Origin of the sequence: Haloarcula sebkhae, from assembly GCF_014647415.1 — an archaeon.
GTDB lineage: Archaea > Halobacteriota > Halobacteria > Halobacteriales > Haloarculaceae > Haloarcula > Haloarcula sebkhae.
This window is the reverse complement of sequence record NZ_BMPD01000001.1, coordinates 109,306-223,700: the sequence shown is the minus strand read 5'-3', so window position 1 is coordinate 223,700 and position 114,395 is coordinate 109,306. Positions and strand designations below refer to the sequence as shown.

At 63.7% G+C, this 114,395-nt stretch carries 107 protein-coding genes and 1 tRNA gene (2 of these 108 only partly in view); 43 read left to right on the top strand and 65 right to left on the bottom strand.

Features of this window, described 5'->3' with window-relative positions:
* Positions 1-391, top strand: partial view of an MGMT family protein gene (locus IEY38_RS01130; RefSeq protein WP_188974632.1) — the 3' portion only. 113 nt of this gene lie to the left of the window's left edge; the window shows 391 of its 504 coding nt (coding positions 114-504); the start codon falls outside the window, past its left edge; it ends in the stop codon at positions 389-391.
* Here the strand turns inward: IEY38_RS01130 and IEY38_RS01125 are convergent.
* Together IEY38_RS01125 and lonB are read right to left on the bottom strand one after the other, a co-directional pair.
* Positions 388-1,209, bottom strand: coding sequence for a CPBP family intramembrane glutamic endopeptidase (locus IEY38_RS01125; RefSeq protein ID WP_188974630.1), 822 nt, complete (start codon positions 1,207-1,209; stop codon positions 388-390). The genes IEY38_RS01130 and IEY38_RS01125 overlap by 4 nt on opposite strands.
* Positions 1,210-3,336 (bottom strand): ATP-dependent protease LonB, encoded by a 2,127-nt coding sequence (gene lonB, locus IEY38_RS01120; protein ID WP_170097161.1) that lies wholly within the window; start codon positions 3,334-3,336, stop codon positions 1,210-1,212. It abuts the gene before it with no gap.
* A gap of 170 nt (positions 3,337-3,506) precedes the next feature.
* Here lonB and IEY38_RS01115 point away from each other — a divergent pair, with 170 nt between their 5' ends.
* From IEY38_RS01115 to IEY38_RS01095, 5 genes are all read left to right on the top strand, one after another.
* Positions 3,507-4,073 (top strand): nicotinamide-nucleotide adenylyltransferase, encoded by a 567-nt coding sequence (locus IEY38_RS01115; protein WP_005537695.1) that lies wholly within the window; start codon positions 3,507-3,509, stop codon positions 4,071-4,073.
* Positions 4,073-4,849, top strand: a complete 777-nt coding sequence (locus tag IEY38_RS01110; RefSeq protein ID WP_188974628.1) for an SAM hydrolase/SAM-dependent halogenase family protein — start codon at positions 4,073-4,075, stop codon at positions 4,847-4,849. Before IEY38_RS01115 ends, IEY38_RS01110 begins: the two co-directional genes overlap by 1 nt.
* 79 nt (positions 4,850-4,928) lie before the next feature.
* On the top strand, positions 4,929-7,397 hold the full coding sequence (locus IEY38_RS01105; protein ID WP_188974626.1) for a DUF5059 domain-containing protein: 2,469 nt from the start codon (positions 4,929-4,931) through the stop codon (positions 7,395-7,397).
* A gap of 439 nt (positions 7,398-7,836) precedes the next feature.
* Positions 7,837-8,673 carry an endonuclease III domain-containing protein gene (locus IEY38_RS01100; protein WP_188974624.1) on the top strand — a complete coding sequence of 279 codons (837 nt, stop codon included), beginning with the start codon at positions 7,837-7,839 and terminating at the stop codon, positions 8,671-8,673.
* A gap of 122 nt (positions 8,674-8,795) precedes the next feature.
* Positions 8,796-10,109, top strand: coding sequence for an MFS transporter (locus IEY38_RS01095; RefSeq protein WP_188974622.1), 1,314 nt, complete (start codon positions 8,796-8,798; stop codon positions 10,107-10,109).
* Positions 10,110-10,220: 111 nt separating this feature from the next.
* On the opposite strand, the gene IEY38_RS01090 is transcribed toward IEY38_RS01095, so the two are convergent.
* Positions 10,221-11,252, bottom strand: coding sequence for an aldo/keto reductase (locus tag IEY38_RS01090; RefSeq protein ID WP_188974620.1), 1,032 nt, complete (start codon positions 11,250-11,252; stop codon positions 10,221-10,223).
* A 93-nt stretch (positions 11,253-11,345) separates the two neighbouring features.
* Entirely contained in the window at positions 11,346-11,774 is a 429-nt protein-coding gene (locus tag IEY38_RS01085; protein ID WP_188974618.1) for a disulfide bond formation protein B, read from the bottom strand.
* Between the two features lie 117 nt (positions 11,775-11,891).
* Between IEY38_RS01085 and IEY38_RS01080 the strand changes: the two genes are divergently transcribed.
* Positions 11,892-12,194, top strand: coding sequence for a hypothetical protein (locus tag IEY38_RS01080; RefSeq protein WP_188974616.1), 303 nt, complete (start codon positions 11,892-11,894; stop codon positions 12,192-12,194).
* 19 nt (positions 12,195-12,213) lie between these two features.
* Here IEY38_RS01080 and hpt read toward each other — a convergent pair whose 3' ends face one another.
* Positions 12,214-12,762, bottom strand: coding sequence for a hypoxanthine/guanine phosphoribosyltransferase (hpt, locus tag IEY38_RS01075; protein ID WP_188974614.1), 549 nt, complete (start codon positions 12,760-12,762; stop codon positions 12,214-12,216).
* 114 nt (positions 12,763-12,876) lie between these two features.
* Positions 12,877-14,400 carry a phytoene desaturase family protein gene (locus IEY38_RS01070; RefSeq protein ID WP_188974612.1) on the bottom strand — a complete coding sequence of 508 codons (1,524 nt, stop codon included), beginning with the start codon at positions 14,398-14,400 and terminating at the stop codon, positions 12,877-12,879.
* 149 nt (positions 14,401-14,549) lie between these two features.
* On the opposite strand from IEY38_RS01070, the gene IEY38_RS01065 reads away from it, so the two are divergent.
* Positions 14,550-15,614, top strand: a complete 1,065-nt coding sequence (locus IEY38_RS01065; protein WP_188974611.1) for a Brp/Blh family beta-carotene 15,15'-dioxygenase — start codon at positions 14,550-14,552, stop codon at positions 15,612-15,614.
* 78 nt (positions 15,615-15,692) lie between these two features.
* Complete coding sequence (locus IEY38_RS01060) at positions 15,693-16,883, top strand: GNAT family N-acetyltransferase (RefSeq protein WP_188974609.1); 1,191 nt, start codon at positions 15,693-15,695, stop codon at positions 16,881-16,883.
* A 7-nt stretch (positions 16,884-16,890) separates the two neighbouring features.
* Here IEY38_RS01060 and IEY38_RS01055 read toward each other — a convergent pair whose 3' ends face one another.
* The 5 genes from IEY38_RS01055 to IEY38_RS01035 all read right to left on the bottom strand — a co-directional run bounded on the left by IEY38_RS01055 (position 16,891) and on the right by IEY38_RS01035 (position 24,338).
* Positions 16,891-18,270 carry a hemolysin family protein gene (locus IEY38_RS01055; protein ID WP_188974607.1) on the bottom strand — a complete coding sequence of 460 codons (1,380 nt, stop codon included), beginning with the start codon at positions 18,268-18,270 and terminating at the stop codon, positions 16,891-16,893.
* A gap of 53 nt (positions 18,271-18,323) precedes the next feature.
* Positions 18,324-19,913 (bottom strand): oleate hydratase, encoded by a 1,590-nt coding sequence (locus IEY38_RS01050; protein ID WP_188974605.1) that lies wholly within the window; start codon positions 19,911-19,913, stop codon positions 18,324-18,326.
* 119 nt (positions 19,914-20,032) lie between these two features.
* A complete protein-coding gene (locus IEY38_RS01045; RefSeq protein WP_188974603.1) occupies positions 20,033-20,677 on the bottom strand; it encodes a helix-turn-helix domain-containing protein in 645 nt (214 codons plus the stop codon).
* A gap of 202 nt (positions 20,678-20,879) precedes the next feature.
* Positions 20,880-23,312: a methyl-accepting chemotaxis protein gene (locus IEY38_RS01040; RefSeq protein WP_229775195.1), complete on the bottom strand. Its 2,433-nt coding sequence runs from the start codon at positions 23,310-23,312 to the stop codon at positions 20,880-20,882.
* A 6-nt stretch (positions 23,313-23,318) separates the two neighbouring features.
* Positions 23,319-24,338, bottom strand: a complete 1,020-nt coding sequence (locus tag IEY38_RS01035; RefSeq protein ID WP_229775194.1) for a glycine betaine ABC transporter substrate-binding protein — start codon at positions 24,336-24,338, stop codon at positions 23,319-23,321.
* Positions 24,339-24,851: 513 nt separating this feature from the next.
* Here IEY38_RS01035 and IEY38_RS01030 point away from each other — a divergent pair.
* The 4 genes from IEY38_RS01030 (at position 24,852) to IEY38_RS01015 (ending at position 28,147) form a co-directional block, all read left to right on the top strand.
* Entirely contained in the window at positions 24,852-25,913 is a 1,062-nt protein-coding gene (locus IEY38_RS01030; RefSeq protein ID WP_188974601.1) for a S66 family peptidase, read from the top strand.
* Between the two features lie 336 nt (positions 25,914-26,249).
* A complete protein-coding gene (locus IEY38_RS01025; RefSeq protein WP_188974599.1) occupies positions 26,250-26,906 on the top strand; it encodes a thioredoxin domain-containing protein in 657 nt (218 codons plus the stop codon).
* Entirely contained in the window at positions 26,903-27,502 is a 600-nt protein-coding gene (locus tag IEY38_RS01020; protein ID WP_188974597.1) for a hypothetical protein, read from the top strand. Before IEY38_RS01025 ends, IEY38_RS01020 begins: the two co-directional genes overlap by 4 nt.
* Positions 27,503-27,607: 105 nt before the next feature.
* Positions 27,608-28,147, top strand: coding sequence for a hypothetical protein (locus IEY38_RS01015; RefSeq protein ID WP_188974595.1), 540 nt, complete (start codon positions 27,608-27,610; stop codon positions 28,145-28,147).
* Between the two features lie 48 nt (positions 28,148-28,195).
* Here the strand turns inward: IEY38_RS01015 and IEY38_RS01010 are convergent, their stop codons facing one another.
* The 3 genes from IEY38_RS01010 to IEY38_RS01000 all read right to left on the bottom strand — a co-directional run bounded on the left by IEY38_RS01010 (position 28,196) and on the right by IEY38_RS01000 (position 31,740).
* Positions 28,196-29,836: a methyl-accepting chemotaxis protein gene (locus IEY38_RS01010; protein WP_188974593.1), complete on the bottom strand. Its 1,641-nt coding sequence runs from the start codon at positions 29,834-29,836 to the stop codon at positions 28,196-28,198.
* Positions 29,837-29,961: 125 nt separating this feature from the next.
* Positions 29,962-31,149 (bottom strand): redox-regulated ATPase YchF, encoded by a 1,188-nt coding sequence (locus IEY38_RS01005; RefSeq protein ID WP_188974591.1) that lies wholly within the window; start codon positions 31,147-31,149, stop codon positions 29,962-29,964.
* Between the two features lie 93 nt (positions 31,150-31,242).
* Entirely contained in the window at positions 31,243-31,740 is a 498-nt protein-coding gene (locus tag IEY38_RS01000) for a GNAT family N-acetyltransferase (protein ID WP_188974589.1), read from the bottom strand.
* 129 nt (positions 31,741-31,869) lie between these two features.
* Here IEY38_RS01000 and trpC point away from each other — a divergent pair, with 129 nt between their 5' ends.
* Genes trpC through IEY38_RS00980 form a run of 4 tightly spaced genes read left to right on the top strand, consistent with a single transcriptional unit; the run spans position 31,870 to position 35,655 of the window.
* Positions 31,870-32,685: an indole-3-glycerol phosphate synthase gene (gene trpC / locus IEY38_RS00995; protein WP_188974587.1), complete on the top strand. Its 816-nt coding sequence runs from the start codon at positions 31,870-31,872 to the stop codon at positions 32,683-32,685.
* Complete coding sequence (gene trpB / locus IEY38_RS00990) at positions 32,682-33,995, top strand: tryptophan synthase subunit beta (protein ID WP_188974585.1); 1,314 nt, start codon at positions 32,682-32,684, stop codon at positions 33,993-33,995. Before trpC ends, trpB begins: the two co-directional genes overlap by 4 nt.
* A complete protein-coding gene (gene trpA / locus IEY38_RS00985; protein WP_188974583.1) occupies positions 33,995-34,825 on the top strand; it encodes a tryptophan synthase subunit alpha in 831 nt (276 codons plus the stop codon). Before trpB ends, trpA begins: the two co-directional genes overlap by 1 nt.
* Before the next feature lie 26 nt (positions 34,826-34,851).
* A complete protein-coding gene (locus IEY38_RS00980; RefSeq protein WP_188974581.1) occupies positions 34,852-35,655 on the top strand; it encodes a 2-amino-3,7-dideoxy-D-threo-hept-6-ulosonate synthase in 804 nt (267 codons plus the stop codon).
* Here IEY38_RS00980 and IEY38_RS00975 read toward each other — a convergent pair.
* A complete protein-coding gene (locus tag IEY38_RS00975) occupies positions 35,652-36,902 on the bottom strand; it encodes a P-loop NTPase (RefSeq protein ID WP_188974579.1) in 1,251 nt (416 codons plus the stop codon). The genes IEY38_RS00980 and IEY38_RS00975 overlap by 4 nt on opposite strands.
* Before the next feature lie 241 nt (positions 36,903-37,143).
* Between IEY38_RS00975 and IEY38_RS00970 the strand changes: the two genes are divergently transcribed.
* A complete protein-coding gene (locus tag IEY38_RS00970; protein ID WP_170097186.1) occupies positions 37,144-38,310 on the top strand; it encodes a 3-dehydroquinate synthase II in 1,167 nt (388 codons plus the stop codon).
* A gap of 34 nt (positions 38,311-38,344) precedes the next feature.
* On the opposite strand, the gene IEY38_RS00965 is transcribed toward IEY38_RS00970, so the two are convergent.
* The 10 genes from IEY38_RS00965 to IEY38_RS00920 all read right to left on the bottom strand — a co-directional run bounded on the left by IEY38_RS00965 (position 38,345) and on the right by IEY38_RS00920 (position 51,353).
* A complete protein-coding gene (locus IEY38_RS00965; RefSeq protein WP_005537745.1) occupies positions 38,345-38,761 on the bottom strand; it encodes a DUF6677 family protein in 417 nt (138 codons plus the stop codon).
* An 84-nt stretch (positions 38,762-38,845) separates the two neighbouring features.
* On the bottom strand, positions 38,846-39,535 hold the full coding sequence (locus IEY38_RS00960; RefSeq protein WP_188974577.1) for a type I 3-dehydroquinate dehydratase: 690 nt from the start codon (positions 39,533-39,535) through the stop codon (positions 38,846-38,848).
* 36 nt (positions 39,536-39,571) lie between these two features.
* Entirely contained in the window at positions 39,572-40,600 is a 1,029-nt protein-coding gene (locus IEY38_RS00955) for a DNA-methyltransferase (protein WP_188974571.1), read from the bottom strand.
* A 121-nt stretch (positions 40,601-40,721) separates the two neighbouring features.
* The gene (locus IEY38_RS00950; protein WP_004517203.1) at positions 40,722-41,687 is read right to left on the bottom strand and encodes a transcription initiation factor IIB; all 966 of its coding nucleotides are present in this window, start codon (positions 41,685-41,687) and stop codon (positions 40,722-40,724) included.
* A 257-nt stretch (positions 41,688-41,944) separates the two neighbouring features.
* On the bottom strand, positions 41,945-42,865 hold the full coding sequence (locus IEY38_RS00945; RefSeq protein WP_229775193.1) for a DUF726 domain-containing protein: 921 nt from the start codon (positions 42,863-42,865) through the stop codon (positions 41,945-41,947).
* A 214-nt stretch (positions 42,866-43,079) separates the two neighbouring features.
* On the bottom strand, positions 43,080-44,897 hold the full coding sequence (locus IEY38_RS00940) for a flippase-like domain-containing protein (protein WP_188974570.1): 1,818 nt from the start codon (positions 44,895-44,897) through the stop codon (positions 43,080-43,082).
* Between the two features lie 68 nt (positions 44,898-44,965).
* Positions 44,966-46,684, bottom strand: a complete 1,719-nt coding sequence (locus IEY38_RS00935) for a radical SAM protein (protein WP_188974569.1) — start codon at positions 46,682-46,684, stop codon at positions 44,966-44,968.
* Between the two features lie 162 nt (positions 46,685-46,846).
* Positions 46,847-48,301 carry an arginine/ornithine antiporter ArcD gene (gene arcD, locus IEY38_RS00930; protein ID WP_188974568.1) on the bottom strand — a complete coding sequence of 485 codons (1,455 nt, stop codon included), beginning with the start codon at positions 48,299-48,301 and terminating at the stop codon, positions 46,847-46,849.
* A 262-nt stretch (positions 48,302-48,563) separates the two neighbouring features.
* A complete protein-coding gene (locus IEY38_RS00925) occupies positions 48,564-50,486 on the bottom strand; it encodes an ABC transporter ATP-binding protein (protein ID WP_188974567.1) in 1,923 nt (640 codons plus the stop codon).
* A gap of 69 nt (positions 50,487-50,555) precedes the next feature.
* On the bottom strand, positions 50,556-51,353 hold the full coding sequence (locus tag IEY38_RS00920) for a DUF429 domain-containing protein (RefSeq protein ID WP_188974566.1): 798 nt from the start codon (positions 51,351-51,353) through the stop codon (positions 50,556-50,558).
* Positions 51,354-51,458: 105 nt separating this feature from the next.
* Between IEY38_RS00920 and IEY38_RS00915 the strand changes: the two genes are divergently transcribed.
* Both IEY38_RS00915 and IEY38_RS00910 read left to right on the top strand, forming a co-directional pair.
* Positions 51,459-51,617 (top strand): DUF7559 family protein, encoded by a 159-nt coding sequence (locus IEY38_RS00915; RefSeq protein ID WP_004517194.1) that lies wholly within the window; start codon positions 51,459-51,461, stop codon positions 51,615-51,617.
* A complete protein-coding gene (locus IEY38_RS00910; RefSeq protein ID WP_188974565.1) occupies positions 51,614-52,135 on the top strand; it encodes an Hsp20/alpha crystallin family protein in 522 nt (173 codons plus the stop codon). Before IEY38_RS00915 ends, IEY38_RS00910 begins: the two co-directional genes overlap by 4 nt.
* Before the next feature lie 30 nt (positions 52,136-52,165).
* Here IEY38_RS00910 and IEY38_RS00905 read toward each other — a convergent pair whose 3' ends face one another.
* The 5 genes from IEY38_RS00905 to IEY38_RS00885 form a co-directional block, all read right to left on the bottom strand.
* Positions 52,166-53,269, bottom strand: a complete 1,104-nt coding sequence (locus tag IEY38_RS00905) for an NAD(P)/FAD-dependent oxidoreductase (protein ID WP_188974564.1) — start codon at positions 53,267-53,269, stop codon at positions 52,166-52,168.
* Positions 53,270-54,055: a DUF7388 family protein gene (locus IEY38_RS00900; protein ID WP_188974563.1), complete on the bottom strand. Its 786-nt coding sequence runs from the start codon at positions 54,053-54,055 to the stop codon at positions 53,270-53,272. It abuts the gene before it with no gap.
* A gap of 70 nt (positions 54,056-54,125) precedes the next feature.
* Positions 54,126-54,746, bottom strand: a complete 621-nt coding sequence (locus IEY38_RS00895; protein WP_188974562.1) for an NUDIX hydrolase — start codon at positions 54,744-54,746, stop codon at positions 54,126-54,128.
* Positions 54,747-54,915: 169 nt separating this feature from the next.
* Positions 54,916-55,386, bottom strand: coding sequence for a DUF7109 family protein (locus IEY38_RS00890; protein ID WP_188974561.1), 471 nt, complete (start codon positions 55,384-55,386; stop codon positions 54,916-54,918).
* 32 nt (positions 55,387-55,418) lie between these two features.
* Positions 55,419-56,555, bottom strand: a complete 1,137-nt coding sequence (locus IEY38_RS00885; RefSeq protein ID WP_188976101.1) for an MFS transporter — start codon at positions 56,553-56,555, stop codon at positions 55,419-55,421.
* Between the two features lie 119 nt (positions 56,556-56,674).
* Here IEY38_RS00885 and IEY38_RS00880 point away from each other — a divergent pair, with 119 nt between their 5' ends.
* Positions 56,675-56,845, top strand: coding sequence for an HVO_0758 family zinc finger protein (locus IEY38_RS00880; RefSeq protein WP_004517187.1), 171 nt, complete (start codon positions 56,675-56,677; stop codon positions 56,843-56,845).
* Here the strand turns inward: IEY38_RS00880 and IEY38_RS00875 are convergent, their stop codons facing one another.
* The 13 genes from IEY38_RS00875 to IEY38_RS21590 form a co-directional block, all read right to left on the bottom strand.
* Positions 56,846-57,931 carry an aldo/keto reductase gene (locus IEY38_RS00875; RefSeq protein ID WP_188974560.1) on the bottom strand — a complete coding sequence of 362 codons (1,086 nt, stop codon included), beginning with the start codon at positions 57,929-57,931 and terminating at the stop codon, positions 56,846-56,848.
* A gap of 72 nt (positions 57,932-58,003) precedes the next feature.
* Positions 58,004-59,188 carry a DHH family phosphoesterase gene (locus IEY38_RS00870; RefSeq protein WP_188974559.1) on the bottom strand — a complete coding sequence of 395 codons (1,185 nt, stop codon included), beginning with the start codon at positions 59,186-59,188 and terminating at the stop codon, positions 58,004-58,006.
* A gap of 49 nt (positions 59,189-59,237) precedes the next feature.
* A complete protein-coding gene (locus tag IEY38_RS00865) occupies positions 59,238-60,128 on the bottom strand; it encodes an SDR family oxidoreductase (RefSeq protein ID WP_188974558.1) in 891 nt (296 codons plus the stop codon).
* Entirely contained in the window at positions 60,125-60,553 is a 429-nt protein-coding gene (locus IEY38_RS00860; RefSeq protein ID WP_188976099.1) for a DUF5791 family protein, read from the bottom strand. The genes IEY38_RS00865 and IEY38_RS00860 overlap by 4 nt, the downstream gene beginning before the upstream one ends.
* 50 nt (positions 60,554-60,603) lie before the next feature.
* Positions 60,604-63,606, bottom strand: a complete 3,003-nt coding sequence (locus tag IEY38_RS00855) for a DUF7286 family protein (protein ID WP_188974557.1) — start codon at positions 63,604-63,606, stop codon at positions 60,604-60,606.
* Positions 63,594-64,454, bottom strand: a complete 861-nt coding sequence (locus IEY38_RS00850; RefSeq protein WP_229775190.1) for a DUF7284 family protein — start codon at positions 64,452-64,454, stop codon at positions 63,594-63,596. The genes IEY38_RS00855 and IEY38_RS00850 overlap by 13 nt, the downstream gene beginning before the upstream one ends.
* Before the next feature lie 8 nt (positions 64,455-64,462).
* Positions 64,463-64,858, bottom strand: coding sequence for a DUF7285 family protein (locus IEY38_RS00845; RefSeq protein WP_188974556.1), 396 nt, complete (start codon positions 64,856-64,858; stop codon positions 64,463-64,465).
* Positions 64,839-65,300: a DUF7283 family protein gene (locus tag IEY38_RS00840; protein WP_170097209.1), complete on the bottom strand. Its 462-nt coding sequence runs from the start codon at positions 65,298-65,300 to the stop codon at positions 64,839-64,841. The genes IEY38_RS00845 and IEY38_RS00840 overlap by 20 nt, the downstream gene beginning before the upstream one ends.
* Before the next feature lie 34 nt (positions 65,301-65,334).
* Positions 65,335-67,080: a type II secretion system protein gene (locus IEY38_RS00835; protein WP_188974555.1), complete on the bottom strand. Its 1,746-nt coding sequence runs from the start codon at positions 67,078-67,080 to the stop codon at positions 65,335-65,337.
* Entirely contained in the window at positions 67,077-68,939 is a 1,863-nt protein-coding gene (locus tag IEY38_RS00830; RefSeq protein ID WP_188974554.1) for an ATPase, T2SS/T4P/T4SS family, read from the bottom strand. Before IEY38_RS00830 ends, IEY38_RS00835 begins: the two co-directional genes overlap by 4 nt.
* Positions 68,932-69,405 (bottom strand): DUF7311 family protein, encoded by a 474-nt coding sequence (locus IEY38_RS00825; protein WP_188974553.1) that lies wholly within the window; start codon positions 69,403-69,405, stop codon positions 68,932-68,934. The genes IEY38_RS00830 and IEY38_RS00825 overlap by 8 nt, the downstream gene beginning before the upstream one ends.
* Entirely contained in the window at positions 69,402-69,917 is a 516-nt protein-coding gene (locus tag IEY38_RS00820) for a DUF7310 family coiled-coil domain-containing protein (protein ID WP_188974552.1), read from the bottom strand. The genes IEY38_RS00825 and IEY38_RS00820 overlap by 4 nt, the downstream gene beginning before the upstream one ends.
* A 91-nt stretch (positions 69,918-70,008) precedes the next feature.
* The gene (locus IEY38_RS21590; RefSeq protein ID WP_268238726.1) at positions 70,009-70,131 is read right to left on the bottom strand and encodes a hypothetical protein; all 123 of its coding nucleotides are present in this window, start codon (positions 70,129-70,131) and stop codon (positions 70,009-70,011) included.
* A 190-nt stretch (positions 70,132-70,321) separates the two neighbouring features.
* On the opposite strand from IEY38_RS21590, the gene IEY38_RS00815 reads away from it, so the two are divergent.
* From IEY38_RS00815 to rad50, 3 genes are all read left to right on the top strand, one after another.
* Entirely contained in the window at positions 70,322-70,690 is a 369-nt protein-coding gene (locus tag IEY38_RS00815) for a hypothetical protein (RefSeq protein ID WP_188974551.1), read from the top strand.
* A gap of 84 nt (positions 70,691-70,774) precedes the next feature.
* Positions 70,775-72,013: a DNA double-strand break repair protein Mre11 gene (gene mre11 / locus IEY38_RS00810; RefSeq protein ID WP_188974550.1), complete on the top strand. Its 1,239-nt coding sequence runs from the start codon at positions 70,775-70,777 to the stop codon at positions 72,011-72,013.
* 13 nt (positions 72,014-72,026) lie between these two features.
* Positions 72,027-74,702 carry a DNA double-strand break repair ATPase Rad50 gene (gene rad50 / locus IEY38_RS00805; protein WP_188974549.1) on the top strand — a complete coding sequence of 892 codons (2,676 nt, stop codon included), beginning with the start codon at positions 72,027-72,029 and terminating at the stop codon, positions 74,700-74,702.
* 25 nt (positions 74,703-74,727) lie between these two features.
* On the opposite strand, the gene IEY38_RS00800 is transcribed toward rad50, so the two are convergent.
* The 3 genes from IEY38_RS00800 to IEY38_RS00790 are packed head-to-tail and all read right to left on the bottom strand — an operon-like array spanning position 74,728 to position 75,811.
* The gene (locus IEY38_RS00800; protein ID WP_188974548.1) at positions 74,728-75,150 is read right to left on the bottom strand and encodes a DUF7346 family protein; all 423 of its coding nucleotides are present in this window, start codon (positions 75,148-75,150) and stop codon (positions 74,728-74,730) included.
* Between the two features lie 27 nt (positions 75,151-75,177).
* Positions 75,178-75,579, bottom strand: a complete 402-nt coding sequence (locus tag IEY38_RS00795) for a DUF7322 domain-containing protein (protein WP_188974547.1) — start codon at positions 75,577-75,579, stop codon at positions 75,178-75,180.
* A gap of 40 nt (positions 75,580-75,619) precedes the next feature.
* Positions 75,620-75,811, bottom strand: coding sequence for a DUF7331 family protein (locus IEY38_RS00790; RefSeq protein ID WP_004517169.1), 192 nt, complete (start codon positions 75,809-75,811; stop codon positions 75,620-75,622).
* Positions 75,812-75,918: 107 nt separating this feature from the next.
* Here IEY38_RS00790 and IEY38_RS00785 point away from each other — a divergent pair, with 107 nt between their 5' ends.
* The 5 genes from IEY38_RS00785 (at position 75,919) to IEY38_RS00765 (ending at position 82,905) form a co-directional block, all read left to right on the top strand.
* Complete coding sequence (locus tag IEY38_RS00785) at positions 75,919-78,726, top strand: DNA-directed DNA polymerase (protein ID WP_188974546.1); 2,808 nt, start codon at positions 75,919-75,921, stop codon at positions 78,724-78,726.
* Positions 78,727-78,851: 125 nt separating this feature from the next.
* Complete coding sequence (locus IEY38_RS00780; protein WP_188974545.1) at positions 78,852-79,784, top strand: ABC transporter ATP-binding protein; 933 nt, start codon at positions 78,852-78,854, stop codon at positions 79,782-79,784.
* A gap of 36 nt (positions 79,785-79,820) precedes the next feature.
* Positions 79,821-81,251: a Fe-S cluster assembly protein SufB gene (gene sufB, locus IEY38_RS00775; protein ID WP_005537802.1), complete on the top strand. Its 1,431-nt coding sequence runs from the start codon at positions 79,821-79,823 to the stop codon at positions 81,249-81,251.
* Between the two features lie 2 nt (positions 81,252-81,253).
* Positions 81,254-82,465 (top strand): Fe-S cluster assembly protein SufD, encoded by a 1,212-nt coding sequence (gene sufD / locus IEY38_RS00770; RefSeq protein WP_170097221.1) that lies wholly within the window; start codon positions 81,254-81,256, stop codon positions 82,463-82,465.
* A gap of 137 nt (positions 82,466-82,602) precedes the next feature.
* Positions 82,603-82,905, top strand: coding sequence for a putative quinol monooxygenase (locus tag IEY38_RS00765; protein ID WP_188974544.1), 303 nt, complete (start codon positions 82,603-82,605; stop codon positions 82,903-82,905).
* 46 nt (positions 82,906-82,951) lie between these two features.
* Here IEY38_RS00765 and IEY38_RS00760 read toward each other — a convergent pair whose 3' ends face one another.
* Positions 82,952-84,586 carry an alpha-amylase family protein gene (locus IEY38_RS00760; protein ID WP_188974543.1) on the bottom strand — a complete coding sequence of 545 codons (1,635 nt, stop codon included), beginning with the start codon at positions 84,584-84,586 and terminating at the stop codon, positions 82,952-82,954.
* A gap of 250 nt (positions 84,587-84,836) precedes the next feature.
* Here IEY38_RS00760 and IEY38_RS00755 point away from each other — a divergent pair, with 250 nt between their 5' ends.
* From IEY38_RS00755 to IEY38_RS00740, 4 genes are all read left to right on the top strand, one after another.
* A complete protein-coding gene (locus IEY38_RS00755) occupies positions 84,837-85,319 on the top strand; it encodes a ferritin-like domain-containing protein (RefSeq protein ID WP_170097222.1) in 483 nt (160 codons plus the stop codon).
* The gene (locus IEY38_RS00750; protein ID WP_004591305.1) at positions 85,316-85,750 is read left to right on the top strand and encodes a metal-dependent transcriptional regulator; all 435 of its coding nucleotides are present in this window, start codon (positions 85,316-85,318) and stop codon (positions 85,748-85,750) included. Before IEY38_RS00755 ends, IEY38_RS00750 begins: the two co-directional genes overlap by 4 nt.
* Positions 85,751-85,877: 127 nt before the next feature.
* Positions 85,878-85,950 (top strand) — tRNA-Gln (locus tag IEY38_RS00745).
* 379 nt (positions 85,951-86,329) lie between these two features.
* Complete coding sequence (locus IEY38_RS00740) at positions 86,330-87,058, top strand: GNAT family N-acetyltransferase (RefSeq protein WP_188974542.1); 729 nt, start codon at positions 86,330-86,332, stop codon at positions 87,056-87,058.
* On the opposite strand, the gene IEY38_RS00735 is transcribed toward IEY38_RS00740, so the two are convergent.
* The gene (locus tag IEY38_RS00735; protein WP_188974541.1) at positions 87,059-87,256 is read right to left on the bottom strand and encodes a hypothetical protein; all 198 of its coding nucleotides are present in this window, start codon (positions 87,254-87,256) and stop codon (positions 87,059-87,061) included.
* 286 nt (positions 87,257-87,542) lie between these two features.
* On the opposite strand from IEY38_RS00735, the gene IEY38_RS00730 reads away from it, so the two are divergent.
* A complete protein-coding gene (locus tag IEY38_RS00730; protein ID WP_188974540.1) occupies positions 87,543-88,259 on the top strand; it encodes an HD domain-containing protein in 717 nt (238 codons plus the stop codon).
* Here the strand turns inward: IEY38_RS00730 and IEY38_RS00725 are convergent.
* The 3 genes from IEY38_RS00725 to IEY38_RS00715 all read right to left on the bottom strand — a co-directional run bounded on the left by IEY38_RS00725 (position 88,254) and on the right by IEY38_RS00715 (position 91,991).
* Positions 88,254-88,952, bottom strand: coding sequence for a LysE family translocator (locus tag IEY38_RS00725; RefSeq protein WP_188974539.1), 699 nt, complete (start codon positions 88,950-88,952; stop codon positions 88,254-88,256). The two genes, IEY38_RS00730 and IEY38_RS00725, sit on opposite strands and share 6 nt — an antisense overlap.
* 37 nt (positions 88,953-88,989) lie before the next feature.
* Complete coding sequence (locus IEY38_RS00720; protein WP_004957913.1) at positions 88,990-89,880, bottom strand: coiled-coil protein; 891 nt, start codon at positions 89,878-89,880, stop codon at positions 88,990-88,992.
* 266 nt (positions 89,881-90,146) lie between these two features.
* Positions 90,147-91,991, bottom strand: a complete 1,845-nt coding sequence (locus IEY38_RS00715) for a glycoside hydrolase family 2 protein (RefSeq protein WP_188974538.1) — start codon at positions 91,989-91,991, stop codon at positions 90,147-90,149.
* Between the two features lie 108 nt (positions 91,992-92,099).
* Here IEY38_RS00715 and IEY38_RS00710 point away from each other — a divergent pair, with 108 nt between their 5' ends.
* Both IEY38_RS00710 and IEY38_RS00705 read left to right on the top strand, forming a co-directional pair.
* A complete protein-coding gene (locus IEY38_RS00710) occupies positions 92,100-92,273 on the top strand; it encodes a hypothetical protein (RefSeq protein WP_188974537.1) in 174 nt (57 codons plus the stop codon).
* 26 nt (positions 92,274-92,299) lie between these two features.
* Positions 92,300-92,731, top strand: a complete 432-nt coding sequence (locus tag IEY38_RS00705) for a DUF371 domain-containing protein (RefSeq protein ID WP_188974536.1) — start codon at positions 92,300-92,302, stop codon at positions 92,729-92,731.
* Positions 92,732-92,912: 181 nt separating this feature from the next.
* On the opposite strand, the gene thsA is transcribed toward IEY38_RS00705, so the two are convergent.
* Entirely contained in the window at positions 92,913-94,472 is a 1,560-nt protein-coding gene (thsA, locus tag IEY38_RS00700) for a thermosome subunit alpha (protein ID WP_004591314.1), read from the bottom strand.
* A gap of 175 nt (positions 94,473-94,647) precedes the next feature.
* Here thsA and IEY38_RS00695 point away from each other — a divergent pair, with 175 nt between their 5' ends.
* On the top strand, positions 94,648-95,457 hold the full coding sequence (locus IEY38_RS00695; RefSeq protein ID WP_188974535.1) for an amidohydrolase family protein: 810 nt from the start codon (positions 94,648-94,650) through the stop codon (positions 95,455-95,457).
* A gap of 46 nt (positions 95,458-95,503) precedes the next feature.
* Here IEY38_RS00695 and IEY38_RS00690 read toward each other — a convergent pair whose 3' ends face one another.
* Together IEY38_RS00690 and IEY38_RS00685 are read right to left on the bottom strand one after the other, a co-directional pair.
* Entirely contained in the window at positions 95,504-96,409 is a 906-nt protein-coding gene (locus tag IEY38_RS00690; protein WP_188974534.1) for a glycosyltransferase family 2 protein, read from the bottom strand.
* A gap of 93 nt (positions 96,410-96,502) precedes the next feature.
* Positions 96,503-97,207: a class I SAM-dependent methyltransferase gene (locus IEY38_RS00685; RefSeq protein ID WP_004517150.1), complete on the bottom strand. Its 705-nt coding sequence runs from the start codon at positions 97,205-97,207 to the stop codon at positions 96,503-96,505.
* A 249-nt stretch (positions 97,208-97,456) separates the two neighbouring features.
* Here IEY38_RS00685 and IEY38_RS00680 point away from each other — a divergent pair, with 249 nt between their 5' ends.
* Genes IEY38_RS00680 through IEY38_RS00670 form a run of 3 tightly spaced genes read left to right on the top strand, consistent with a single transcriptional unit; the run spans position 97,457 to position 99,301 of the window.
* Positions 97,457-97,726 (top strand): MarR family transcriptional regulator, encoded by a 270-nt coding sequence (locus IEY38_RS00680; protein ID WP_005537824.1) that lies wholly within the window; start codon positions 97,457-97,459, stop codon positions 97,724-97,726.
* A 9-nt stretch (positions 97,727-97,735) separates the two neighbouring features.
* The gene (locus IEY38_RS00675) at positions 97,736-98,521 is read left to right on the top strand and encodes an MBL fold metallo-hydrolase (RefSeq protein ID WP_188974533.1); all 786 of its coding nucleotides are present in this window, start codon (positions 97,736-97,738) and stop codon (positions 98,519-98,521) included.
* A gap of 36 nt (positions 98,522-98,557) precedes the next feature.
* A complete protein-coding gene (locus tag IEY38_RS00670; RefSeq protein WP_188974532.1) occupies positions 98,558-99,301 on the top strand; it encodes a YkgJ family cysteine cluster protein in 744 nt (247 codons plus the stop codon).
* Positions 99,302-99,303: 2 nt separating this feature from the next.
* Here IEY38_RS00670 and IEY38_RS00665 read toward each other — a convergent pair whose 3' ends face one another.
* Positions 99,304-99,702 (bottom strand): TRAM domain-containing protein, encoded by a 399-nt coding sequence (locus tag IEY38_RS00665; protein ID WP_005537827.1) that lies wholly within the window; start codon positions 99,700-99,702, stop codon positions 99,304-99,306.
* A gap of 253 nt (positions 99,703-99,955) precedes the next feature.
* On the opposite strand from IEY38_RS00665, the gene IEY38_RS00660 reads away from it, so the two are divergent.
* Entirely contained in the window at positions 99,956-100,198 is a 243-nt protein-coding gene (locus IEY38_RS00660) for a DUF7123 family protein (RefSeq protein WP_005537828.1), read from the top strand.
* Positions 100,199-100,396: 198 nt separating this feature from the next.
* Positions 100,397-102,277, top strand: coding sequence for a PAS domain S-box protein (locus IEY38_RS00655; protein ID WP_188974531.1), 1,881 nt, complete (start codon positions 100,397-100,399; stop codon positions 102,275-102,277).
* Between the two features lie 51 nt (positions 102,278-102,328).
* Here IEY38_RS00655 and IEY38_RS00650 read toward each other — a convergent pair whose 3' ends face one another.
* The 10 genes from IEY38_RS00650 to IEY38_RS00605 form a co-directional block, all read right to left on the bottom strand.
* Complete coding sequence (locus IEY38_RS00650; protein ID WP_188974530.1) at positions 102,329-102,934, bottom strand: winged helix-turn-helix transcriptional regulator; 606 nt, start codon at positions 102,932-102,934, stop codon at positions 102,329-102,331.
* A gap of 50 nt (positions 102,935-102,984) precedes the next feature.
* The gene (locus tag IEY38_RS00645; RefSeq protein WP_188974529.1) at positions 102,985-104,175 is read right to left on the bottom strand and encodes an SPFH domain-containing protein; all 1,191 of its coding nucleotides are present in this window, start codon (positions 104,173-104,175) and stop codon (positions 102,985-102,987) included.
* Between the two features lie 71 nt (positions 104,176-104,246).
* Positions 104,247-104,849, bottom strand: a complete 603-nt coding sequence (locus IEY38_RS00640; protein ID WP_188974528.1) for an NfeD family protein — start codon at positions 104,847-104,849, stop codon at positions 104,247-104,249.
* A gap of 72 nt (positions 104,850-104,921) precedes the next feature.
* Positions 104,922-105,290, bottom strand: coding sequence for a DUF7312 domain-containing protein (locus IEY38_RS00635; protein ID WP_188974527.1), 369 nt, complete (start codon positions 105,288-105,290; stop codon positions 104,922-104,924).
* Positions 105,291-105,335: 45 nt separating this feature from the next.
* Complete coding sequence (metG, locus tag IEY38_RS00630) at positions 105,336-107,486, bottom strand: methionine--tRNA ligase (protein WP_188974526.1); 2,151 nt, start codon at positions 107,484-107,486, stop codon at positions 105,336-105,338.
* Between the two features lie 64 nt (positions 107,487-107,550).
* The gene (locus IEY38_RS00625; protein WP_188974525.1) at positions 107,551-108,135 is read right to left on the bottom strand and encodes a YqaA family protein; all 585 of its coding nucleotides are present in this window, start codon (positions 108,133-108,135) and stop codon (positions 107,551-107,553) included.
* Between the two features lie 90 nt (positions 108,136-108,225).
* The gene (gene mfnA, locus IEY38_RS00620) at positions 108,226-109,278 is read right to left on the bottom strand and encodes a tyrosine decarboxylase MfnA (protein WP_188974524.1); all 1,053 of its coding nucleotides are present in this window, start codon (positions 109,276-109,278) and stop codon (positions 108,226-108,228) included.
* Positions 109,279-109,420: 142 nt separating this feature from the next.
* Positions 109,421-110,323 carry an RAD55 family ATPase gene (locus IEY38_RS00615; protein WP_188974523.1) on the bottom strand — a complete coding sequence of 301 codons (903 nt, stop codon included), beginning with the start codon at positions 110,321-110,323 and terminating at the stop codon, positions 109,421-109,423.
* A 56-nt stretch (positions 110,324-110,379) separates the two neighbouring features.
* Positions 110,380-112,689: a phosphoenolpyruvate synthase gene (gene ppsA, locus IEY38_RS00610; RefSeq protein ID WP_188974522.1), complete on the bottom strand. Its 2,310-nt coding sequence runs from the start codon at positions 112,687-112,689 to the stop codon at positions 110,380-110,382.
* 121 nt (positions 112,690-112,810) lie between these two features.
* Positions 112,811-113,722 carry a PhzF family phenazine biosynthesis protein gene (locus IEY38_RS00605; protein ID WP_188974521.1) on the bottom strand — a complete coding sequence of 304 codons (912 nt, stop codon included), beginning with the start codon at positions 113,720-113,722 and terminating at the stop codon, positions 112,811-112,813.
* Between the two features lie 144 nt (positions 113,723-113,866).
* Between IEY38_RS00605 and IEY38_RS00600 the strand changes: the two genes are divergently transcribed.
* Positions 113,867-114,395, top strand: partial view of a 4-phosphopantoate--beta-alanine ligase gene (locus IEY38_RS00600; RefSeq protein ID WP_188974520.1) — the 5' portion only. It continues 221 nt past the right edge of the window; 529 of the gene's 750 nt are visible here — the first part of the coding sequence; it begins with the start codon at positions 113,867-113,869; its stop codon lies off the right edge, out of view.

The following is a 114,395-nucleotide window of genomic DNA, read 5'->3' as shown; positions in this document are numbered from 1 at the left end:
CGGTGACCGGATCATCTCGTTGTCGTTTCCGTCTCAGCCGGAGGCCGGCGCCGGGGAGGACCACGCCCTGCTCGACCGCATCGACGAGTACCTTCAGGGGGTCGAAGACGACTTCACCGACGTCACCGTCGGCCTCACCGTCCCGACCGACCAGCGCACAGTACTGGAAGCCGTCCGGGAGATTCCGTACGGCGAGGACGCCTCCGTCGCACAGGTCGCGCGCATGACACCGGATCTGGATGATGACGACGAGGACGACCTCGCACAGGTCCGGGAGGCACTGGCTGCGAACCCCGTGCCGCTGTTGATTCCGGATCATCGGGTTCGGGACGGGCCAAGCGCAGCGCCGCCGCCCGTTGAGCAGAAGCTCCGCGCTATCGAGGGCCTCTAAACCCAGAGCCGGTCGACGCCCAGTCCCTCGTGGACAATCAGTTCGAGGGCGTTGACGAGGTAGTGGGCCACGACGACGGCAAGTAAGCTGTTTGTCGCGATGAACAGGCCAGCGAGCGCCAGCCCCAGCGTCCCGGTGACGACGATACCAACCCGGCCCTGTGCGCCGTGGCCCACCGCGAAGGCGACAGAGGCAACGATGGCCATCGCCCACGCCGGCGCGTTGAGGCCAGCCACCGGGACGCCGATAGCCGCTGCCCGGAAGAGCAGTTCCTCGACGATAGCGATAACCGGGAGGACGCCGCCCAGCAGGATGACCCAACCGCCGGCCGAGTTCGGAGCGAGCAGTTCTCGTAGCGACTCGTCGAAGGCGACGCCGAAGCCGTCGGCCAGCGCGGCGGCGAGTTCGTTGCCCAGCCAGAACCCGACCCCTGCGCCGATACCGATAGCTAGCGCTGGGAGTCCCGTCGAGAGGGAGTCCATGGCGATGCCGAACGCGTTTGCCGGGATTTCGAAGTAGAACGCGCCGGCGACCAGCAGGACGCCGAACAGCCCCTGTGTGAACGCGACGTTGGCAAGTAAGGCCCCTGTTGAGAGGTCACTCGGCGCGAGCGTATCCTCCATTTGCCGCCGCTGGGCCGCTGCCCGCCGGGTCTCGAAACGCGGGATGGTCGGGTCGCCGTCGGGCATCGAGACGCCGTCAGCTGTGGAGGAAACGCCGCCGTCGGGCCGTACGGCTCCCTGCGAGAGCCGTGCGAGACCGAGAAGTGCGATTAAAAGAAACCCCGTCAGGCCGACGAACGCGGCCCACTCGGGCATTTATTGTGGACTTGGACTGCCGCTCTGTCGGCCGACCTCGTGGTCGAGTGCCTTGCCCGTGATGGACTTGAGGCGGTCGACCAGCGAGTCCTTCTCCGCTTCGCCGGCGAGGGCGACCTCGAGGACCTCAGAGATGTGCGAGACCGGAATGATCTCGATCATGTCCTCGTACTCGTCCTCGATCATCACGTCCTGCGTGTTCGCTTCAGGAATGATGACCGTATCGAGGCCGGACTTGGCGGCCGCCTCGATCTTGTGCGTGACGCCGCCGACCGGGAGCACGTCGCCCCGGACCGACAGTGAGCCGGTCATGGCGAGGTTCTGCTTGATCGGAACGTCTTCTATCGCGGAGATAACCGCGGTAGCGACGGTGATAGAGGCGGAGTCGCCGTCGACGCCGCCTTCACCGGCCTGGACGAACTGGATGTGAACGTCCTTCTCGGAGATGTCCTCGTCAGAGAACTTCTTGATGATCGCCGAGACGTTCTGAACGGCTTCTTCGGCCATCTCCTTGAGCTGTCCAGTGGCGATGACCTGCCCGGGACCCTGTGACGGGCTGACCTCGGCCATCACGGGGAGGACGATACCGCTGTCCTCGCCCATGACGGCGAGCCCGTTGACACGGCCGACCACGTCGCCCTGATTGACGGTGAGCTCGTAGTCCTTGCGGCGCTCGATGTAGTTGTCCGCGAGCTGTTGCTCGATGGACCGGGAGCGCCGTTTGGCCTGCAGCACGTCCGCTCGCTCGGTGCGGTCGCGGTCCTCGGCGCGGGCGATGTCGCCGGCGACGCGGACCAGTCCGCCAAGGTCACGGAACTTCAGGCTGAGGTGGCCTTTGCGGCCGGCGCGACGCCGGGCCTCCAGGATGAGTTCCTGGACAGCCTCCTCGGTGAAGTGCGGGAGCCGCCCGTCGTTTTCGACCTCCTGGGCGATGAACCGGGCGTACTTCCGTCGCATCTCGGGGTCGTCCTCGATGGTGTCGTCCATGTACACCTCGTACCCGTACCCCTTGATACGGGAGCGCAGCGCGGGGTGCATGTTCTCCATCGCGTCGAGGTTCCCCGCAGCGATCATGATGAAGTCACAGGGGACGGGCTCGGTCTGGACCATCGCGCCCGAGGAGCGCTCGGACTGGCCCGTAATGGAGAACTCGCCCTCCTGAATGGCCGTCATCAGCTTCTGCTGGCTGCGGATATCGAGCGTGTTGATCTCGTCGACGAACAGCACGCCCTTGTTGGCCTGGTGGATCGCGCCGGGTTCGACGCGGTCGTGGCTCGGCGTCTCCATCCCACCGGACTGGAAGGGGTCGTGGCGAACGTCACCCAGCAGCGCGCCGGCGTGGGCACCCGTGGCGTCCTCGAACGGCGCGGTCTTCTGGTTGGCGTTGTTGACCAGCAGGTTCGGGATCATCGCGTCGCTGCCACGCGAGCCGTAGCGGAACGCGAGATAGATGACACCGGCCGCGAGAATCCCCAGCAGGACTTGCTGGACGAGGATCAGGGCGTAGCCGATGACGATGGCGATGATGATCCACATGAGGAAGGTTCGCATCTGGTTGCGCTTGCGGGCCTCCTCCTTGTGGGCCTCGACGATCTGTTCCCCTTTGCCGCCGGGGACGGTGCGAACTTTCGGCTCATTGCCGTCGTCGGGATTGTGGTAGACAAGAACGTCCTGCAGTTCCTCTCGTGGGAGCAACTGGGACATCGCCTTCGCCAGCATCGACTTCCCCGTCCCGGGGGAGCCGATCATCATCACGTGGCGGCGCTGCTTGGCCGCCTTCTTGATCACGTCACGGGCGTGGTCCTGCCCGATAACCTGGTCGACGAGTCGGTCTGGCACTTCGATGTCGGCGGTCGAATCGATTTCGAGACCGCCAAGGAGATTCTCCTCGTCTCCGTCCAGTTCGGACTCGCCGTCAACTTGGACATCGCTTCCGAGTGTCGTTTCGGACGTTTCTCCCTCGCCCCATCGGTCCTCAGAGGGGTCGGATGGCTCGTCGGCTGAGGGGTCAGAGGCAGGCTCGTCGGGGTTCTGTTTGGCCCCGTTGGTCGACGCCTCTTCCTCCCCAGCGTCGGATGCCTCCCGGTCAGGGTCGGGAGTCGCGTCGGTGTCGGTGTTGTCGCTCATACAAACGTTGCTAACATACTCACGGAAGGCCTGTCGACTGATATACTTTCTCCCCGTGTCGGTTGTTGCAACACCCCTGAAACCGCAGTACAGCGCCCGAATTGGGTGGGTCTGTATTTCCGCAGTACCGCGTCGTCGGGTTTATCAAACCACCACACCCACTGGGGAATATGCGTGGGTTCTACATCGGTCGCTTCCAGCCCTACCACAACGGCCATCACTCGATGGTCGAGCGGATTTCGGAGGAAGTCGACGAGCTCGTTCTGGGTATCGGAAGCGCCGACGATTCACACACCACACACGACCCCTTTACCGCTGGTGAGCGGATCATGATGATCACGAAGGCCGTCGCGGAGTACGACCTGACGACCTACGTCGTGCCTCTAGAGGACATCAATCGCAACGCTGTCTGGGTAAGCCATGTCGAAAGCATGTGTCCGGACTTCGACGTGGCGTACTCGAACAATCCGCTGGTGGTCCGCCTGTTCGAGGAGGCCGGCATCGAAGTCCGCCAGTCGCCGATGTTCGACCGCGACCGGCTGGAGGGCAGCGAGATCCGCCAGCGGATGATCGACGACGAATCCTGGCGCGACCGGGTCCCGTCGTCAGTCGTGGAAGTCATCGAGGAGATTCACGGCATCAAGCGGCTCCAGCACGTCTCCGACAGCGACTCGCTCGAACGGTACGCCGCCACGGGCGAATCAGTCCCCGAATCGCTCGACGACCTCGACGACTGATGATTACGCTGAGTTCAGACTTCGGGTCTCCCTACCCGGCCGCGATGAAAGGCGTCATCTGTCAGGTGACCGATGCGCGTATCGAGGATATCGCCCACGATTTTCCACGGCAGGACGTGCGAGCAGCGGCCTTCTGGCTCACACAGACGCTCCCGTACTTCCCACCGGCAGTTCACTGTGTCGTCGTCGACCCGGGCGTCGGGACCGATAGGGACGCCATCATCGTCCGCACGGGCGACCACGCGCTCGTGGGGCCTGACAACGGCGTCCTCCTGCCGGTCGCCCGTGAACTGGCTGCAAACGAGACCGACGCCCCGGACGCGTTCGAGGTGTTCACCTGGGCCTACGACGACCCGGCGAGTACGACCTTCCACGGGCGGGACGTATTCGCGCCCGCCGCAGCGGCCGTCCACGACACTGGCGTCGACAATCTCCAAACCCGGCCCGAAGCCACCCCCACCGACGACTACATCGACCTCCAGTTCCCGGCGGCCGCAGTCGAGGGTGATGGAGCGACCGGCGAGGTCCTCGTCGTCGATGACTTCGGGAACGCCGTGACGAACGTTCCCGGCAAGTTCCTCGCGAATCAGTTCGGCGCGACGGTCGCAGTCGACGGGGTCGAGGCCCCAGTCCGCCGAGCCTACGCCGCCGTCGACCGAGGTCAGCGACTCGTCACCGTCGGCAGCCACGGGAACGTCGAACTCGCCGTCAACCGCGGCCGCGGCGACGAAGCGTTCGGCGTCAGTACCGGGGACGCTGTGGACCTGTCGCTGTAATAACCAGTCACTGTCTTGCGGTTTAGGGACGCCAAAAGATCGGTGGGCTTAAGTCTTTTAGGCGAACCTAATCGTCTGTATGCCACAGAGACGTGACTTGCTGAAGACGGTGGGGATCGCTGCGACGGGACTGCTCGCCGGGTGTCCAGGGGTGGGGTCGTCCGACTCGAACACGGCGTCAGCTGATACTGAAGCAGCAACAGAACAGGTAACGGCTACGGAAACCGACGATAGCGGCGAAAGCAGCGTCTCGGCCGGACCGATGACTGCTGTCGCGACCGAGTGGAATGTCTACCGGGCGCGGCTGTACGACGCTGTCGCGCTGGGCCGGGCCGGCGCACCCGGTGCAGGGGCGAGTGTCGCCCAGAGCGTTTTCGCCCGGTTCGAAGGCGCGTCCGGTGAGTACGGGGCCCACGAACAGCTTGAATCTACATCCGAGTCAGCATACGAGGGGTTCGAGGATGCCCTCGGGGCGGTCCAGTCGTCGCTGTCAGAGGGCGACGTGTCCGGAGCCGCCTCGGCCGCAGACGAGGCGTCGGGCCACCTCCAGACGGCCCAGCAGGCCGCTGCCGGACAGCAGGCCACCAGAGTGCTGGACCTGCTCTTGCTGGGTAGTCGAGCGAGCAATGCTGCCATGGCTGGGACGCTGGGCGCTTACGAGGGAGCCGCCACTATCGCGGAGGAGACGATGACCGCGTTCGAGGACGCACTGGTGTACAGCCAGATCGAGGAGGCGGACGCGGAGTCATACGAAGCCTTCGAGAACGCACTGGCCGGCATCGGTTCCGCCGCGGGCAATGAAGAGGCAAGCGGCGTCACTGAACAGGCCCGTGCCGCGCTCGATGCGACCGTTTCGGGCGCCTATGCACTGGTTCAGGAAGCGTCGGTCGCTGGCGCGGGCCACCTCGCGACGATGCAGGCCCGTGGCTGGGATGCGGCCGCGCTCGCGTCCGCCGGCGGTCCCGGACAGGCGTACGCGCACACGGTCACGCTGAACAGCTACCGTGCTCGCGTCGCCGACGCAGACTGGCTCGCTGCCAACGACGGGACCGATGCAGCGTCGACCGCCGTCGAGAACGTCTTCGCTCACTTCGAGGGGGCGAACGCACACGACGCGCTGGAGGAGGCCGACGGCGAAGCCTACGAGGCATTCGAGGGCGGGCTGGATGACCTCTCCAGCGCTATCGGGAACGGGAACGCGGACGGTATCGACAACGCCACCGAAACGGTCGATACGAATCTTGTCACCGGTATCGAAGCGCTGGTCGGCGGCGAGGACGCCCGCGCGGCGCTGGAGTCGGCGTTCTTCCGCGCCCGTATCGCGGACGCCCGCGAACTGTATCGCCTCGGTGACGCCGACAGCGCGGCGACTATCGTCTCGGACGTGTTCGCCCGCTTCGAGGAGAACGAACTCGGCTTCCACGAGACGATGGAACACGAGAGTGAGGACCTCTACCACCGCTTCGAGGAGGAGCACCTCACCTCGCTACAGTCGGCTTACGAGAACGACGACAGCGAGGCTGTGGCGACCCACCACGATGGGGTCCAGCAGGCCCTGCTTGACTTCGAGTCAGCCCTGTCGACGGCCGTCGCCAGCGGTGCGGAGGCGGACTACATGATCGGCCGGGCCTTCGACGCGGCCGGACTCGCGGCGCTGTCAGAAACCGACCGCGCGGCGACCGTCATTCAGGACACCTTCGCTCACTTCGAGAGCGGCGCGGCGGGCTTCCACGAAGCGCTGGAAGAGGCCGACGAGGAAACGTACGAAAGCTTCGAATCGACGCTTACCGACGTTCGCTCCGCGGCTGCGGACGGCGGGGATGTCACTGCCGCGGCGACGGCGTTCAACGACGAGGCCATCGCGGCGGCGTACGCCATCGCCGGGAGCGCCGGCGGCAACGGGGAGGCCGCGGCGGCCATCGTGCAGGACATCTTCGCAACCTTCGAGGAAGCGCAAGTCCACGAGATGCTGGAGGAAGCTGACCACGACGCCTACGAGAACTTCGAGGCTGCGCTGAGCGACTACTCGAAGGGACTCACGAACGGCGACGGCAATCCGACAGTGCTTGCGGATGCCACGCGAACCGCGCAGTTCGCTGTTGTCGGTGCTGTCGACAGCGCCCCGAGCGGATCCGGAGGCCACGGCAGCGAGGAGTCCGAAGACACCGAGTCGTCGCTGTCCGGCGGCCCGAACGTCGTCAAGGGCGTTCCCGAGGACGCCGACCACGTCGTCGACATGGAAGCAGTGGCGTTCGCGCCCGAGGAACTCACGGTCAGCGTTGGTGACACGGTCGCCTGGAAACACGTCGGCGGCGAAGCGCACTCGGTCACCGCTGTTGAAGAAGACCTCCCGGAGGACGCGGCGTACTGGGCCTCCGGTGGGTTCGAAAGCGAGTCGGCTGCACGCGAGGGCTGGGAGAACGGCAAGGGGGCCGTTCAGTCCGGCCAGAGTTACGTTCACACGTTCGAAACGGCCGGCGAGCACGCCTACGTCTGCATTCCGCACGAGGCTGCAGGGATGGCTGGCACCGTCATCGTCGAGGAGTAATCGACACCATCTTTTTGGCCCGCCTAGAAACCGGTGGCTTTTTGTGTTTTAGGGTAGCCTAAACAATTGTATGCCGGACGCACAGGCCACTTCGAGGCGGGATATTTGTCGCCGTAGCGAGTCGGGTACTGCCGTCCCTGTCGTCCGCGCAAACGCCGCCCGACAGGAGGTGAGAGTCAGGACGTGAGGGTGTACTGACCTGTCAGTCTCGACCATCTTTCGCGGCGACGGCCACCGTGGGCATAGCCCGTCGCCGCACGCCACGAGCTTTTCGTGTCTGTCCCGTGGGCGTCTCGCCCCAAGGACGCCCCATTTCAGGTCCTTTGCTGTGGACCACACTGGAATCACCGATTCTCGCCAGCCGCCGGTGTACGCTTCGTCTGCGCTGCGACCGACTTTCGGGACAGGCGTTTTGTCGGTCCCAGCCTTGGCACCCGGTATGAACGACGAGGAACCAGCGGAGAACATCAGCGGCGGGACCGCTGGCGGTGGCCAGTCGGCAACGTTCGACCCGGAGACGGCGGGGACGCGAGCCGAAGCCGTCGTCGACCGTCTCGGCGAGATGTACTGGACGAAGACCTACGGCGGCCGGGACGCCTTCGAGTGCCTCGTCCGGACGATTCTCAGTCAGAACACATCCGACAAAGCGAGCCAGCCCGCCCACGACGAACTGATGGCGCGGTATGGCGGCGATGGAGATGCGACCAGCGAGAGGGACGCTGGCGGGACGGACCTCGCCCGCGCACTGGCCGACGCCGACCAGCCCGAACTCGCTGAAACTATCTCCTCGGCCGGGCTGTACAACCAGAAATCCGAGCGCATCATCGCACTGGCACAGCGCATCTGCGAGGAGTACGGCGGCGAATCGGGCTTCGACGAGTTCGTCAGAGAGAGCGACCCCGAGGCGGTGCGGTCGACACTGCTCGACATGAACGGTGTCGGTCCGAAGACCGCCGACTGCGTCCTGTTGTTCGCGGGCGGTCGCGGCGGCGTGTTTCCCGTGGACACGCACGTCCACCGCATCGCCCGCCGGATGGGACTGGCCCCGGCCGACGCCGACCACGAGACCGTCCGTGAGTATCTGGAGCGCGACGTGCCCGCGGAGAAGTGCGGGTTCGGCCATACTGCGATGATTCAGTTCGGCAGGGAGTACTGCTCTGCCAGAAAACCGGCCTGTCTGGACGACCCCGATGCGTGCCCGCTGGCGGGCCACTGCGATCAGGTCGGCGTGTATCCGTCCACTGATGAGGTCGTCGAACCCTCGGAAACTGTCTGACGCGCTTCAGAGTATACTGTCGGTACGGCCGGTGTGTGCTGATCGCTACTTCTTCCCGTTAGAAATCAAACAGAAGTGCGTTTCAGGAAGGATCTTAGTCCCCCGAAAGTGACAGCATTCGTATGTTCCGATCGGTATCCGACTGTGGGTTAGTGCGCCGGTACTATCTGTACCGTGCCACGATCGCTGTCGGATTTATCACTCCTGTTTTCACTCTGTTTCTCCTGCGAACGCTGACGTTCACACAGGTCGGTATCCTCTCAGCGACCTACTCAGGGTTATCTGTCGTCGGCGAGATCCCAACAGGCTACGTCGGTGACAGGCTCGGGCGGCGTGCGAGCCTCCTTCTCAGCGTGCTGTTCACCGTTGTCTCCCTCGCGGGCTTCGTTCTCGCGTCGGGTTTCCTCTGGTACGCCTTCCTCTATGCACTGTGGGCGCTGTCGCTGACGTTACGCTCGGGTAGCATGGATGCGTGGCTGTACGATACGCTCACTGAACGACTCGATAGTAGGCAGTTCAGTCATATCCGTGGCCGGGGCGACGCAGTGCAGAAGTGGACTGCAGCGGTATCGATGGTTGTCGGTGGCCTGCTGTACGGGTTGCACCCGAGCTATCCGTTCGTTGCTGCGATCGGTTTCAACAGTCTCGGCTTCCTCAGCCTGCTCTCACTGCCGAAAAATCGCCAGTACGCTGCCCGGGGTGATGACGGGAACTCCGCCGACCGTCTCGATCCACTGGAAACCGTCTCCGTCATCTACACGTATCTGGCTCGACCGCCGCTTCGGGCACTGATCCTGTACATCGGGCTGTTCTATGCCGTTTTGGGCGTTTCCAGCACCTACGTCCAGCCGATGGTCGTCGAGACACTGGGGCCGTACGCCACCGCTATCGGCGTTCAGGTTCCCGCTGGTGGGCCGATCGCGGCGGCGCGAGCAGGCGAGGCCGGCGCGGCACTTGCCCTCGGACTGGGGGTGCTGTACGCCGTCCTGACAGCAGTGTCATCCGCTGGCGGCTACTACGCCGGCACAATTGAGGACCGTCTCGGGGTCCGCAGAGCCGTCGTCGCCGTGCCAGTTCTGACCGCCGTCGCGCTCGTGATACCGCTGTGGATCGCGCTTGCGGCACTCCCGGCGTTCGCGACGATGCGAACTGCGAAGTCGCTGGTCCAGCCGATCGCTAACGGATACATCAATGACCATGTCGAGGCGGTCGGACGGGCGACGTTGCTCTCCGCGGTGTCGATGTTGAATATGCTGCTCCGGACGCCACTGGCACTTGCTGCTGGGATGCTGGCGGATGCAACCACGGCGACCACGACAGTCGCAGCGCTTGGCGGCCTGTTTCTCGTCACTGGCGGAGCGGTCTGGCTGTTGGGCGAGATTGCACCTGAAACAGGAGCTGTATCTGGTGACAGGGCCAGCAAATCAGCGTCGTAAAGCTATCAGTAGTCGGCCGGAAATCCTCCTCGGCCGGAATTAGATCGAACGTTCCCGGGGTGACAAGCGCGTGTCCCGCCTCCAGCGTGGTTCTGTCAGTTCGTCTCCCAATTACGCTCGATGGCCCCAGCGCTCGCCGTCCTCGGCGTAGCGGGCGCTCACGATCCGGTTGAACTGCTCGTCGGACAGCGAGATGTCCGTCGCACCGACGTTCTCATCGAGCTGGTCGACAGTGCGAGCGCCGACGATGGGGACGCAGGTGAAGTCCGGCTGTTCGATGAGCCAGCGGAGCGCGACCTGTGCGGGCGTGGCGTCGAGTTCGTCCGCGACAGCGCGGAGTTCGTCGAGGACGTGCCAGCCGCGCTCGGAGAGGTAGAAGTCCTCGAAGCGGTTGGACAGCGAGCCCCGCGAGCCTTCCGGCCCTTCGAAGGCCGTCGGGTCGTCGTCGTCTGTGCGCTCGTACTTGCCCGTGAGGAAGCCGCCGGCCAGCGGCGAGTACGGACAGACGGCCATGTCCTGGTCGGCACACACATCGAGGTAGTCTTTCACGTCGTCGCGGTAGCCGGCGTGGAACAGCGGCTGGGTCACCTCGAAGCGCTCGTAGTCCTCGACGTCGCTCTTCCAGAGGGCTTTGGTCAACTGCCAGGCGGCCATCGTCGACGCGCCGAGATGGTGGACCTTCCCCTCGTGGACGAGGTCGTCGAGTGTCGACAGCGTCTCCTCGATGTCGCTGTGCTCGTCCCAGCGGTGGATGTAGTAGAGGTCGAGATAGTCCGTATCGAGGCGGTCCAGCGTCCCCTCAATCTGGGCGCGGATGTGCTTGCGACCGAGCCCGGAGTCGTTGGGACCGGGCTCGCCGCGGCCGTCAAAGGGGAAGTACACCTTCGAGGCGATGACGAAGTCCTCGCGGTCGTAGTCATCGAGCCACTCGCCGATGTACTCCTCGCTAGTCCCGTTTGGATTGCCGTAGACGTTGGCAGTGTCGATGAAGTTGATGCCGCGCTCCCACGCCGCATCGAGCAGTTCGTGGGCCTCCTCGCGGTCGGTCTCGACGACGCCGCCCGTTTCCCGGCCGAAGCGCCAGGTACCGAAACACAGCTGTGAAACCGTCGTTCCGGTCGAACCGAGTCTGGTGTACTCCATATCGGAGCCACGTCGGGCAACCCGAAAAAGGGGCGCGGTCCCGGCGAAGGCTGTCCGGTATCGGCCGCTCACTGGCTTTCTTGTTCCCGCGAATCAGAACTGACTGCCAGACGGTCGCGCGGCCGCAGCGACCAGCCCGGTCACAAGTACGAACGCCACCAGCGAGAGGTTCGGCACTGTCAGGCCGAGTACGCGGTACTGAATCTGTGCACAGCTGATCGCCCCGATGCCACAGGTCGTCTGGCTCACCTGCAGCCAGGAGTGGTAGGCCGCGATGGCGGCACCCGGCACGGCAAGCGGCAGCGCCGTCCGGATGACACCGGGTCGGCGTTCGATGGCGGCGACGCCGAGAATGACTACCAGCGGGTACATTAGGATTCGCTGGTACCAGCAGAGCCGGCAAGGCGTCAATCCGAGGCCAAGCGAGAGATAGAGGCTGCCGGCCGTCGCAACGGCGGCGACAGCGGTGGCGGCGGCCAACAGGAGTCGAGGTCGGTCGGAGACGAATCGGGAGTCGACCACAGAAATACCGGCGTCTGCCGGCGGAAAAAGCATTCCGAGAACGGAACTCTTTCTCGGCTCCCGCCTGACCGGGTCGCCAGCACTCGCTTTTTCAGTCTCCCCGCCGACAGCCAGCGTATGCCTGACGATTCGGACCCCGAGGCGAACCTCGAACAGTGGAAGTCCGCGATGCAGGAGGAACACGCTGAAGCCATCGCAAACCCCGATCCCAACGAATCTCACCAGATCGAGGGTGTGGCACAGGTCACGTACCGGGTGACTTTCGACTATGACGCCGAGGATGACGCGCTCGAACGGGCCAGCGCTGAGGAGGTCGACGATCTGACCGACCCCGACCTGCTCTCCTGTGCGTGCGGCGTTCGCGGGATGACGCCCGAGGAAGCCCGGGAGCACATGGCCGCCGCTGTCGAACGAGAATAAGCCGGCCCCAACTGCCGACTCAGTCGTGGATGGTAACGCCGTTCTGGTCGACCGAGATGTCGAGCAGGCTGGTCACATCGTAGTCGGTGTCGTCGAGCGCTGAGTCGCCCTGTTTCCGGAAGACGACGACGATATCCGAGATGTCCGCCCCGATGTCGTCGAGCGCCTCGCAGATGGCGGCCATTGTCCCGCCGGTCGAGAGCAGGTCGTCGACGATGAGCAGGTCGTCGCCCGCCTCGATGTCGTTGATGAACATCTCCGACTCGGAGTAGCCGGTGGTCTTGTGCAGCGGGACCTCATCCTCAAGGCCGTAGGAACGCTTCCGGATGACCACGAGCGGGATATCCGTCTGCAGCGAGAGCGCGGTCGCGATGTGGATGCCCATCGCCTCCGGCGCGACGATCTTGTCCACGTCGAGGTCGGCGGCCCGTGTCACGCCGACGACGACCTCGCGGAGGAGTTCCGGCTCCAGCATCGGGACGCCATTGCTGAGCGGGTGGACCAGGTAGGAGTATCCATCCTTGTCGATGATCGGGGCCTCGTGTAGCGACTCGCGGAGCTTCTCCATGCCCCCGTTACCTGAAGCGGGATAATAAGCTGTTCGAGGCTCTGCCGCAGTGTGTGCAACGGTGCCATGGATACTTTGGACGGTTCGCGGACACTTCCCGTACAGCGGGCGGCGTCAGTCCGCCGTCGAGGCCGAGCGGTCCTGTTTCGTCTCGACCGGGCTGTCTTCGATGATGTCCCGGGCGGTGTGTTCGCCGCTGATAAGACACATTGGCATCCCGATGCCGGGCGTCGTGTAGGCCCCGGTGTAATAGAGGCCGTCAAGGCCGGCTCGGTGGCCGGGGCGGAGCGGTCCGGTCTGGAACAGCGTGTGTGCCAGTCCGAGCGCCGTCCCCTGGGGGTCGCCGTAGCGCTCGGCGAACTCGCTGACGCACGCCGTCTCTTCAACGACGATGCGGTCGCGGAGGTCCACGTCGGTCTGTTCGGCGAGGTCGTCCAGAACGAACTCCCGGTACTCCTTGCGGATGTCAGGGCTGTCGTCCAGCCCCGGCGCGATTGGGACCAGAATAACGACGGCGTGGTGGCCGTCGGGAGCGACTGTCTCGTCGGTCTTCGACGTGACCGACAGGTAGTACGCGGGGTCGTCGGGCCACGCCGGACGGTCGAATATCTGCTGGAAGTGGTCGTCCCAGTCTGTCGGCAGGACCAGCGAATGGTGGGCGAGTGGGTCCACGTCGCCCTCGACGCCGAGATACAGCATGAACGCCGACGGCGCGTACGTCTGGTCGTCCCAGTGGTCCGGGTCGTGGTCGCGAACGGCGGGGTCGAGCAGATTCTGCTCGGTGTATGCGGGGTTGGCGTTACTGACCACGAGGTCGGACGTGACGACGCCGTCCTCGGTGGTCAGCTCGAATGCTCCTGACTCGCCGGCGATGTGCTGGACCTCGGTCCCGGTCTGGATGTCGACGCCGAGTTCCCGAGCCAGCGACCCGAGTCCGTCGACGACGCCGGCGATGCCGCCCTCCGGGTAGAACACGTTCATGTTCAGGTCGACGTGGCTCATGATGCTGTACAGTGCCGGGGTGTTGTGTGGCGCGCCGCCGAGAAACACAAGCGTGTATTCCAGCAACTGCCGGAGTTTCGGGTGGTCGATGTAGCGGCTGACGTAGTCGTCCATCGACCCGAACAGCCGTGCCCGCGGCGCGAGCGGGAGGAGGTCGGTGTCGACGTAGTCACGCAGCCGTTCGCGGCCCTCGTAGACGACCCGGTCCATCGCGAGGTCGTAGTTCTGCTCGGCTCGGTCGAGATACTCGACCAGCGCGTCGCCGGCTCCGTCCTCGTAGGACTCGAACACCTCGTACGCGTTCTCGCGGTTTGGACGCATCGCCACACGGTCGCCGTCCTTCCAGAACACCCGGTACTGGGGATCTAGCCGCTCCAGTTCGTAGTAATCGCTCGGCTCGCGGTCGAAATGCCCGAAGAAGCGCTCGAACACGTCGGGCATCAGATACCACGACGGACCGGTATCGAATCGGAAGCCGTCGCGTTCAAGGACGCCCGCGTGGCCGCCGAGGCGGTCGTGGCGTTCGAGCAATCGCACGTCGGCCCCGGCGTCGGCCAGATAGCACGCAGCAGAGAGGCCGCCGAAGCCGCCGCCGACGACGGTCACCGTCCGGTCACGAGGGAGGCCATCACGCATACCCATTGCTAACGACTATGCCTGAAAAAGGGTTCCTCGGATTCCCAGAGCCTCACAACGGATATCTATTCAGTCAATTCATCGGTCTGTTCCCAGTCTGCTGGAATCCATTGCATCGTTTATTGTGAGTATTTCCCTAGGCTCGCGATATGCCCACGACCGGCCTGGGGTCCGTCTGGCAGTGGCATCGGGACACCGACCGCCATCCGTCGCTTTTGCTTTCGCGGGCGAGCCTGCTGGTACTTGCTGTCATTTTCGGTCTCCTCAGCGCTGCCGAGGTCCGCGTTCCGCTCCGGGCACAGATGGTGGTGTACCTCGTCGGGATGGTCGCACTCAATCTTCCCCACGGCGGGTACGAACACTTCGAGAACCTCCGTCGCCGTCGCCCCTCGTTCCGCTGGCGCTACGTCGCGGTGTATCTGGCGGCTATCAGCGGGTTCGTCGGACTGTTCCTCACAGCACCAGTCGCCGGCCTCGCACTCGCGTTGACCGTCGCTATGGCGAAGGGCGGTCTCGGTGGCCTGCAAGTGCTGGAAGCCACGAGCGGCACCGACCACCTGCAGACCCGGTTCCAGCGCGGGCTGGCGGCGGCTGTCCGGGGCGGCGCGGTGATGCTCGTCCCCATCGTGTTCTGGCCACAGACGTTCCACGCGTTCAGTTCGCTGATGGTCGGTCTCGTCGAACCCGGTGCACTCTCGTCGTACGCAGGATCGTTCGACACGACCCGGCTCGTTATCGGTTCGGGCTACGGGCTCGCTCTGACGGCGCATATCGTGCTGGGCTACGTCCGCGGCGGCGGCCGCTCCTGGCTCGTCGACGCCGGGGAGTCGCTCCTGCTCACGACATACTTCGCGTTCGTTCCGGTCCTCGTCGCCGTCGGCCTGTACTTCCCGTTCTGGTACTCCGCCCGGCAGGTGGCGCGGACGGCGTCCGTCGAAACGGAGCCGGCCGGCGACGAGCGCTGGGACCTGCTCGGCGGCGCGGACGCCTCGACCGTCGCGTTGCGCGCCTGGATCGTCCTCGTCGTCGGGGCGCTGGCCACTTTTGGCGTCCTTGTCGCCGTCTACTGGGCGTTCCCGAACCCGCTGGGAACAGGCAACCTGCTCCCCGGTGCGGTGGCGTTCTGGAGCATGTTTATCAGCATCGTTGCGCTCCCACACATCGTCGTCGGGTCGCTCCTCGACCAGGACCGGGGTATCTGGTACGTGCCGTGACGACCCACTCCCGAGAAGGACCGCGACGCCGGCCCGCAGATGACTAGGTTTCTGTAGCTGGCGACCGCCTGCAACGATATGTCCGAGTTCCGCCCCGTCCCGGCGACTGACCGCGAAGCCTGCCAGCGGATACTCCAGTACGCGTTTACGCCCAGCAAGGGGCCTATAATGCCAGACGCAGACAGCGATTGGCCACCGTCACTGTTCGACCAGCGGGGCCTCTACGACGGTGACACCCTCCGGGCGGTCTGCAAGCTGTACTTCCTCGATACGACCGTCCGCGGCGCGGCGACGACGGTCGGTGGCCTCGGTGCGGTGGCAACGCCGCCAGAACACCGCGGGCAGGGGTTCGCCGCCGATCTCTGTCGACACGCACTGTGTGAGTACCGCGAATCAGATGTCGGCTTCGTCGCCCTCTGGCCGTTTTCGACGCCGTTCTACCACCGCCTGGGCTGGGGAACGGCGAACACTTATCGCCGCTTCGACCTGCCGCCGTCGGCGTTCCCGAGCTACGACACCGCCGGACAGCTGGTCCGTCTAGACGCCGACGACTGGGAGCGGCTCCGCGGGGTCGAGACCGCTGCGGCTGCCGGAACGGCGCTCTCGCTCCGGCGCTCGGAAGCGTGGTGGCGCGAGCGGACCCTCGCCGACTGGGACGGCGGCGGCGTCCCGTACTGCTACGGCTACGAACGCGACGGCGACCTCCGTGGATATCTCGTGTACACCGTCGCGGACGATGCTGACCACACGCTCTCGGTCTCGAACTTCGCGGCCGTCGACGAGGAAGCCCGCCGCGCGCTGTTCGCGTTCCTCGGGCACCACGGGGCACAGATCGAGCGCGTCACGCTCCAGCTACCGCCTGACACTGACCTCCTCCATCGTGTCGACGACCCCGGCGCGGTCGACTGCACGGTCGAAACCGGGCCGATGGTTCGGCTGACCGACGTGGGCCACCTCGAACGCCTCGACTGGCACGGGGGCGATCTCGACTGTACGCTCTCGGTCAGCGACCCGTTGCTCGACCGCAACGACGGTCTGTTCCGTCTGTCAGTGAGCGGTGGGACCGCAACGGTCGATCAGCTTCCATCTGCCGATTCGGCAGCCGATATGGCCGTCGACATCGCGACGCTCTCCCAGCTGGCCGTCGGTACGCACGGCGTCGGTGCAGCTGAACGCCTGGCTGATCTGGAGATACACGATGAGTCGGCTCGCGAGCCGATTGCGGACGTTTTCAAGCCCGAATCCGTCTATCTGGGCGAGTTCTTCTGACCGTCACTCACTCGGTCGACAGCGAGTCGTCAGCGTCGCCCTTGCTTATCTCGACCGTCGAGATTCGGGTTCCGTCGACGCTCGTCACCTCGAACACGTGTCCGGCTGCTTCAGCGGTGTCGCCGACCGCCGGCGCGCGGTCGAGCTGACTCAGCACCAGTCCGCCGATGGTTTCGACCGCGTCCATATCGAGGTCGACACCGAGCGCCTCGCCCACTGTCGATAGCGGAACGCCGCCGTCGGCGTCGTACCTCCCGTCGCTCTGCTTGCGGATCGCGTGTTCGCGGCCATCGACATCGAACTCGTCGCGCAGGTCGCCGACGACGGCCTCGACTACGTCCTCGATCGTCGCGATACCCTCCAGCGACCCCCACTCGTCGATGACCGCGGCCATCTGCCGGCGGTCTTGCCTGAACTGCAACAGGAGATCGTTGATCGCTGTCGTCTCCGGGACGACCGGTATCTCGCGGGCGATGTCGCCGGCAGTTACGTTCTCGCTGTCTTCTTCGCCGGCCCGCAACACGTCCTTGACGTCGATGAACCCGACGATCTGGTCGCTGTCGTCGGCGTCGACCACCGGATACCGGGTGTGTCCCTCAGCGAGGACGACCGACCGGATATCCGACAGCGTGGCGTTGGCTGGCACGCTCACAACGTCGGGACCCGGGACCATGACCTCCCGGACGACCGTATCGTCGAGGTCGAACACGCGTTCTATCATGTCGACCTCCGCCGCGTCGATGTTCCCCTCTTCGCCGGACTGAGCAAGCACCCGGCGTATCTCGCGCTCGCCAAGTGTCTCGTCCGTTTCCGACGCCGGTGGGACACCCAGCAATTGCGTAAAGGCGTTTGCCGAGCCGTTGAACACGACGATACCGGGATAGAACAGATAGTAAAGCGGCTTCATCGGCGGCGCGAGCAACAGCGAGAGCCGCTCAGTCCGAGCAATAGCGAACGTCTTCGGCGCGAGTTCACCGAAGACGACGTGGAGGAACGTGATGATGGTGAACCCGATTGCGAACGCAACGACGTGAAGGAAGCTCTCCGGCAGTACCGGGGCGAGGACGGGTTCAAGCAGCGCTGCGACGGCGGGCTCACCGACCCACCCCAGTCCCAGCGAGGCAAGCGTAATCCCGAGCTGGGTCACCGCGAGATAGTTGTCTAGGTCCGCCATCACTGCCTGAAGCGAGCCTGCGCCGGCCCGGCCTTCGTCAGCGAGCTGTTCGACCGATGTGCCGCGAACGCGGACGAAGGCGAACTCGGCGGCGACGAAGAAGCCGTTCAGTCCGACGAGTACGAGCGCGAGTACGAGCTGTGCTGCCGAGAGCGCGAGGTTTACCATCGTACCCTCCGGGCGGAGCGCGTCGGTGTGTGCATACACACCCATCTCCGTCACCGTACTAAAACACTGGAATGTCCTCGCCTGTACCGCCTTGCTTCTCAGCGGTACGCGGCGCGAACAGTGTCCGCGATGACACCGGGCTCTCGGTAGTGTTTGCTCACCGGGGGCACCTCCTGATCGAGGTCGAGCATCTCGTAGACGGCGGTCATCGCCGACCGGACGGAGTACTCGACGGTGAACACGACGTCCCGTGGCTGTTCGGCGTACTGTCCGAGGAACGCCAGATTGTGCGACCCGTCCGGAACGACGTCGGGCCGGTCACCGGGCTCCCGGGGCTGGAAGTGCGCCGTGATGAACGGCATCATCACCGGGATGCAGGTCACGTCGTCGAGTATCTCCGGGAGCCGTTCCTCGCACTGCAGGTGGTAACACAGCTCCTGAAGGATCTCGCGGCCGGTACACTCGGACATCGGTTTCTCCACGTAGTTCCCTTCCCGATCCGGGAACAGCGCGTAGCCCCAGAATACCTTCACGTCGTCCGGCTGGTTCGCGAAGTGGGGCTGTGCGGCGACAACCGTCGACAACAGCCAGTTCGACCCGAGGTAAGTGACGAGCCCGTTGCCCGGTTCCTCGTTGGTGAAATCGACGATGTGGTCGAACAGCTCGGTGTTGTGCAGGGTAACGGTGAACGACTCCCATTTCGTCTCCGTGACGTTGTCCGCGAACACCGACGGATTACCGAACTGTGGGTTGTCCTCGGCGATGGACTTCCACAGTTCCCACGACGCGCCAGTTTCGTTCAGTTCGGGGGCCTCGTCCATCCCGCCGATAGACGAGCCGTCGGTCATCGACCCGTTCGTCACGAACACGAGGTCGGACGGCTCGACGGGGACCGTCTCGGTTCCGCTGTCGGTCTCACAGTAGAGCTGCTCGACGGTACGTCCCGTCCGCGACGGGACGATGTCCATATCCGTCACCTCGTGGCCGTACTCGAAGGAGACGCCCCTGTCTTCGAGCCAGCGCCGGAGCGGGAGGATCATCGAGTCGTACTGGTTGTACTTCGTCCGGTCGATACCCTCCATGGTGTGCAGGCGCGGGAACTCTTGGAGGAAGCGGTACATGTACCGTCGGACCTCGGCGACGCTGTGCCACGGCTGGAACGCGAAGATGGTCGCCCAGACGTACCAGAAGTTCGTCTCTAGGAACGACTCATCGAACCACTCTTCGATGCGCGTGTCACCGAGTCGCGGTTCGGGCGTGAGGAGCAACCGAACGATCGACTGCCGGTGCTGGCGCGTCAGTCCGTACTCACCCGCGTCGATCCGTTCGCCCTCGCGCATCAGCCGTGTTTTCGCGTACGAGGGGTGCGCTTCGTTGAACTCGTCCATCACGTCTTTGACCGAGCGCGAGTCGTCTTCGAGTGACGGAATCGTCTCGAAGAGATCCCACGTACATTCGTACGCCGGGTAGTTGAACATCCGACCGCCCCGGATCAGGTATGCCTCGTCCGGGTCGCCGGCACCGTCCATCGCGCCACCGACGACGTCCAGCTTTTCGTAGACATGGATGTTTTCGCCGGGCATGTTGCCGTCCCGGACGAGGAACGCCGCGCCAGCGAGGGAGGCAATACCGCCCCCGACGAAGTGTGCTTCGCGGTCAGTGACGTGTGGGTGCTGTTGAATCGTCATTTTGGATCACCGTCATGTAGTGCTACGCAAGTCCCAGCCCTAACCGTTGCCAACATATGTACAGCAATTTATAAGAGAGGTCATTTCGCCGAAATAGCCGCGCTCCGGCTAGCCGGCTGTCACTGTTCGGAGCTGGCAATCGTATGGTCGATCAACTGGTCCGTGCCACGACGGAGGCGCTCCGAAATCGCGGACGTGGTCGTACCGAGTTCCGCTGAAAGTTCCGTCAGGTCTGCCCCACGAGGGACGGCGAAATATCCCAGTCGATGGGCTGCCAGCAGCGCCTCTCGCTGCGGAGCGGTGAGCCCGTAGTTGTCGCCGCCGTGCTCCGTCTCGCAGAGCCGATGCGGACGGAACGCGACACTGCTTGACTGACAGGCGTCCCGGAACGCTTCGAGATCTGCTCGGTCGGCGAACTGCGTGCTCACCTTCCACCCGTGCTCGGTCACGAGCGCACCCATCGGATACGTCTGCCGGTCGACGAGTTGGGTGTACATTTCGACGTAATCCGTATCGAGGACGACCCGATACCGTGACTCGACGATATCCGAGTCCATGGCGACGAACTCCACGACTGATTCGTCGCCGAGCAACGCCGATTCGAGCGCGTCCGGTTCGACGCCCGTTGCGGAGAACACGAGTGCCGGCTCGTCGGTTGTCCCGGAGACGACGTTGTCGACGATCAGCCGGGTGTTCAGTTCGGCAGCGACTGCACACAGCGGCATATCTGCGGACTGCAATTCGAATTCACAGATGACGCTCATGTGTGTTGCTCAGCCGAACAAAATAAAGGCATACTGGTGATTCTCACGCGCCGAAACCGACCGGCGAGGTCGGGTCAGCGTTGGGGCCGACATATGTAGCAAAGCGCACCCGCGTCACGACCAACACACGTAGCGAACCGGTACAGGAAGCCGTGTGTACGGGACGGCTTCGAGCGTCAGCCGGGGGCTGCTCCGTTGTCGATCAGCGGTCTCGGGATCGCTGGCTTTCGTCGATAGCGACGTCAAACTCGGACAGTAGCGTCTTGAGCTGTTCGGCCTGTCCGCTCAGCGACTTGATGCTGTCGTTAATCTCCGACATCGAGGCCGCTTGCTCCTCTGCGGCGGCGGACACGCTCTGTACCTCATCAGCAGTAGATTCACTGAGGTCAGCGACCTCCTCGGTCATCGACACCGCTTCTTCAGTGCTGGCGGCCTGGTCGTCGGTTGTGTCGCTGATCCCCTGAACGCCGGCGTCCGTCTTGTCGGCGTATTCCGACACTTCTGTGAATGCTGCCATGACTTCTTCGACCGCATCGATGCCTTCTGCCATCGATTCCTCAGCCACTCTGGCTTCGTCGACAGTTGTCTCCGTCTGTGACTGTACGTCCGTAATGAGTTGCTCGATCTCGGTCGCGGATGCCTGCGTTTCCCCGGCGAGTTCCTTGACCTCGTCGGCCACGACGGCAAACCCTTCGCCGTCTTTGTCGGCACGGGCAGCTTCGATGTTCGCGTTCAGCGCGAGCATATTCGTTTGCTCGGCGATATCAGCGATCAGCTCAACGATGGTGCTGATCTCCGCCATTTGCTCGTCTAACTGTTCAACGTTCTCGACAGTCGTGTCGATTGCCTCCTGTACCCTGCGCGAACTTTCGAGCGCGTCTCTGGCCGTGTCCTCGCCTTCTCGGGCGACGTCAGCGGTCTGATTCGAGTGGTCTGCAACCGAGTCAGCGGACGCAGCCACCTCTTCGATGGCTGCCGAAAGGTCAGTCATCTCTCCTGAGACTGTGTCCAGCATATCGCGTTGCTCGTCGGCGGCAGCCGCGATCTCCTGAACAGATTCGCTGACCTCGCCGCTCGCACGCTCGGCGTCAGCCGCCCCGACTTCAGCTTCCTCGCTCGCGGCTGTGACGGTATCCGCGAACTCCTGAATGTCGACGATAGTGCGTTCCCACTGTGCGAGCATATCGTTGAATGACGAGGCGATAGCCGCCATCGCCTCGTTGTCAGTCTCGCTTTCGGGCAGACGACGGGTCAGGTCACCGTCTGAGCACGCTTCCATCACGTCGCTGTATATCTCTGCTTGCTGTTCGAGTTCCGCTGCAAGCGCTTCAGCTTCCTCCTTTGCCTGCTCAGCGCGCGCACGCTCTTCCTCCGCTTCCTGCTGAGCGTCTGTTGCTTGCTCACGGGCAGCTTCGGTTTCGTCGATTTTCGAGACAAGTGCATCGCGCATACTCCCGATAGACGTGAACAGCTGGCCGATCTCATCTCGGCGAGAGCTCGAAACGTCGACATTGTACTCGCCCTGCTCGATGGCGGTCGCGGCCGCGGAGAGCTGTTGTACGGATGTCGCCGTGTTCCGTCCAATCGTTCCACCGATGACGACCACACCACCGAGTGCGATCAGAATGAACGCCAGAATATCAGTTCGGATCTGCTCGCTCAGTGCGAACGCGTTCGCTGCAGGTGTGTGCTTGATGACGACCCAGTTTGTTCCGGGGATGGTCGCGTACGCGGCGACGTAATCGGTGTCAAGCACTGCTTCCTTTGCTGGCGTATTGGTGAAAGTACCCTGTTCAGTAGCTGTACTGATCTCGGGGATATCGGCCTGTGACTGATTTGGGATGTACGGCTGCCCGACAGCATTGGTACCGGCGTCGGAGAACAACACCTCAGTCGAACTTGAGGTCGGACGGACAACCTGCGTGAACGTCCCATCGATACCAGCGCTGAACTGCTTGCTCAGGTCGCTGGCGTCGTACTCGACCACGAGTACGTGGGTGAAATCGGCGGCAACACTCATCGAACTGACCACTCGCTTGCCGTTCGCGTTCGTGTACGGGTTCGATGAAACCACTGTGTCGCGGCCGATGGACCGAGTCCGGTCGACCCACGGATGTGCGTCCGATGTGACGCGCGTTCCGCGGAGCGTTTCGTCAGTACTCGCCACAATCCTTGCCTCCCCCGCTGTGCCGACGGTGGGGTCTGCAAGGTGGACGGCAACGACGCGGTCGGCCTGTAGCTCGTCTCCGGCCAGTCTTTCCATGTAGGCCTGCTGGTCCTCGCGCGTCGTGTTGAAACCGAGCAACGGATTGTTTGAGGCGACGAGCACCGGCCGCTCGTTCCGCTCAACCCACTCGTTCAGCAGGCCGGACTCGGCGTTGACCTCCTGCACAAGCTGTTGTGCTGTGTCGTCTTCGAGTGTGGCAGTTGCGTTCCCCTGCACCCAGAATCCGCCGGCCGCAATGAGAACCACAATTACGAGCAACGCAACAGCGAACTTGACGATGTACGATCGGAGTGGCAGCAGCGCAACGGCTTTCGCTCGCTCCAGCCCTGTCGTGTTCGAGGCCGCTGACTCTGTCGCGTCTGCTGATTCATCGTCACCGTCGCCTGAATGTGTTGTAGGTTCGTTCATACTGATTCAGATGAAGCCGTTGGCCTTGAGGTGCTCAACAACCGCCTGCTGGCTGCCGACCTCGGTTGCGTGACTGTTCAGCTCTTGCATCGTTTTCGCGTCAGGAATGGCGTCCGGCATCTTGTTCAGTGCCGACACCACGGCGTCCGTTGCGACGTCCTCGTGAACGACGCCGACCGGGTGGAAAAACGGCCAGAAATTCCGGTCGTCATCGAGGTATACGATATCTTCAACGGTTGTGAGCCACGCGCTGGTGCTGTACCCGAAGCTGAGATCAGCGTAGCCTTCGTCGACGGCCGTGCCAGCCGCCTGCGCCGACGCTGCCTCGATGAACTCCTGTTCTGCCTCCCAGCGCTCCACGTGCTCGCTCTCAAATCCGTAGTACTCGAGCAAGGCATCGAAACCGTCGCTACGATCCCTGAATCCGTCGCCAAACGCCGGTCGGATATCGTAGTTTCCGTCGTTGACGTAGCCGGCGAGGTCACTGATTGTCTCGATACTGGTCCCTTCGATAGCGTCCTCGCGGATGAACACGGCCCACGTGTTCTGCCAGTCTGCGCGGTCAAGGATCCGAATCGGATGTTCTGATTCCATCTCGGACTTTAACGCGGTGTACTGCTCGTCTGGCGTCTCGAAGGTCGCTTCGTCGTGCTGGGGCGGGTGCGCAGCCCACAGCGACCCCATGTAATCGTAGTATGCGTGGATGTCCCCGGCCTGATAGGCCTCGGCGTGTGCAGCGTTCCCGCCGAAGCCGGTTTCATCTACGAGACTCACACCCGTGTTGTTGGCGAGCAATTCGTAGGCGAGGTATCCGAGATTCAATTGCTCTGTGTAGCCTTTCGAACTGACAACGACTGACTGAGAGCTGTTGGTTGACCCGGCCGCTCCGTTCCCACCTTCGGCTGTACTTGATTCAGCGTCTCCACCACTCGAACAGCCACCCAGTGTGGCCGCTCCCCCCGCCGCGAGCATTCCAAGCACCCGCCGCCGGCTTCCAGTCCACGGCTGCTGTCTTTCATCTTCCATTGCTCAACCTGTAGCTAATGAGCGTCAAAAAGCCGTTGCCGAGAATATCAGCAGTGATACTAGAACAATAAAACCGTGTATAATTTAGCTTCTAATCGTGGTAAATCCTCATAGAGAGCATTTCTACAGGAGGGGGGTCACAGTGACTTTCGTTCTAGATACGTCCCATGTCGGTGGCAACTGAGCTCTAGAGATACCTGCAGAGAACCGTCCTCAATCACAGCTAGGAAGTGGCAAAGAGCCTCGGCACTCATGACTTACGATTATCCATAGTGAACATTTAGCGCGGCTATAGATGTCGCTCAATCCGTAACACGTCCCTCTTGTTACTCTTCCCGTCTGTTCTCTGAGGTTTGAGTGAACAACATCGCTGGCTCTGACCGAATTTCGATGTGCAATTCGTACAGTTGCAAAGAGATGCCGAGCTTCACACTCGTGCTTGCTCTGTGAGTCTCTAGATCTCTTGAGAGTATGGCACATGGCTGGATAAGAAATATGTAATCGGGTCTACAGATGCCAGCCGTGCCTGAGTTCCTTACTCCACCCCCTGTCGAACGCGGTGAGCAGGTCGCGGTTGTTGCGCCGGCATCAAACGCACCCGAGTCCGCGCGGTTCATCTACGAACTCGGTCTTGAGCGAATGCGTGAGGGTTTCGACCTTGATCCGGTTGAGTATCCGACCGCGACCGCCGACCCGGAGTGGCTTGCGGACAATCCAGAGGCGCGCGCCGAAGAGGTCATGAACGCCTTCCGGGACCCAGACATCTCGGCCGTGATCGCTAATATCGGAGGCCACGATCAGATCACGATGCTCCCGTATCTCGATGGGGACGTACTCCGCGAATACCCGACTCGATTCTACGGGTACTCAGACAACACGAATCTGGCTCTGTTTTTCTGGAACCACGGGATCGTCTCGTACTACGGCGGCTCCACCCTGCTCGAATACGCGATGGATGGCGAGATGTTTGACTACACCAAAGAGTACCTGCGGCGTGCGCTTTTCGAGGATTCTGTCGGCGAGTGGACCGAAGCGGACGTGTTCACTGATGAGTCCGGCAACTGGGAAGATCCGGAGTCAGTCAAAACCACGCGCGAGATCGAACAATCTGATGGCCGAATCTGGCGTGGTGGTGAAGAGACTGTCTCGGGTCGAATCTGGGGCGGCTGCTATGCAGTCCTCGTTGAGCAGTTCCTCGCCGACCGCTACCTGCCTGCTCCCGAGGCACTGAATGGCACTGTGCTTGCGTTGGAGACGAGCGAACTGATCCCTGACCCGGCTGTCGTCGGTGCGAACCTCCGGGCACTCGGCGAACGGGGTCTTCTCGAACGGTTCGACGGTGTGCTTGTCGGACGCGCCTGTGCCCGCTCACACGCTGAAGAAAACCCACGAGACTGGCGGGCGGAATATCGAGAGCGCCAGCGCGACACGATTGCTGATGTCCTCGAAACGTACAATCCGAACGCACCTGTTGTCTTCAATTGCGAGTTCGGACACACGTATCCGACGTGTCCTATTCCAATCGGCGGTGAGGTCGAAATAGAACCCGCAACCAAATCCATTCGCTTTCCTTGATTCACGGCAGGTTAGAATCCTGTCGGCCGCTCGCTTGTTAGCCGTGGGTTTCGATAGCTACTAGCCACGAGATGACAACTGAGATTAGATGCCAGATAGAGTCTCTATCCCTTGATTGGTTTCTCTGGCGTTCGTTCACTTCTCCTCGCAAATGTGTGAACAGAAAGCTGGCCTCGGCACTCATAGGGCTCGTCATCAACGGAGAGTCACCCCGGCTCGGCCCTGTGGGTCGTCGTCATCGGCCGCCAGATGGTACCGTCGCCGGCGACAAGACGGTTACTCATCGGGCCACACAGTAGAACAAACGCTAAACCCACGCGGGTCAACCAGTCGTACATGAACAGACGACGCTTTCTCACGCTTTCCGGGGTGGGTGTCGTCGGCGCAGTAGCAGGCTGCAGTAGCGAGGCGGACAGCGCCGAATCCGTTGACAGCCACCCGGCGGCCGCCGACCTCGACGCCCAGCCCCGCCGCGGCGAGCTGGGTGGCCACGTCATCCTGGCGTTCGAAGACCCCTCCTGTCCCACGTGTCGTCGCTTCCACGAGAACACGCTCCCGGACATACGGGAGAACATCGTGGACACGGGCAAAGGCGCGTATGTCGTCCGGACGTACCCGGTCATCTATCCCTGGGGTGAGCCGGCGACACAGGCGCTGGAGTCGACGTTCGCCCGTGACAGCGAGGCGTACTGGTCGCTGTTCGATCACTACTTCGCCGAGCAGTCGTCGTTCGACCCGGACAACGTTCTGGACCGGACGGCGACGTTTCTCACCGAGGAGACCGAGGTAGACGGCGAGGCGGTCGCAAGCGACGCCCGAAACAGGGTACACGACGACGCTGTCCAGGCCGACATTCAGGCGGCCGAGGACGCCGGATTGGGTGAGACGACGCCGATCATTCTGCTGTTCGAGGACGGTGAGTTCGTGACGAAAGTCAACGGGAGCGTCAGTTACGACCTCATCGCGGAGGCACTAGGAGAGCGCGACGAATGAGCATCACGCGCGGGCTCCGACTGCCGACGACGCGCGGCGACTGGCGACTCATGGGCCGGACGGTCAGGCTCGTGCTCACACTGCCGGTCTATGCGGCGGTCGCGGTGATCGCTGCCGCCGTCTCGCTGACGCTGTTCGTCGTCTCGCTGAACGTCCCGCTGGTGCTTGACCTCGTGGTCGGTGGGTCGCTCCCGCTTGCCAGCCGACTGCGCGTGCTCGCTGAACTGTACCCGTTCATCGGCACGTCGTTCAACCTTGCACAGGGAATCCTGCTATTCGTCGTCGCCGTCCTCACCGGCGTCGACATCGGTCTGGTGACGTACCACTTCCGCGAGCACGGACTTGACCTCCAGCAGGGCGGCGCGGGCGTCGCGGGCGTTATTTTCGGAACGCTCGGCGCGGGCTGTGCAGCCTGTGGGTCGGCGGTGCTGCTGGGGCTGCTGTCACTGCTCGGCGTCTCGACCTCGCTGTTGTTTCTACCGCTTGACGGGCTGGAATTCGCGTTGCTTGCGCTCGTGGTGTTGACCCTCTCCATTTACTGGCTCGCCGAGGGGATGCGTGGCGGTGAGATCAATGGGTGTCCGGTCGACTTCTGACTGTGTCGGTGGCGGGTCTTCGTTTCGCCACGGTCACGGAGTCCCAGCCGTTCCAGCGGGAGAAAACGTATAGTGTCGTCAGACAAACACTCGTGTCGAGAAGGTATGCCCGAGACGGAGACCCAGGTGACGGCCTCGATGGAGTCCCCCACCGAGTACGAGCACCTCCAGCGAAAGCGGAAAGAAACGGCCGGCACGGTTGAACTGGCCGAGGTCGTCGACGTGTGGGTCGGCGAGAGCGAACTCGTCTGTCGGTTTCAGTTCGACTGGGCGACCGAGACGATACAGCGACGCTACGACCTTGACAGCGACCGCGACATCGCCAAGGTCGAGCGGCTCTGTGAAGCGACCGGCCTGCAGTTCGAGCAGGCCAGTCATCTTGAGGGATCACTGGTCGAACTCGAATACACCGGCTCCCAGTGGCTCCCGCGGCCGGAGGTCGCCTACACCGACGGCGAAGGATCGGCGGCCGAGACGTTCCGTGCGGAGTGGCGGTTGCTGGTCGATGAACTGGCGCAGTCACCCGCGTTCCTCCGGCGGGGCATCGAACGCGTCCGGGGGCTGTCGACGACGCAACTGATCATCGTCGTCATCCTCGTCAAGAAAATCGCCATCATCGCATTGCTGGCTCACCTCTTGCTGTAGTCGTGCTGCTTGTTGGACGACAGCGCGAGAGCCAGTACCCGGCGCGTCTCAGTCGCTCATCGCGGACTCGGTGCCAGCCGGCGCATCCACACCGTCGGTCCCGGTGGTATCGAACTGTGAGAGTTCGTCGTTGAGCGTCTCGGCGTCGTCAGCGAACCGCTCCACCGAGTCGACCATCCCGGCAACGGTCTGGCCCTGCTGGTCCACCGTCGTTGCCATCTCACGGGCGTCGGTTGCGGTCTCCCCGGCGATATCGTTGATCTCGTCGATTATCCGCACGACTTCCTGTGCGCTGGTCGCCTGCTGGTCGGTCGCCCGGTCGATCTCCTGAATGCCGCCGTTGACATCGACAGTGGCGTCGACCACGTCTTCGAGCGTCGTAATGGTCTCGGAGATAGTGCTGCTTCCGCGGTCGACAGCCTCTTCCATCGTCTCCATGGCGTCGACGGACGTTCCGACCTGCGACCGCAGCGAGCCGATGAGGTCCTCCACGTCGCCGGTGGCGGCCTGTGTCTCGGTCGCAAGCTGTTTGATTTCGTCCGCGACGACGGCAAAGCCCGAGCCCGCCTGGCCGGCGCGGGCGGCTTCGATGGAGGCGTTCAGCGCGAGCATATTCGTCTCCTCGGCGATACCGTCGATGACTTCGACGATCTCGGCCATGTCTTCGGCGATATCGTCGAGCTGCTTGACCTCGCTCGCGGCGCTCGTCGAGTAGTGTCGGATCTCGTCGACGGCGCTTTGGGCCTCCGACGAGGACCGCTGAGCGTCTCGGCCGAGGTCCGCGGCAGTGTTGCTCTGGTCGGCGATTTCGGCGACGGAGGACGCCATTTCCTCGACAGTCGCCGAGAGGTCACTGAGTTCACTCGCCGCATCGTCTAGCTGCTGGCGCTGGGTTTCTGCCCCGTCGGCGATGTCAGATGCGGTGTCGGCCACGGACTGTGTCTCGTCACGGACCTGCTGGCCGTCGGTCAATACGGTTTCACTCCCAGTGGCGATACGTGTCGAGGTCGACTGGCCGCTGCCGATGGCAGTCTCCAAGGCAGCCAGCGTCTCATTAATCGCCGTCCCGACGGCCGCCATGGCGTCACTGATGCTGTCAGTATCGACGCGGGCAGTCAGATCGCCGGCGGCTGCGTCGTCGAGTGCTGTTCGGTACTGTGTCGCTTTCAGTTCGAGGTGACTGCTCAGCGCCTCCATCTCGCTGCGCTCAGACTCCGCGGTTTCACGGGCCTCCTCGGCTGCTTCGCGCGCTTCCTCGGCGCGTTCCTGTGCGTCGTTTGCCTCCTGGATGCTCTGGCCGAGCGAGGTCGCGGCCCGTTCGAGTTTCGTGTACGCGTCTCCGACCTCGTCGATCCGGTCGACGCCGAAGTCGATGTCGTACTGGCCGTTGTCGACTGCCGTCGCCTTTCGGTTGATCTCGATTATCGCGCGGTACATCTCACAGTAGCCCAGAAAACCGGTCACGGCGACGACGAACCCGATGAATATCGCGGCGGCTGTCACGGAGGAAAACAGCACGACAGCCAGCGCCGGTGCGCCCACAATCGACATTGCTGCCAGCAGGAAGACACGGGCGCTGAACGTCCGGCGGAGCGGCGTCGGCAGGTACGGTTCGATCGTCATCGGCACAGTGCCGACCGCAAGCATAAGTCGGCCAAGCGGGCCCGTCGAATCATCCGTCGTCGTCATTGAAATCGCCTCGGCGCTGCTGTCAAATAGACAACGGAACGGGGTCGTACGAGGTGCATGTGAAAAATTCACACCGGCGTTTAAAAAATCGCATCCCCAGAGTATCAGCGGTGAATCTTACAGTATCAGTTCGTTGTCGTAATTTCGACGACGTCGCGGTGGTCGAGTTCGGTGTCAGCACCGATCTGTCGCTCGGTTCGCACGTCGTGCGCGTGGAGGAACCCCTCGCCGATGTCAGTGTGCAAGAAGTATGCGAAGTCCTCGGCGGTCGACCCATCGGGGAGGACAAAACAGTCCTGCAGGAAGGTCCCGTCCTCCTGTGGCTTGCGAGCGCCGGGGAACACCGCGATAGCCCCCAGTTCCTCGAACAGCGCGGTTTCGAGGGCCTGCTGGACGCCCGTGCCGCCGAACTCCATAACGAAGTCCCGGATCTGCTCCAGCCCCGCAGCTTTCTCCTCTGGCAGGTCCGCCGTCACGGTGAAGTCCTCGTCGCCTGGTCGGTAGTCAAGCACGCCCTGCTCGTTGCCGTTTTTCAGCGCCTTCTCAGCATGGGCCGAGACGGGCACGAACGTGAGGTGTTCGTACTCCGGGTCCTCGGTGACGGTCTCCCAGTTTTCTTGGGCTTCCGGGGTGTCCATCTTGTTCGCCGCGATGAGCATCGGCTTGGTCCGGATGCGGATTTCCCGAGCGAGTGCCTCTCTGTCCTCGTCGTCCCAGGCGTCGGGGTCGAGTTCCAGATTCAGCGCGAGCACGACCTGTTTGATCTCGTCGGCGTTGATCTTGAACGCCGACATCTGCTCGGCAAGGTCGTCTTCGATGGCCTTGTCTTCGCCGTGGTAGCCCGAGCGGTAGCGTTCGATGCCCTTCTCAAGGATGTCGAGATACCACATGTCCAGTTCGTCTTCGAGGAAGTCGATGTCCTCTCGCGGGTCGTGGTCCTCGGTGGGTTCCCCTTCAAGATCTGTTTCGCCGGTGAAATCCACAACGTGGACGAGCACGTCGGCCTCGTTGAGGTCCGTGAGGAACTGGTTCCCCAGCCCTTTCCCCTCGTGTGCGCCGGGGACGAGGCCGGCCACATCGACGAGCTTCGTCGGGACGAACCGGACGCCCTCCGTGCAGTAGCCGTGGTTGGGCGTGCAGGTGTGGTCGAATTCCGGGGCCGCACAGTCGACGCGGACGTACGCTTCGCCCATCGAGGGGTCGATTGTCGTGAACGGGTACGCGCCCTCCGGCACATCGTTCATCGTCGCCGCATTGAAAAACGTAGACTTGCCGACAGAGGGCTTGCCGACGAGTCCGATCTTGTAGCTCATTGCACCGACGAAGCGGTTTCAGCGGCTTAAACGCTGTTACACGAGCTACGAGAGCGTGTGAGTCACACACGCGGTGTGAATACCGGATGCCGTTTACAGTCGTCGCTCGTAGACGTTCACCGGATGTTGCTGTCCATCGACCTCGGTCGTCCGCTCGCCGACCTTCTCGAAGTGGGAGCGGTAGAACGCGTTGCCGACCTCGTTCTCGGCCAGCACCTCGTCGCGGATCTTCCGCACCGAAAGTTCGTGCAGGTGCTGTTCGCCCCGATGGAGCAGCTCCGTCCCGATCCCTTCGCCCCAGTAGTCTGGATGGACGTACAGGTCGAGGTCGCCGAAGCCGGTCGCGTCCGTCATCCCACAGCTCATGTACGCTACTACGTCATCGTCGGCTGTAGAGACGAACAGACCGACTTCTTCGAGTTCGATCATCTGCTCCAACAGCGGCGGCGCATACCCCTCGTTGAGGAGACTGTTCACCGTCTCTTTCCCGAGGACATTGTCGTATACCGCGTGCCACGCGGCTCTGGCGACCCGGCGGATATCCGCGATATCCATCGATTCGGCCGGTCGGATGGCTGTCTGGAACGACATGTGTGAACAGTTAACGCGGAAGAGTATAGAAGTGTGCCATGGTTGACAGCCTGCTGGTTCGCTTGTATTCTGCTCCCCCGAGAGAATAGGACAACTCTTATGTACACTTCTGTACGTTAGTGTTCAGTAATGGGCGACAGTGAGGAGATAGCACCAGCGGTTCAATCGATTCTCGACGCGGCGCGGGAGCGCGGTGGCAGCGGAGGCCGGGTATCGGTGACGGCCCGTTCGCTGCCCGACGCCTTCGACGCGGCGGCAGACGCCGGGCGGACGCCGGTCATCGCCGAAATCAAGCCGACGAGTCCGACCGCGGACGGCGAGCGGACCGACGACCCGGTCGACCTCGCACGACAGATGGTCGAGGGCGGCGCGGCGGCGCTCTCGGTGCTGACGGAGCCGGACCACTTCGGCGGGTCGGCGGCGACGCTCGAAGCTGTGCGGGACGCCGTCGACGTGCCCGTCCTGCGGAAGGACTTCATCCTTCACGAGGCACAGCTGGATGTGGTCGAAGCGGACGTGATACTGCTCATCGTCCGCTTTCTCGAAGCGGACGGGACCGATGACCTCGCGGATCTCCTCACGGCCGCGCGCGAGCGTGGCTTCCAGGTCCTCGTCGAGACTCACACCGCGGCAGAGGTCGAGAAAGCGCTCGACGCCGGCGCGGACATCATCGGCGTCAACAACCGCGACCTCGGCGAGCTGGCGGTCGACCTCGGAACGTTCGAAGCCGTCGCGCCAGACGTTCCAGAGGGCGTCACACTCATTGCTGAAAGTGGCATACAGACAGCGGACGACGTCAGGCGGATGCGCGACGCCGGTGCGGACGCCCTGTTGATCGGTTCGGCGATCATGGACCACGACGCGGCGACGGACGTGGAAGCAAACACGCGGCGATTGACACGCGCGGACACTGATGCGGTTGAGACGACAACTACAGACACATGAGCACTGACGACGCATACGATCCCAAGTTCGGCGAGTACGGTGGACAGTACGTGCCCGAGGCACTGATGCCAGCTATCGAGGAGCTGACCGACGCCTACCAGCGGTACGTGCTCGAAAACGAGGACGGCTTCATGGACGAGTTCCGGGAACGGCTGGCCGACTTCGGTGGCCGACCGACGCCGCTGCAGTACGCGGACCAGCTCTCGGCCCGGTACGACACGGACGTCTACCTCAAGCGCGAGGACCTGCTTCACGGCGGCGCACACAAGCTCAACAACGCGCTCGGGCAGGTCTTGCTGGCGAAGTACATGGGCAAAGAGCGGATTATCGCCGAGACCGGCGCGGGCCAGCACGGCACGGCGACGGCGATGGCGGCAGCTCACTTAGACATGCCCTGTGAGATCTACATGGGCGAGACCGACATCGCGCGACAGCGCCCCAACGTCTTCCGGATGAAAATAAACGGCTCGGAGGTCGTCCCCGTGACCGTTGGCCGGGGCACGCTCAAGGAAGCGATCTCTGAGACGATGCGCGAGTGGGCGACTACCGTCGAGAACACCCACTACGTCATCGGAAGCATCGTCGGTCCGCACCCGTTCCCGAAGATGGTGCGTGACTTTCAGGCAGTCATCTCCGAGGAGGCCCGCGAGCAGGCTATCGAGAAAATGGGCGGCCTGCCCGATTCCGTGATGGCCTGTGCTGGCGGCGGCTCGAACACGATGGGGACGTTCGCGCACTTCATCGAGGACACTGGCGTCGACCTCTACGCCGTCGAGGCCGGTGGCTCCTCGCTGCAGGTCGATGAGGAGGAAGGCGTGGCACCGAACTCCGCCACCCTTTCGACCGGCGACGAGGGTGTTCTTCACGGCGCGCGCACGAAGCTCCTGCAGGACTCCGACGGCCAGATCATGGAATCGCACTCCGTCTCGTCGGGGCTGGACTACGCCGGTGTCGGCCCGGAACTCGCCCACCTCGTCGACGAGGACCGGGTTACGCCGGTCAACGTCGACGACGACGCCGCGCTGGAGGCGTTCCACCGCCTCTCTCAAGACGAGGGTATCATCCCGGCTCTGGAGACGGCCCATGCCTTCGGCTATCTCGAAGAGCACCACGACGAAGTCGGTGACTCCGTTGTCATCAACGTCTCCGGCCGCGGCGACAAGGACCTCGAAATAGCCATCGAGGAGACCAGCAAGCGAGACCTCGATATCGCGCCCGATATGTCTATCTTCGATAGCGTGGGGCGAAGCCCCACGTCACAGTCGACCGGCGATGAGCCACGAGACAGCGTCGGCGGGGGTGGCCTCTGATGGGACTCGAACGCGCGTTCGCCGACGAGCCCGCTTTCGTCCCGTACCTCGCGGCCGGCGATCCGAACTACGAGGCGTCACTAGAATACGTCGAGGCGCTGGCCCGCGGCGGCGCGGATGCCATCGAACTCGGCTTGCCCTTCTCCGAGCCGATTGCGGAAGGCAAGACCATCCAGAACGCCATCGTCCGCTCGCTGGAAGCCGGGATGACGCCCGATCGCTTCTTCGAGTTCGTCGAGGACCTCGACGTGGACGTGCCGCTGGTGTGTATGACCTACTACAATTTGATTTACCAGTACGGCGAGAGCGAGGGTCCGCGACCGTTCGTCGAGAAGGCCGCTGCGGTCGGCATTGAGGGTCTCGTCGTCCCGGACCTGCCCGGGGAGGAGGCCGGCCCGCTCCGGACGGCCTGTGACGAGTTCGGCCTCGATCTGGTGTTCATCGTCGCGCCGACGACGAAGGGCGACCGGCTCGAACGGATGCTTGAACAGGTGTCGGGCTACGTCTATGTCCAGGCGCGTCTGGGTGTCACCGGCGCACGAGAGGACGTGGACGACGCCACCGAGGAGTCGTTGGCCCGGCTCTCAGACTGGGACGTGCCAAAGGCCGTCGGGTTCGGTATCAAGACTGGTGACCACGCCGAACGTATCGTTTCTTCCGGCGCTGACGGTATCATTGTCGGCTCCGCACTGGTCGATATCGTCGCAGAGGGCCACGAGAACGGCGACTCGGCCGACACCGTGGCCGACCGGCTCGAAGCGAAGGCTCGCGAACTCAAAGAGGGCGCACTCCGGGGAGCGGCAGGACGACCGCAACCGGAACGCACATAATCGTACTTGCCACACTGTCTCATAACATGACTGCAGGAAAACGCGCACGACTCGAACGCATCGGGACAGACGACACATACGTCATCGTCCCGATGGACCACGGTATCACAATGGGGGCTGTAAAGGGCCTCAAAGACATCGAATCGACTATCGACGCGGTCACCAGCGGCGGCGCGGACGCCGTCCTCACCCAGCGAGGTATCGCCGGGCGCGTCCATCCGAACAAGAACGACGCGGGCTATATCACGCATCTCAATGGCTCTACTACTATCGGACCGGACGAGCAGGACAAGCGGACCACGGGGACGGTGGAAGACGCCATCCGCGCCGGAGCCGACGCCGTCTCGTTCCATATCAACGTCGGCAGTCAGTACGAACCCGAACAGATCGAAGAGCTCTCCGAACTGACGACTGAAGCCAGCCAGTACGGCCTGCCGGTGCTGGCGATGGCCTACGCCCGCGGCCCCGACATCGACGCCGAGAACGAGGACTACAACCAGTCGGTCGGCCACGCCGTCCGACTGGCGGAGGAACTGGGCGCGGACATCGTCAAGACCGGCTACACCGGTTCCGCCGAGACGTTCCAGCACGCCGTCGAGTCTACGTCGCTGCCGGTGGTCATCGCCGGCGGCTCGAAGGGAAGTGACGAGGACACCGTCAGGATGGTCCGCGGGACGATGGACGCCGGAGCCTCTGGCGTTTCGATGGGCCGCTCTATTTTCCAGCACGACGAACCGGAGAAGATCGCTCGTGCTGTCTCCGCCGTCGTCCACGACGACGCCACCACCGAGGAGGCGCTCCGCGAGGCCGGGCTGGCCGTCGAGACCTAAAAGCCAAACAGCGACCACATTCTCTGGCCGAAACCGTTAGCCTTGTCTCCGTCGCTGGCATCCGCATCGCTCTCGCTGGGAGCGTCAGGCGGCGAGTCACTGGGTTCCTGTTCCGGTCCGTCAGCATCTCGTAGTGTACCGGCGTCTCGCTCTGCCTCGTCGGCATCCTGCTCCGGCCCGTCGCCCGGTGCTGATTCGTTTTCGACCAGATCAGTCCCGTCGATTATCGATGTGGCTTCGTCTTCGGCGTCCGCCTCCGAAGTGGCTGGCTTACCGAGATCGGTCGATTCGGCTACGTCCTCCGCTGGCGGCTCGCCCGCCCTGTCCTGCTTGGTTGGTGCTGGACCGGTCGGATCGCTGTTGTCCCTGATTGCGTCCGATGGGTGGACCGTCTTGCCGCCGTCCGTTGTCCCGGGGATGTGCCGCTGTGGTGGCTGTTCCGCTGGCCGGGTCGTCAGTTCTGGGTCGTCCGAGTCGGGTGGCTTCCCCGAACCGGCCGTATCTGCCGTGGTGTCGGTCGACGCCTTCTCAGCATCGACGAGCTGCTCCGAAATCCGCTCGTAGGCGATCGCGGCACCGCTGTTGGGCGCGTTCCGGACGACGGGCGTACCACTGTCCTGAGAGTGCGGGACGGCGTCGTCCTCCGGGACGTGGCCGAGCAGTTCGACGTCGAGGAACTCCGCGATTTCATCGGCACCCGGCGACGCTCCCGTCCCGGATTTCGTGAGGACGAGGCCCCGCACCGGCGCTCCGACCCGCTCTGTGAGTTCTTTGGTGTTCGAAACGTTCCGTATCGATGCCACGCGCGGCGTCGAAATGAGCAACACGTCGTCAGCGAGCTTGAGCGGCTGAATCGTCTCATCGCTCAGTCCCGCTGGGGTGTCCAACAGGACGATGTCGTGGTGCCACCGGAGGGTTTCGACGATGCCGGGCAGCCGGTCGAGATCGGTGTTCGCGTACCCTTCGAGCGTGATCCCGCTTGGCACGATTGACAGGTCAGCGTCAGTCTCATACATCGCCTCTGTGACTGCCGCCTCGCCGGCGAGTACGTCGTGAAACGTCGCGTCCTCGTCGGTGTCGATGTCGACATCGAGAAAGTCGACGAGGTTCGCCATCGCGAGGTCCATCTCCACGACGACGGTCGAGTATCCTGCCTTCGCCAGCAGTGTGCCGAGGTTGATGCTGGACGTCGTCTTTCCGATCCCCCCTTTCGCCCCGGCGATTGTGTAGACGTGGTTAGTAACCATCCGTAGCTGGACCGTATTATGTGGATACTTTATTAGTAAAGCTCAGTGATAAGTCTACTGGCCAACATTTAATTGCGATAATTGGGAACAAATAAATAACAAATGTTGTATACTATAAATTATAATTTCAGGAAATACGGCTAATATCGTATGATATGGGCATATGCTTTCCCCGTACGCCACTCGACAGGCCGACCAGGGTTCCGCCACGTTCAAGCCTCGCCGTTGCGGACGTGGGCGTATGACTCGAAGCGTTTGGCTCAAAGCCGACAGCGAGGTCGGCGACTGGGAGACACGGAAACGCCGGATAACCGCCGGTATCGAGGCCGGCGTCGACTGGGTACTGGTCGACGAGGAAGACGTCGACCGCGTCTCGGAACTCGGGCAAATAAACATCGCCGCGTTCACCAACGGCGATGTCCACGTGATGGAGGCCGAGGCGGAGGACTCAAAAGCTGATGCAACCATCGTCGGGAAAGACGGCGAGGGCGACGGTACGGTCGATCTCCCTTCCGACTTCTCCGGCTCCGCTGACCTCTCGACGCTCCGACAGAACGGTGCCGCCCCCGACGGCGGCTACGTGCGCATCTTCGACGAGGACTACGAGGCCTTCGCCGAGGCGGTCGCCGCTGAAGCCGACTTCACTATCGTCATCGGCGAGAACTGGCAGATCATTCCGCTCGAAAACCTCATTGCCCGCGTCGGCGAGGAGACGGACCTCATCGCCGGCGTCCGGACCGCCGAGGACGCCCGAACGGCCTACGAGACGCTGGAACTGGGGGCCGACGGCGTCCTGCTGGACACCGACGACGTCGACGAAATCCGCAAGACTGTCGAGGTCCGCGACGAGATGGGTCGGGAGTCGCTCGATCTGGAGTACGCCGAGGTCACCGCCATCGAGCAGACCGGCTCCGCCGACCGCGTCTGTATCGACACCGGCAGCCTGATGGAACACGATGAGGGGATGCTCGTCGGGTCGATGGCTCGCGGACTCTTTTTCGTCCACGCCGAGACGGCCGAGTCGCCGTACGTCGCCTCTCGGCCGTTCCGCGTCAATGCCGGCGCAGTCCACGCCTACGTCCGCACCCCCGACGGCGGAACGAAGTACCTCTCGGAACTCCAGTCCGGCGACGAGGTCCAGATAGTCGACGCGAACGGACGCACCCGCGAGGCCATCGTCGGCCGCGCGAAAATCGAGAAGCGCCCGATGTTTCGCGTGCAGGCGGAAACTACGGACGGCGACCGCATCGAGACGCTGCTCCAGAACGCTGAGACGATCAAGGTCCATACTCAGGACGGGCGAACTGCCGTCACGGACCTCGAACCCGGCGACGAGATCCTCATCCACCACGAGGACACGGCGACGCACTTCGGCGAGCGGATCGAAGAGAGCATCATCGAAAAGTAAGCCGACCTCGTTCGAGGCTGACCGAACCTGCAGGTTACTGTTGGTCCGCCTCGACCGGTTCCAGTTGCGTCGTACACCAGTGACAGAAGTCGATGTCTTCGTCGAGTTCCTTGCCGCAGTTCGGACACGTCGTGCCGGCTTCGACTTCTTGGGCCTGATTCTCGTTGACCGCGACCCAGTAGGCGTCGACAACGTTGAGCGTCGTAATCACGACCGAACCGATCGTCACCTCGGTGGGTCTGGACTGATACGACGACGAGATAGCATCGAGGCTTAGCTGGGTAACAGGGTCGATAGCGCCAGTGGCGACGAACACCACCGACAGCATGAACAGTAACCCGAGCCACAGCAGTCCCCGCACCCACTTTCGGAGGTAGAAGTGTCCCAACCCAGGGAAGATGAACGCAAGCACCACGGCCAGCAACGGCCGCTTGCGTCCTTTGTCAGTCATACTCGGCGAATCTATCTCGCACACCCCTATATCTTCCGAAGGATCACTAGCCGGACGAAAGCCCCGAAGCGGGCGGTTACCGGCTCAGACGTCGCTCTGTAGCTGTCCAACCAGGGTCCGGAGCGTCGCGAGGTCGTACTGACCCGGAGCGGTCGCGTCAGCGGGGTCGACCGGTGCGTAGCCGATGCGGGAGCCGTACAGCGGGGCAACGGCTCTGGAGTGCCGACCGGCCGCACCCATACACATCGTGGCGACCTGTTCGCCGTCGGCAGTCAGTTCGCGGGTTGCCCCGAGCATCGCCAGTACGTCGTCCGGCGACTGAGCCGTACTCGCCATCTTCCCCACGTCACCGTGCGAACAGGCTCGATCGAGCCGACTCACGATCGCGTCACGGTCGGCCGTCGACCCGAAGTTGTGCGTCGAGACGACGACGGACGCTCCGTGGTCGCAGGCAACGTCGGCGACGCGGCCGGCGTCGTGGTCGCCGGTTCCCTCCAGCGCCGCGAGTTCGAGGTCGACAGCCGTCACGGCGTCGTGTTCGAGTGCGGTTTCGAGCGCGTTGAGGCGACCCGCGGTGTCGGCGGCTTCGCCGCCCTCCCACGTCGGCCGGTTGGTGACGAGTATCGGGAGGTCGCCGTCGTAGGCGTCCAGTTGTGCCAGCGGCTCGTCGGCGAAATCCATCCGTAGCTCCAACCCGTCGGCATCGGCCCGGGCGGCCGGTTCCACCCCGAGGTCGTCGGTGGCGGCGAGCAGGGTGAACGACTCGAAGTTCATAGGTCGGCTTCGACGGAGCCGCACAAAAAGCCGTGCTTACTCGACCGGCTCGTGGACGGACCGGAAGCCGTCGTTGGTCGCCGTAACGGTATCGACTGCGTAGAACTGAATCCGTTGTTCCTGTTTCGTGTTGACGGCGAAATCGTACTGCTCGGCCTCGTATCCCGGTTCTTTCCCGTCGGCGCGCCGCTGCTCTACCCACGAGCGGTGGTCGGCGAGGCGCTCCTCAGCGATGGTTCGAGAACGCTCCGGGGCGGTGGCAACCCGGTCTTCCAGAGCGGACAGCAGGTCCGGGTCGCGGTCCACTCCGACCGAGTTCCGGCCGGCGACCATCGCCGCCAGCGTCGTCGTCCCAGTGCCGAGAAACGGGTCGAGTACGGTGTCGCCGTACACCGAGAACATCGATATGAGCCGGTAGGGTACCGTCAGTGGAAAGGCACCCGAGCGGTCCCGAAGCCCGTCGTCGAGGCTCTGGGTCTCGCCGAGGAGTTCCCAGAGGTCGGAGAACCACTCGTTGCGCTCCTCCCAGAAATAGGCGCTCTCGTAGCGACGGTCCGCGCCCGGTTCGAGGCGGCGGCGCTCCCCGTTGCGGAACACGAGGATGTGTTCGTGTTCGAGCGTCGGGTAGGCGTTTGGCGGCACCATCCCAGATCCCATGAACTTCGCGCCGCTGTTGGTTGGCTTACGCCACAGAATATCGGGCAACGCGCGAAGTCCGTGGTCGGTCAGCCGGTCGGTTATTTCGGCGTGGTTCGGATAGGAGCGGAAGCCGTCCTCTAGGGACCGCGTCGCGTCCCCGACGTTGATACATGCAATGCCACCGGGAACCAGCACGCGCTCTATCTCAGCCCACACTGCATCGAGTACCTCGTGCATCAGTGTGAATGCCCGGTCCCCGTCTCCGTCGTCCAGCGCCCCTCCGATGGCGGGGTCCAGTTCGGTGAAGATGTCGTCCCACATCTCGATCATCGGGTACGGGGGGGACGTGACTACCAGTTCGACGCTGTCGTCGGGACACTCAAGCGTGCGGGCGTCACCGGTTCGAACCCGGTGTGTCGTCTCCATACCGGTCCCAGCGGATGAGACGACTCTAGTCTTGCGGTTATCGGCCGACGGAGTGCACGCTCTGCGTGCGACAACTGATGCCAAAAACAGCCCTCACAGCGATGCGACGCAACTACCGAGCTTACGCGACGGGCAGGTCCTGCTCGGCTTCCAGCAGTTCGTGGTAGCGGTTGCGGATGGTGACCTCGGAGATGTCGGCGACCTCGGAGACAGCGGCTTGCGTCGTCTTCTCGTTGGTCAGTAGCGCCGCGGCGTACACCGCGGCGGCGGCGAGGCCGACTGGCGATTTTCCAGAGTGGACACCCTGCTCCTTGGCGTTCTGGAGGAGCTGACGGGCGCGGTGCTCGGCCTCGTCGGACAGTTCCAGCGAGGAGGCAAAGCGCGGGACGTAGCTCTCGGGGTCGGCTGGACGGACTTCGAGGCTGAGTTCCCGGACGACGTAGCGGTAAGTGCGGGCGATCTCGCTCTTTTCGACTCGGGAGACCTCCGTGATCTCGTCGAGCGAGCGCGGGACGCCGGCCTGTCGCGCGGCGGCGTAGACGGAGGCCGTCGAGACACCCTCGATGGAGCGGCCGGGCAGCAGGTCCTCGTCGAGTGCACGGCGGTAGATGACGCTGGCCGTCTCGCGGACGTTTTCGGGGAGTCCCAGCGCAGAGGCCATCCGGTCGATTTCGCCCAGCGCCTGCTTGAGGTTGCGCTCCTTGGAGTCCCGAGTTCTGAAGCGCTCGTTCCACTTGCGCAGGCGCTGCATCTTCTGGCGCTGTTTGCCCGACAGGGAGTTCCCGTAGGCGTCCTTGTCGCGCCAGTCGATGTTGGTCGAGAGTCCCTTGTCGTGCATCATGTTCGTCGTCGGCGCGCCAACGCGGGACTTCTCGTCTTTCTCGCTGGAGTCGAACGCGCGCCACTCGGGCCCGCGGTCGATTTCGTCGGACTCGACGACCAGCCCACAGTCTTCACAGACCGTTTCGCCGTGTTCGTCGTCGATGACGAGCGAGCCACTGCACTCCGGGCACGCTGTGCTCTCCGATTCCGTCGACTCCGTCGTCTGTTCTTCATGCTGCTGTCGCGTCCGTGTGTGTTCACTCATTGGTTGCGAAGGCGGGTGCTCACCGGGTGGGAGACATCACAGAACCCGGAGGCAGTCGGTAACACTGTATTCGAACGAAAGTCATTAAAACATTCCGGTATTGTTATGGAGACCACCGATACACGTCACGAAACCCACGTTTGTGCATTAGTCGCATGACCATTCATATAATAGCTATCGGGTATTTTTGACTGATTTCCCACAACCCAGTTATAATCGTATACGATGGGTAGAATCACCCCCTTCGCCTTCACGTCCTACTGAAACGTCTCGACGACGTCGGGTATACACCCCTCATCGGGCTCGTAGTAGGAATTGTGGTCGGCAACAGACTCCGTTACATCATAATCGGTGTAGTTCTCGGGGGCGTCTCCGGGACTCTGCACACCCGTTTCACCGACCGCTTCCGCCCACTCGGCAGCACTGAATGCAGTCCCCAGCACCGCGTCGTCGTCCTTGTGGAAGTTATCGAAGGACGTGGTGGCGTACTCGATAGATTCGCCGTATGTCTCGTCGACCTCAACGACGGATTCACCGATAGCGCCGCCCAGTAACGCCACCGACTTGACTGCATCTTCGCGTCCACGCTCGTGAAGCGACGCCACCGCTTCTACAGCCACCTTTGCGCCGAGCGAATGTCCGATTACCCGGACTGGAAGCCCACCGCTGTCGTTGTGGTCGACAACCCACTGTGCGAGTTTTGGACCGTTTTGTTTGCCGATGGCGACACCCTCGTACCAGCCGATGCCGTCGCCCTTGTCAGCATCCCAGGTAAATCCTACGTTGAACTGGTCGTATTCGTTCTCTTCAAGCCCGACCTGACAGGTGTAGGCGGCGTTTCTGGCATCCGTCTCCCCGAGACTCCAGCCGTGGACGAAGATGACGAGTTCCGTATCGTCGCTGGCTCGGCTAGAATCCCAGTCCCCGATTGTTTCGTACTCTGTCTCTGTGTATTCAGACTTCAGTGTAGCGTCGTCAGTGAACTGATCACGCGTCGAAACGAGCGGGAATTCCGCTGGAGCCGTGTACTCTCCGTCATCACCACCGAATTTGCCGCCCCGTACAGAACCACTCGCACCGAGTGCCGCCACCGATGCCACAGCACCGGTCGAGGCCTTGAGGAAACTGCGTCGCGTTTGCCTGTCCGGTTCGTTCGATTGTATGCTACGTTGAAACATAGCAGAACTGCATAGCTTTCCAAATTATATAATATTAACCATTATATTAAACATTGTTAGTAAAGCCGCCCTTATTTATAATATTCGTAAAGAAATACACCGCTCTGGTAGCTGGTAGCTGGAAGAGCAGTCTCGGTAGAGTGCTGTTGGACTGTCCTAGTATTGCTAGCGCAATCCCAGTCGTGACGGAGTGTGGGGCGCGTCAGAACTGCGATCAGTCGTTCGTTTCCGGTTCGATAGCGTCTGTGGACTGAGACTCTTCGACCGCCGTCGTCAGCGAGACGTTGAGCCAGGCCATCGACGCGACGCCGCCGATGATGGTGACGACGTTCTTGACTGCGTGGTCGACGATAGCGACGCCAATGGCCGCGGCGACGCCGACCGGCGTCAGCGACGCGACGATGACGGTGAACGCTCCCTCGTAGAGACCGACCCCGCCGGGTGTCAGCGGCAGGACCTTTGCGAGGTTCCCGACGCTGACCGCAAAGAAGCCAACAGCCACCAGCGACGGCGTCAGGCTGTAGCCGAAGGCCGCGAAGACGATCAGGGCCGTTATGACATCGAACGTCCAGATGAGGAGGCTTCCGATGCCGACACGGGTGAAGGCCGACCCGTCGGCGGCCACTGTCTGCACATCGCCGACGAACCCCTCAATGACGCCAGCGACGTGGTCGGCGTAGGAGTCGCTGCTCAGCCGGCCAATGACCGCCCGGACGAAGTTCCGGTCGCTCCGCGCACTGGCGACGATAGCCACCACCGCTCCGATAGCGGCGACGCCGACACCGCCGGCCACGGCCACGGCGGTCCGCCCGCTGCTGGCCGCGTCGCCGCCGACAGTGTCGCCCGTCAGCGCCGTCAGCAACTGTTCGGCCGATCCCGTTACAGCTAGTCCGATCATGACGACGCCGGCAAGGAGCGTGATCGTCAGCAGGTCGAACACACGCTCGACGGCCAGCGACGCGAATCCCGAGGGGTAGGGGATCGAACGGCGGGCCTTGATAACGTACGCCCGAACTGCGTCGCCGGCTCGTGCCGGGAACACGAGGTTCCCGGTCTGGCTGATGAATATCGCGCCCGTCAGGAAGCCCCACCGCTCCCGGTACCCCATCGAGACGAGGATGTCGCGATAGCGGATACCACGGAGCGGCCACGAGACGGCATAGACAACAGCGCTCAGTGCGACGATCTCGGGGGCTGCGCCTGCCATCTCGGCGAGGACACGGTCAGGGTCGAGATACTGTGTCATCAACAGGAGCGCAATGACGACGAGCATCGTGCCTGCGCCGAGCGACACCTCCCGCGTGATTCTGGGGCTAACCGACAGCTCCCAGAAGGTCCGGAGTATCTGGCTGCCCATCCCGAACACGTCTCGGACGATGTCCACCTTGGAGTCCCCCTTCGGCGTCCAGTCGACAGGGAACTCCTTTACCCGGTAGCCGTTGCGCTGAGCCTTCACGAGCAGTTCCGTGTCCCAGAACCAGTGCTCGTCCTGCACGCGGGGCAACAGCGTTTCCAGTGCCTGCCGGTCGAAGGCCTTGAACCCGCACTGGTGATCCTTGAGATCCGAACGGAGGACCGCCCGGACGAGCGTGTTGTAGCCGAAGCTCGGAATCCCACGCTTTGCGGGCCGGTCGGCTCGGTTTTCGGGCATCCATCGTGACCCCGTCGCCACGTCGTAGCCGTCGACACGCACGGCGTTGACGAGTTCTTCGAGATGCGACATATCCGTCGCGAGATCCGTATCGAAATACACCAGGGTCTCGCCGTCGGCCCGCTCGAAGGCGTACTCTAATGCGCCGCCGCGGCCGAGCCGGTTGTCGCTGTGGACGTGTCGGACCCGGCTGTCCTCGTTCGCGAGTCGCGTCGCGATTTCGGGCGTGCGGTCCGAGCAGCCGTCCTCCGCGACGATGACTTCGTACGCGTCTTCGGGGAGAAACGAGGCGAGCGTCGCAAGCGTTGTCGACACTGTCCCCTCGATGGTGTCTGCTTCGTTGTAAGCGGGGAGAACGACGCTCACCTCGACCGCAGTCATACGCTCTTGGTCATCCCCGGAGTGAAAAGTACTTTCCGTTCGTTAGGCTGAGGGGACCGGAGCAGCCGTTAGTCAGCGCCTTCCCCCGACTGGGTGGTCGCGAACCGCTCGATGGATGCGACGTCGATGTCCCCGACCGACTCGTAGGGCCTGTTTACCACCACGTCGCCGGCGGTGCTCCGGCCGATGCCGGGAATCGCGGTGAGTTCGTTCATCGACGCGCTGTTGAGGTCCAGCGGGTAGGGGACACCGGTGACCGACCGGTAGCCGTGGTCGGTGACCGCGATGTCGACGACGCTGCCGAGTTCACGCTCGCCCGGAATGCCTACGAGCAGCGGGTACGTCCCCAGTTGGCGGCCGAAGGTCTTGCCGTCCTGGTGGTATTCCAGATGCACGTCGGGCAGAACCGTTCCTGGCGGCGCGACCCGCTGGAGCATCGGGTTGTCGATGGTCTCCCGGACCTCCTGTTTGTACTGCTTGAACAGTTGCTTGTGGTCCTTGGCGATCTCCGCGCCGGTGTCGGCCATGTCGGTCCCCTCGAAGGCCATCACCTGACGGATGTTCACCCGCCGGAGCATCAGCCCCTCGTCGTAGACCCGCTGGAGGAACCGCTTGTTGTGCTCGAAGGTCTCCCGCGTCTCGCCTTTCAGCCCGTGGACCAGATTGATTCCCGGGAGCAGTTTGGGGAGCCGCCGGGCGGCGTCGTCGCCGAAGTTGGGTGCAGTCCCCTTCTCTCCGCCAGGCCGCCAGCCAGCCACCTCGTTGACGATCTTCACCGCCTCGAAACACTGGTCGGCAGTGACGTTGAGATTGTTGTCGCTCATCACGTTCGGATCGGCCGACTCCAGTCCGAACGCGGCGGTGTCACCGGGCGTGTTGTGCTCGGCGATGATGCGAATCCCCTCGCGGGCCTCTCCGGGCCACTTCACGACCGTAATGGGGTTCATGTTGTCGAGATGCAGCGTCTCAAGGTCCGGGGCGACCTCGCGGATGCCGCCGTAGAGCCGCCGAAGGGCGTCCGGGTTAGGCGCTTCCCCGTCGCCGCCGTACGCGAGGATGTCGGCCTGCCGGCCAAGCCGGAAGTGCTTCACACCGCGGTCCGAGAGGGCGTCAACCTCGTCGACGACGCTCTCGGGCGGCCGGAAGTCCGGGTTGCCGTACATCGGCTCCGTGCAGAAGGAACACCGGTACGGACAGCCCCGGGAGGTCTCCATCTCGCAGATGAGGTAGTCGGGATGGTTCGGGTGCTGTTCGACGACGAACGCGCCGGCGCGTGCCCATCGGGTCTCCTCCTCGATGTCACGGTAGCGGTCGTTGAATCCTTCGAGACCGGAGTCAACGAGGTCGAATACGGCGGCCTCCACGTCGGCCATGGCGAGGAAGTCGAAATCGAGGTCGTCGCGGGCCGTCTCGCTCGCGCCCTCGTTGGCCTCGCCGACGCCGAAGCGGACCGGGCCGCCCATGATGGACGTGCCGTTGGCCGTCCAGGCCAGCTCGCGCACTTCGTCGGGTTCCGCCGGAGTCCCGCCGACGTACTTGCCGGGGACGGTCATGCCGCCGACGTACACCATGAGGTCGGCGGCCTCGACATCTCGCCAGACGGCGTTGTCGTCCCGGAGTTCGTCGATAGTGTGATACGTAATCTGCTCGCGGGGGACGCCGGCATCGACGAGCGCGCCGGCAGCGTACCGCGGGTACGTCGAGATGTACGGCGGCACCCCGAAGTGTGCGGGCTCGTCGACGTAGCCGTCGACGATGGTCACGTCGAGCGTCTCGGGGTCAGTCATACCCCTCGCTTGACGTTCGATGCCTAAAACCGTGTCTGGTCGTCATGGCATCCTCGTGTCACAGTGGCCACGGCGAGGACCGTCCTACGGTTCGTGCTGTCTCTGTGTATGCCCCGTCACTGCGGAGATACGGTAACAGAAACAACGTAGGAGAAGCCGAACTCAGTCGTCGGCGACAGCGGACGACGTGACCGAATCAGCCTGCTCGGACCCGTCGTATCGGCCACCGAACAGCGTCGTCGCGAACAGGATCAGCGGCGAGAGGAACGCGAAGAAGTAGTACGGGGCGTACGCGAGCGTTCCAACCCCAAAGACCGCAGACATATAGACGGCACCGGCGTGCCACGGGAAGAGCGCGCCGGTCGGAGTACCGGCGGATTCGATAGCCTGCGAGAGGTCGTCGCTGGCCAGGCCGTACTCGTCATAGAGATTTCGGAGCGTGAGGCCGGGGACGACGATGCTCATGTACTGCTGTGCGGAAAAGGCGTTGACGAAGATAGCCGAAACGCCGGTCCCGACCACTAGGCTACGCGGGCCACGGACAGCGGTCGCGAGGTGGTGTGCGAGCACGGCGAGGACGCCGGTCCGTTCAAGTAGCCCACCGAGACTGAGCGCCGCGACGACGACGGCAATCGTCCAGGCCGACCCCGAGATACCACCGCTGGCCAGCAGGTCGTTCACGAGGGTTGTCCCCGTCTCAGGGGCCGTCCCGTCGAGAAAGACGGTCCACGCGGCAGTGAACGACCGGCCCTGCACGAAGATGGTCGTGAAGGCCCCGGCAAAGACTCCGGCGACGAGCGTCGGGAGCGCCGGGATTCCGTACAGCGCCAGCCCGAAGGTGACAACGAGCGGAAGAAGCACCAGCACTGAGAGGTCGTAGCTCCCAGCGAGTGCGCCCTGTATCTCGGCGACGCGCCCAGTCGGGATTTCGCCGACAGCACGCAGTCCCAGCGCAGCGTAGAGCAGTACTGAGAGCCCAAACGCCAAGACAGTCCCGTTGCGCATCGCCCGGATGTGGTCGTAGAGGTCGGTGTTCGTCACGGCGGCCGCAAGATTCGTCGTGTCAGAGAGGGGTGACTGCTTGTCGCCCGCATAGGCCCCCGAGAGGATGGCACCGGCAGTCATCGGTGTCGGCACACCGAGACCGGAGCCGATACCGATGAAGGCCACGCCGAGCGTGCCGGCCGTCGTCCAGGACGAGCCGATTGAAAAGGCGACGACCATCGCAAGCAGCGCTGTCGCCGGGAGGAACACGTTCGGCGTCAGTATCGAGAGCCCGTAGTACATCAGCCCGGGGATGGTCCCCGCACTAACCCACGTCGCGATGAGGCCATAGATGATGAACAGGATGAGAATGGCCTGCAGTCCCATCAGCAGACTGTCCGCGAGCCCCTCGTAGAGATCATCCCACGAGTAGCCCAGCCAGTATTTGCCGACTGCACCCGTCAGCACGATGCTCCAGAGCAGCGGCCCGTGTGGGGCCAGCTTCAGATATCCCGATCCGATGCCGAGGAAGAGCACGACACCGAGTACGGGGACCAGTGCCTGCAGTACCCCCGGACGGCGCTCCGACGGGATGTCCTCGTACGTCAGCGGTTCGAGAGTGAGTGATGTCACGTCTATTCCGTCCTAATAACTTGTGTGTATTAAAACGAGCGATAATATCTCTGTAGCGCATATGTGACACTGTCACGTTCAAGACTAGCGTTACCAAACATCGATACAGCAGACGCAAAGCGCGGCTAACGCACACCTGACTGGCGGCCACGCTGGCTGCTGTCGACGGGCTCGAATGGGGAAACCAAGTATTTCGTAGCAGCGCAGTCGGTCGCATCACCGCTACTAATCTTCCGCCGAAAACGCTCGGACAGCAGCAGTCTCAGTCGTCGGCGCTGACCGTTCGGTCGTCAGCCTGGGCGTGCCAGAGATCAGCGTAGTCGCCGTCGGCCGCGAGTAGGTCGGTGTGGCTGCCGCGTTCGACGATTTCGCCGTCGTCCATCACGACGATGCGGTCCGCGTCCTGAATCGTGGAGAGGCGGTGCGCGATGACGAAGGCGGTACGGTCCGCAACCAGTTGTTCGATGCTCTCTTGGATGCGGTCTTCCGTCTCCGTGTCCACGTCGCTGGTCGCCTCATCGAAGATGATGATTTCAGGATCGTTCAGCAGGGCGCGAGCGATGGCGACCCGCTGGCGCTGGCCGCCAGAGAGCTTGATGCCGCGCTCGCCGATCTGCGTGTCGTACCCATCCGGCAACTCCTCGATAAACTCGTCGGCCTGTGCGGCTTCCGCTGCGCCGCGGACGCGGTCGCGCGCGACTTCCCAGCCACTCCTCCGCGCCTCGTCGTCTGACTGCTCGGCGTCGAGGACGTCGCGGTCGCCGTAGGCGATGTTCTCGGCGACTGTTCCCGAGAACAGGTACGGCTGCTGCTCGACAATTGCGATTTCGCTTCTAAGGCTCTGGAGGCCGTATTCACGCACGTCAATGCCGTCCACTCTCACCGCACCGCTATCCACGTCGTGAAACCGTGGCACCAGTTTCAGCAGCGTGGATTTACCGGCTCCGGTCGCCCCGGCAAGGCCGATTGTCGCCCCGTTAGGTACGTCCAGCGACACGTCGCGAACGACTGCCGGTTCGTCGCCGTAGCCGAAGGTCACGTCGTCGAATTCGACCGACCCGTCGATGCCAGCAGGTTCGTATGGGTCCTCGGGGTCGGTGACTTCGGGCTCCTGACCCAGCAGGCCGAACACGCGCTCGGCGCTGGATTTGGCGAGCTGGTACTTGTTTGCGGACCGCCCGATTCGGCGCATTGGCGAGTACAGCCGGCGGATATACAGGAAAAACAGGGCAAACGCTCCGGTAGACAGTGCCGCTTCGCTCTCAGGATTCGTGATGAAGTCCATCCCGGCGACATACAGAATCAGAACGAACGCGATACCAGTAAGCAGCCGTAGACCGGCAAAAAAGGCCCGCCGGATGCGCAGGGCAGCCACTTTCTGGTCGTGATACTCTTGGCTCTGGTCGGTCACCCGTTTGCGCTCGAAGTCGTAGCGGTCGAACGCCTTGATGACTGGCGCGCCACTGAGGTTGTTCTCTAGCCGGGTGTTGAGCCGCGATACTGTCTGGCGGATGGAGCGATATTTCGGCTCGATCCAGGTGAGGAAGAAGCCACTGGCGATGCCGATGAGTGGGACGGGTCCGAGCGCGATGAGCGCCAGTTTTGGAGAGTACCGATAGAGGATGACCGCGATGCCACCGACAGTCGCGACCACTCGAATCATCTGGCGGAACTCTGTGTTGAGGAACGACTCCAGCCTGTTGATGTCGCTGTTGAGTATCGACATCATCCCGCCGGTCTGGTGGTTCGCAAAGAAGGACAGCGAGAGGTGTTGCAGGTGGTCGTAGGTGTCGTTCCGGAGGTCCCGCTGGATTTTCTGTGCGCTCGACTGGAGAAGATATCTGGAGGCAAAGCGCGTCGCCGAGCGGAGCAGGTAGGCGATGGCCGCAATGGCGACCAGCCGCTGGAGGAACGCGATACGGGCAGCCTCGCCCGTGATTTGGCCGGGGGGCAGCAGACCGGCGTCTGTCAGCAGCCCCGGTTTTCCGCTGCTAAGGACGACGCGGTCGATGGCTGCGGCGACGATTATCGGCGGCACGAGGCGGGCGAACCGGGTACAGAACGCCGCTATGATGCCGACGAGCAGCCGGAGCCAATAGGGCGTGGCGTAGCCAACAAGATTGACCATTGGGTGGCCATCGACGTTCTCGCGGACACCCTCGAAGCCGCCCTGGTCGTCAGGCATAGACGCTACTTGGGCCGGAAACTGATATATGCCGGGCTTCGGCCCGAAGACGGTCCCCTCACTGCGTCGTCAAACGTAGATACAGCCTTCACTTTCGGGACCCGAGGTGAGCGGTCTTGCGCCGTCGGCCAGCCGGCTCGCGGAGATGACGGCGGCCAGCGAGTCCAGCGCGTCGTGGTTCCCGAGGTAGGTGTCGCGGTGGTCGCTGACGGTGACGCTACAGGCTTCGACCGCCGCGACGTTTGCCTCCCGGCGCTGTCGGGGGTCGTCAACGTTCTTGTACCCCTCGCGGTAACAGCCAAGCCAGCCAAAGGTTGCGGCGGGGTACACTTCGGCGACGAGCGTGTCGGCGTTCCAGCCTTGCATCGGTACGACGGCTGTTGAGTCGTCGTCTCGCAGTTTCCCGAGTACGTCCCGGACGCCGTAGAAAGTCATACTGCGCGTCCGGTTCGTGTAGGGACACAGCGCGCCGCGTCGGAAGTCCGTCTCCCGGCGCAGGTCACGGCTGCCAGTCGTCATCTCGGCGGTGTGCCGGCACGCCTCGGAGAGCGACCCCGGGTCGGTCGGGCCGCTCCCGCTCGCAAGCCAGTCGACGAAACCGGCCCAGGTCCCGCCACACTGCGCGTCAAGGAGCGCCTGTGGCAGACTGAACGGGAAATCCATCCCAACCGTGCCCACATCGTCGTCGGTAATGCGGTCGACGAGGCCGGCGTGGGCCGCTTCACGGTCACGCCCCCACTCGTTCGTCCCGCGGTAGCACTGTTGAATCTCCAGCCCGTCGTCCGTCGGTATCGCCTCGGTGACCCAGAGCGCGTCGCCAGCGGTCGCTGCGCCGCTGAAATCCACCCCGAGGACGCGTTCACTCATACACCCGAGTACGCCGGTGACGGTATCAATGTTGGGACTGGCAGGAACGGGATGCCCCCTTCCCCGTCCGTAAGGGGTTTGTCCCCGACGGACCAACGAAATAGTATGCCAGCCACCATGGAGGTCGTCTGCACGGACGACAGCTGCGAACTCGACATGTTCGAGATGCACTACACGTACGATATGCCGGACGATGTCGAACTCGCGGCGTTCTCCTGCCCGTACTGTGGCGGGACGGACTGCCTCGACGAAGTGGAACTATGATGCGGGACATCGGCTCCTCGATCAGCGACGCGATATTCGAGAACATCGGCCGGGCCGCCGGCCGGGTTCAGGAGAACAAGCCGCTGGCCTCGGACCTGCTGGAGTCGGACGACTCCTACCTCGTCGTCTTCGACGCCCCCGGAACGACGGCGTCGGACATCCAGGTCCGGTACGTCGACGACCGTGTTGAGGTCCGCATCGACCGCTTCCGTGACTTCTACGAGGGCTTCGAGATGCGCTATCCCGGGCGCGGGCTCGCGCTCGATGGGAGCGTCACCCTGCCGAGCGACGCCGCTGTCGACCCAGAGACGGCCCAGGCCACGCTCAAGAGCAACGGGACGCTCCACGTTCGCATCCCGAAAGCCGAGACGGGCCACGACGAGGACGAAGCGACGGATGTCGGCGTTGAAACCGACGACAGCGAGCCCGACGAGGAGACCGAAGCGGCTGGGGAGGGCGAAACGGCCGACGTTGAAGACGTGACCGAATCAGGCGACAAGAGCGAAGACGACGCCTGATCGGCGTGTATACATCTTTTTACACCGAATTCACGCGTCCCAGTCACGCGTCGGGTCGTCCAGCGCGGCGAATTCTTCAGAGCCATCGAACCGTGTCGGGTCGACGCGATCTGGCAAGTGTTCCGAGAGTGGGTTCGGGCGACTGAGTACGTCTGCGGCGAGATAATTGCCCATCGCCGGCGCGCGCATGAGCCCGTGGCCCTGCCAGCCAGTCGCTACCCAGAGCCCGTCGGCGACCTGCCCGGCCAGCGGCGCACCGTCGGGCGTTGCCGTACACAGGCCGGCCCAGGCTCTGTCACAGGCCGGCGTCAGCGCCGACGTTTGCTCGACGCGGTCGAGGCTCCGAGTGACGAACTCGGCGTCCGCGTCGGGGTTCCAGTCCGTCGGGTCGACCTCGTGTGCGCCGTCACCGACAAGTAGTGCGTTGCCCTTCGGCCGCCAGTAGAACTCCCGCGTCGCGTCGTAGAACGAGGGTAGGGTGGCGTCGACCGGGTCAGTTACGAGCGCCTGCGCTCGGTAGGCTTTCAGTGCGAGCGAGACGCCGACATCGGCGACGAGCGGCTTCGTTTGCGGGCCGGCCGCGACGACCACCGCGTCGAACGGCCGAGTCTCGTCCGCTGTTTCGACGGTTGCCGGCGAATCGAGCGAGACCGGGGTACCCGTTTCGATGGTTGCACCCGCTTCGCGGGCCTGCTCTGCCAGTGTCGCCACCACCTTGTCCGGGTCGAGTACGCCGGCGTCGCGGGCGAGGCCAGCCACCTCGATGCCGCTGGTATCGAGTGCGGGGTAGCGGTCACCGAGTTCCGCCGACGTGAGCGTCTCGACCCCGACGCCGTTGTTCTGCATCTGCGTGATCTGCTCGCGGACGGCCGTGGCATCGCTCTCGTCGCGCGCGACCCAGACGTAGGGCTGGGGCTCGAACAGGTCCATATCACGGTAGCGAGCGAGCGCATCCGCGGCGACGGCGGCGTCCACGTCGTCAGCGAACGCGTCGTAACAGAGGCCGGCCGCCCGGCCGCTCGCGCCGCTCCCGAGGGTGTCGCGTTCGAAGACCGTCACAGACGCGTTGCGGCGAGCTAGCGCCAGCGCGGTCGACAGGCCGACGGCCCCGCCGCCGACGACGGCAACCGTCATTTACGAGAGGAACGGGTCGAGTCCACGCGCCGGGTAGCCGACAACCGTGTCGACACCGATGTCGTGGAGTCGGTCGGTTCGCTCGGCGACTGTTTCGACGGAGCCGACGAGCGCGTAGTCGCGGATTGCCTGTTTGAGTACGTCTCTGGCCCGGTCCGTCGCTCGGCTGTCCGTCGGCGCACCCTCGGGTAGTGCGTCCCGAACTGGGCCGCGCCGGGCCGCGTAGTCGCCGACGGCGTCGAGCATCGCGTCTTCGCTGTCCGAGAGTACCAGCGGGGCGTAAACGGCAATCGAACCGTCGAAACCGGCGGTCCGGAGTGTCCGAACGTCGCGGACGGTCGTCCGCGAGAGGAGTTCGTACTGCGTCCCACCGACCGCCAGCGCGAGGCGCTCGATGCCTTCGGTACCGACCCAGGGGTCGCTGGTATCGTCGACGGCCGCCCGTAACCGCGGTGCGACGGCTCGTTCGGCCTCGTCCGCTGAGAGATACGCGCTGTGGCCGGCGACCAGTACGTGTCCCGCACCTGCCGGCAGCGCGTCGAACCCGCTGTCGTCGCCCAGCGGGTCGAAACCGTCGGCCCGAACTGGCGCGGTAACACGCACGTCAGTGGTCGACGCCAGCTGTTCGATGGTGTCCGGCTCCGGAACGTGGGCCGCTCCCTCGTAATCGATTGCGAGTGTCTCAACGTCGAGGGCCGTGGCTCGCGACACGTCTACTTCCGTGGGCTTGAGCGCCACCGCGTCAATGCCGGCGGCCGCCAGTGTCGCACCGGTAAGCGTGGTCATCCAGTACGCCATGAACGATATCGGGTCGCAAAATCCTGTCGCTCTCGGCCCCGCCACAACCGGCCCTGTTTCACTCGGCTTCGTCGCGCACGCTTGGCGGCAAATCGTCATCCGGTTCCATATACCGGTCAGGTTCGGGCGGCATCCGCCAGTCGGTCGCGAGTTCGAGCAACTGGACGAGCATTCGTGCCGTCGCGCCCCAGACGGTATAGCCGTCGACATAGAAGAAATGGAGCCGTATCTCGCCGTAGTGGGGGTGGTCCCGGTGTTCGGACTCGTAGTTGTTCAGGTCCGTTAGCTCCGACACCGGCAGGGTGACTATCTCGGCGACTTCTTCGTCCGAGGGTAGATAGTCACGGTCCGGAATCCGCCCAACGAACGGGCGCACGGAGTAGCGAGTGATGGTCCGGATATCGTCTAAGCGACCGACGACATTGACCGCCAGTGGGTCAAGCCCGATCTCCTCGTTGGCTTCCCGGAGCGCCGTCCGCAGCAGGTCATCGTCTTCGGGTTCCCGGCCGCCGCCGGGGAACGACATCTGCCCGGGGTGGTCCGACAGGTGGTCGGCGCGTTTCGTGAACAGTATCGACTCGCCCGCAGGTCGTGTGACGACCGGGGCGATGACGGCGGCCTCCTGTGGCTCATCGTCCACGACGACTGGCTCGTGGGCCGCGACCCGGTCAAACTGCATAGCATACCGTAAGTGACCGACCATCTTAATTCGGGCGGCTCACTCCTACGAACTAGCCGATTTAATGGTGCAGAATACGGAATGCCGCCCCTCCCCCATTGAAAGCTCGAATCGAATCCCGTCTGATAAAAACGAACGCTGGTCGCGTTCTGACGTTGTCACCAGTCGATCACACGTCGTCGAGACGGTCCCGGAGACCGTCCATATCGACGTTCTCCCAGGCTTCGATGTCGTAGCTCACGTCGAGCAGTGTCTCGACGCGGTCCTCGTCGCCGTTCTTGACGGCCATCACCGCATCCTCTCGGAAGCGGGCCTTGACGGCTTCAATGACGGCGTCACGCGCGAGGTCGCGGGCCGGCACGTCCATGATGTGCGGGAGGTCGGCCGCGCCGTCGGACAGGGCCGGGAACGCGACCGGGCCGACGACCAGCAGCGTCTCGTCGGTGTCGGCGGCGTGGTCGTCGACGGCGACGAGGTGATACGAGTCAACAGCGTCGTCGATAGCCGCGCTTACCGCGTCCGGGTCGGTGTCGATGCCCTGCTTGAAGGCGAGTTCGCCGCAAGCGTCGACGAGCTCCGCGCTGGTGAGCGAGCCGAAGAGGTCGACGACGCCAGCCAGCTCGTCCGGTTGCAGGTCCATACAGGTGACGCGGCACCGAGCGGCTTCAGCCTTTAGGCTCGGGCTGCGCTCGGCAGTCGGCCATTGAGATGCAGCGATACCATTGCGACGAGGACGACAAGTAACGCGATTCCCATGCCGCGAAGCAGCGTCGGAAACGTGACGCCGGCGTCGAGCAGCCGTCCGACGATCGCGCTTCCGGGAGCCTGCATCACCATCATGCCCGCGCCGTAGGTGGCGTAGGCGCTCGCGCGGTGGCGGTCCGGGAGCGAGCCGAGCAGGTACGCGTCCACCGCCGGGAAGATACTGTGGATGACGTAGCCGACGACGACGCTGAACGCGGCCAGCGACCAGAACCCGGTCAGCGACGGCAACACCAGCACACAGCCGGTAAAGGCCGCAAGCATCGTCAGGAGGTACGGAATCGACGGCAGCCGATCGGCCAGACGGCCGCTGACGTAGAAGGCCGGCACCCCGGCGCCGAACGCGAGCAACAGGAGCGTCCGTCCCCGTCCGGGCGTGAGGCCGACGCTCGTGGCGTAGGTGACGTAGAAATTGAACAGCCCGTTCCAGACCAGTCCCGCGACGCCGATGGTAGCGACGCTGGTGACGATGATGTGCCACTGGGCACGCGCCGCACCGAGGAGATCGCGGTCTTCGCTCCCGGCGTCAGGGAGTCGAGAGCGTCTCGCGACGATAGTGAAAGCGACGGTTACCAGTCCCGCGGCGACGGCGATCCCCTGTAGCGCGGTTCGCCACGTGCCGACGACAAGGACGAACGATATCAGCGCCGGCGCGCCGACAGCGGCGAGCTGGGCAGCGACGCCGTGTTGCCCGAGCGCGCGGCCGGGCCGCTCCGGAAACAGTTCGCTGACCAGCGTGTTCGCCGCGGTCAGGTAGACACCGCTTGCAAGCCCCATGCTAAATGCGCCGACGAGCAACAGCGTCGGGTCGAACGCGAGCGCGGTGAACGTCGTCCCGAGAGTCAACCCGACACCGGAGCCGAAGATGACCTTCGCCCGCGACATCCGGGTCAGCAGGATGCCGGTGGGCAGCCGCGGGAGGGCGCTCCCGGCCCAGGCCATCGTCGCGAGCAGTCCGAGTGTCGCATCAGAGGCGCCCGTTGTCGCCCGAATCGGTTCGATGAGTGGGGCAAAGACGACTCTGGCGAGGTTGATGCAGAACACCATCCCCAACAGCGAGCCGAAGATACGGCGACGAGACACGACTGGTGATAGATCGGAAAACCTGAACAACGTTCCGGAACGCCGCCACGGGGTTTTTACACGCGGGTAGCACACTGGCAGGTATGGACTCAGTGAGGAAGGCCCTCCGGGCCGGCGACGTCGAGAAGGACAACTACGGACGGCTCTCCTGTACCAGTTGTGACGAGCCGCTCGCGACGGAGAACGACCCGGACGAGGTCGGGAAAGTGCGCGTCTGCCCCGAGTGCGACGGCAAGTGGAAGGAACTCAGCTAGCTACTCGAAGACGGCGTCGAACGCATCGGCACCGAGCGGTTCGTATCGGCCCGCATCGACGTTTTCGCGGGCGTGCTCGACCGAGCCCGTCCCGACCAGCGAGCAGGTCACGCCCGGCGCGCTGCGCGCGAAGTTGATGGCGCGCTGTGCGCTCGTCTCACCCGAGAGCTTCGCCGCCACGTCGTCCGGGACTTCCGCGGCCAGCTTGCCCTGCATGATGGAGGCGCTGGTGAACACGTCTAGCCCGGCCTCGTGAGCGAACCACAGCGCCGATTGCGGCCCCTCCGCGCCGTCGTGGGACTCGACAGTGAACGCGTCGGCCATCGCGACGTTGAACGGCAACTGAATCGCGCGGAGATGCGTCGCCGCGTTGCCGACCGTCTCTGCCGCGGCACGGGCGCGCTCGACGACTTCCGGCAGCGAGAGGTAACTGTCGTGGTCGGCGGGCACGCGGAACGCCTCCCACGTCGCGACGCCGTAGTGTTTGATGTCGCCAGCCGCCGCTCGCTCCTCCAGTTGCTCGAAGGTCGCCTCTAGCTGGTCGTACACTGCCTCACGGGACTTGGATTTCAGTTGCGTCTCCGGGTTGTGGACGTAGTAGAGATCGATGGTGTCCAGCCCGAGGTTCGTCAGCGACCGGTCGACCTGGTCGTCGATGTAGTCGGGTGCGATGCAGTGCTGGCCCGCAACGAGGTCGTCGCGGTCGACGATGCCGGTGTCGAGGTACTCTGACTGGACGAACGCGCCAGGATCTGCTGGGCGTTCCCCGTCAAATGGGATGAACCCGCCTTTCGTCGCAACAGCGATTGCCTCCCGGTCTACCTCCGCGTCCGCGACGGCATCGCCGACGACGCGCTCGGAGCGCTGATGGCGGTAGTTTATCGCCGTGTCGACGACGTTGATGCCGGATTCGAGCGCTGTGACGATAGCGTCGTGATAGCTCGCATCCCGCACGTCGGTCGGGTCGCCCAGATACGTGCCGATGCCGATACTGGAGACGACGCCGTCACCGAATCGGCGGTAGAACGTGCGCGCGAACTCGTCGTGGTCGTCTCGGTACGCCCAGGTCGCCTCCCGTGTGGCCATACCGGCCGTTGGTCGGGCAGTGACAAAAGGACAGAGATTCACTGGAATCGACGAGGGCGTTCCAGTCGCTCGCTACAGCTCGCCACTCATCGCGTCGAACACCCGTTCGCGGAAGTCCTCCCGGGAGACGCCGTCACTGGGACCGAGGCCGGCCATGTGCTCGACCGGGACCTTGCCACCGCCCATTCGCGCGTGGCCGCCACCCTCTGCCATCGGGATGTCGTCGACGACGGCCTCTATCGCCCGCCCGATGTGGACGCGGTCGTCCCGGGAGCGCCCGGCGATACGCATGGTGCCCTCCTTCTCGCCCACGACGACGACCGCGGAGACACCCTCTAACGTCTCAAGTTCGTCTGCTGCCTGTGGAATCGCGTCCGTGTTCGACACCTCGCCCACATCGCTGAACGCGTAGGGCGCTCGCACCTCTCGTTTCCTGATAGCCCGGGATTTCACGTCGAGCACTTCCGCGTCGACCTGCGGGTTCGCGATGCGGTTGAGCAGGTCGCTGTCCATCCCGTCGTAGAGGTACGCGGCAGCCGCGAAGTCCTCGGACTTACAGCCGTTGGTCAGCGACCGGGTGTCCGACTGGATACCGTATATCAGCCCTGTTGCCAGCGCACAGGGGACGGTTTCTGCCGGTGCAGCGTCGATATCGATACCCCCGTTCCCCTGTGTGTCGCTGAACTCGAATTCTAACTGATTGAAGTAGCTCGCGAAGATGGTCGCACAGGCCCCGTAGTCGGACCGGATGTCGGTGAACTCATCCCCGCTGCCGTTGCCGGGATGGTGGTCGATGACGGCGACTGGCTCGACCTCCTCGGCACCGGGGAAGCCGCGTGCCGTGTTGTGGTCGACGAGGACGACCGCCTCGCCGTCGATGTCTTCGACAGTTTCGATATGGTCGAAATCCAGATCCAGCACTGTTTGGAAGGCCCGGTTTTCCGGGCGGCGTATCTCTCCGGGGTACAGCAGCGACGCCGACGTATCGGTGCCGGCGACGAGTTGGTTGACGGCCAGGGCAGAGGCCATCGCGTCCGGGTCCGGGTTCGGGTGCATCAACACCGCGATCCGGTCGTAGCCGGTCAGCGTCCGACGCAGCCGCTCGCCGGGCGTTCGGCTGAGATACCGACGTAGCCAGACGCCAGCGCCGAGAAAGACGAGGAGGGCTACAGCGACACCAGCGATCAGCAGGGGATTCTCGCTAGCGAACGCCGCGGCGGCGTCGATCTGGAGTCCGCCGCCGGCAACGCGTGTCATACCACGCAGTTCGCCAGCCTATCAGTAATAAAGTTCGCCCCTTATACAGCTAATTTTGCCGGTATTCTCGGACGGCGTCGCGGTACCCCTCCCGGAACGTCGGGTACTCGAATGTATACCCGAGTTCCCGGAGCCGGTCGTTCGAGCATCGCTTGCTCGTCTGAATACGGCGCTTTGCGGTCTCTGAGAGGCTATCGTCGGCGAGTCGTTCCTCGGTCGTCTGTTTCGGCGGGAACGGGACGTCACACTGTTCGGCCAGCCAGTCGGCAAAGGCCCACTTCTCGACGGGTTCATCGTCGACGACCAGCACGACTTCGTCACAGTGGTCCTCAGTCAACAGGTGGCGCACGGCCCCGGCCGCGTCGGCCCGGTGGACCATGTTCAGGTAGCCGGCCGTCACCGGCCCCTCCAGATACCGCTCCAGTCGGTAGCGGTCCGGGCCGTACAGGCCGGCAAAGCGGGCGACCGAACCGTGGCCGCCGTGTTCCACGGGACGCTCGCGGGCGACCCGCTCCGCTTCGGCCAGCACTTCGGTCTTCTCGGTCTGTGGGTCCAGCGGCGTCTCCTCGTCGACCCACGCGCCGTCGTGGTCGCCGTAGACGCCGGTACTGGAGGTGTAGACCAGCCGCTCGGGCGGGTCGGCTCGCGACCAGAAGTGGTCGATAGCCGTCCGGAGTCCCTCGACGTACACCTCGCGGGCGGCCTCGGCTCCCCGCCCGCCAGAGCTTGCGGCGAAGACGAGCCAGTCGGTGTCCGGCACCGCAGACAGCGACTCGGCGTCGGTTACGTCGGCCCGGACCGCCTCGAAGCCGGCGTCCTCGATAGCCGCGATACCGTCGTCGGACCGGCGAACGCCAACGACCTCGTAGTCGTCCTGCAACTGCCGCCCGAGTTCGAGGCCGACGTAGCCACAGCCCAGAATGGCGACGCGCTCCGTCACCGCTTTTCCCCCTCGATATGGCTGTGCAGGAGGGCGTACTCGGCCAGCGTCACCGGGTAGCGGCCTTCGATCTTCTGCTGGATTTCCTTCGGCTCCAGTTCGTCGTCGATGCCAGAAGCCAGCGATTCTACGTCCATCACAGCCGTCGTCATCCCCATCAGGAGGATGTCCTGCGCTTCGGCCTGTAGTGCGTCCGCATCCGGCCGGTTCGGCCCGGTCGCCAGTACGGCGACCGCCTCATCGAGCGTCCGGTCGGCGATATCGCCGTCGGCGAACGCTGTCACCGTCGCTTGATCGAGACCGGTCTCGGCGACGATTTCCTCGACGCCGACTGTCTCGACCGTTTCGGCCAGCACGGTGCTGTAGGCCGCCAGTAACTCCTCGGAGGACTGCTCGCCCGCGTCTGGAAACTCGCCTCGAAGCATGGGCATCGGTATGGCCCCGGGGTATTTTACTTCGGTCATGCGGCCCGGATTCAGGAACCTGCGTCCGGCCACCCACTGGATTCCTCCACGGCATTGCCGCCCTTATCACCGACTCCGCGCGGTTTGGGTGGCACGACGACGACAACGCCAGTATCGGCTCGGAACGAGACGCGGTCGGCGGTACCCAGTCGTTCGGCCTTTTGATCGTCGTCAACGTCGAGCGTGACGTCGTGGCCGTCGCGTGCGTAGGTGGTCTGCGCGCCGGGTTCGCTCGGCGGGCCGTGGCTCGCGGAGACGGCGAACCGTGCGTACTCGCCTTCGACAGTCACCCACCAGATGTTCGCTGTCGCGTACCAGGGGGCGACTGGTGGTGCCAGCGGGAGACCTGCCGGGAGCCTGTCCGTCCCAAGCCGCTTCTTCGCGAACTGCTGAGCCTTCTGTTCACCGGCACTTGCCAGGGCGCTGCTCAGTTCGGATTTCGCCACGGACCGCACCGCAGAGGCTGTCCCGTTCGTGGACCCCAGCGTCGGTCTGGTCGCCGGTGTATCGACCGAGAGCAGTCGCAGGCGGAGGCGGTCGCGTTCGACCCGCGTAAGGTTCAGTCGGGTACCGGCGACGCGGGCGACCCGTTCCTGAGCGGAGCCGTTGGTCAGGGCCAGTGCTCGGGCCGCCGATGTTTCCCACGGCGACATCGCTTCAGTGACAATAGCCTTGCTCTCGCCCTGTTTAGCCTCGGTGTGCTGAGAGACTGCCAGCCAGAGTGTCGTCGTCATCTCCCTGTTGGCCGCCTCGACCTCCCGCTGGAGTGCGTTGCGTTCCGAAGCCAGCGTGGCGTTCGACTCCGCTTCGAGGGTTTCGTTCGCGGCCGCGAGTATGTTCGCTGCCGTTGCGAGGCGTACCCTGTCACCACTCTCGAACGCACCGCCAACGACGGCGTCAGCGGCGTCGCCGTAGGGGACTGTGAACACGTTCGCGTTCCGCGCCACCAGCGGATGCTCGCTCCCATCCAGCGCGCGATACCGGCTTTCGTTTAGCTCGGCCAGCGTCAGATACGGTGTCTGCGCATCGACCCGCGTTCTGACGGGCCCGGCCGGACCGACTGGCACCGGACGCGAGCGCGGAATGGGCGTCTCCCGCGCCGTTAACCCTTTCCGGAGGGTACGCAGCGACCCGTCGGTATGTTCCGATAGCTGTGTATCGACTCGCTCTCGGTTGCTGTCACGCGCCGCGGCCTGGCTATTCAACTCCGCAGACACCGCATTCAAATAGGTCAGCCGGGCCGCGACGCGTGCCTTCTGTGCCGCGCTGTCGTAGGTGTCCGGCACGGCCGCAAGGGTTGCACGACGTTTCGCGACTCGTTCTCGGAGTTCCTGCGGGGGATTCGTTTCGAAGGTCCCGACGTGTCCACGCTCGACGGTGACGGTCGTGTTGCGGACTGACGCCCGTAGGTCCATCAGGTCCCGATACACCCAGTCGTGCAGTTCTGGCGGTCGGTTGGCCGTCACCGTCGCCTCCGTCCGGCTGAGGCTGTCGTCGATGACTCGCTCAGCGGTCCCGTCTCGCCCCCCGGTGTGGCCGACGAGCGTGTCCATCGCTTTCGGTTCCACGTCGGCGAGGTTCGACCCGTTCAGCGGACTCGGGCTGGCGTCGTGTGCGGTCCGAATCGAGCGGTTCGGTGCCGGTGAACGGCCGTGATGGCGGCCGACGACGGCGACGGTCACGCGATAGCGCGCGGTGCTTGTGGTAGTCGTGCGCTGACGTATCGACCCGTTCTGCCAGACGGCGGTCCGTGTGTACTGGCGCTCGACAGTACGACTAAACGTCTCCAAGGTGTGCCAGCCGTCCGGCGTTGCGACGCGACCGCTGGCGTTCCCAACTGCCTCCGTAGCGGTGGTCGTCCGGTCGGCGACCAGTGTCCACCCGGTGCCCGGCGTCGGCGGCGTCCCCGGCGGCCCCCCGCCCAGTCGATGCTTGTCGGTTTCCAGCGCTACCTCGACCGTGTATGCGTCTTTGAGCGTCTCGTTGAGGGCTGACGGCTCGGTGACTGACCGGAACGCAGTGTCGGCTGTCTCGTTGACGCCGACGGTCATCGAATCGGTCGAGCTCGGACCCGTTGTGGATTTCGGACGCGGCGGTGTCTCACTGATCGGCTTGTACTGGGCTTGGCCGACCACGTCGCTGGAGACAGCAGCTCCCCTGCTGCCCCGAATGATGTCTTTGATCCCAGTCACCGCTGTTGTCTCTTTCAGCGCACGGCGACCAGCCGGGTCGCTCCGTCCGAAGGTCGACCGCTGGACGCCGAGCAGGGCGCCGTTCGTCGCCAGCGAGACGTGCCGGTTTGCGACGACGTTTTCGATGCCAGCGCCGCCGTATTGCGCGTAGCCTCTCGCCCATGCCATCGGGTACAGCCGGGCTGTCATCCGCCGGCTCAGTCCCGGCCTGTCTAGACCGTTGTTCAGACGCGTCTGGTAGGTCGACACTTGATCGTGGAGCATGAGCGCCTGTGTCGGGACGACGACAGTCGGCGAAATGCGCCGCGTCGAGACCACTGCTCCGTTGCGCCGGACCGTCAGAGTGACATTCTCGACTGCGGCTCGCATCGCGGTTTCGTTCGGCCCAGCGCGTTCGACCGAGACACGGTGTTTCGCTGTTCGGAGGTCGGTTACGTTAGAAACCGCTGGCAGGCTGGCGGTCACAGTCACGTCACCGCTTCGACCGGAGACGCGCTCCAGCCGGTCGGCGACCCGGAGATAGGCACGGATTCTGAGCGAATCCCGGAACGCCGTCGAGTCGTTCAGGACCCGGCCAGCCGGTGTATCGGCCGGCGTGACGACCGGATTCGCCGCTGCCTGCTGGCCAGCCGTCGAGACGCCGTCCCGCACGGCGACCTGTGTCTCCGCCGTGGCCTGATTCAGCGCCCGTTCGACCGCCGTCTCGCTCGGAGCCGGTTTGGTGACGAACGTCGGGGCTAGCGTGAGACTGCTCACCAGCAGGAGAACGCCGAGTAACGCGAAGGGGACTCGGCCACGGGTGTCGTCCCTCACGGCGACCACGTCCTGACAGTGACGCGGACGCGGCTCGCCCGAACGGCGCTGGCAGCGTCCGCCGGCGAGTCGTACCGCGACCGCATATCGGTTCGAAGCCGCGCTGCGAGCGCCTCGGTCAGGTCGCGGTTCATCTCGACCGTCGACTGTCGTTCGACAGCAACGCTCGTTCCTGTCAGATCGGCCATGCGCTCGTATCGCGTCGCCAGCAGCACGTCTGCGGGGTAGTCGCCACGGAGGGCGTACCGCGACTGCGTCGGCGGGAACAGCCCGTCGACGATGCTCCGAGCCACGACCGTCGCCACGCCGTCGTAGCCGTTTGTCCTCGCCGCTTCGCGGGCTGGCTCCGAGACGTTCTCCATCCCGCTCGGGACGGTTACCGTCGCCGCTCGAACGTCTACAGTACCCGGCGGCTGGTCGCCGACGCGGTACTCACCGCTGACTGGCGCACCGCGATACGGTGCCCAGGTGACACGGACGGTCGTTCGATGCCCCTGGCTGTGGAGTCTATCACGCGTCGCCGCCGCGACTCGTGACTCAAAGTCCGTGCCGGCGCTCGATACCCGGTCACCGTCAATGGTGACGCCGCTCATCGCCGCCTCACCGAGTAGTTCTGCGACGGTCCCGTGACTCGTCCGCTGCCGCCGCGTGGCGTGGTCGGGTGGCCTGCGGTGCTCTGACGGTGGGACGAGCAAATCGTACTCGACGCTCGCGGTACTCGTTGCCAGCGTCGACGCTTGGTCAGCCGCAGGGTTTGTGGTCGCCGCCGGCTTCTCGACCCCGACGCCGCTTACGAGAGTCCCCGCAGCAGCACCGACGAGCAGGAGGAACACCGTCACGTCAGCGACGGCACTCATCGCCCTGTTCATCGCCACACCCGCACGGTGAGCGTTCCGCGACGGACTGCTCCCGCTCCGACTCGCACGTTCACCGTTCTGGTTTCGGTGTCGGCGCTCTTCGGTGGCTTTTGCCCACTGCTCCATCGCTCGCCGGTCGTCGATGTGATGGTCGCGTTCCCGTGGTAGTTCGCTGGCACCGCATCGAGCGCGCTATTGACCTCCTCAGGCCGAACGACGCCGGCCGACGAGAGCCGCTGTTCCACAGCATCGGCGGTCGGCGTGGCGATATTGCGCTCGTCGTCGAGGGTTCCGAACGCTTCGTCGACCACGCCGGCATACAGCGATACGCCGAGCGTGACGGCGAAGACAGCGACGAGCGCGGCAAGCGGTTCCGTCGTCGCCCTATCCGACGATAGTGACATCGGTCCCTCCCCAGGCGACGTGCCTGACGGTCACCCGGTCCGGAGCCGGTCGCCACCTGTCGTTTGTAGTCTGGGCCTGACGGGTATCTCGATGGAACGCCGCTGGTGATTCGTACACCGCCTTCGGCCGCGCACCGTCGACCACAGACTGTAGCTGCTCGGTCCGCGCCGGGACAGCCGTTCGAATCAGTCGTGCGGTGGCTGTCCCACCGTCGTTGCGAAGACGGATTTCACGGCCATCGAACGCCCACTCTGTAGCGACGAGTCGTCGATGTGCGACGGACCCGGGCGGGCTGGTTGTGACCTCATCGATAGTCGCGGCCGCTGCCGTCGCGTCCGGCGGTGCGGTCGTCGGGAGGCCGACGACGACGCCGAGGACGGCCACGCTCACTGTCCCCAGGCCGACCCAGAGATACAGCGTATCGACGTGCGTTTCGAACATGGAACGGCCTGGCTGCGTTTTTTGATTTAAATTCTCAGACCAGCAGCTCGGTGGCGACAACGGCGACGAGGAAGGTCGCTGTGGCCGACAGGAGCGCCAGGCCGGTTCGATAACCAACGAGCGCGCGGTCGAGGCCCCGATGCAGACCCGTCGCTAGCGCCGTCAGCAAAACAGCCAGAACGAGGACGTACCAGCCGACGACCGGTCCCAGCAGCGCATTCGAAACGGTAGCGAACTGCTCGCCGCCCCCCATCGACCCAGCCAACGCGACGGTCGCACCGCCGATAAGCGGACCGAACAGCGCGGCGGTGTTCGACAGCGTTTCGGTTATCTGCGAGAGGTCCCTGCGCGTCTCGCACTCGATGGTCCAAAGTGCGTCCAGATGCTCGCCCATCGTCGTCACGGACGTCCCCGCCGGTGGCCCGATTGTCGCGGCTGTATCCAGCAGAGTCGCCGCTCGACGAGTACGGCGGCTCGGGACCTCAGCGAGCGCGCCGCCGGGACCCAGAAATGCCCCCTTGACGCTGGTACCGAGGCGTTCCTGACGCGCGACGGCGGATTCGATCACGGCGCTGGTCGGTTCGGGAGTCTCGTCGACAGCCTCGACAAGCGCGGCTTCGACCGACTGGCCGCGGCCCAGTCGACGACCAACAGCCGATAGCACGTCCGGGAGGCCCGATTCGACATCTGTGACGTAGTCGCGCACCTCGGCGACGGGGCGGTAGTAGCTGACGAGCGCGCTCCCGACGCCGGCCCCAAGCGCGCCGATGGGAGACGCCCACGTAGCGACAAGTGTGCTGGCAAGGAACCATCCACCGATTCCGGCGATGATGCCGCCCGCGATCGACGGGAGCGCCGACGCCGGCACGTCCGGATGGCTCTGCGGAATTGTCGCCGGCGGGAACGCGACCGGCCGCCGTCCCAAGAGCCAGCAGCAGGCGACCAGCAGCGCGGCGGGCAAGACGACGCCGTAGATCCCGACCAGCACAGGGGCGGTCACTGGCACACCCGCGGCAGCGGCGGCCGGCAGCAGCGACGCCATCGCCAGTGGCAGGAGAACACCGAACGCGTACAGCCCGGTCGCCGGTCCTTGGAGTGTGGCCGCGAAGGCCGCCATCTCATCACGCGTCCCGTCGAGGATGCGTCGCCGCGCGCGTTCGAGGACCTCGGGCCGCTCTTCGGCTGGAGCCACCGTCGCGTTCTCGACCAGCCCGACTGCGCGTTCGAGCGCGGGGAAGCGGTCGCTCCAGGCTGTCGCGAACGTTTCCAGACCGCTCCGTGGCGTCCCTGCGGCTCGCTGCCGATGGTGTTCCAGCCGGGTAGCGAGCGGGCCGTCTCCGGTTTGCCCGGCGAACGCCGCCGCCCGCTCAGCGCTGGGCCATAGCGTCGCGCCAAGCACCAGCGTCGTGACGAGCGAGGGCGCGGCCCCCAGCGTCCGAATCCGCTTCGCCTCCGCCACGAAGGGGATACCGTACCGCCCCAGCGCCGCGACACCCAGAGACAGGCCGAGGAATCCGAGGCTGACAGTCGTCGCCAGCAGTCCGGTCACCATCACACCGACGAGTAGTGCGAGCAGGGAGCCACACACCGCAACGGCGTAGCTCGCCGTCAGCAGTGTCTCGGGCGGAGCCGAAACCGAAAGCAGCCCACACGCTCGCCGGTAGTCGTCCGGTACCTCGACAGTGCCCGGGCAGGCCCCAATGAGCGCGGTTGTGAGCGGTGCGGCTGATTCCGTGTTCGCGTCGTCACGAGAATCGTCTGACTTGCCGGCGTGGCTCACGGCTGGACCTCGCCTGTGGGCAGCTCGTTCTCAGGCGTCTCGACAGCCACCGACTCCTCGAACCGTTCGGTTCGCGCCTCGATAGCGTCGAGTACCTCTGCATAGGACTCCCCGGGCGCGGCGAGTGACTCCACCAGACGGCTGTTGCCCCGCGTCAGGCGACCGGTAGCCGTCGCTGTCGACCCGTCGCGCTCGTAGAGCATCTCGAAAGAGACATCGTCGCCATGAGAGACGGTTTCGGCGACAGATGCGATGCCGCGGCCGTGCGCCGACGCGGGCGGTGCCAGCGTTATCACGAGATCCGTCGCCGCGAACGACTGGACCGGGACGCCGAGGTCCGACACCAGCCGTTCCCGAACGGCTTCGGGGCCGTTACCGTGAATCGTTCCGAGGACGGCCCCGTCGCCGCCACCGACACGCATCGCCTCGTAGAGAACACTGGCCTCCTCGCCACGGACTTCTCCAACGGCGAGCGCGCCCTCGCCGAGGCGGAGTGCTGTTCGCAGGGCCTCTGTGGCGTCGACCGACGGTCCTTCTTCGCGGGCAGTCCGAAGCGCCTGCACGTCCCGTCCATCGGACCGCAACGACGACGCTGGAAGTTCGGGCGTGTCTTCGATCAGGATGGTCCGGACCTCGTGGGGGAGTTCCCAGAGCAACGCCCCGAGTGTTGTCGTCTTGCCCGCGCCGCGGGGGCCGGCGACGAGGCAGGCCCCGCCGCGCTCCGCGACGATGGAGAGCAGTCCGGCGACGGCGGCCGGCATCGTCCCGTTGTTGACGAAGTCGGCCAGCCGCCATACGTCGCTGTCGTGGGCGCGAAAGGCGAAGGCGAGGCCATCACTGACCGGTTCGCTCACACCGGCGACGCGGATCTGCCGGTCAGCCACCGTCGCCGTTGCATCGAGCGTCGGGTTCGCTTGCGAGAACGCTCGACCGCTCGACCGTCTGAACGTCGACGCCAGCGTGTTCGCGCCCGACGGCGTCAGGCGGACATTGGTTCGCATCGCCTCGCCGTCACAACGCACTCGGAGCCGGGTGTCACTCACAGGGGCTGTCGCAAACACGTCGGACACCCGCTGATCGGCGAATATATCTTCCAGAATCCCGAGCCCGCCCGTGTGTTTCTCCAGCACTGCACCGACCGCAGTTGCTGTCGTACTGTCGCCGGCCACCGCGGTAGCTGCGTCGTACGGGTGACAGCCGCCGTCGGCAGCAGCGGTCGCGACTCGCTCGTACGCTCCGACGAGCGTCTCCATCGTGTCCGCGTCGAACCGCTGTTCGCGGGGCTCGATGTGATACATCGGTAGTTGGTCGCCGTGCCTGTCGTATCGCCGAACGACAGCCTCTGTCGGCAGCGTCTGCTGGTCCCGGAGCGCCGAATCCGCTGGTGGTGCTGCCCCGACACGGGCGTCGCTAATTGTTGGTCCAGTGTATGCAGTAAGCGCCTGTTCGCTGGTATCGAAGCCTTCTGTGGCGACAGCCAATCCGGTTTCCGCAGCCAAGTCAGCGACCGGCCCCGCTCGACCGACTGCCTCCGCGGCGGCATCGACGGGGTCCCGGCGGGAACAGGCTGCGAGGCGATCGTCCAGCGAGGCGACTCTGGTCGCGAACCGGCCAGCCGCAGTGAGCACTGCCGCCGCCCGATCGGCGTACACTCGCTCCTGTCCTGCCTGTTTCGTGACGACAGTATCGACACTGGCTGAGGGGAGCGACTCGACGACTGTCGCCCGACAGTCAGCCGACGCGGCGAGGTCGCCGCCGCCCGGACACTGGTCCGCTGTTACCAATAGCCGCCCACCCTCGATGGCTGTTTCACAGCAACAGCCGGACGCGGTCGATGATCCGAAAAGCCACTCACGCATGGCCGTGCCTCGGCGCGGCTTCGGACTTAAACCGATGGACCCGCAGTATCCGCTGGCCATCTGACCGCGTCAGCACGAACACGAGCCGATGTGTGGCGGGTTTGTCGAGTCGGTCGGTCGCCGCTGTCGTTCGGATCGGAATACCGACCAACCGCTCGGTCTGTTTCCGGGACTCGACTGTCCAGGTCGCGATACCGACACCGGCCCGCTCCGCGAACTGTAGCTGACTGACGCCGGCGTTCGTGTAGGTCCGCACGGGGAGTTGTATCTCCACCACGCGTCGCGCATCGCCGTTCGTCGTCGCGTCGTCAGTCTCGACTAACGTCGTCAATTCAGCCTCCAGTTCGTCCAGTTGGCGCTCCATCGTATCGCTGGCTGTGTCAGCTCTGGCCGTCGACAGTGCTGGCGCTGATACACTGACAAGTGCGGTCATGACTGCGACAGCGAGGACCAGTCGGTATATCACAGCAGCGCGCGGATGCGCCCGACGATGCCCGCGTCAGGAGTCCCGTCGTTGTCGGGGTCACCACCGTCGGTGATGGCGGAGAAATCGGTCGGCTCCTCGGTCGTGGCGTTCGTTTCTGTGCGGTCACCGCTATCCGACAGACCTGGATGGCCCTGTACCGTCTCCGCCTGTAACTGATCTGTCCCCGCCGCTGGTGGGTCAGATGTCGACGGCGACGACAGTGCTTCGTCGAGTCGGATTTCCAGTCGGTCGGTTGCCGCCAGCGCCGCGTCGGCGCGTTGCTCGACGTCTTCGTTGACCGCGCGGACGTTCCCCACGTAGCCGCGAAGGGCCTGTGTCGCGGCTTCGAGTTCCGCCGTCCGCTCGTCGATGTCGTCGATACGCTCTTCGACGGTGTCCATACGGCTCTCCAACTCGGCGAGTTCCGTTACCTCCGGGAACTCAGTCGTTCCGTCCGTGACCGTGCGTTCGACTGTACGGAGCCGTTCGGCCAGCGTCTCGATATCTGTCATGCCCGGCGCTGGTCCCGTGCTGGTATTTGAACGCTTGGACGGGGTACTGCGGGAAACGTACCGGTCGCTGTCAGAAAGCTCTCGTCCAGCCTCACCCGCCGAGGACGAACAGCGCGAGGATGATGGAGATGAGCAGGGTTACCAGAATCAGCAGCCCGACGACTGTGATTGACGAGAGCGCTTTGTCGTCGGAGCGGAATGTGCGTAGAGACATTGTGGGGCCATCCGACAGTAGATTCTCGTCCGGTAACACCGGTGCTGGGCTGTTAGTTCTATCGAACTAGTCACCTCGGCAAACTGTACGCTTTTCCAACCTTTTTGGGTTGAGTGGTTGTCTCGGACGCGCAATTAAGCGGTCAGGGGCCAGCAAACGTTTATTTCGGATGCCGTGGCCACGCCGTTCTATGACCGATAGCGACCAGGTGAAAACGGCACTCGCGGCGCTCGCTGACGGGGAGGGCGACAACAGCGACGACGGGGGCGGGGCTACCCGAGCAGCCGACCGGGAGGGCGGTAGTAGCGCAGGCCGGATGGAAGCCCATGAGACGGGTGGTGACGCCGGCTACCGGACGGTCATCGAACGAGCAATCCGGACAACCGACGATTTAGACGAAGCGGTCGCCTTCGTCGAGACGTTCGGCGTCGGACGACTCGAAGCAGCCGTCGCACAGGCCGAACACGAGGTGAGTGGGCTGGCAGACGAGGGCCGGGCGGCTTTGCGGGCGTTCCGGCGGTACCGGGACGCCGCGGCGGGACCCAGCGATGGATCGTAGCCACCGGGCTGACCACAGTGCCGCCGACCATTTTCACTCCGCTCACGATACCCCTTTAGGTGGCGCTGGCTTACGGGTGGGCAAATGACACGGGTGATACACACCGGCGATACCCACGTCGGGTATCAGCAGTACAACGTCCCCGACCGGCGGGACGACTTCCTCGATGCGTTCCGGCAGGTGGTTCGAGACGCCATCGCGGACGACGCCGATGCCGTTGTCCACGCCGGTGACCTGTTCCACGACCGCCGTCCGGCCCTCGCAGATATCATGGGCACGCTGAACGTTCTCGAAGAACTCTCCAAAGCCGATATCCCATTTCTTGCCGTTGTGGGTAACCACGAGGCAAAGCGCGACGCCCAGTGGCTCGATCTGTACGAATCGCTGGGCCTGGCGACGCGGCTCGACGACGAGCCGACCGTCATCGGCGATACTGCCTTCTATGGCCTCGATTTCGTGCCGCGCTCGCAGCGCGACGACCTCGACTACGACTTCGCTGCCCACGATGCGGACAGCGCCGCGCTGGTCACCCACGGCCTGTTCCAGCCCTTTGACTACGGCGACTGGGACGCCGAAGAAATTCTGACCGAGTCGTCGGTTGAGTTTGACGCGATGTTGCTCGGCGACAACCACGACCCCGGTAAACAGCAAGTCAAGGACGCTTGGGTCACCTACTGCGGATCGACCGAGCGCGCGAGTGCAAGCGAGCGCGAGGATCGCGGGTACAACATCGTCACCTTCGACGACGAGGTCCGGATCACCCGCCGCGGCCTCGACACCCGCGAGTTCGTCTTCGTCGACGTGGACCTCGGGCCAGAGGAAGGCGTCGAACGGGTCCGGAGCCGCGTCGGCCAGCACGACCTAGAGGATGCCGTCGTCATCGTCTCTATCAGCGGCGACGGCGACCCGGTCACCCCGGCCAGCGTCGAATCGTTCGCGCTCGATCGGGGGGCGCTCGTGGCTCGCGTCACTGACCACCGGGAAATCACGGCCGAGGAGCGAGAAACCGATATCAGCTTCGCCGACCCGGACGACGCTGTCACCGAGCGCGTCCGCGACCTCGGATTGAGCGAGGCCGCTCACGACATTGACGAGACGATCCGCGCCTCGAAGGTCGCCGACGCGAACGTCAAAGACGAGGTCGAACGGCACGTGCGTGAACTGCTCAGTGAGGATTCGGATGCCCTCGCAGCCGACACAGAAACGGCTGCGAGTGATGAAGCGCCCGACACCGCGAGCGTAAACGAGGATGATGCCGACGACACGGCACCGGTCGACGGGACCGATGACGACGGTCAGGCGAGCGTCGAGGAGTTCCTGTAATGGAGGGTCAACAATGAAATTCCAACGCGTCAAGCTATCCAATTTCAAGTGCTACGACGATGCCGACCTGCGACTGGACAACGGTGTGACCGTTATCCACGGACTCAACGGGAGCGGGAAGTCGTCCCTGCTTGAGGCCTGTTTCTTCGCACTATACGGCTCGAAAGCGCTGGACGAGAATCTCGGCGACGTGGTTACCATCGGAGCCGACGACTGTACTGTCGAACTGTGGTTCTCCCACGCCGGCGGCGACTACCACCTCACGCGCCGGGTCCGTGCGACTGGAGCACAACCGACGACAGCTAAGTGTGTGCTGGAGACACCCGACGGAAACTACGAGGGGGCGCGCGACGTGCGCCGGCGGATTACGGAGCTCTTGCGGATGGACAGCGAGGCGTTCGTCAACTGCGCCTACGTCCGCCAGGGCGAGGTGAACAAACTCATCAACGCCTCCCCCGGCGACCGACAGGACATGCTTGACGACCTCCTGCAACTGGGGAAACTGGAGGAGTACCGTGAGCGGGCCAGCGACGCCCGCGTCGGGGTCGGTCGCGTGCGTGACGACAAGCAGGGAGCACTCTCACAACTCGACGAACAGATACAGGAAAAAGAGGCGAAGGACCTCCACGAACGCCTGAACGGCCTCGAAACAAAGGAGTCAGAACTGCAGGACGAGATCGAACACATCGAGGATCAGAAGGCTACCGCCGAGGAGACGCTCACGCAGGCCGAGTCGGTCCTCGAAGAGTACGAGGAGAAACGCGACGAACTGTCGACCCTCAAAACCGACATCGAGGAACTGGAGACGACCATCACAGAGACGGAGACGGAACGAACCGACCTCAAAGAGCAAATCAGCGACTTGCAGGACCAGCGAGAGTCGCTGCGGAAGGACCTCTCGGAAACCGTCGCTGAAACCGACCTAGACCGTTCGGAGCCGGACCCGGAAACCGTCGATGCGCGACTCGACGAACTGCAGTCCCGCGACGACGAACTGCAGAGCCGCATTGAGGACCAGCGGGTCGACGCGAAGGAACACAGCAGCACCGCCGATGCGCTAGCCGAGAGCGCCGCGGACCTCGAATCCCGAGCCGAGGACAAGCGCGGGGAAGCCGACGAACTGGAAACAGACATCGAAGCAGCGCGGGAGACCATCTCCGAGCGCCGGGAGCAGATCAGCGATATCGACGACCAGATCGCCGATCTCGAAGCCAGGTTCGAGGACGAGCCGACCGACCGTGACAGCGCACGGTCGCACAAAGAATCCGTCGCCAGTGACCTCGAAGACGCCCGACAACGGGTGACCGAACTGGAGACGAAACTGGAGAGCGAGCGCGATGCGCTGGCCGAGGCGGAGGCGCTGCTGGAGGCCGGAAAGTGCCCCGAGTGCGGACAGGACGTGGCCGAGTCGCCACACGTCGACTCCATCGAGGACGACCGCGAGCGGATTTCGGAGCTGGAGGCGACGCTCGCGGACGCCCGTGAGGACGTGTCGAACCTGCAGGCAGAACACGAATCGGCGACAGACTTGGTCCAGACCGCGGACGAACTGGCGACGCTGGAGAACAACCGCTCGAACATCGTGCAACTGGTCGAGGAGAAAGAAGACGGGCTAGACGCGGACCAGGAGCGCATCGAGACGCTCCGCGAGGAAGCAGCGAAACACGAGTCCGAGGCCGAGACGAAGCGCGAGAAAGCTGCCGAAGCCCGCGAGCAGGCCGAGGAATGCCGCTCGGTCGTCGCCGAGTGCAATCAGGAGCGCCAGCAGGTCAAGCAGTCGATTGAGCGCTTAGATCGGGTCGAAGACCTGCTTGCGAAGATCGACGACTGCGACGACGATATCAAACGCCTGCGCGAGAAGCGCACGCAACAGGCCGAACTGAACGACCAGCGCCGCGAACAGCTAGCGGAGAAACGCGAGCGCAAGCAGGATCTCGCGGAGTCGTTCGACGAGGAGCGAATCGACGAAGCCCGTAACGAGAAGCAGCGCGCGGAAAAGTACATCGAGCAGGCCAAGGCGGCGCTGGCGGAGAAACGCGAAAAGCGCGACGAACTGCAAAACGCCATCGGCGGCGTCACGAACGAGATCGAGGAACTGGAGTCACTGCGGGACCGGCGCGAGGACCTCGAAGCGACTCTGGAGAAACTCGAAACGCTGTACGAGGAAACCGAGGAGCTACAGGAGATGTACGGGACGCTTCGGGCGGAACTGCGCCAGCGCAACGTCGAGACGCTCGAACGCATGCTTAATCAGACGTTTGATCTGGTGTATCAGAACGACTCCTATTCCCACATCGAACTTGACGGGCAGTATCAGCTGACAGTGTACCAGAAGGATGGCGAACCGCTGGAGCCCGAACAGCTCTCCGGCGGTGAACGGGCGCTGTTCAACCTTAGCCTGCGGTGTGCCATCTACCGGCTGCTCGCGGAGGGCATCGAGGGAGCCGCGCCGATGCCGCCGCTCATCCTCGATGAACCGACGGTGTTCCTCGATTCGGGGCACGTCACGCAACTACTCGACCTCGTGGAGTATATGCGAGACGAGGTCGGCGTCGAGCAGATTCTCGTGGTCAGCCACGACGAGGAACTGGTCGGTGCGGCGGACGACCTCGTCCGTGTCGAGAAAGACGCCACGACCAACCGCTCTCGGGTTGAGCAGGTCGAAGCGACGGTCGCGGAACTGGCCTGACCGCAGTCACGACGCTGGACAGCCCTCAGTCGCGGAGATGCGCCAGCCCATCGCTGGCCGTTTCCGTCGTGTCGTAGCCTCGCTGGCCGTGGACCGTCGCCTCGGCGAGCAGGCCGGCGGCGCGGAACTCGGCCAGCAGGCCGTGCAGGTCGCTCTCACAGAGGTCGTAGGCTGAGAGCAACTCCGCCACGGAGAGCGGCCCGCGCTCGTCGAGTTCCACGAGCAGGCCAAGCGCGCGCTCATCGTGGGTCGCTGTAATGACCTGGCGAGCGGTGTCGGGAACGCCTTCGGCGGCCGTGGCCAGCGGCGATTCGCCATCTACAGGTTCGAGGTCGGCGTTCGGGACGTGTTGCTGTTCGCCGGTTTCAGGGTCCCTGACCAGACTTGACTCGGTGGACTCCTTCAGTAGTAAGTACCGCGTGCCGTCGTCGTCCCGCACAGTACGCATATGGCCGTTCGTAGCCGACCGGGCCGGTTAGCCGTTGTGGTCGCCTGACTCCGCGCCGTCGGACTGGACCTCTGTTGTCTCGGCTGTTTTGTCCTCGTCGTCCGACTTACGTTCGCGTTCGAACTGGACGTACCGGAACGTTCCGTAGCCGAAGGCGATGACGCCGACGAGGAAGATCCGAATCCCGAGGTCGACCTGTCCCTCGAAGTAGGCCAGCATCGGGCCGAGCGAGAGCGCCAGCAGCGCGACGTTGAAGACGATGACGAGCTTGACGAACAGTCCCGTGGCGTCGCCGTCGTAAGCGCCGTCCGACGGCGATGGCACGTCCGGCCCGAGACTCTCCGGGTCGAACTCTTCGGGTTCATACTCGCTCTTTTCCGAGAGGACGCCGCCGCTCTCGTTCGGGTCGTCCTCGCCGGGGATATCCATCACACTAGCTACGACGTGTGGACGCTAAAAGTACTTCCTGTCAGGCGATCTCCTGTAAGGTAAGCGCCGTATCGGTCTGTAACCACGCGAGCGGGTTCTCGGCATCGTAAAACACTGTCCCCTCCTCGGTCTCGTAGGTCTCGGTCGTCTGGATGGCGTCCGGGAGCGCCGGCTCCGACCGCAGTTCTTCGGACCTATCCGCCTCGCCGTGGGGGGATGCGTGGTGCGACATTGGCCGTCAAACTTGGGTATGTTACTCGATGGCATATACTTTCTGCCTGTGGCAATACCCCGTCGACCGTCGGTGTTTTTATGCGGCATCTCGAAACACGGCTAAGAATGAGTGACGGGACCCAGGGCACGCTGGGGGACTTCGAGCAAGACGCGGAGGAGGACCGCCCGGTCGCCGACGAAGCGGCGGCCATCGCGGGCAACGGTGGGAGCGATAGCGGGGACACGAGCGTCGTCGACATCGACGAGCGCCAGTTCCCGCCGGTCGAAGAGACCGTCGAGTTCGTGGTGACACAGGTCGACTACACAATCGAGGGGCAGGGCGACGACGAGTTCCCAGTCGTCCACGTCTTCGGACGCACCGACGACAACGAGCCGGTCCATGCGCGCGTCTTCGATTTCAAACCCTACTTCTACGCACCGACCGACAGCGTCACCGAGGACGAACTCCGCCAGTACGACAGCATCAGCGGGTGGGAAGAAGCCGACGGGGACGGCGAACCCTACGAATCGATTCGCGGCGAGCGCCTGACGAAGATATTCGGCCAGACGCCGCGCGACGTGGGACAGATCCGTGACGACTTCGACCACTACGAGGCAGACATCCTCTTTCCCAACCGCCTGCTCATCGACAAGGACATCACGAGTGGCGTTCGCGTCCCTGCCCGCGAACTCGACGATGGGAGTCTGAAGGTCCATCACGAGGAGGTTCGGCCGGTCGAGGCCCACGCCGACCCGCGAGTCAACACCTTCGACATCGAGGTCGACGACCGCCATGGCTTCCCCGAGGACGGCGAGGAGCCGATAATCTGTCTCACCTCCCACGACTCCTACCGCGACGAGTACGTCGTCTGGCTGTATGAGTCCCCCGACGGCATCAACGGCCCCGAGGCACTGGCCGGCTACGACCCGATTCGGGAGGACTTCGAGGCCGATGTGCGCGTCTTCGACGAGGAGGAGGCCATGCTGGAGGCGTTCGTCGACTACATCGTCGACACCGACCCGGACGTGCTGACCGGCTGGAACTTCGACGACTTCGACGCGCCGTACTTCCTCGACCGCCTGGAGGAACTCCAGAGCTACAACCACGACTTCGACCTGCAGATCGACCGCCTCTCACGGGTCGACGAGGTCTGGCGCTCAGGCTGGGGCGGCCCCGATATCAAAGGCCGTGTCGTCTTCGACCTCCTCTATGCCTACAAGCGAACGCAGTTCACCGAACTCGAATCCTATCGGCTCGATGCTGTCGGCGAGCAGGAACTCGGCGTCGGCAAGGAGCGCTACACCGGCGACATCGGCGACCTCTGGGAACAGGACCCCGAGCAGTTGCTTGAGTACAACCTCCGGGACGTGGAGCTCTGTGTCGAACTCGACCGCGAACAGGACATCATCGACTTTTGGGACGAGGTCCGCACTTTCGTCGGGTGCAAGCTCGAAGACGCGACGACCCCCGGCGACGCCGTCGACATGTACGTCCTCCACAAGCTCCACGGCGAGTTCGCGCTCCCCTCGAAGGGCCAGCAAGAGAGCGAGGACTACGAGGGTGGCGCAGTGTTCGACCCCATCACGGGCGTCCGGGAGAACGTCACCGTGCTGGACCTGAAGTCGCTGTACCCGATGTGCATGGTGACGACCAACGCCAGTCCGGAGACGAAAGTCGATCCGGAGATCTACGACGGCGACACATACCGCGCGCCCAACGGCACCCACTTCCGAAAGGAACCGGACGGCGTCATCCGGGAGATGGTCGACGAACTCCTCTCAGAGCGCGAGGAGAAGAAGGCACAGCGAAACAGCTTCGACCCCGATAATCCGGAGTACGAGCGCTTTGATCGTCAGCAAGCGGCAGTGAAGGTGATAATGAACAGTCTGTACGGCGTTCTTGGATGGGACCGCTTCCGGCTCTACGACAAGGAGATGGGCGCGGCGGTCACCGCCACCGGTCGGGAGGTCATCGACTACACTGACGAAGTCGTCGCGAACGAAGGGTACGAGGTCGTCTACGGTGACACCGACTCCGTCATGCTCCAGCTCGGAGATATCGGCCCGGAGGATGTCGACGACGACGCGGCAGTCACCGACGAGATGCGCGAGAAACACCCGAGGATGGGTGACGATGAACTCGAACTCGTCGCCGCGACCATCCAGAAGGGATTCGAGCTGGAGGAGACGATCAACGACTCCTACGACGAGTTCGCGATGGAGCGGCTCAACGCGAGTGAGCACCGGTTCCAGATAGAGTTCGAAAAGCTCTATCGGCGGTTCTTCCAGGCGGGCAAGAAGAAGCGCTACGCGGGCAACATTGTCTGGAAAGAGGGCAAACACGTCGACGACATCGACATCACCGGGTTCGAATACCAGCGGTCCGATATCGCGCCGATCACGAAGCGGGTCCAGAAGGAGGTCATCGACCGCATCGTCCGCGGCGAGGACGCCGAGTCGATCAAGCAGTACGTCAGCGACGTCATCGAGGACTATCAGGACGGCAACGTCAACTACGACGACGTTGGCATTCCCGGCGGCATCGGGAAGAAACTCGATAACTACGACACCGACACCGCGCAGGTTCGGGGCGCGAAGTACGCCAACCTCCTGCTGGGGACGAACTTCCAGAGCGGCTCAAAGCCGAAGCGACTGTATCTCGACCGGGTCCACTCGGACTTCTTCCAGCGCATCGAGAAAGAAGAAGGGCTGGACCCCCAGCGGGACCCGCTGTACGGCGAGTTCCGGCGGGACCCCGATGTGATCTGTTTCGAGTACGCGGACCAGATTCCCGAGGAGTTCGAGATCGACTGGGACAAGATGCTGGATAAGACGCTGAAAGGGCCGATTGCCCGCATTCTGGAGGCAATGGATATCTCTTGGGAGGAGGTCAAGTCCGGGCAGGAACAGACGGGACTCGGGAGCTTCATGTAACCCACAGAAAGCAGGTGGTTACTGCTGCAAGAAATATTGTTTCTATATACAGAAGTTGAGTTCACGGCAATGCGAAAGCTTCATGGGTGAAACGTACCTTCTTTCGGTTGACCTAAGAGATACCTATGGCTCAACTCGAAATCAACAATCTCCACGCAGAAGTCGCAGAAGAGGACGGTGAGACGATTCTCCGCGGTGTCGACCTCGAAGTCGAGTCCGGCGAGATCCACGCGCTGATGGGTCCCAACGGCTCGGGCAAGTCGACGACGGCGAAGATCATCGCCGGCCACCCCGCCTACGAGGTAACCGACGGCGAAGTACTCATCCACCTCGAAGAGGACGAGTTCGGTGACGAAGAGATCCCGGAGGATCTCCGAACCTGGAACCTCCTCGACCTCGAACCGAACGAGCGCGCTGCGCTCGGCATCTTCCTCGGCTTCCAGTACCCGGCCGAGATCGAGGGCGTCACAATGGTGAACTTCCTCCGCACCGCGCTCAACGCCAAGCTCGAAGAACGCGAAGAGCTCTTCGAGGACGACGACGAGGAAGACGAAGCCGACGCAGAGGGTGGCGACACCAACGAGGACGCCGCCGGCTACGACACCTCCCCGATGGAGGGCAACGTCGAAGAGGGCGAAATCGGCGTCGCCGAGTTCCAGGAAATCCTTCAGGAGAAGATGGAGCAACTGGACATGGACGAGAAGTTCGCGTCCCGGTATCTCAACGCTGGCTTCTCGGGCGGCGAGAAGAAGCAGAACGAAGTCCTCCAGGCCGCGATCCTCGAGCCCTCCGTTGCCGTGCTCGACGAGATCGACTCCGGGCTGGACATCGACCGACTGCAGGACGTCTCCAACGGGATCAACGCGCTCCGCGACGAGCAGGGCGCGGGTATCCTTCAGATCACCCACTACCAGCGCATCCTCGACTACGTCGAACCCGACCACGTCCACGTGATGCTTGACGGCCAGATTGCCACCTCCGGTGGCGCAGAACTCGCCGAAAAGCTCGAAGACGAAGGGTACGACTGGGTCCGAGAGGAAGCCTACGAGGCCGCGTAACGCCCTTCCGTACACAGCGATAACACTACACACACTATGAGCTCAGATCAAGACCACCTCAAAGAGACCGACACCGAGAAGCGCTTCGAGTTCAAGAAGGAGGAGAAGTCCGCCTTCGAAGCCGAGAAGGGCCTTACGGAGGAGACCATCCGGGTCATCTCCGAAGACAAGGACGAGCCCGAATGGATGCTCGAACGCCGTCTGCGCGCACTCGAGCAGTTCCACGAAATGCCGATGCCGGACGGCTGGCCGGGCGCGCCCGACCTCTCCGAGGTCGACGTCGACGAGATCGTCCCGTACATCCGTCCCGATATCGAGACCCGCGGCGGGGTTGACGACTGGAACGACCTCCCCGAGGAGATTCAGGACACTTTCGACAAGCTCGGCATCCCGGAAGCCGAAAAGAATGCCCTCTCGGGCGTCGGCGCGCAGTACGAGTCCGAGATTGTCTACCAGAACATGCAGGAGCGCTGGGAAGACAAGGGTGTCATCTTCTGTGACATGGACAAGGCTGTCCAGGAACACGAAGACATCCTCAAAGAGTACTTCATGACCAAGGCCGTGCCGCCGAGCGACAACAAGTTCGCGGCGCTACACGGCGCTATCTGGTCCGGCGGGTCGTTCGTTTACGTCCCCGAGGACACCACGGTTGACATGCCCGTGCAGGCGTACTTCCGCATGAACTCCGACGGCATGGGCCAGTTCGAGCACACGCTCATCATCGCCGAGGAGAACTCCGAAGTCCACTACATCGAGGGCTGTTCCGCCCCGAAGTACTCCGAGTTCAATCTTCACTCCGGCGGCGTGGAAGTGTTCGTCAAGGAGAACGCCCACGTTCAGTACTCGACCGTCCAGAACTGGTCGAAGAACACGTACAACCTCAACACCAAGCGCGCCATCTGCGAGGCCGACGGCACGATGGAGTGGGTTTCGGGCAGCATGGGCTCGAAGGCCACGATGCTGTACCCCTCCACCGTTCTCAAGGGTCCCGGCGCGACGGACAACCACATCACCATCGCCTTCGCCGGCGAGGGCCAGGACATCGACACGGGCGCGAAGGTCTACCACAACGCCCCCGAGACGAAGTCCACCATCGAGTCCAAGTCCATCAGCAAGGACGGCGGCCGTACGAACTACCGTGGTCTCGTCCACATCGCCGACGGTGCCGAGGACTCCTCGACTTCCGTCGAGTGTGACGCGCTGATGTTCGACAACGAGTCCACGTCGGACACAATGCCGTACATGGAGATTCAGGAGTCCAAGGTCGACGTTGCCCACGAGGCGACCGTCGGTAAGATCGGCGACGAGGACGTCTTCTACCTCCAGTCCCGCGGACTGGACGACGACGACGCCAAGCAGATGATTGTCGCCGGCTTCATCGAGCCGATCACGGAGGAACTGCCGATTGAGTACGCCGTTGAGCTGAACCGCCTCATTGAGCTTGAGATGGAGGGGTCGCTCGGATAACCATGAGTACGCAGGTACACGCCAATCTCACAGAGACTCAGGTGGAACAGATTTCAGACGACCTCGGCGAGCCCGAGTGGCTGCTCGAGACGCGAAAGGACGCGCTCGCGGCGCTCGACGAGCTGGACATGCCGGATGTCATCCGGACGCCGGGTCGCACCTGGACGAACCTCGACGCGCTCGACTACGAGTCGCTGGTCGACCCGCTCGACTACGCACAGGACAAGGACCGTATCGACGCCGAGGGCGTCGAGGTGCTGTCCTGGAGCGAGGCGCTCGACGAGCACGCGGACCTCGTCAAGGAACACTTCGGCAGCATCGTCGACCCCCAGCGGGACTACCTCACCGCGCTGTCGACGGCTCTGTTCTCCGCCGGGACCGTCGTTTACGTCCCCGAGGGCGTCGACGCCGAGGACGTGAAGATCCGGACGACGATGAACAGCCAGTCGCTGTTCAACTACACGCTCGTCCTCGCTGAGGAGTCCTCCTCGGTCACGATTCTGGAACGCCAGGGAACCGGCGAAACGACCGATGCCGATCAGTACTACTCCGGGATCGTCGAGGTCGTCGCCGAGGAAAACGCCTACGTCCAGTACGGCGCGCTCCAGAACCTCTCGGAGGAGACCTACAACTTCCAGGTCAAGCGCGGCCACGCCGACACCTACGCCACGGTCAACTGGATCGACGGCAACATCGGCTCCCGCCTGACCAAGTCCAACGTCGAGACGCGACTGCTAGGTGACTCCTCCGAGTCACAGATTCTGGGTGCATTCTTCGGCCACGAAGACCAGCACTTCGACATCGCGTCGCGTGTCTGGCACGAGGCCGAACACACCATCGCCGACCTCGTCACCCGCGGTGTCCTCGACGACGACGCCCGCTCGGTGTACGAGGGCGTTCAGGACGTCGGCCGCGAGGCCTGGGACACGTCGTCCTACCAGCGTGAGAACACGCTCATGCTCTCCGACGATTCCGAGGCCGACGCGTCGCCGAAGCTCATCATCAACAACCACGACACCGAAGCCTCCCACTCCGCGACGGTCGGGCAGGTCGATCAAGAGGACATGTTCTACATGACCTCTCGCGGTGTCGACCCCGAGAGCGCGAAGAATATGCTCGTCGAAGGGTTCTTCGTCCCGGTACTCGAAGAGGTGGAGGTCGACGAACTCCGCGAGGACCTCGACCAGCTCATCTACGAGCGTCTTCGGGAGTAACTGCCCCCTTCGCGGTCTTTTCGATCGTCCGCTTCTTACTACCGGCTTAGTCACTCCCTACCGGATAGCGACTGTGGACCGTCCCCGGGCCATTAGGGTTCGCGCTTATTCCTGTTCGGCCACACGTTTCAAACGCGATGAGCGAATCCAACTACGCGCTCCAGGCACGGTTCGAAGCGAAACCGGACAAGACCGAGGAAGTCGCCGAGTTCCTCGAATCCGCACTCCCGCAAGCCGAGGCCGAAGAGCAGACAACGACGTGGTTTGCGCTCCGACTCGACGAGACGACCTTCGGCATCTTTGATACGTTCCCGGACGAGGACGGTCGGCAGGCACACCTCGACGGCGAGATCGCGGCCGAACTGATGGACCGGGCCGACGAACTGTTCGTAGAGGGACCAGAGATCGACGAAATCGAAGTCCTCGCCGCGAAACACTGATTCTAGACGCTATCGAGAACCGACCAAACGGCCGCAGCCGCTATTCTCAGTCCCAGTCGCTCTTGTCGCCGCGAAGCCAGACGTAGTCACACGGGTCCAGCAGGAAGGTGACGCCGTCGTCCTCGATGTGGTAGCCGCCGTCACCGAGTTGTTTTGATGTGTCGGCGTCGGGGACCTCCCACTGGAGGACGGATTCACGGTACTCGTCGGCGAAATTGTGGGCAAAGATGAACGCGGTGTCGTCGGTGTCGACGCGGTGAACGAGGACGTCCTTGTGGCCCGATTCGGCCAGATGGAGGTCGCCGTCACTGAGTTCGGGACTCCGCTTGCGGGCCGCGATGATGTGCTGGATGCGCGACAGCAGCGAGTCGGGATCGCTCTGCTGGTCGGCGACGTTGATGTGCTCGAAGCTGTACTCTGTGCCGACGACCAGCGGGTTGTAGCAGTCCTCGCGGCCGGCCGTCGAGAAGCCGCCGTTCTCGCTGTCGTCCCACTGCATCGGCGTCCGGACTGACTCCCGTTCGTCGAGCCACAGGTCCGAGCCCATGCCGATCTCGTCTCCGGAGAGGACGACCGGCGTCCCCGGATAGGCAAAGAGAAGGCTGTGTGCCATCGCAATCCGGTCGTGGTCGTGGCCGAAGAGGTCCGCCAGCCGGAGCCGGTGGCCACGGCCGAAAATCCACGAGGAGCCGTCGCCGGGGCCGAAGTACTCCCGGGCGTGTTCCAGAGCCTCCTGAGGGAGTTTCAGGAGGTTCCATTCGTCGTGGTTGCGCAGGAAGTTCGCCCACTGGCCGGCGCCGGAGATATCCGGCAGGACCTCGTTCGCGCGGTGGAGCGGCCAGGCGTCTCTGACGCCGACACCGTACACCATGTGGGCGTTCAGGACGAAGTTGAACATGAGGTCGAACGCCTCGCCGTCGCCGAAGTAGTAATCGAGGTGTTCGGGCTGGTCGTCAGCCTCGGCGATGAGTACGGCGTGGTCCTTCGCCGCCGTGACGACGCGTTTTAATTCCTTGAACAGCCCGATGCCCTCGGTCGTCCCGTTGTGGCCCTTGGGTAGGAGCATCGGGTGGGCGGCGTCGATCCGGAAGCCGTCGGCTCCCTGATCCAGCCAGAAGCGCATCACGTCGTGGATTTCGTCGCGGACGGCGGGGTTGGAGACGTTGAGATCCGGCTGGTGGTGGTAGAACTGGTGGAAGTAGTGCTTATCGGCGACCTCGTCGTAGCTCCAGACACCGTCCTCGCGGTCGGGGAAGATGTTGCTGGTCTGGTAGGCGTCGTCTACGTGGCTGGTCCACAGGTAGTAGTCGTGGTACTTCGAATCGGGGTCTTCGCGGGCGCGCTGGAACCACCCGTGGTCGGTCGACGTGTGGTTGAACACGAGGTCGGTGAGGACGCGGATGCCGCGGTCGTGGGCCCGGTCGGTGAGTTCCCGGAAGTCCGCCGGCGTCCCCATCCGATCGTGGACGCTGTAGTAGTCGGCGACGTCGTAGCCGTTGTCCCGGAGCGGACTCGGATAGAACGGGCGGAGCCAGAGGCAGGTGACGCCGAGGTCCTCAATGTAGTCGAGCTTCTCGATGAGGCCCTGGAAATCGCCCCAGCCGTCGCCGTCGCTGTCGTTGAACGTCTTTACGTCCAGTGTGTAGATGACCGCGTCCTCGTGCCAGCCACGTTCTACCATCGGTCGTGTGTGCTATCGAGTCCCAGCCTCTGGTAGTTTCGGGTGGTCACCGGCCCACAACTCGAGTCGGGCGGTCGCGACAGCGGCCGAGAGTTTCAGCCTCTCCGTTGAATCACATTGGGGGGAGCCTTCGGGGCGACGCAGCCACGGGACCGACAGGGAATGGGCCCGACGACAGGGAACCGCTTAAGTCCAGCCCTCCCCGAACTACGTGTATGACTGCAGCACAGCGCCGATTGGGGGTGTTGCCGTGAGTCTCACACAGCCGGTGGCGTCCGACCATCAGCTCGCCCGGCTGCTACAGATCGGTATCGTCTTGGAAGAGGTCGTCGAGGCACGGTCGGCCAAGCACGCCGAGGAAACGGGTGAAAAACATGAACAGGCTGTACTCGATCTCCTCGAACACGCCGAGACCGAGTCCGCCGAGCACCGCCGGCAACTGGAGGCGCTCATTGACGACCTCGAAGCGGACACCGTCCCCTTCGAGGAGATCGAGATGCTGGTCGAGGCCCAGTACGAAGCCGACGAGGACTTCGACGGCGTGCTGTACGACCAGCTCTGTAACGAGGAGACGGCGTACAAGTTCTATGACGACCTCATCGACGCGATCGAGGCGTCGGACGTGACATTTACCATCGACCGCGAGCGGCTGCTGGCCGTGCTGTCGGATATCCGCGAGGACGAGGCGGAGGGTGTCGAAGACGTGACCGACCTGATGGAGGACTACCAATGAACACGCAGGCCCAATATCTGAAAGCAATCTATCTCACGCAACAGCAAGAAGACGGTCCGGCATCCACCGGCGACGTGGCCGATATGCTCGATGTCAGCCCGGCTAGCGCCAACGAGATGATTGGCAAACTCGAAAACCGAGGGCTGCTGAACCACGAGAAGTACAAGGGCGTCGACCTCACCGACGACGGGATCGCACAGGCTCGCGAGGCGCTCCAGAACTACTGCATTATCGAGCGGTTCCTCATCGAAGTGCTCGAGGTCGAGGAGTTCCGGGCCGAGGCAAAACAACTGGAGGGTGTCATCGACGAAACGGTCGCTGATCGCCTCGATACGATCATCGACCGCGAACCGCAGTGTCCGGACTGTTTCGACCCCGAGGGCGATGTCTGTGGCCTGCTCGAAGTCGAGGCCGAAGTCACCAGCGACTGACCGCCCGCTCTCGAAGCGTTCAAGTGCGTTCCGTCGATTATTCCGAATACAGTAAGTGCAGTCCCGTGGTGGTGAGCAATTCCGAAGGAATTGCGACTCTCACGGGTCAAGCGAACAAAGTGAGTGCAGTCCCGTGGTGTAGTGGCCAATCATAAGGGCCTTTGGAGCCCTTGACGGCGGTTCGAATCCGCCCGGGACTATTCTGCCCGAACAGTGTGAAGACGAATAGCGGCAGGTGGATTCGAAACAGGGAGTGGAGCAACGTGGAACGACCGCGGTTCGAATCCGCCCGGGACTACTTTTGTCGCAAATAACTTCAAGAGCGACAAATGTGCAGCTGATTCGAAGCACGTCACGAGTGGAGCGAAGTGACGGCGGTTCGACTCCGCTCGGACTGTACACGACCTGAAGTCGAACAGCGCCCGCATTCCGGTACGACGCGACAGCGAGTGGACAGGAGTCAGTCACAAGCCGGCTGAGGCCACAATTCGCAGTGTCCCTGTATGAATAGCCTAACGAGTGTCCCAAATTCTGACATCGAACTGTAGATTTATGATGTTCCGTGCCAACTAGTGGCATATGAAAATCAGAGAGGCAGTGTCGTCGGACCGGCCGGCTATCCGTGACGTGGCGCGTCGCTCGTTGGAGGCGTCGTATTCGCTGGGACCGAAGGCGATTACGAGCGCGATCGAGGAGTGGTACGACGAAGAGCGCATCGAGGAAGTGCTCGACGATGAGAGTAATCGGTTGATTCTCGTCGGCGAGCAGGATGGGCAGGTGGTCGGCCTCTCCGAGAGTGTTCTATCAGGAGATAGTATCGGGACGATTCTCTGGCTGCACGTCGACCCGGCATACCGCGGCGAAGGGATCGGGTCAGCGTTGTTCGACGAGACCCACGGGGAACTCCATGACCGGGGTGCTGAGACACTCCAAGGGCGCGTGTTGGCCGACAACGTCGAAGGGAACAGCTTCTACGAGGACCGCGGTTTCGAGCGCGCCGGCACGGGTGAAGTCGACATCGCCGGACGGACCTATGTCGAGAACCTCTACACCGACGCCGACGAACTTGGCCGCGAACGGATAACCGACGACGGCCGGACAGTCTACGTCGATCACAACAACCACGAGTCCGGGTCGATGGCGCCGTTCCACGTGGTCCACGTCACAGAAGGGGGCAGCGACCGCTACGGGTACTTCTGCAGTAACTGTGAGACACTGGCGAACGCGATGGACTCGATGGGTCGCATCGAATGTGACAACTGCGGGAACGTTCGCAAGCCGATGCGCTGGGACGCCGCCTACCTATAATTACGGCGGCGACTGCCCTCCCCTGCGCTGTGACGATTCCTGCCTGTTCGCTGGGACCAGTATCAGCTTGTAGTACAGTCCGAACAGACACAGGGCAATACCGACGCCAACGAGGACGTCAGTCATCGCATGTTCGTTCGCCGCGTGGGTCACGATCGACACATCGCCGACGGGCGTGTGGAGTGGCTGGAGAGGCATATGTACCGATTTATCTATTAGCTGTAAAAAGCCGGACTAATGTTCCCAGCCGCTGAGAACCAGCTGCGGCTGTCGCCCGACAGAGACCTCGCCTGACATGGAATCGGGGACAGTGATGGCGGCTGTCCGCCGCTCGGACACTGGCTCCGAAGACCGGTTTTGCGACGCTGTTTGTATCCAGAAACGCCGGGTGTGGCAGCCGTTCTCCCTGTCGTAACGCTAAAGAGTCGAACGTACGTCTATATGTGTAAGATGAATATCGAAATCCGTCTCCGGAGGTGGTGCTGTGGGCGTCGAGATTAGGGAGTCACCTGTCTCAGCCGACGCGTTCGAGGAAATGAAGGAGTTCGTCCACGACTACCTCGCGGCGAGCGTCGAAAACGAAGAAGAAGGCGGTCGCATGCGCTGGTACCCGTGGCACTCCGCTGAGTATCGCTTCAACCACATCCTCAACGTCGTCGACATCGCGACAAAAATCGCCCACAAGGAAGGGGCGAACGTGGACGTGACTCGCGTGGCAGCCTTGTTTCACGACATCGCGAAACTGGAAGCCGAACAGGATCTCCACGCGGAAGCCGGCGCGCGGATCGCACGCGAGTATCTGCGGGCACACGGTGACTACCCCGAATCATTTATCGAGCAGGTCTGCGCCGCCGTCGATGCCCACTCGTATCAGGGGCCGCTGGACGATCTACCCCTGGAAGTGCAGTGTCTCATCGAAGCGGATATCCTAGACAAGGTCGGCGCGAACGGGACCGCCCTGATGTTGCTGCGTATGGGCTATGAATCCCGGACGCACATGGATGCGGCCGAGATGGTCGACCGTGTTATCGAGCGCGGCGAAGACGCGCGCGAGCGTGTCCAGAGCGACACCGCCGAGTCCATCGTCCATCAGCGGCTCAAGCGGACCCGCTGGTTCCAGGAGTGGCTAACGATGGAAGTCGCCGACATGGCCGTCAAAGACGACCTCGACGACGTAGCGACCGGGATGGGCGACTCATAGCGCCCGCAGCAGGAACAGAACGCCAGTCCCGGCGAGAACAGCGGCGCTAACCCACGCGATTAGCGGCGCGAGCCGCTCGATACGCGTTCTCGCGGCGACAATCGCCGCCGGAAATCCCGTAATCCAGAGGCCGATCCCGCCGAAAAACCCTCCTAACAGCACCGGATGACCGGTTTGTATCGTTAGCGTGTCAGTCCCGACCACAGGCACGTACGACGACACGTCAACCACACCGGGTTCGAGGAGGCCGATGCCGACGGTGAGCCAGAAGATGACCTGATAGGGATTTGTCAGCGCCAAGACGAGGGCCTTGCGAAAGCCACGGCTATCCCCGGCAGTGACTGACGAGTCCCCCTCGGTCACGACCGTATTGGCTTCCTGAACTGCGCCGTACGCGAACCAGAGCATCAGGAGCCCGCCGGCGCCGACCATCACGCGTTGAACGCCCGGCGTCTCGGTGATGACTGTGGCGGCACCGAGCACGGCGAGCACGAGAAAACAGGCGTCGGCAGTCATCGCGCCGAGGCCGGCAAAGAAGCCAGCCCGCCAGCCCCGCAGTGCGCTCTCCTCGGCGATAACGGCGTTCATCGGGCCCGGCGGCGCGGCGAGTGCGAGGCCGAACAGGACCCCACCGAGAGCTGTCGGGACGAGCGAGAGTGAGCCGAGCTGGAGCAGGCCGAGTGAGTGATGCATCTATTGTCAGTGAAAACAGAGAGAAAATCCTGCAGACTTACAGCTTGCCGGCCTTCTGGAGCTTCATCAGGTCCTCGGTGTCGAGGGTTTCGCCTTCCTTGAACTTCTGATAAATCTCCTCGGCTTCCTCGCGAGCGGCTTCCTGCTTCTCCTCGCGCTGGGAGCGCTCCTGCTCTTCTTCCTTCTTGTCGAGCTCGCGGAGCCGCTTCTGGACGCGGACGAAGTCCTCGTGGTGCTGGTCGGCCGCTTCCTGGGCATCCACGAACTCCTCGTGCTTCTCGTCGGCCTCGTCACGGATCTCGTCGGCCTCGCGGTAGGCCTCGATCATCTCGTTGTGGTGCTTCTGGGCCTCGTCGGCCAGTTCCGTGACCTTCTGGTGGTGCTTTGAGGCTTCCGAGCGGACCTCTTCCGCTTCCTCTTTGAGCTCTTCGAGGTCGCCGCCCTGATCGAGCTTCTCCTGTTTCTCCTGGAGCTTCTCGCGTTTGGTCTCGATCTTCTCGATGAGCTCTTTCTCGTCTTCCGAGGAGAGCACTTCGGTCTGTTGCTTGAACTCGAGATCTTCGATCTCTTCTTTGAGTTGTTCGACCGACGTCCCCTCATCGAGTTCGAGGTCGTTTTTCAGGTTGTCGACCTTGTCGAACAGCTCGTTTGCTTCCGCATTGAGCTCGTTACGCTGGTCTTTGTGTTCCTGGACCTGCTCGTTGAGCTCGTCGCGCTTCTCGCGGTGTTCCTGCGCTTCGTCGACCTTCTCGCGAGTCTTCGCGTTCAGGTCGTCGCGAGCGGAGGCCCGCTCGGACGCCATCTGGTTCAGCTCGTTTCGTCGGTCGCGGAGCTGGCCGGCGAGTTTGATGAGCTCGCCTTTCGATTTGTTTTCGAGATCCTCTTCGGTTACTGTAACGTTCTTTGATTCGTCTATCGAGTCTGCCATTGTTGAATCCTCTATGCCATCACCGCTTCAGCACAGACAGTCGGCCCACTACTGAGGGGCTGACACCAATAACAAGGGTTCCCTCTCATGTTGGGCTGAAAGCGATACTGCCTGAACGCGGAAGCGTTCTGGTGTCTACAAATAGAGGTGGATATTGTTTAAACATTCCGGTGCATTGAATACCGCGTCAACGTCTCACACGCCATATTTCAGGGGTGAGACGGCCACTATCGCATCGAGTTTCCATGGTATATCACGTACCTGTATTACTCGCTAATACGATACTCGTTCTTGACGACAGTCTGGCCGTCGGTGGCTGCAAGCGTCACATCGTCACCGGCTGAAAGGGTGAGCGTGTCGACGGTGACGCGGGCAAACGGACCGACAGTGTGCTCGGCCTGTTCGCGATCCCCGTTGCAGTCCCATTCCACGGTGAGGTCCGCTTTTTCTGGACGGTCGTGGAGGACAACGATATCCCGCTCACCGGGCGTTGCATCCGAGAGCATCACCTGTGTGGGCTCGTAGCTGTCGGCGAGAGCACTGAAAACCACCTTCTCGGAACCATCCTCGGCGAGCAGGCCCATGCCGGCGTCACCGACATCTCGGAGGCTGTCCACGACGATGAGCGGCGCGTTGCGTTGACGGAGCGTTTCGGCAACCTCGCGGACGACGCCGGCCTGATACGTCTGCGATGCTTCGACTCCACCGTCGACGTGGCGGTCGTGGCAGGCGCTATCGAACCCAGGACTGTCGCTCGGGTCCGGCGTTCCTAGCGAACCGGCGCCAAAGCCGGCGACGGCATCCCCAACGTCGAACTGGGAACAGAGCCACGGGAGGTCGGCCGTGTCGCCGTACCGCCACCCCGGGTACAACGTGACCGCATCGGGGTTGATTCCGGGGGGGCCGACGACTGGGAACGTCGGGACGGAGTCGACGGCCGACGCCACCGATACGGCATCCGCGTCGTCGTAGCTAGCCCGCCAGGCACGCCATCGAAAGCGAAGTCGGTCGAGAAAGCCCGATCCCAGCCCATTGGCGTACGACGGCACCGGCTCGTCGTGGACGCCGACCGCGGTGAAACTAGGATGCTGTGCGTAGGTCGCAGTGAGCCGTGCTGCGAGACCTTGCCCTCGCTCCGTGTCGAACGACCCGGGGCCCGAAAGTGGGAGGTCCTGCCAGAGCAGGACGCCGTGGTCGTCACAGGCCCGGGCCACTTCGGGCGGCGTCCCCTGCGCCCGTACCCGAACCAGATTTGCATTGGCGTCGACGGCCCGCTCGACGTCCTCCGCGGTCGGGTCCAGCAGCGTCACGCCGCGAACCGGCACGTCTTCGCTGTTGACCCGCAGGCCACCGTCGTACGAAACGGTACGGAGTCCCGTCGTCACCGAGTGCTCGTCGTCGCCGACCTTCGCCCTGAGGACGTACCTGGACTGCTCGCCGCGGTCGTGGGGCCACCACAGCGACGGATCGCGCACGTCCATCGTGTAGGTCACCGTCGTCGTCTCCTCGTCAGTCGAGACGCGGGCCCGGTCCATCATCCCGCCGCCGCGAACGTCACCCTCCGGCCGAAGCGAGAGTGTAATCCGGTCGTCGAGTGGCTCCTCGGTCAGGACGGTCGCCGACACGTCCACCGTCGCGTCGGTCACGTCTTCTTCCGATAGCTGTGGCTGGACCGAGAGTTCGCTCACACACGGGTCGGGTCGGGTTTCGAGGGTCGCGTCCCACCAGATGCCCGGAACGCAGCGTTCCGGCGGCAGCTGATCGGTCGCGTGTAGACCGCCGAAGCGGTCCTCCGGCGCACGACACTCCACGACGATCCGGTACTCCTCGCTCTCGGGGAGTCGGACCCGGAGCGGCTCGAAGTAGGCGTCGTGGCTCGTGAGCAGATCGCCGTTGCACCACACGCGTGTGTGCGCGTAGGTTCCATTCAGTACGAGCAGGGCGTGTGCGTCGCTCTCGCCCCGCGGGTCCGAGAACGTCGTTTCGTAGGCCACGGCCTCGGCGCCGGCGAACTGTTCGGGCCGGCCGGGCACCGATACCGGCTCCCACGACTCCGGGGACGGCATCTCGTCGTCCGGCGCAACCGCCGCGCCGCGCCACTCCAGCGACATACCTTGTGGCCCGTTCCCCGAGGGCATATCCTTTGCCCCACGCCTTCACTTTCACTTTCACTCCGGGGATGGCTCGCTTTGACATAGGTAGCCACCTACTATCCAGATATGCTCACCCAACTGCACGAGGCGGCGACACCGACCTGCGAGGCCCAGCACTGCGAGCGCCCGCTCGGCGAGCCAGCGCTGGTGTTCGAGACTGAGGCCGGCCGCCGCGAGGCCTACGAGTGCGCCTGCGGTGCGGTGACGGTTACCGTCGTCAGGCCGGAGTCGTCCCGCTGAAGTACGCCCGGCAGTGATCGGGAGGTATGACACTTGAGGAAGTGGTCCACGCACAGGGCCACGAGAACGTTTCCGGCGAGCACGCGAGCACGCTGGAAGTGACGAGCGACGACTTCCTGACTCCTGCAGGTGACTGTATTCTGGCTATCGAAGCCGACCGCGTCCCCGCTGACTTCGACAGCGAGTTCGTGACGGCCTGTCAGAGCGCCGATGCGACGATTACGGCGACCATCGAAGCCGGCGATCAGACTGTTACCGTGACCGGGACCGGCCACCCCGACCTGTCCTTCGAGAACGACCGTAGCCACGTCCTGCGGACGAGCGACTACGTCGACGACCGGACTGTGATGGTAAACGCCGACGCGGCAGCCGGCAACGTGGACCGGGACCTCGTCGACGCGCTCGCTGACGGGGCTGATGCGACGCTGACGCTGTCTGTCGAACCGAGTGGCGAGTAAGCGGCGTCTTCTCTGTCGGCGGTCGCGCCGCTATCCGGTTTCGCCGAAAGAAAACAGGTTGTGAACGTATTGGCCGCTTAACTCGCGGCGACGCCGCTCGTGTCGAGGTCGCGTTGCGACCTCGCTTAGCTCGACTCGAACTCTCGTCGAGTTATGCTCTCGCGACGAGACGCTCGAGTCTCTAACTCGACGAGATGACGTCGTCGATGCGGACGATCATCGTCGCCGCCTCGGTGGCGGAGTCGACCGCTTCGCGCTTGACAGCGGCGGGGTCGAGGATGCCGTAGTCGACGGGGTCACCGACGACGCCGGTCTGGCCTTCGCTGATGATGCCAGCGATGCCTTCGCTCTCGTGTTCGGCGCGGAGGTCGACGAGCGCGTCGATGGCGTCGAGGCCCGTGTTTTCCGCGAGGGTGCGGGGCAGCACGTCGACGGCGTCGGCGAACGCTTCGACGGCGAGCTGCTTGCGGCCCTCGATGGACGCCGCTTCGGAGCGGATGTGGTCGGCGATGGCGATCTCGGTCGCGCCTGCGCCGGGGACCACACCGCCAGCGTCGAGCGCGGCGATGACGGTGTCGAGCGCGTCGTTGAGCGCGCGTTCGAGTTCGTCGACGACGTGTTCGGTGGAGCCGCGAGCGATGACCGTGACGGACTCGGCGGTCGCGCCGCCGGTGATGAACGTCACGTCGTCGTCGCCCTGCTTCTCGACGTCGACGCTGTCGGCGTGGCCGAGCGCGTCCTCGTCAAGGGATTCGAGCGAGCCGACGCGCTTTGCGCCGGTAGCCTCGACGATGTCTTTGGCGGTCGAGGAGCTGATGCTGTCGGCGACGAAGACGCCTTCCTTGGCGAGCTGGGAGGCGACGCGGTCGGCGACATCCTCGGTGACGAACGCGACGTCAGCGCCGCTTTCGAGGACATCCTCAGCGTAGCCCTGCAGTTCGCCCTCTTCGGCGTCGAGTGCGGCGTTGAGCTGGTCGACGCTGGAGACGTTGTACTCGGCGTCGATGTTGCTCTCGCGGACGTCGAGCTCGGTGTCGATGACCGCGATGGACGCGTCCTCGACCGAGGTCGGCATGTTGTCGTGGACGGCCGTCTCGTCGACGATGACGCCCTCGACGAGCTTGGTCGCGGAGGAAGCCGCACCCGTCTGTGTGTGGACTTCGATGTTGTCCCGGCGAACGCCGTTGTCGCTCTTGGCGTGGCGGACGGCGTCGACGACGACTTCGGCGAGTTTCCCGGCCTCGACGTCACCGGTGCCCTTGCCGGTCATCGAGGATTCGGCGACTTCGACGAGCGTCTCGTCGTCGAGGTCGACGTCGAGGACGATCTCGTTGATGGCGTCCTGTGCGAGTTCAGCCGCGGCGGAGTACCCCTCGACGATTGTTGTCGGGTGGACGTCGTCGTCGAGCAGGTCCTCGCCCTTCGTCAGCAGTTCCCCGGCCAGCACGGACGCGGTCGTCGTTCCGTCGCCCACTTCGTCCTCCTGCGTCTGGGCGACTTCGACGATCATCTGGGCCGCGGGGTGTTCGATGTCCATCTCGGAGAGGATGGTCGCCCCGTCGTTGGTGATGACCACATCACCGTCGTCGGAGACGAGCATCTTGTCCATGCCGCGGGGACCGAGCGTGGTCCGTACGGACTCGCTTACGGCCTTTCCGGCGGAGATGTTCGATGACTGTGCGTCCTTCCCGTGTGTGCGCTGGGCGTCCTCATCAAGGATGAAAAGAGGCTGGCCGCCCATGCGTCGCTGGCCAGATGACATATGTGTTGAACCTCACTTAAGACAAGGCAAGCGGTTCTATATAAAACTTTCTAACGGCGTAGACCACTCGTCGGGCGACAGCGCCGTGCTGTCCCTGTAATCCCGGCCGGACCTACACACCTTTTAATATGGGTGTATACACACCGTATAGTAGATGCTGGAGTTGGAGCACGGCTTTCGCGTCGTCGACGTGCACGCACGGCTGGAACCCGACGAGCAGCGCCGACCCCGAGACGGCATGGGTGACCCGGAGCAACTGGAGCGGGAGATGCACCAGGCCGGCGTCGTCCGCTCCGTCGTCTTCCCCGGCGAACGAGACGGCTCGTATCTGAAAGCGAACAACGCCGTCGCCCGGATGACCGTCGAGCGGCCGATGGTGGCCTTCGCCAGAGTCAACGGCTCTCGGGATCCGGGGACCGGCCCCGGATCGACCCTCCGCAACCTCGCAAATAGCCGCACGGAGGCCCACACTTCCCCGGAGGACATCGAGCAGTACGCCTACGACGACCGGTTCTACGGCTTCAAGCTCCATCCGCCGACCGACGGGTTGCCAGACGAGGACGTGCTTGCAGAACTAGAGTCGGTATCGCTGCCCGTCATCGTCCACGGCGGCGAAGGCTTCCAACCCGAAGCCGTCGCCGAATCGCTATTGACGTACGACTTCCCAGTCATCCTCTCACATTTCGGCGCACATCCCCTCCGGAAGGACCTGATGGAACGAGCCATCGATCTGCTGGAGGGCCACGACAATCTGTATCTCGATACCAGTGCGGTCCGCTACCGGGGGCCGATGGAACGGGCAGTTCTGGAACACCCCGACCGCGTCCTCTTCGGGAGTGGTGTCCCCAGCGTCCACCCGAACGTGGCCGTGATGGAGATTCTGACGCTGGACGTCCCCGAAGACGCGATGCGCAAAGTGTTCTCGAACAATCCAAACCGCGTCATCGAGGCGCTGGCCCCCTGATTGCCGACTACTCTCGTTCCGGTCGAACGGTTGCGGCCAGTATTGGCTACCGCCAGTCGTACACAGTTACTGCGCGGTCCGCACGCGCGGACCGACCGTTCGGATTCCGGCGGGGCGTCCGGTCGGTCACTCGTGCCCGGACGCCGTCGACGATTCCTGACCCGACGCCGCCGAACACGTCCTGCCCGTTGCCGAGCCACTGCGACGGCGTCGTCTCCCCGCGCACGACATCGACCAGTGCGTCCTTCGCGTCACCGACTGCGTGGCTGAGGATTCGCCGTACCACGGTCGGGCGAACGTTGTAGTTCTTCACCAGCCGATACGCGAGCGAGCGGTACTTCCAGTTCCAGTCGGTCTCCGTGATGCCGCCGTCGGCCTCGAACTCGCGGCTGACACACATCTCTGTGCGCCAGTCGACGTCGTACTCACTGGCGGCCATCCGGTGTGCGAAGTCCCGGGCGCTGCCGACGTTCAGGTACTCGTCGAACCCGTCGAGAGCTTCCAGCACTTCCGCGTCGAACGCGACGTTGCCGGGGTTGAAATACGTCACGTCGCGGCCGGCTATCGTCCGTGTTTCCTCTGTCTCGGTCGTCATCCCGGCCCACAGTTGCTGGTGTGTCGGCCCGGTGATGGCCTGAGTTGCCCCCGAAAGCCCGGTTCTCACGACGTCAGCCCAGCCGGATTCGACCGAGAGCGACTGATGGACGAGGGCGATAACGTCCCCTGTCGCTCGGTCGATCCCGGCATTGCGGGCGACCGTGACCGAGCGGTCGGCGATTTCGACGAGAATAGACACGTCGTCCCGGTCGCGGATCATGCCAGTCGTGCCGTCGGCTGACGGGCCGTTGACGACGATCACTTCGGCATCCGGGACCTGCTCGGTGAGTGCGTCCAGACAGCCGGCCAGCTCTTCCCGGCCGTTCAGCGTCGGGACCACTACCGAGATATCCATACCTCTGGGTAGGACGGCGAAGGCGCTTAAAAGTCGCGGGAGACGGACGCGGACTTCTCGATACAGAAAACGGGTCGTTCGAGCCGCGGTACGCTACACGTGGGTGTTCCAGTACGACACCGAGGCCAGCTTTTCACCGAGGGGCGTGCCGCCGAGCGCCGTATCGAGCGACCGGAACGAGGCGGCCAGTTCGTTCGGAATCTTCCGATAGAACCCGTACGGAAGCAGCCAGTCGTGGTTCGCGTCGGTCAGTTCCAGTCCGGCCCCGTCCAGCAGCCGGTCGATCTCCCAGCGAGAGTAGAGCCGCGACCCCATCGGGAGCGCCCAGTTGTATATCGACCGGGTCGAAAACCGGTTGAAGGTATCGAAGAAGACCTGCTCCTTCGAGACGCGGCGCATCTCCGCGAGGAATGCCGCCGGCGTATCCGCCAGATGGAAAAAGCGCATCGCAAACACGGTGTCGAAATGGTCGTCCGGGAACGGCAGCCGGGCCGCGTCGCCTCGCATGAACTCGACGTGGTCGTCGACACCAGTCGCCTGTGCTTTCTCGCGGCCCTGCTGGAGCATCGGTCCTGAGATGTCCAGCCCGGTGATGTTCGCACCGCGCTCGGCCAGCATCACGGTGAACCGTCCGGTCCCGCAAGCTACTTCCAATACGTCCTTGTCAGCCACAGGGCCGATCGCGTCGAGGACGGCCTGCTTCTCGCGTCGGTCGATCAGCCGACCGCCGCGGGAGAACCGCTTGGCCTCGTACTCTTCGGCCACGGTGTCGGCCTGATACCACTCCTGCCCTTTCACGGTGTATTGCTCACCCCGCGGGGGATAAAACGATACTGGAATCCCCTTTCATCGGTCGGGCTGTTTTCCAGTCAGGCTAGACCCGCTCGCTCTCTCGACCCTGATAGTTCTGGGCGTACCTTCTGGATAGCGACTGGAACCACACGACGGCGGCTCTGTATAAGGACACATTAAACACTTCATAGAATCTGTATTGTTTGGTCATGCATATAGCCAAGTTTTACCAGTAAGTCTGGAATATCAGCTACTATGAGCGCATTAACTGAAAACGCTGCACCGGCACCATTCACCGACGAGGAGTTCCGCGACACGCTGCGTGAACTCCCACCGAGCGCGAAGCTCGTCGCGAAGGTGCTGGAAGACGATGCTCCGCTGTCACAGGGCGACTTGGCCGAGAACTCGCTACTCCCGGACCGCACTGTCAGGTATGCTCTGAACCGCCTGGAGGAGTCCGATCTGGTAGACTCGCGGTACAGCTTCACTGACGCACGCAAACAGGTTTATTTCCTCACGGTCTGACCTGCCGACATGGACTGGCAGCGGGCCGACGTGTCCGTCCCGACACGGGCACCGACCGGCAGCACGGCAGCATACGTTTGCGGCGACGAGGCGGCTCTTCTCGTAGACCCCGCGGCGACGGATGATGCGCTCGATTCGCTTCTCAGTGACCGTACCCTCGCCCACATTGCGCTCACACACTATCACCCTGACCACGCCGGTGCCGTCGCACAGTACGCCAGAGAGACGAACGCGACGGTTTGGGCGCGCCATGGCCGGGCAGCCGCATTCGAGGCTGCGACCGGTGTCACTCCTGACAAACTGTTCAGCGACGGGACGACGATTCCGACCGATGCTGGCCCGGTGACCGTCCTCGACACGCCGGGCCACGCGCCGGAGCACGTCGCCTTCGCAACCGACGGGACCGTCGTCTCCGGCGACCTCGCTGTCGCCGAGGGTAGCGTCGTCGTCGGCGCACCCGAGGGCGACGTTCGGGCCTACCTCGCGTCGCTGCGTCGTCTCCACGCAAGAAACCCCAATGCACTGTTGCCAAGCCACGGACCGCGTATTGAGGCCCCACGGGAGACCTGTGTGCGCCTCATCAATCACCGACTGGAACGCGAGCGACGTGTTCGGCGGGCTGTCGACGAGGGAGCCGACACCCTCGACGAAGTCCTCGACGCCGCCTATGAAAAGGACCTCACTGGCGTTCGTGACTTGGCCCGCGGGACAGTGCTAGCCCATCTCGAAAAACTGGCCGTTGAGGGCGCTGTTTCGTGGGACGGCCAGCGGGCCGCACCGAATCCAGCGGAGTGACGCGCCCTTTTTGCCTATCGGCCCGCTATCAGGGCTGTGGACTCCCTGGAAACCGAACTCGAACGGGCCCGTGCGCTCGACGAGTCGGAACTGGCCGACGCTATCGAGACAATCGGGTTCGAATGCACCCGCTGTGGAGCCTGCTGCAAGGCCGAGTCGGCGTGTGGTGAGAGTGGAGAGAGTGTCGACGAGGCTAGTGACGTCGCTGATGGTCCCAGTGGAAAGACTGAGCCCGCCGAAACCGACGCCGAACCCCACACGGCGACCGTCTTTCCCGACGAGATCCGGCAGCTACAGGCGGTTGGGGAGTACGACTTCCGCGACGTGGCCCGACCGATGCCGTACGGACTGGCCGACGGCCCGGACGGCCCCGAAGGCGAGACCTTCGAGTGGGCGCTCCAGACTGACGACTGCGGTGACTGTACGTTCTACACTGAGGACGACGACGGGACAGGTGCCTGCACGGTCCATGGCGACCGCCCGCTCATCTGCCGGACCTACCCCTTCAGCGTCGCGCTCGGCGGGACGAGCCAGCCGATGGGCGAAGCCGTCGACGAGGAGGGAATGGTCCGGGCCCACGAATGCGAGGGACTCGGTCGGGATATCTCAAGAGCCGACGCCGAGGAGTTGGCTGCAGCGCTCAAGGAACGAGCCGTTCGGGAACTGACGGAAGCAATCGGCGTCCGTGACAACTACCGGCCGGTCGACCAGTCAGACGGACAGGTCGTCGTCTACGACTCCGAAGGGGCAAAGCGCCCCGACGGCAGCCCGTACGAGTAGCGTCACACGTCGTCGATGATTTCGCCGACCGCGAAGTTCGACTTGACCTCGGTGACTTCGATCTTGACTCGTTCGTCAATTTCGGCCCCCGGAACGATAATGACGTAGCCGCGCTCGACGCGGGCGATGCCGTCGCCCTGCTTGCCGATGTCTTCGATTTCGACGTAGCGCGTCTCACCCGGTTCGACCGGCGGCTGTGGCTGATCCGGTGGCGTGTCCGACACCGTCTCCTCGTCCGTCTCTATACCCTCGTCTGCGGAGATGAGCGCAACGCGGTAGGTACTGTCCGAGTCGACTGCGCCCGTCTCGACTTCTCGACGCGGGACCTCCACGACGTACCGGTCCCCCTCGTCGCGGATATCAGCACTGAACAGACACAGCAATTGATCCGAGATTTCCAATGTGATAGACCTCCGTTCGGCCACAAAACGGGCCATTACTAAAGAACTGCCGGAGCGAACGACTGTTACTGTCCCAACTGCGGAGCGATGACGAGCATGCACGGTGTTTCCCGCTTGTACCAACTACCTGTCCCGTGGCCCAACTCGCGGCAGTATCTCCACTTCGAGCAAGAGAAAACCGCAAGACAGCGAGCCGTTAACCGTCTGTACCAAATCCCATAAGGGTGTCTCGGTACTGTTAGTAACTGTACTAATGAGCGCCACCGCACAAACCACCGACAGTCCGCTTTCGGACAAGCAGCGACGTATTCTGGAGTATCTCCGCTCTAACGCTGACGACCAGACGTATTTCAAATCGCGGCTTATCGGCGACGCGCTCGATCTCTCGGCCAAGGAAGTCGGGACCAATATGACCGCCATCGCCGATGGCGACTACGATCTGGCCGTCGAGAAGTGGGGATACTCTTCCTCGACGACCTGGATGGTCGAAACCTGAACGGGAACCGGCTCGGCCGGGAGACATTGGCGCTCCCACTTTGTCGCCCGAACGGGTCCGCGATGTAGGCCTGCGTAGAGAAATCACGGTGCTGTCGCTCACTTTTCGTTGCAGCCACGTTACCCTGATAGGACAGAATATATTGTAACGAGCGAATGTCCATATTGATAACCATTGAGGCCATAGTCGATTCCATCAATGGGCGAGGCTGGTTCCGCCATTCAGGTGCTTCACGTCGACGACGACCGGGAGTACACGGAGATGACGGCGGCGTTCCTTCAGCGAGAGTCGGTCGATTTCACTATCGAAACCGCGACGAGTGCATCGGAGGGCTTGCGGCTGCTCGACAGGGAGTCGGTCGACTGTATCGTTTCCGATTACGAAATGCCCGGCGAGAACGGCATCGACTTCCTCGAATCGGTCCGCGAGGACTATCCAGACCTCCCGTTTATCCTGTACACGGGCCGTGGGAGCGAAGCCGTCGCCAGTGACGCTATCTCTGCAGGTGTCACTGACTACCTACAGAAAACAGCCGACACCAGCCACTACGCCCTTCTCGCGAACCGGATCGTCAACGCCGTCGAACAGTACCGGTCACAGCGTGCCCTCGAAGCGAGTAAAGACCGGCTCTCGCTGTTTATCGACCAGTCGCCGCTCGGGTTCGTCGAATATAACCAGGACTTCGAGATCGTTCGCGTCAACGACACCCTCACAGAGATATTTGGCTACACTGAAACGGAACTGCTCGGGGAAACGTGGGAGATGTTCGTGAGTTCTGAGAGCTACGACGACGTCGATGCGGTTACGTCCGCTCTCAGTGAGGCCAGCGGCGGTTACCACAGTATCAACGAGAATGTCCGGAAAGACGGCGAGTGCATCGTGGTCGAGTGGCACAACCGCCTCGTTACCGACGATTCGGGCAATGTTGTCACCATCTTCTCGCACTGTCAGGACGTTACGGAGCGCATCGAACACGAACAGAATCTCGCCCAGTTACGCGACTTCTTCGCCGAGGCGGAGGAACTCGGCGACCTCGGGGCCTGGGAGTTCGACGAGAGCGGGATGTCGACTTGGACAGCGGGTACCCGCCGCATCCACGAGGTCGGCGACGACTTCGACCCGACAGTTGAAGACGGGCTGTCGTTCTACCATCCCGAGGACAGAGAAAGGGTTGCGGATGCCGTCGAAGCGGCCCTTGAACACGGAGAGCCGTACGACCTTGAGGTCAGACTCACCACCGCCAAAGGAAATCACCGGTGGGTCCGGACCCGCGGCAAACGCGTCGAGGGCACGGAGAAACGGACAGTTCGGGGCTTCATCCAGGATATCACCGAACAGAAGGAGCGCGAACGCCGCCTCCGTGTCCAAAACGAGCGACTGGATTCGTTCGCCAGTGTCGTCAGCCACGACTTACAGGGCCCACTGACAGTCGCACAGGGGCATCTAGAACTGGCACAGCAGGACGTGACCAACGACCACCTCGACAGCATCGATGCCGCTCACGAGCGGATGCAGACACTCATCGACGATATCCTGACGCTGGCACGGGACGGACGTGCGGCGACGACCACCGAGCCGGTCACTCTCCAGACTGCCGCGACCGCATGCTGGGAGACTGTCGAAACGGAGAACGCGACTCTGGAGGCCGATACGGACAGTGTTGTGCTCGCTGACCCTCGCCGGTTGCAACGCCTGCTGGCGAACCTATTTCGGAACTGCGCGACGCATGGGGTGGAGTCCTCGCTCTCCCAGCTACAGGGGGAGCACTCGGAGCGTGGGTCGACGAGCAGTCCGGGACAATCCGGTGGGGCCGTCGAGAACGACGGCGGTGTGACAGTCACTGTCGGTGATATTGACGACGCCAGCGGCTTCTACGTCGCTGACGACGGCCCGGGCATCCCCAAAGACGAACGAGACGCCGTGTTCGAAGCCGGCTACTCGACTGCATCCGAGGGCACCGGCTTCGGCCTCGCAATCGTTGCCGATATCGCCGCTGTCCACGGCTGGGACGTCAACGTAACTGACAGCGAGTCGGGCGGAGCCAGGTTCGAAATAACCGGCGTCGACAAAGAGACGTAAGCGAGAAACGGATGCGACCGGGCCGACAGTGGGCGGATTCTACCGCCAGCCTCACGGGTCGTAGCGCAGCAACGAGTCGGCCTCGCCGGCCAGCGCGGCGACATCGTCGCCGAACGAGTCGGCGTACCGGATCAGCAGGGTCAGCATGGTCTCGGGTTCCGTCACCGCGTACCCGTCTTCTCGCGACAGGAGCCCAGCAGACTCCAGGTCGGCGGCGTAGTTGCTCACCGTCGGTCGCGAGACGTCCAGTTCGCTAGCCAGTTCTGACGCCGTCACGTCCGGGCGACGCAGCAGGGTGACGAGCATCCCGCGGGCGGTCGAACGCCGCAGGTAGCCAAGCGCCACCTGCTCGAACTCGGAGAACTGGCCGGCCGGGAAGTAGCGTCGGTAGTCGCCGTCCTTCTGTGAGATGACGACGCCCTCGTTTTCCAATCGGTGGAGGTGGTGCTGGGCCTCACCGGTCCCGAGTTTGAGGTCGTCGCGAAGCTTCGAGAAGTGCGTCCCGGGATGTGTCGAGACGTACCCGGCGATGGCGTCGGGCGCGTCGCTCTCGCTCCCGCTGTCGCCGAAGCGGGCAAACGGGCTCGCTGCACCGAGGGCGGCAAAGCGACGGAGCGTCGCTCGCTTGTCCTCGTCTACGTCGCCCTCACGCGTCATTGCTACCGAAAAGGTGGGTCGGTAATAAAACGTCTTCGCCTGATTCTCAGTTAGTTGTCTTTGTCGACTTCCGACGTTCGCGTCGTGTCGTCCGGACCGCCGGCCACGTCAGTCGTCGACGAGTCGTCGTCGATTTCAGCGTCCATCTCTTGAATCATCTCATCGGCGCTGTCGAGGCCACTGTCCTGACCCTGCTTGATTTTCTGTGCCTCTTCTTCCATAGCCTCGACATCGACTTCGGCTTCCTCGTCGATCTGGCCGAGGATTTCCTCGATGTCGTCCAGACCGAGCATCTCACGGGTCTCGTCGTCGAAGTCAAGCGCCTCCAGCGAGTGCCCGTTCTCCTTCACGTCCGAACCCTGGAGGTGTTTGCCGTAGCGGCCCACCAGCGAGGTGAGTTCCTGTGGGAGGATGAACTTCGTCGACTCGCCCTGGCCGATCTCGGCGAGCGTCTCCATCCCCTTGTCGATGACGGCGCGTTCGCCCATCGACTCGGCGGATTTCGCACGCAGGACGGTCGAGATTGCGTCACCCTGTGCTTCCAGAATCTGGCTCTGCTTTTCACCCTGTGCGCGGATGATGTTAGACTGCTTGTCACCTTCCGCCGTCTCGATGGCGGAGCGCCGTTCACCCTGGGCTTCCAGAATCATGGCACGGCGTTTCCGCTCGGCGGAGGTCTGTTGCTCCATGGCCTGCTGGACGTCCTTGGATGGGTTGACCTCGCGGACCTCGACGCTCTCGACACGGACACCCCACTCGTCGGTGGGTTCGTCGAGTTCTTTCCGGATTCGGGCGTTGATTTCGCCCCGCTTGTTGAGCGTGTCGTCCAGTTCCATGTCACCCAGCACGGCACGGAGGGTCGTCTGGGCGAGGTTGGAGACGGCACGCTCGTAGTTGTCGACTTCAAGGAACGCCTTCTTCGGGTCCATCACCTTGATGTAGACGACGGCGTCGGCGGTCACCGGCGAGTTGTCGCGGGTGATAGCCTCCTGCCGTGGCACGTCGAGCGTCTGGGTACGCATATCGAACCGCGTCACGTCGGAGACGAAGGGATAGATGAAGTGAATCCCCTGGTCGAGGACGCCGCGGTAGGTACCGAGGACCGTGTAGGCACCTTTCTGGTACGGGCGGATGATCACGACGCTGGAATACACCAGCGCGATGGCGATCAGGAGGAATATGACGGTAACGAAACCGACGAGTCCTCCCAGACCTTGCAGCGGTGCTGTCGCGGGGAACATGACAACCAGAACTCCGGAGCGCGCAAGGAAAAGGCTTCGGTGTCCCTGTCACAAACTACCGAATTACACACCTACGCCCGCTCGGACTCTCGCTCCGGTTCGGCGTCGTCGTTCTCGCTGCCCCGGTTTCGATCACGTTCGAGCGCGCGGTCGATCTCGTCGCTCGCCGACTCCACCGCTTCGACTTCGAGTACGTTCCCCCCGCCGGGGTCAATGACGATGACCTCCGCCCCTTCCTCTATCGGGTCGCCGGAGCAACGAGCCTGATAGTACGGATTGAAACCGCCGTCTTCCAGTTTGACCTCACCGTCACTCCGGGTTACGCGCTCGGTAACCGTTCCGAACTGGCCCGTTAGCGAGTCAGAACTGAGCGTCTGGCCACGGCCCGGCGCGGCGAAATCGAGCTTTCGATACCCCCAGAGCGTGATCGCTGTCGTTGCGAGCACGACGACAGTAAGAATGAGCGGCGCGAGGATACCCAAGCTCGCTGGGATGAACAGCCCGACCAGCCCCGCCGTCAGCAGGGCCACGCCGAGCACGAAAAAGTGGGTCCCGGGGGCGAGCGCTTCGCCCACGATGAGGCCCGCACCGGCCAGAAACAGCAGGATGGAGAGCGACATACCTAACAGTGGTTCGGCCTGCAGCAGGGCAACTGTCGCCAGCGGGTTCACCATGCCCTGACTTAGTGTCGGAGCAGGATTAAGTGTCGGGGTAGAGAGCGCGACTCCGGAATCGCCGGTACAGTCTCACACGTCGCTCGTCCGGACGAAGAACCCATACAGCACAGCGGCTCCGAGTGCAACGGACAGAACCACGCCACCGAGGACGGACGGCGTGTACATCTCCGCTCCGAGAAACATCCGTCCGAGCGCGAGAATTGCGATACAGACCCCCAACGCGACGAAAACGACATTCTCAGGCTTCGGTGCGTCGGGTGCCACTTCAAGATTCGGGGCAAAAGAGCCGGCGACTGCGCCCTCTTCGTCGTCGGGCGCGTCGCCGTCAGGACCTTCCTCGACCTGAATCACGTCGGCGTCCGTCGCCAGCTCGTACTCTTCGGTGAACGTATCACCCGTAGCGGCCGCATCGTCTCGTGCGGCCCCGTCGTCATCCATGGTCTGCGATACGGGCCGTGACTACAAAAGCGCTGGCGACTGCGGTTACTTGATGCGGGTCCCCAGCGGCGCGTCCTCGTGCGTCGTCAGCAGGTCCGCCTCCTCGCCGGCGGCCAGCACCATCCCGTTGGATTCGATGCCGAACAGTTCGGCTTTCTCCATGTTCGCAAGCAGGATGACACGCGTCCCGGGGAGGTCCTCAGCGTCGTGGAGCTGTCGGAGGCCAGCGACGACTTGCCGGACCTCGTGGCCGATGTCGACCTCTAGGCGAAGGAGCTTGTCCGCGCCCTCGACCGGCTCGGCGCTCCGGATCTCGCCGACGCGCATGTCGACGCCCTCGAAGTCCTCGAAGCTGATGCGGTCCTCGACAAGAGGCTGGAGGTCGGCGGTCTCCGCGTCGTCGTCCCCTTCGTCTTCGGCGGCTTCGCCGCCTCCGTTCGAGGCTTCTGCCGAAGCCTCGCTGGCCTCCTCGACCCGTTCCTGCAGTTCCTCGTTCAGCGCCTCGATGTGGTCGTCCTCAACCTGCTCGAACAGTTCCGCGGGGTCGTCGAACTCGGCCGGCGGCGCTTCGAGCGCGCTGTCGAGGGTCACGTCGGCGACGGAACCTTGTTCGCCCAGTTGGCCCCAGAGACGCTCGGCCTTGCCCGGCAGCACAGGCTGCATCAGCACCGCGACGGCCTTCGTTAGCTGGACGCAGTCGCGGATGACCTGCTCGGCTTCTTCGGGGTCGTCGTCGACGAGGTTCCACGGCTCGTTGCGCTGGATGTACTCGTTGCCGTAGTTCGAGAGCTTGATGGCGATTTCGGCCAGTTCGCGGATGTCGTACTCCCGGACGGCGGCCTCGAAGTTCTCAATCGCGTCCTCGATTCGCTCGCGCACGTCGTCGCTGACCGTGGCGTCGGGCGTCCCGTCGTAGTTCCGCTCGGCGAACAGCAGCGACCGGTAGATGAAGTTGCCGACGTTGCCGACGAGTTCACCGTTGACTCGCTCCTGGAAGTGGTCCCACGAGAAGTCCACGTCGGTGTCGATCTGTGCGCCGGTCGCGATGTAGTACCGGAACAGGTCGGGGTGGAAGCCGGCGTCGAGGTACTCGTCGGCCCAGACGGCGCGGTTCCGCGAGGTCGAGAGCGCATTGCCGTCGATGCCGACGAACCCGGTCGCCAGAATGGACCGGGGCTCGTTGTAGCCCGCGCCGCGAAGCATGGCGGGCCAGAACACCGCGTGGTGCTGGATGATGTCACGGCCGATGACGTGGATGATCTCGCCGTTCTCGTCGGACCACTCGTCGTCCCACGCGGTGCCGTGGCGCTCCTCGCCGTCGACCTTCCAGACCTGCTCCCAGTCGTACTCGTCGTCGCCGACGCGCTCTGCGTACTGCTTCGTCGAGGCGACGTACTCGATGGGCGCGTCGACCCAGACGTACAGCACCAGTTCGTCGCCCCCGTCGACATCCTCCGGGTAGTCCACGCCCCAGTCCATGTCCCGTGTGATACAGAGGTCCTGCAGTTCGCCCTCGATCCACTCGCGGGGCTGGTTCTTGGCGTTGTCGGTGCCTTCCAGACGGTCGAGGAATCCCTGAAGGTATTCCTGGAAGTCAGCAAGCCGGAGGAACTTGTGCTCGCGGGTGCGGTACTCCGCGGGGTTCCCGGTCAGCGTTGACACCGGGTCCTCGATTTCGCCGGGTTCGAGGTGGCGCTGGCATCCCTCGTCACACTCGTCGCCGCGGGCCTGCTCACCGCAGTAGGGACAGGTCCCCTCGACGTAGCGGTCGGGGAGAGGCTGGTCCTCCTCGGTGTCCCAGGCGACCTCGATCTCCTTCTCGTGGACGTGGTCGTTTTCGACCCACGAGCGGACGAACTCCTGCGTGAGTTCGACGTTGGTCTCGTCGTCGGTGTGTCCGTAGTTGTCGAACTCGATGTTGAACTGCGGGAACGTCTCGGCGTAGGTCTCGTGGAAGTCCAGCGCGAACTCCCGCGGTGCGACACCCTCTTCGGCGGCGTTGACCGCTACCGGCGTACCGTGCATATCTGATCCCGAAACGAACGCCGTCTGCTGGCCGATCCGCCGGAGGGCTCGTGACAGTGCGTCCCCGTCGACGTACGTCCGGAGGTGGCCGACGTGCAAGTCACCGTTCGCGTAGGGCAACCCGCAGGTCACGACCGCCGGCTGGTCCGTCGGAAACTCGTCGTGGCTCATACCTGTTCGTGTGCCACCGACGGGTCAAAAGGGGGTTGGTTTCGGCGTGGGAGCGACGCTCCGGTCACAGCAACGCGAGCGTGCCGCTGGCAAGCCCGAGTGTCACGACGAGTCGCCCAGCACTGCCGAAGAACGTCGCCGCGCCGAACCGATAGTAGTCGCGTTCGAGGACGGTGAACGCGTAGATAGAGATCGTATCGGGGAAGAACGGAACACAGAGTGCGAGCGCCAGTCCAACGTAACCGTACTTCCGTGCAAGCTGTACCGTCTTTCTTTCAGACCACTCGACGAGATTGAACCGTGAGCGCTTGATCCAGCGCACGAGTGGGCCGTACTCCTTTGCCTCCTGCCCGATATGGAAGGCGACGAGACTGCCGAAGGCCTTCCCAAGGCCACTGACGAGGATAATCGCCACCAGATTCCCGTTCGTGGAGAGTCCAAGCCGAAGGGTTTCGGCCGGAACTAGGACGACCTCGCTCGGGAGCGGGAGAATGAACGCGATCAGGAACGAGTACACCGCGATGATACCCAGTCCGGTCGGACCGGTGGCCGTACAGACGGCTTCTTCTAGCGGCGACAGTGGGGTGCCGGCGGTCGTACAGTCGCCGATGAAGGCAATGAACGATGCGGTCGGTACTACCAAGTCCACGCCTCTCTGTAGCAAACAGGGACTTCTAAACCTTCGTATGTCCTCTCGGGAGCGCTCAATACCGGTACGTTTGACACCAGAGACCGAGATTCAGTACCAGTCGAGATCCGCGACGAACGACCGCAGCATTGACCGCGTGACGTGGGGCATACACACGACACGCATTTCGCCGGCCCCGGTCTTCGAGACTCGCCAGCCCCGGTCCCGGAGTTCGTCTGTCATCGGCATCGAGAGGTCGGCCGCGACAAGCGGGAGTTCGGGGCCGACAACGTCGTGGCCTCGCGCAGATAGCTGGTCGGCCAGCCAGTCGGCGTTGGCCATCGACGTTTCGTACTGCTGCTCGTAGCCCGTCGGCCACAGCGACTCCATCGCCGCGACGGCGGAGGCCACGCCAGCGCCCGACCGGGTGCCCGTCAGCGTAAGCTGGTCCGTCGATTCCAGATACGGCGTTTCGACGGCGAGTTCGTCGAGCAGCGACCGGTCGCGAGCCAGCAATCCACCGGCGGGGACCGCCGCTTGCCCGACCTTGTGGGGGTCGATCGTCATCGTGTCGATGTCCGCGTGGCTGAAGTGCCAGTCGTGGTCGGTGAACGGAAGGTAGAAGCCGCCCCAGGCGGCGTCGACGTGACAGAGGGCATCGACCGTCTCGGCGAGGTCGGCGATGGCCGGAATCGGGTCGACGTAGCCGTACTCGGTCGAGCCGGCGACGCCGACGACACAAACCGTGTCCTCGTCGACGAGTTCCGCCATCGCCGCCATGTCGGCGCGGTAGTCCGTCGCCGGCGCGGTCCGCAGTTCCACGCCGAGCACGTCGGCGGCTTTGGTAAACGAAAAATGCGCGTGGACGGGCGCGACCACGTTCGGGTCGTCCGTATCGGCGCGGTTGCGGGCGATGCGTATCGCCTGGAGGTTGGCCTCTGTCCCGCCCGAGGCGACGTAGCCCGCGGGGTCCGAGAGCCCGGTGATCTCACCGAGATAGTCGACGGCCTCGCGTTCCAGATCGGCGATGGTCTCGTACGTGCCCGGGTCGCCGGGGTTCGTCGCGAGGAAGCGTTCTGCCGCTTCGCGTGCCGACGGATGCGGCACGGTACACATCGACGAGAGGACGCGATCGAAATCCTGTGGCTCTGCCCGCTGGAGCATCTATCGGGTGTATAGCGGGGGAGTGGTTTAGCCGTTGTGCTCGTCCGTGTCGTTGTCTGCTGTTTATTCCTCCTGATGGCAGCACGCTGGTCAGGCGGGACGGCCACCCGGACTCGGTGCGGGAGCGCGCTTTACCGTCGAGTTACCAGTTCGACGGCCCGATCTTCTTTGTCGCTTTCGCGCGAAAGCCCGTGGGACCGATCAGCGACTCGAAGACGGTCTGGCGCTCCGTATCGAGCGCGCCGCCGAAGGAGCCGACCCGCATCGTCCGATACGTCTCGAACCCCTTGTCGTTGGAGTAGAAGTAGACGCTGCCGTGCAACAGCCCGTGGATGAGTTCGTCCGACCGCACGTCGCCGGCGGGTCGGTCAAGCTTGACAAAGGCCACGTTCCCCCAGTTGACGACTGCCTCACGGAGCCCCATCAGGAACGCAATCTCGTGGTTCTGGGGCAGCCCGAACTCCGTCGCCCGTTCGAGGTCGGTCAGCGAGTCGATGACGATGAGCGTCTCCGCGGCGTCGCTCACCCGGTCGCTGATGTCGGACAACAGTTTCTCGAACGTTTCCTCGGCGGGCTCTCGTTCCGACGGCTCCGCGTCGGGCTGTTCGATTTCGGTGTCGCTCCGTCGGGCATCGAACAGCGACTCTGGGACCGGCAACAACTCCATGAACCGCTGGGAAAAGTCGGCGACAGTCATGTGCTCCGTGAGCGTCTCGAACTGGTAGCCGTCGAGTACGGCGTCGAGTTCGCTGTAGACGTGTTCCCGGTCGTGCGAGAGCGTGATGTAGGTCACTGACTCCGGAATCGCCTCGCTGCGCCGGGCGATACCGTTGGGGACCATCTCGGGGCGGTGTTTCGCGAGCATCAGTGTCGCGAGGCTGGTGTAGGTGAAGGCGTCGCCCCCCGCGTCGGAGGCCCCGGCCAGCAGGACCGTGCTCCCGGTCGGAATCCCGCGGACCTGTCCATCCAGCCCGGGGATGCCGAAGGGGATGTAGGACACACCGGAACTGATACTCTTGGCTTCCGGTGTCGATTCGGGTGCCATACCGCAACGAAGCGAACGGCGCAAAAAAACCTGCTGGCTATGCCGGGCTGTCGTCCCTAGCGGACCGATTCCAGCAGTAGCCGCTGTTCGACGCGCTTGACCTCGTGTTGCACGTCACGCACGGCGTCGATGTTCGGCGAGATGGAGGTGACTCCCTCGTCGACGAGGAAGTCCACCATCTGTGGCTTCGAGGCCGCTTGGCCGCAGATGCTCGTGGCGACGTCGTGCTCGCGGCAGGTCCCGATGACCTGACGCATGAGTTCAAGCACGGCCGGGTGGAGTTCGTCGAAGCGGTCGGCGACGTTGCCGTTGTTGCGGTCGACGGCCAGCGTGTACTGGGTGAGATCGTTCGTCCCGAAGGAGACGAAGTCGATGCCGGCCTCGCAGATGTCTTCGATGGACAGCGCGCTTGCCGGCGTCTCGATCATGACGCCCCAGTCGCGCTTCTCGGGGTCGATGCCGACCTCCTGCATCAGCGCCTTCGCCCGCAGGATGTCCTCGGCGTCGGTGACAAGCGGGAGCATCAGCTCGACGTTGTCGTAGCCGAGGTCATACAGGCGCTCGAAGGCCCGGAGTTCGAGTTTGAATTCGCCGGGGCGGTCGAGCGACCGTCGGATGCCCCGATACCCCAGCATCGGATTGTGCTCGCTGGGCTCGTCTTCGCCGCCCTGCAGCTGGCGGAACTCGTCGGAGGGGGCATCGAGCGTACGGACGCGGACCGGACGCGGGTAGAACGCCTCGGCGACCGAGCGGACGCCCTCAACGATTTCGTCGACGTACGCGCGCTCGCCGTGGTCTTCGACGTAGCGCGAGGGCGTCTTGTCCGTCGAGAGAATCATGTGCTCGATTCGCAGCAGGCCGACGCCGTCGGCCCCCGTCGCGGCGGCGCGCTCGGCGGCTTCCGGAATGGAGACGTTGACTTTGACCTCCGTTCCGGTCATCGGCTTGACGGCCGAGTGTGCCTCGACCGGCCCAGCGTCTTCCTGATCGTCAGATGTCTCCGGGACCTTGGCCCCTTTCTCGACTGTGCCCTTGTCGCCGTCGAGCGTGACCGTTTCGCCGTCCCGGAGCTTCTGTGTCGCGTCCTCAGCCCCGACAACGGCCGGGACGCCCAGCTCTCGGGAGACAATAGCGGCGTGGCTGGTCATCCCACCTTCGTCGGTGATGATCCCGTTTGCGCGTTTCATCGCCGGTACCATGTCCGGCGTCGTCATCTCGGCGACGATGATGTCGCCGTCCTCGACCTTGTCGAGGTTGTCGAGCTTGTCGACGATGCGGACGATGCCAGTGACCCGGCCCGGCGCGGAGCCGATTCCGGAGAGCCGAACTCCCTCCGACTGGCTCTCCATCGCCCCGCCGTCGGCGACACCCGACTTCGCCCCCGGCGGCTGACTCTCGGCTTCGTTGGCCGAGCCGGCGCTCCCTTCGGGGTCGTCAATGGTGGTAATCGGGCGGGACTGGAGCAGATACACCTCACCTTCGTAGACCGCCCACTCCACGTCCTGTGGGGTGTCGTAGTGGTCCTCGACGCGCTCGCCGACTTCCAGGAGTCGGTGAATCTCCTCGTCGGAGAGGACGCGCTCGTTGCGCTTCTCCTCGGGGACGGAGCGTTCGATAGTCTCCCCGTCCTCACCCCGAACGCACATCACCTTCTTGTCGGCGACGGTCACCTCGTCGATGGTCCCCGTCTCGCGGTCGATACTGTAGTTGTCGGGCGAGACTGCGCCGGAGACGACCGCTTCACCCAGTCCCCAGGCAGCCTCGATGATAGCCGTCGGCCCACCGGTCGAGGGATGGCTGGTGAACATGACGCCGGACTTCTCCGCGTCGACCATCTGCTGGACGACGACAGCGATGTCCACGGCGTCGTGTGCGAAGTCGTTCTCGTTGCGGTAGTAGATGGCGCGCTGGGTGAACAGCGACGCCCAGCATTCCTTGACCCGCTGCAGGAGGTCCGCACGCGAGACGTTCAGGTACGTGTCCTGTTGGCCGGCGAAGGAGGCGTCCGGGAGGTCTTCGGCAGTCGCTGAGGACCGCACCGCCACGTCTTCGTCCCCCATCTCGTCGTAGGCGGCCAGCAGGTCCTCGCGGACCGACGGCGGGGTGTCGGTTTCCAGGATCAACTCCTGAGCGCGTTCGGCCGCCTCGGCCAGCGCCTGCGAGTCGTCGCTGTCGACATCGACGGCCTCGAACAGCGGCTCGTCGATTCCAGTTGCTTCGATGAACGACCGATACGTGTCGGCGGTAACGACGAACGCCGACGGAACGGGCAGGCCCGCTCCGGTCAGTTCTCCGAGAGACGCCGCCTTGCCGCCGACCCGCGCCAGGTCGTCGGCACCGATTTCATCGAGCCACAGTGTTGGCATGGACTCACTCGTATCATCTTCAACGACAATTAAGGAAGTTCCGGTTACAGCCAGTGAGGCGACCGCTCTTCACTCGATTTCGAGTGAATCAGGCAGCCACGCCGCCGGTACGGTTCTGCGGTCACGCCTCGATGATATCGTCGTCGTCGACGACGGGGACAGTCATTGTGCCGTCCAGTGCAGTGACAGCGCGCCCGCCGACCCACACCTCTGTCCCGTCGGTATCGACCGACACCGTGCCGGGGCGGTCACGGAAATGCCCGCCCTCGGCGATGATCTGCTCGATGGTGTCATCGAGCGCCCCGTAGCGGCGGACGAACGCCGCGCAGGCCCCCGACGCCGCCGCGGTTACTGGTTCCTCAGTTCGGCTCCCGGCCCGGAACGCTCGTCCGTGGAACGTCGACCGGCGCGTCGCGTCGGCACCGACCGTATCGAACGTGAACGGATACACGCCGGCCGCGTCCACGCGGCCACAGAGCGAGTCGACGGCAGCCACGTCAACGCTGAGATTGCTCAGATGCTCGAAGTAGTTGACCGGAACCATGAGCCACGGCTCGCCCGCGTCGGCCGTCACGAGCGGCAGGTCGGCACCCACGTCTTTGAGCGTGGCCTCGTCGAGTCCGAGCGCGTCTGCGACATCGGTGTAGGGGATGTCTACCTCGGTGATGTCGGCCTGGCCCTGTTCGACCCAGACCATCCCGTTCTGTTTCGTCTCGACAGCGACTTCGCCGGCGGCGGTGGCGACTGTCCACTCGCCGTCGCCGATTTCGCCACGCTCGGAGAGCGCTGCATGAGCCGCAACTGTGGCTGTCTCCGCCTGTGTTAATTCCTCGGTCGGCGAGAAACAGCGAAGCCGGCGGTCGGCGTCTTCCGCCGGCAGGACAAACGCCGTTTCGAGGGCCCCAAGTTCGCTGGCGACGGCCTGCATCTGGTCGTCGGTCAGTCCGTCGGCTTCCGGAACGACGCCGGTCGGTGTGCCCGCCGTTGGCTCCGCGGCGAACGCGTCGACAAGCAACGCCTGTCGGGTATCCATGGCACGGAGTTGTGCTGACCCGCAGATAATCTTTTCCGGAGGTAGCTGGAGTCGGCCGGCGGCCGGTTCCGTCGAAGCACGCGACGTCGGCCGAGACGCGCCCCTGACGGACGACTTTAGTACAGGGAGGTATCACTGGAACGTATGAGTGAGGACGTCGATCTCCCTGAGAGCCACCCCCGCTACGAGTCGCTTTTGACCCGCCACCGTATCGAAGCGGGCGTCGACCGTGGAATCACCTCCCGGCAGGGCCTCATCGCCCAGGGCCGTGGCGAGGCCTTCGACTACCTGCTGGGTGAGCGCACTATCGACAGCGCCGACGACGCCGAACGCGCCGCCGCGGCACACCTCCTGTCCGCAGACCACGCCGTCGTCTCGGTCAACGGCAACGCTGCCGCCCTCGTCCCCGGCGAACTCGTCGAACTCGCCGAGGTGACCGGCGCAGACCTCGAGGTGAACCTGTTCAACCGGACCGAGGAGCGCATCGAGGCTATCGCCGAGTACCTCCGCGAGCACGGCGCGACAGACGTGAAGGGGCTGACCGCCGACGGGCGCATTCCCGGACTCGACCACGAGCGCGCGAAGGTTGACGCCGATGGCATCGGCGCGGCGGACGTGGTGCTGGTCCCGCTGGAAGACGGTGACCGTGCCGAGGCGCTGGGCGAGATGGGCA

Coding starts and splice junctions, on each gene's coding strand:
- IEY38_RS01125 (WP_188974630.1), bottom strand. CDS start 1,209: ATGCCCGAGTGGGCCGCGTTCGTCGGCCTGACGGGGTTTCTTTTAATC.
- lonB (WP_170097161.1), bottom strand. CDS start 3,336: ATGAGCGACAACACCGACACCGACGCGACTCCCGACCCTGACCGGGAG.
- IEY38_RS01115 (WP_005537695.1), top strand. CDS start 3,507: ATGCGTGGGTTCTACATCGGTCGCTTCCAGCCCTACCACAACGGCCAT.
- IEY38_RS01110 (WP_188974628.1), top strand. CDS start 4,073: ATGATTACGCTGAGTTCAGACTTCGGGTCTCCCTACCCGGCCGCGATG.
- IEY38_RS01105 (WP_188974626.1), top strand. CDS start 4,929: ATGCCACAGAGACGTGACTTGCTGAAGACGGTGGGGATCGCTGCGACG.
- IEY38_RS01100 (WP_188974624.1), top strand. CDS start 7,837: ATGAACGACGAGGAACCAGCGGAGAACATCAGCGGCGGGACCGCTGGC.
- IEY38_RS01095 (WP_188974622.1), top strand. CDS start 8,796: ATGTTCCGATCGGTATCCGACTGTGGGTTAGTGCGCCGGTACTATCTG.
- IEY38_RS01090 (WP_188974620.1), bottom strand. CDS start 11,252: ATGGAGTACACCAGACTCGGTTCGACCGGAACGACGGTTTCACAGCTG.
- IEY38_RS01080 (WP_188974616.1), top strand. CDS start 11,892: ATGCCTGACGATTCGGACCCCGAGGCGAACCTCGAACAGTGGAAGTCC.
- hpt (WP_188974614.1), bottom strand. CDS start 12,762: ATGGAGAAGCTCCGCGAGTCGCTACACGAGGCCCCGATCATCGACAAG.
- IEY38_RS01070 (WP_188974612.1), bottom strand. CDS start 14,400: ATGCGTGATGGCCTCCCTCGTGACCGGACGGTGACCGTCGTCGGCGGC.
- IEY38_RS01065 (WP_188974611.1), top strand. CDS start 14,550: ATGCCCACGACCGGCCTGGGGTCCGTCTGGCAGTGGCATCGGGACACC.
- IEY38_RS01060 (WP_188974609.1), top strand. CDS start 15,693: ATGTCCGAGTTCCGCCCCGTCCCGGCGACTGACCGCGAAGCCTGCCAG.
- IEY38_RS01055 (WP_188974607.1), bottom strand. CDS start 18,270: ATGGGTGTGTATGCACACACCGACGCGCTCCGCCCGGAGGGTACGATG.
- IEY38_RS01050 (WP_188974605.1), bottom strand. CDS start 19,913: ATGACGATTCAACAGCACCCACACGTCACTGACCGCGAAGCACACTTC.
- IEY38_RS01045 (WP_188974603.1), bottom strand. CDS start 20,677: ATGAGCGTCATCTGTGAATTCGAATTGCAGTCCGCAGATATGCCGCTG.
- IEY38_RS01040 (WP_229775195.1), bottom strand. CDS start 23,312: ATGAACGAACCTACAACACATTCAGGCGACGGTGACGATGAATCAGCA.
- IEY38_RS01035 (WP_229775194.1), bottom strand. CDS start 24,338: ATGGAAGATGAAAGACAGCAGCCGTGGACTGGAAGCCGGCGGCGGGTG.
- IEY38_RS01030 (WP_188974601.1), top strand. CDS start 24,852: ATGCCAGCCGTGCCTGAGTTCCTTACTCCACCCCCTGTCGAACGCGGT.
- IEY38_RS01025 (WP_188974599.1), top strand. CDS start 26,250: ATGAACAGACGACGCTTTCTCACGCTTTCCGGGGTGGGTGTCGTCGGC.
- IEY38_RS01020 (WP_188974597.1), top strand. CDS start 26,903: ATGAGCATCACGCGCGGGCTCCGACTGCCGACGACGCGCGGCGACTGG.
- IEY38_RS01015 (WP_188974595.1), top strand. CDS start 27,608: ATGCCCGAGACGGAGACCCAGGTGACGGCCTCGATGGAGTCCCCCACC.
- IEY38_RS01010 (WP_188974593.1), bottom strand. CDS start 29,836: ATGACGACGACGGATGATTCGACGGGCCCGCTTGGCCGACTTATGCTT.
- IEY38_RS01005 (WP_188974591.1), bottom strand. CDS start 31,149: ATGAGCTACAAGATCGGACTCGTCGGCAAGCCCTCTGTCGGCAAGTCT.
- IEY38_RS01000 (WP_188974589.1), bottom strand. CDS start 31,740: ATGTCGTTCCAGACAGCCATCCGACCGGCCGAATCGATGGATATCGCG.
- trpC (WP_188974587.1), top strand. CDS start 31,870: ATGGGCGACAGTGAGGAGATAGCACCAGCGGTTCAATCGATTCTCGAC.
- trpB (WP_188974585.1), top strand. CDS start 32,682: ATGAGCACTGACGACGCATACGATCCCAAGTTCGGCGAGTACGGTGGA.
- trpA (WP_188974583.1), top strand. CDS start 33,995: ATGGGACTCGAACGCGCGTTCGCCGACGAGCCCGCTTTCGTCCCGTAC.
- IEY38_RS00980 (WP_188974581.1), top strand. CDS start 34,852: ATGACTGCAGGAAAACGCGCACGACTCGAACGCATCGGGACAGACGAC.
- IEY38_RS00975 (WP_188974579.1), bottom strand. CDS start 36,902: ATGGTTACTAACCACGTCTACACAATCGCCGGGGCGAAAGGGGGGATC.
- IEY38_RS00970 (WP_170097186.1), top strand. CDS start 37,144: ATGACTCGAAGCGTTTGGCTCAAAGCCGACAGCGAGGTCGGCGACTGG.
- IEY38_RS00965 (WP_005537745.1), bottom strand. CDS start 38,761: ATGACTGACAAAGGACGCAAGCGGCCGTTGCTGGCCGTGGTGCTTGCG.
- IEY38_RS00960 (WP_188974577.1), bottom strand. CDS start 39,535: ATGAACTTCGAGTCGTTCACCCTGCTCGCCGCCACCGACGACCTCGGG.
- IEY38_RS00955 (WP_188974571.1), bottom strand. CDS start 40,600: ATGGAGACGACACACCGGGTTCGAACCGGTGACGCCCGCACGCTTGAG.
- IEY38_RS00950 (WP_004517203.1), bottom strand. CDS start 41,687: ATGAGTGAACACACACGGACGCGACAGCAGCATGAAGAACAGACGACG.
- IEY38_RS00945 (WP_229775193.1), bottom strand. CDS start 42,865: ATGTTTCAACGTAGCATACAATCGAACGAACCGGACAGGCAAACGCGA.
- IEY38_RS00940 (WP_188974570.1), bottom strand. CDS start 44,897: ATGACTGCGGTCGAGGTGAGCGTCGTTCTCCCCGCTTACAACGAAGCA.
- IEY38_RS00935 (WP_188974569.1), bottom strand. CDS start 46,684: ATGACTGACCCCGAGACGCTCGACGTGACCATCGTCGACGGCTACGTC.
- IEY38_RS00925 (WP_188974567.1), bottom strand. CDS start 50,486: ATGCCTGACGACCAGGGCGGCTTCGAGGGTGTCCGCGAGAACGTCGAT.
- IEY38_RS00920 (WP_188974566.1), bottom strand. CDS start 51,353: ATGAGTGAACGCGTCCTCGGGGTGGATTTCAGCGGCGCAGCGACCGCT.
- IEY38_RS00915 (WP_004517194.1), top strand. CDS start 51,459: ATGCCAGCCACCATGGAGGTCGTCTGCACGGACGACAGCTGCGAACTC.
- IEY38_RS00910 (WP_188974565.1), top strand. CDS start 51,614: ATGATGCGGGACATCGGCTCCTCGATCAGCGACGCGATATTCGAGAAC.
- IEY38_RS00905 (WP_188974564.1), bottom strand. CDS start 53,269: ATGACGGTTGCCGTCGTCGGCGGCGGGGCCGTCGGCCTGTCGACCGCG.
- IEY38_RS00900 (WP_188974563.1), bottom strand. CDS start 54,055: ATGACCACGCTTACCGGTGCGACACTGGCGGCCGCCGGCATTGACGCG.
- IEY38_RS00895 (WP_188974562.1), bottom strand. CDS start 54,746: ATGCAGTTTGACCGGGTCGCGGCCCACGAGCCAGTCGTCGTGGACGAT.
- IEY38_RS00890 (WP_188974561.1), bottom strand. CDS start 55,386: ATGGACCTGCAACCGGACGAGCTGGCTGGCGTCGTCGACCTCTTCGGC.
- IEY38_RS00885 (WP_188976101.1), bottom strand. CDS start 56,555: ATGGTGTTCTGCATCAACCTCGCCAGAGTCGTCTTTGCCCCACTCATC.
- IEY38_RS00880 (WP_004517187.1), top strand. CDS start 56,675: ATGGACTCAGTGAGGAAGGCCCTCCGGGCCGGCGACGTCGAGAAGGAC.
- IEY38_RS00875 (WP_188974560.1), bottom strand. CDS start 57,931: ATGGCCACACGGGAGGCGACCTGGGCGTACCGAGACGACCACGACGAG.
- IEY38_RS00870 (WP_188974559.1), bottom strand. CDS start 59,188: ATGACACGCGTTGCCGGCGGCGGACTCCAGATCGACGCCGCCGCGGCG.
- IEY38_RS00860 (WP_188976099.1), bottom strand. CDS start 60,553: ATGCTTCGAGGCGAGTTTCCAGACGCGGGCGAGCAGTCCTCCGAGGAG.
- IEY38_RS00850 (WP_229775190.1), bottom strand. CDS start 64,454: ATGAGTGCCGTCGCTGACGTGACGGTGTTCCTCCTGCTCGTCGGTGCT.
- IEY38_RS00845 (WP_188974556.1), bottom strand. CDS start 64,858: ATGTCACTATCGTCGGATAGGGCGACGACGGAACCGCTTGCCGCGCTC.
- IEY38_RS00840 (WP_170097209.1), bottom strand. CDS start 65,300: ATGTTCGAAACGCACGTCGATACGCTGTATCTCTGGGTCGGCCTGGGG.
- IEY38_RS00830 (WP_188974554.1), bottom strand. CDS start 68,939: ATGCGTGAGTGGCTTTTCGGATCATCGACCGCGTCCGGCTGTTGCTGT.
- IEY38_RS00820 (WP_188974552.1), bottom strand. CDS start 69,917: ATGACAGATATCGAGACGCTGGCCGAACGGCTCCGTACAGTCGAACGC.
- IEY38_RS21590 (WP_268238726.1), bottom strand. CDS start 70,131: ATGTCTCTACGCACATTCCGCTCCGACGACAAAGCGCTCTCGTCAATC.
- IEY38_RS00815 (WP_188974551.1), top strand. CDS start 70,322: ATGACCGATAGCGACCAGGTGAAAACGGCACTCGCGGCGCTCGCTGAC.
- mre11 (WP_188974550.1), top strand. CDS start 70,775: ATGACACGGGTGATACACACCGGCGATACCCACGTCGGGTATCAGCAG.
- rad50 (WP_188974549.1), top strand. CDS start 72,027: ATGAAATTCCAACGCGTCAAGCTATCCAATTTCAAGTGCTACGACGAT.
- IEY38_RS00800 (WP_188974548.1), bottom strand. CDS start 75,150: ATGCGTACTGTGCGGGACGACGACGGCACGCGGTACTTACTACTGAAG.
- IEY38_RS00795 (WP_188974547.1), bottom strand. CDS start 75,579: ATGGATATCCCCGGCGAGGACGACCCGAACGAGAGCGGCGGCGTCCTC.
- IEY38_RS00790 (WP_004517169.1), bottom strand. CDS start 75,811: ATGTCGCACCACGCATCCCCCCACGGCGAGGCGGATAGGTCCGAAGAA.
- IEY38_RS00785 (WP_188974546.1), top strand. CDS start 75,919: ATGAGTGACGGGACCCAGGGCACGCTGGGGGACTTCGAGCAAGACGCG.
- IEY38_RS00780 (WP_188974545.1), top strand. CDS start 78,852: ATGGCTCAACTCGAAATCAACAATCTCCACGCAGAAGTCGCAGAAGAG.
- sufB (WP_005537802.1), top strand. CDS start 79,821: ATGAGCTCAGATCAAGACCACCTCAAAGAGACCGACACCGAGAAGCGC.
- sufD (WP_170097221.1), top strand. CDS start 81,254: ATGAGTACGCAGGTACACGCCAATCTCACAGAGACTCAGGTGGAACAG.
- IEY38_RS00765 (WP_188974544.1), top strand. CDS start 82,603: ATGAGCGAATCCAACTACGCGCTCCAGGCACGGTTCGAAGCGAAACCG.
- IEY38_RS00760 (WP_188974543.1), bottom strand. CDS start 84,586: ATGGTAGAACGTGGCTGGCACGAGGACGCGGTCATCTACACACTGGAC.
- IEY38_RS00750 (WP_004591305.1), top strand. CDS start 85,316: ATGAACACGCAGGCCCAATATCTGAAAGCAATCTATCTCACGCAACAG.
- IEY38_RS00740 (WP_188974542.1), top strand. CDS start 86,330: ATGAAAATCAGAGAGGCAGTGTCGTCGGACCGGCCGGCTATCCGTGAC.
- IEY38_RS00735 (WP_188974541.1), bottom strand. CDS start 87,256: ATGCCTCTCCAGCCACTCCACACGCCCGTCGGCGATGTGTCGATCGTG.
- IEY38_RS00725 (WP_188974539.1), bottom strand. CDS start 88,952: ATGCATCACTCACTCGGCCTGCTCCAGCTCGGCTCACTCTCGCTCGTC.
- IEY38_RS00720 (WP_004957913.1), bottom strand. CDS start 89,880: ATGGCAGACTCGATAGACGAATCAAAGAACGTTACAGTAACCGAAGAG.
- IEY38_RS00715 (WP_188974538.1), bottom strand. CDS start 91,991: ATGTCGCTGGAGTGGCGCGGCGCGGCGGTTGCGCCGGACGACGAGATG.
- IEY38_RS00710 (WP_188974537.1), top strand. CDS start 92,100: ATGCTCACCCAACTGCACGAGGCGGCGACACCGACCTGCGAGGCCCAG.
- IEY38_RS00705 (WP_188974536.1), top strand. CDS start 92,300: ATGACACTTGAGGAAGTGGTCCACGCACAGGGCCACGAGAACGTTTCC.
- thsA (WP_004591314.1), bottom strand. CDS start 94,472: ATGGGCGGCCAGCCTCTTTTCATCCTTGATGAGGACGCCCAGCGCACA.
- IEY38_RS00695 (WP_188974535.1), top strand. CDS start 94,648: ATGCTGGAGTTGGAGCACGGCTTTCGCGTCGTCGACGTGCACGCACGG.
- IEY38_RS00690 (WP_188974534.1), bottom strand. CDS start 96,409: ATGGATATCTCGGTAGTGGTCCCGACGCTGAACGGCCGGGAAGAGCTG.
- IEY38_RS00680 (WP_005537824.1), top strand. CDS start 97,457: ATGAGCGCATTAACTGAAAACGCTGCACCGGCACCATTCACCGACGAG.
- IEY38_RS00675 (WP_188974533.1), top strand. CDS start 97,736: ATGGACTGGCAGCGGGCCGACGTGTCCGTCCCGACACGGGCACCGACC.
- IEY38_RS00660 (WP_005537828.1), top strand. CDS start 99,956: ATGAGCGCCACCGCACAAACCACCGACAGTCCGCTTTCGGACAAGCAG.
- IEY38_RS00655 (WP_188974531.1), top strand. CDS start 100,397: ATGGGCGAGGCTGGTTCCGCCATTCAGGTGCTTCACGTCGACGACGAC.
- IEY38_RS00650 (WP_188974530.1), bottom strand. CDS start 102,934: ATGACGCGTGAGGGCGACGTAGACGAGGACAAGCGAGCGACGCTCCGT.
- IEY38_RS00645 (WP_188974529.1), bottom strand. CDS start 104,175: ATGTTCCCCGCGACAGCACCGCTGCAAGGTCTGGGAGGACTCGTCGGT.
- IEY38_RS00640 (WP_188974528.1), bottom strand. CDS start 104,849: ATGGTGAACCCGCTGGCGACAGTTGCCCTGCTGCAGGCCGAACCACTG.
- IEY38_RS00635 (WP_188974527.1), bottom strand. CDS start 105,290: ATGGATGACGACGGGGCCGCACGAGACGATGCGGCCGCTACGGGTGAT.
- metG (WP_188974526.1), bottom strand. CDS start 107,486: ATGAGCCACGACGAGTTTCCGACGGACCAGCCGGCGGTCGTGACCTGC.
- mfnA (WP_188974524.1), bottom strand. CDS start 109,278: ATGCTCCAGCGGGCAGAGCCACAGGATTTCGATCGCGTCCTCTCGTCG.
- IEY38_RS00615 (WP_188974523.1), bottom strand. CDS start 110,323: ATGGCACCCGAATCGACACCGGAAGCCAAGAGTATCAGTTCCGGTGTG.
- ppsA (WP_188974522.1), bottom strand. CDS start 112,689: ATGCCAACACTGTGGCTCGATGAAATCGGTGCCGACGACCTGGCGCGG.
- IEY38_RS00605 (WP_188974521.1), bottom strand. CDS start 113,722: ATGGATACCCGACAGGCGTTGCTTGTCGACGCGTTCGCCGCGGAGCCA.